The sequence below is a fragment of the Bradyrhizobium sp. HKCCYLRH3099 genome, from assembly GCF_051167855.1.
Classification (GTDB): domain Bacteria; phylum Pseudomonadota; class Alphaproteobacteria; order Rhizobiales; family Xanthobacteraceae; genus Bradyrhizobium.
Genome location: NZ_JBNPTW010000018.1, coordinates 1 through 111,677 on the forward strand (window position 1 = coordinate 1; position 111,677 = coordinate 111,677).

At 65.7% G+C, this 111,677-nt stretch carries 109 protein-coding genes and 1 tRNA gene (1 of these 110 running past the window's edge); 47 read left to right on the forward strand and 63 right to left on the reverse strand.

What is annotated here, in order from left to right:
• The 10 genes from ACQR1Y_RS27190 to mnmA all read right to left on the reverse strand — a co-directional run.
• Window positions 1-1,250: HAMP domain-containing protein (locus ACQR1Y_RS27190; protein WP_434894325.1), on the reverse strand; the 1,250-nt coding region annotated here is incomplete at its 3' end.
• A gap of 76 nt (window positions 1,251-1,326) precedes the next feature.
• On the reverse strand, window positions 1,327-3,027 hold the full coding sequence (locus ACQR1Y_RS27195; protein ID WP_434894326.1) for a methyl-accepting chemotaxis protein: 1,701 nt from the start codon (window positions 3,025-3,027) through the stop codon (window positions 1,327-1,329).
• A gap of 35 nt (window positions 3,028-3,062) precedes the next feature.
• Complete coding sequence (locus ACQR1Y_RS27200; RefSeq protein WP_434878924.1) at window positions 3,063-3,533, reverse strand: chemotaxis protein CheW; 471 nt, start codon at window positions 3,531-3,533, stop codon at window positions 3,063-3,065.
• Entirely contained in the window at window positions 3,533-5,578 is a 2,046-nt protein-coding gene (locus ACQR1Y_RS27205; RefSeq protein ID WP_434878923.1) for a chemotaxis protein CheA, read from the reverse strand. Before ACQR1Y_RS27205 ends, ACQR1Y_RS27200 begins: the two co-directional genes overlap by 1 nt.
• Window positions 5,575-5,940 carry a response regulator gene (locus ACQR1Y_RS27210; protein WP_434860428.1) on the reverse strand — a complete coding sequence of 122 codons (366 nt, stop codon included), beginning with the start codon at window positions 5,938-5,940 and terminating at the stop codon, window positions 5,575-5,577. The genes ACQR1Y_RS27205 and ACQR1Y_RS27210 overlap by 4 nt, the downstream gene beginning before the upstream one ends.
• A complete protein-coding gene (locus ACQR1Y_RS27215) occupies window positions 5,940-6,257 on the reverse strand; it encodes an STAS domain-containing protein (RefSeq protein ID WP_434878922.1) in 318 nt (105 codons plus the stop codon). The genes ACQR1Y_RS27210 and ACQR1Y_RS27215 overlap by 1 nt, the downstream gene beginning before the upstream one ends.
• Before the next feature lie 1,252 nt (window positions 6,258-7,509).
• A tRNA-Met gene (locus ACQR1Y_RS27220) sits at window positions 7,510-7,586 on the reverse strand.
• A gap of 226 nt (window positions 7,587-7,812) precedes the next feature.
• Window positions 7,813-8,163, reverse strand: coding sequence for a hypothetical protein (locus tag ACQR1Y_RS27225; RefSeq protein WP_434860430.1), 351 nt, complete (start codon window positions 8,161-8,163; stop codon window positions 7,813-7,815).
• Window positions 8,164-8,238: 75 nt separating this feature from the next.
• Window positions 8,239-8,874: a class I SAM-dependent methyltransferase gene (locus ACQR1Y_RS27230; RefSeq protein ID WP_434860431.1), complete on the reverse strand. Its 636-nt coding sequence runs from the start codon at window positions 8,872-8,874 to the stop codon at window positions 8,239-8,241.
• A gap of 27 nt (window positions 8,875-8,901) precedes the next feature.
• Window positions 8,902-10,095, reverse strand: coding sequence for a tRNA 2-thiouridine(34) synthase MnmA (mnmA, locus tag ACQR1Y_RS27235; protein WP_434860432.1), 1,194 nt, complete (start codon window positions 10,093-10,095; stop codon window positions 8,902-8,904).
• 358 nt (window positions 10,096-10,453) lie between these two features.
• On the opposite strand from mnmA, the gene ACQR1Y_RS27240 reads away from it, so the two are divergent.
• From ACQR1Y_RS27240 to ACQR1Y_RS27280, 9 genes are all read left to right on the forward strand, one after another.
• Window positions 10,454-12,052 carry a flagellar hook-length control protein FliK gene (locus tag ACQR1Y_RS27240; RefSeq protein ID WP_434878921.1) on the forward strand — a complete coding sequence of 533 codons (1,599 nt, stop codon included), beginning with the start codon at window positions 10,454-10,456 and terminating at the stop codon, window positions 12,050-12,052.
• Between the two features lie 12 nt (window positions 12,053-12,064).
• On the forward strand, window positions 12,065-12,763 hold the full coding sequence (locus ACQR1Y_RS27245; protein ID WP_434860434.1) for a flagellar hook assembly protein FlgD: 699 nt from the start codon (window positions 12,065-12,067) through the stop codon (window positions 12,761-12,763).
• 271 nt (window positions 12,764-13,034) lie between these two features.
• The gene (locus ACQR1Y_RS27250; RefSeq protein WP_002714638.1) at window positions 13,035-13,310 is read left to right on the forward strand and encodes a DUF1153 domain-containing protein; all 276 of its coding nucleotides are present in this window, start codon (window positions 13,035-13,037) and stop codon (window positions 13,308-13,310) included.
• A 337-nt stretch (window positions 13,311-13,647) separates the two neighbouring features.
• Window positions 13,648-15,249: a flagellar basal-body MS-ring/collar protein FliF gene (gene fliF / locus ACQR1Y_RS27255; RefSeq protein WP_434860435.1), complete on the forward strand. Its 1,602-nt coding sequence runs from the start codon at window positions 13,648-13,650 to the stop codon at window positions 15,247-15,249.
• Window positions 15,250-15,294: 45 nt separating this feature from the next.
• A complete protein-coding gene (gene fliG, locus ACQR1Y_RS27260) occupies window positions 15,295-16,389 on the forward strand; it encodes a flagellar motor switch protein FliG (protein ID WP_006614920.1) in 1,095 nt (364 codons plus the stop codon).
• Window positions 16,389-17,006, forward strand: a complete 618-nt coding sequence (locus ACQR1Y_RS27265; RefSeq protein ID WP_434860436.1) for a FliH/SctL family protein — start codon at window positions 16,389-16,391, stop codon at window positions 17,004-17,006. Before fliG ends, ACQR1Y_RS27265 begins: the two co-directional genes overlap by 1 nt.
• Before the next feature lie 30 nt (window positions 17,007-17,036).
• Window positions 17,037-17,384: a flagellar motor switch protein FliN gene (gene fliN / locus ACQR1Y_RS27270; RefSeq protein ID WP_434860437.1), complete on the forward strand. Its 348-nt coding sequence runs from the start codon at window positions 17,037-17,039 to the stop codon at window positions 17,382-17,384.
• A 55-nt stretch (window positions 17,385-17,439) separates the two neighbouring features.
• Window positions 17,440-18,819, forward strand: coding sequence for a sigma-54-dependent transcriptional regulator FlbD (flbD, locus tag ACQR1Y_RS27275; RefSeq protein ID WP_434878920.1), 1,380 nt, complete (start codon window positions 17,440-17,442; stop codon window positions 18,817-18,819).
• A gap of 73 nt (window positions 18,820-18,892) precedes the next feature.
• Window positions 18,893-19,288 carry a hypothetical protein gene (locus ACQR1Y_RS27280; RefSeq protein ID WP_434878919.1) on the forward strand — a complete coding sequence of 132 codons (396 nt, stop codon included), beginning with the start codon at window positions 18,893-18,895 and terminating at the stop codon, window positions 19,286-19,288.
• 323 nt (window positions 19,289-19,611) lie between these two features.
• On the opposite strand, the gene ACQR1Y_RS27285 is transcribed toward ACQR1Y_RS27280, so the two are convergent.
• From ACQR1Y_RS27285 to ACQR1Y_RS27310, 6 genes are all read right to left on the reverse strand, one after another.
• A complete protein-coding gene (locus ACQR1Y_RS27285; RefSeq protein ID WP_434878918.1) occupies window positions 19,612-19,767 on the reverse strand; it encodes a hypothetical protein in 156 nt (51 codons plus the stop codon).
• An 80-nt stretch (window positions 19,768-19,847) separates the two neighbouring features.
• Window positions 19,848-20,423: a flavin reductase family protein gene (locus ACQR1Y_RS27290; RefSeq protein WP_434878917.1), complete on the reverse strand. Its 576-nt coding sequence runs from the start codon at window positions 20,421-20,423 to the stop codon at window positions 19,848-19,850.
• Between the two features lie 14 nt (window positions 20,424-20,437).
• Complete coding sequence (locus tag ACQR1Y_RS27295) at window positions 20,438-21,298, reverse strand: ATP-binding cassette domain-containing protein (protein ID WP_434878916.1); 861 nt, start codon at window positions 21,296-21,298, stop codon at window positions 20,438-20,440.
• Window positions 21,299-21,306: 8 nt separating this feature from the next.
• Window positions 21,307-22,113, reverse strand: coding sequence for an aliphatic sulfonate ABC transporter permease SsuC (ssuC, locus tag ACQR1Y_RS27300; RefSeq protein WP_434878915.1), 807 nt, complete (start codon window positions 22,111-22,113; stop codon window positions 21,307-21,309).
• Entirely contained in the window at window positions 22,110-23,285 is a 1,176-nt protein-coding gene (gene ssuD, locus ACQR1Y_RS27305) for an FMNH2-dependent alkanesulfonate monooxygenase (RefSeq protein WP_434878914.1), read from the reverse strand. The genes ssuC and ssuD overlap by 4 nt, the downstream gene beginning before the upstream one ends.
• A gap of 35 nt (window positions 23,286-23,320) precedes the next feature.
• Window positions 23,321-24,277 carry an aliphatic sulfonate ABC transporter substrate-binding protein gene (locus ACQR1Y_RS27310; RefSeq protein WP_434860445.1) on the reverse strand — a complete coding sequence of 319 codons (957 nt, stop codon included), beginning with the start codon at window positions 24,275-24,277 and terminating at the stop codon, window positions 23,321-23,323.
• A gap of 384 nt (window positions 24,278-24,661) precedes the next feature.
• Between ACQR1Y_RS27310 and napE the strand changes: the two genes are divergently transcribed.
• From napE to ppk2, 7 genes are all read left to right on the forward strand, one after another.
• A complete protein-coding gene (napE, locus tag ACQR1Y_RS27315) occupies window positions 24,662-24,847 on the forward strand; it encodes a periplasmic nitrate reductase, NapE protein (RefSeq protein WP_434860446.1) in 186 nt (61 codons plus the stop codon).
• Between the two features lie 17 nt (window positions 24,848-24,864).
• Window positions 24,865-25,185: a chaperone NapD gene (locus ACQR1Y_RS27320; protein WP_434878913.1), complete on the forward strand. Its 321-nt coding sequence runs from the start codon at window positions 24,865-24,867 to the stop codon at window positions 25,183-25,185.
• 15 nt (window positions 25,186-25,200) lie between these two features.
• Complete coding sequence (gene napA, locus ACQR1Y_RS27325) at window positions 25,201-27,705, forward strand: nitrate reductase catalytic subunit NapA (protein ID WP_434878912.1); 2,505 nt, start codon at window positions 25,201-25,203, stop codon at window positions 27,703-27,705.
• A gap of 5 nt (window positions 27,706-27,710) precedes the next feature.
• Window positions 27,711-28,181, forward strand: a complete 471-nt coding sequence (locus ACQR1Y_RS27330) for a nitrate reductase cytochrome c-type subunit (protein ID WP_434878911.1) — start codon at window positions 27,711-27,713, stop codon at window positions 28,179-28,181.
• Entirely contained in the window at window positions 28,178-28,840 is a 663-nt protein-coding gene (locus ACQR1Y_RS27335) for a NapC/NirT family cytochrome c (protein WP_434878910.1), read from the forward strand. Before ACQR1Y_RS27330 ends, ACQR1Y_RS27335 begins: the two co-directional genes overlap by 4 nt.
• A gap of 265 nt (window positions 28,841-29,105) precedes the next feature.
• Window positions 29,106-30,215, forward strand: coding sequence for an ATP-dependent DNA helicase (locus ACQR1Y_RS27340; protein ID WP_434878909.1), 1,110 nt, complete (start codon window positions 29,106-29,108; stop codon window positions 30,213-30,215).
• Window positions 30,216-30,773: 558 nt separating this feature from the next.
• Window positions 30,774-31,898 (forward strand): polyphosphate kinase 2, encoded by a 1,125-nt coding sequence (gene ppk2, locus ACQR1Y_RS27345; protein WP_434878908.1) that lies wholly within the window; start codon window positions 30,774-30,776, stop codon window positions 31,896-31,898.
• A gap of 178 nt (window positions 31,899-32,076) precedes the next feature.
• Here ppk2 and ACQR1Y_RS27350 read toward each other — a convergent pair whose 3' ends face one another.
• Window positions 32,077-32,328 carry a hypothetical protein gene (locus tag ACQR1Y_RS27350; protein WP_434878907.1) on the reverse strand — a complete coding sequence of 84 codons (252 nt, stop codon included), beginning with the start codon at window positions 32,326-32,328 and terminating at the stop codon, window positions 32,077-32,079.
• Window positions 32,329-32,697: 369 nt separating this feature from the next.
• Here ACQR1Y_RS27350 and ACQR1Y_RS27355 point away from each other — a divergent pair, with 369 nt between their 5' ends.
• A complete protein-coding gene (locus ACQR1Y_RS27355; protein ID WP_434878906.1) occupies window positions 32,698-34,017 on the forward strand; it encodes a hypothetical protein in 1,320 nt (439 codons plus the stop codon).
• A 789-nt stretch (window positions 34,018-34,806) separates the two neighbouring features.
• Here ACQR1Y_RS27355 and ACQR1Y_RS27360 read toward each other — a convergent pair.
• Window positions 34,807-36,489, reverse strand: a complete 1,683-nt coding sequence (locus tag ACQR1Y_RS27360; protein ID WP_434878905.1) for a caspase family protein — start codon at window positions 36,487-36,489, stop codon at window positions 34,807-34,809.
• A 265-nt stretch (window positions 36,490-36,754) separates the two neighbouring features.
• Here ACQR1Y_RS27360 and msrA point away from each other — a divergent pair, with 265 nt between their 5' ends.
• The 3 genes from msrA (at window position 36,755) to ACQR1Y_RS27375 (ending at window position 38,683) form a co-directional block, all read left to right on the forward strand.
• A complete protein-coding gene (msrA, locus tag ACQR1Y_RS27365) occupies window positions 36,755-37,471 on the forward strand; it encodes a peptide-methionine (S)-S-oxide reductase MsrA (RefSeq protein WP_434878904.1) in 717 nt (238 codons plus the stop codon).
• A gap of 95 nt (window positions 37,472-37,566) precedes the next feature.
• Window positions 37,567-37,992 (forward strand): peptide-methionine (R)-S-oxide reductase MsrB, encoded by a 426-nt coding sequence (msrB, locus tag ACQR1Y_RS27370; RefSeq protein WP_434860459.1) that lies wholly within the window; start codon window positions 37,567-37,569, stop codon window positions 37,990-37,992.
• 403 nt (window positions 37,993-38,395) lie between these two features.
• The gene (locus ACQR1Y_RS27375; RefSeq protein ID WP_434860460.1) at window positions 38,396-38,683 is read left to right on the forward strand and encodes a hypothetical protein; all 288 of its coding nucleotides are present in this window, start codon (window positions 38,396-38,398) and stop codon (window positions 38,681-38,683) included.
• Between the two features lie 88 nt (window positions 38,684-38,771).
• Here the strand turns inward: ACQR1Y_RS27375 and ACQR1Y_RS27380 are convergent, their stop codons facing one another.
• The 4 genes from ACQR1Y_RS27380 to ACQR1Y_RS27395 are packed head-to-tail and all read right to left on the reverse strand — an operon-like array spanning window position 38,772 to window position 42,848.
• Window positions 38,772-39,323, reverse strand: coding sequence for a DUF4112 domain-containing protein (locus ACQR1Y_RS27380; protein WP_434860461.1), 552 nt, complete (start codon window positions 39,321-39,323; stop codon window positions 38,772-38,774).
• A gap of 48 nt (window positions 39,324-39,371) precedes the next feature.
• Window positions 39,372-39,818 carry a DUF5413 family protein gene (locus ACQR1Y_RS27385; protein WP_434860462.1) on the reverse strand — a complete coding sequence of 149 codons (447 nt, stop codon included), beginning with the start codon at window positions 39,816-39,818 and terminating at the stop codon, window positions 39,372-39,374.
• Between the two features lie 54 nt (window positions 39,819-39,872).
• Window positions 39,873-41,519 (reverse strand): hypothetical protein, encoded by a 1,647-nt coding sequence (locus ACQR1Y_RS27390; protein ID WP_434878903.1) that lies wholly within the window; start codon window positions 41,517-41,519, stop codon window positions 39,873-39,875.
• Window positions 41,520-41,555: 36 nt separating this feature from the next.
• Window positions 41,556-42,848, reverse strand: coding sequence for an adenylosuccinate synthase (locus ACQR1Y_RS27395; protein ID WP_434878902.1), 1,293 nt, complete (start codon window positions 42,846-42,848; stop codon window positions 41,556-41,558).
• Window positions 42,849-43,396: 548 nt separating this feature from the next.
• On the opposite strand from ACQR1Y_RS27395, the gene mgtA reads away from it, so the two are divergent.
• Together mgtA and ACQR1Y_RS27405 are read left to right on the forward strand one after the other, a co-directional pair.
• A complete protein-coding gene (gene mgtA, locus ACQR1Y_RS27400; protein WP_434878901.1) occupies window positions 43,397-45,952 on the forward strand; it encodes a magnesium-translocating P-type ATPase in 2,556 nt (851 codons plus the stop codon).
• A gap of 144 nt (window positions 45,953-46,096) precedes the next feature.
• Window positions 46,097-47,026 (forward strand): DMT family transporter, encoded by a 930-nt coding sequence (locus tag ACQR1Y_RS27405; RefSeq protein WP_434860466.1) that lies wholly within the window; start codon window positions 46,097-46,099, stop codon window positions 47,024-47,026.
• Between the two features lie 18 nt (window positions 47,027-47,044).
• Here the strand turns inward: ACQR1Y_RS27405 and ACQR1Y_RS27410 are convergent, their stop codons facing one another.
• Both ACQR1Y_RS27410 and ACQR1Y_RS27415 read right to left on the reverse strand, forming a co-directional pair.
• Entirely contained in the window at window positions 47,045-47,824 is a 780-nt protein-coding gene (locus ACQR1Y_RS27410; protein ID WP_434878929.1) for a sulfite exporter TauE/SafE family protein, read from the reverse strand.
• Window positions 47,825-47,864: 40 nt separating this feature from the next.
• Window positions 47,865-48,692, reverse strand: a complete 828-nt coding sequence (locus ACQR1Y_RS27415; protein ID WP_434878900.1) for a TetR/AcrR family transcriptional regulator — start codon at window positions 48,690-48,692, stop codon at window positions 47,865-47,867.
• Here ACQR1Y_RS27415 and ACQR1Y_RS27420 point away from each other — a divergent pair.
• A complete protein-coding gene (locus tag ACQR1Y_RS27420; protein WP_434860468.1) occupies window positions 48,649-49,602 on the forward strand; it encodes a DMT family transporter in 954 nt (317 codons plus the stop codon). The two genes, ACQR1Y_RS27415 and ACQR1Y_RS27420, sit on opposite strands and share 44 nt — an antisense overlap.
• A gap of 119 nt (window positions 49,603-49,721) precedes the next feature.
• A complete protein-coding gene (locus tag ACQR1Y_RS27425; protein ID WP_434878899.1) occupies window positions 49,722-51,077 on the forward strand; it encodes an esterase-like activity of phytase family protein in 1,356 nt (451 codons plus the stop codon).
• Between the two features lie 56 nt (window positions 51,078-51,133).
• Here ACQR1Y_RS27425 and ACQR1Y_RS27430 read toward each other — a convergent pair whose 3' ends face one another.
• The 7 genes from ACQR1Y_RS27430 to ACQR1Y_RS27460 all read right to left on the reverse strand — a co-directional run bounded on the left by ACQR1Y_RS27430 (window position 51,134) and on the right by ACQR1Y_RS27460 (window position 62,286).
• Window positions 51,134-52,819, reverse strand: a complete 1,686-nt coding sequence (locus tag ACQR1Y_RS27430) for a methyl-accepting chemotaxis protein (protein ID WP_434878898.1) — start codon at window positions 52,817-52,819, stop codon at window positions 51,134-51,136.
• 110 nt (window positions 52,820-52,929) lie between these two features.
• Window positions 52,930-54,786, reverse strand: a complete 1,857-nt coding sequence (ftsH, locus tag ACQR1Y_RS27435; RefSeq protein ID WP_434878897.1) for an ATP-dependent zinc metalloprotease FtsH — start codon at window positions 54,784-54,786, stop codon at window positions 52,930-52,932.
• A 191-nt stretch (window positions 54,787-54,977) separates the two neighbouring features.
• Window positions 54,978-56,567, reverse strand: a complete 1,590-nt coding sequence (locus ACQR1Y_RS27440) for an ABC transporter substrate-binding protein (protein ID WP_434878896.1) — start codon at window positions 56,565-56,567, stop codon at window positions 54,978-54,980.
• A gap of 511 nt (window positions 56,568-57,078) precedes the next feature.
• Window positions 57,079-58,743: a mucoidy inhibitor MuiA family protein gene (locus ACQR1Y_RS27445; protein WP_434878928.1), complete on the reverse strand. Its 1,665-nt coding sequence runs from the start codon at window positions 58,741-58,743 to the stop codon at window positions 57,079-57,081.
• Between the two features lie 176 nt (window positions 58,744-58,919).
• The gene (gene serA, locus ACQR1Y_RS27450) at window positions 58,920-60,509 is read right to left on the reverse strand and encodes a phosphoglycerate dehydrogenase (RefSeq protein WP_434878895.1); all 1,590 of its coding nucleotides are present in this window, start codon (window positions 60,507-60,509) and stop codon (window positions 58,920-58,922) included.
• Between the two features lie 172 nt (window positions 60,510-60,681).
• A complete protein-coding gene (locus ACQR1Y_RS27455; RefSeq protein ID WP_434878894.1) occupies window positions 60,682-61,854 on the reverse strand; it encodes a phosphoserine transaminase in 1,173 nt (390 codons plus the stop codon).
• Window positions 61,855-61,995: 141 nt separating this feature from the next.
• Window positions 61,996-62,286 carry a hypothetical protein gene (locus tag ACQR1Y_RS27460; protein ID WP_434860475.1) on the reverse strand — a complete coding sequence of 97 codons (291 nt, stop codon included), beginning with the start codon at window positions 62,284-62,286 and terminating at the stop codon, window positions 61,996-61,998.
• 111 nt (window positions 62,287-62,397) lie between these two features.
• On the opposite strand from ACQR1Y_RS27460, the gene ACQR1Y_RS27465 reads away from it, so the two are divergent.
• On the forward strand, window positions 62,398-63,384 hold the full coding sequence (locus ACQR1Y_RS27465) for an aldo/keto reductase (protein ID WP_434878893.1): 987 nt from the start codon (window positions 62,398-62,400) through the stop codon (window positions 63,382-63,384).
• Window positions 63,381-64,232: an amidohydrolase family protein gene (locus tag ACQR1Y_RS27470; protein ID WP_434878892.1), complete on the forward strand. Its 852-nt coding sequence runs from the start codon at window positions 63,381-63,383 to the stop codon at window positions 64,230-64,232. The genes ACQR1Y_RS27465 and ACQR1Y_RS27470 overlap by 4 nt, the downstream gene beginning before the upstream one ends.
• On the opposite strand, the gene ACQR1Y_RS27475 is transcribed toward ACQR1Y_RS27470, so the two are convergent.
• The 4 genes from ACQR1Y_RS27475 to glmM form a co-directional block, all read right to left on the reverse strand.
• Window positions 64,233-64,688, reverse strand: coding sequence for a GNAT family N-acetyltransferase (locus ACQR1Y_RS27475; protein WP_434878891.1), 456 nt, complete (start codon window positions 64,686-64,688; stop codon window positions 64,233-64,235). It abuts the gene before it with no gap.
• Between the two features lie 16 nt (window positions 64,689-64,704).
• Entirely contained in the window at window positions 64,705-65,532 is an 828-nt protein-coding gene (locus tag ACQR1Y_RS27480) for an outer membrane protein (RefSeq protein WP_434878890.1), read from the reverse strand.
• A 198-nt stretch (window positions 65,533-65,730) separates the two neighbouring features.
• Window positions 65,731-66,573, reverse strand: coding sequence for an outer membrane protein (locus ACQR1Y_RS27485; protein ID WP_434878889.1), 843 nt, complete (start codon window positions 66,571-66,573; stop codon window positions 65,731-65,733).
• A gap of 705 nt (window positions 66,574-67,278) precedes the next feature.
• Window positions 67,279-68,628, reverse strand: coding sequence for a phosphoglucosamine mutase (glmM, locus tag ACQR1Y_RS27490; protein ID WP_434860481.1), 1,350 nt, complete (start codon window positions 68,626-68,628; stop codon window positions 67,279-67,281).
• Window positions 68,629-69,048: 420 nt separating this feature from the next.
• Here glmM and ACQR1Y_RS27495 point away from each other — a divergent pair, with 420 nt between their 5' ends.
• Window positions 69,049-70,185: an alpha-hydroxy acid oxidase gene (locus tag ACQR1Y_RS27495; RefSeq protein ID WP_434878888.1), complete on the forward strand. Its 1,137-nt coding sequence runs from the start codon at window positions 69,049-69,051 to the stop codon at window positions 70,183-70,185.
• 267 nt (window positions 70,186-70,452) lie between these two features.
• Here ACQR1Y_RS27495 and ACQR1Y_RS27500 read toward each other — a convergent pair whose 3' ends face one another.
• The 11 genes from ACQR1Y_RS27500 to ACQR1Y_RS27550 all read right to left on the reverse strand — a co-directional run bounded on the left by ACQR1Y_RS27500 (window position 70,453) and on the right by ACQR1Y_RS27550 (window position 82,781).
• Window positions 70,453-71,022, reverse strand: coding sequence for a hypothetical protein (locus ACQR1Y_RS27500; RefSeq protein WP_434860587.1), 570 nt, complete (start codon window positions 71,020-71,022; stop codon window positions 70,453-70,455).
• Window positions 71,023-71,251: 229 nt separating this feature from the next.
• The gene (locus tag ACQR1Y_RS27505) at window positions 71,252-72,043 is read right to left on the reverse strand and encodes a M15 family metallopeptidase (RefSeq protein WP_434878887.1); all 792 of its coding nucleotides are present in this window, start codon (window positions 72,041-72,043) and stop codon (window positions 71,252-71,254) included.
• Window positions 72,040-73,389: a YARHG domain-containing protein gene (locus ACQR1Y_RS27510; protein WP_434878886.1), complete on the reverse strand. Its 1,350-nt coding sequence runs from the start codon at window positions 73,387-73,389 to the stop codon at window positions 72,040-72,042. The genes ACQR1Y_RS27505 and ACQR1Y_RS27510 overlap by 4 nt, the downstream gene beginning before the upstream one ends.
• A gap of 104 nt (window positions 73,390-73,493) precedes the next feature.
• Window positions 73,494-74,336: a shikimate dehydrogenase gene (locus ACQR1Y_RS27515; RefSeq protein WP_434878885.1), complete on the reverse strand. Its 843-nt coding sequence runs from the start codon at window positions 74,334-74,336 to the stop codon at window positions 73,494-73,496.
• 80 nt (window positions 74,337-74,416) lie between these two features.
• Entirely contained in the window at window positions 74,417-76,180 is a 1,764-nt protein-coding gene (locus ACQR1Y_RS27520; RefSeq protein WP_434878884.1) for a SulP family inorganic anion transporter, read from the reverse strand.
• A gap of 91 nt (window positions 76,181-76,271) precedes the next feature.
• Window positions 76,272-76,574, reverse strand: coding sequence for a helix-turn-helix domain-containing protein (locus ACQR1Y_RS27525; RefSeq protein WP_434860486.1), 303 nt, complete (start codon window positions 76,572-76,574; stop codon window positions 76,272-76,274).
• A gap of 137 nt (window positions 76,575-76,711) precedes the next feature.
• Complete coding sequence (locus ACQR1Y_RS27530; RefSeq protein ID WP_434860487.1) at window positions 76,712-77,737, reverse strand: ATP-binding protein; 1,026 nt, start codon at window positions 77,735-77,737, stop codon at window positions 76,712-76,714.
• Between the two features lie 306 nt (window positions 77,738-78,043).
• Entirely contained in the window at window positions 78,044-80,092 is a 2,049-nt protein-coding gene (locus ACQR1Y_RS27535) for an elongation factor G (protein WP_434878883.1), read from the reverse strand.
• A gap of 199 nt (window positions 80,093-80,291) precedes the next feature.
• Window positions 80,292-80,762, reverse strand: a complete 471-nt coding sequence (locus ACQR1Y_RS27540; protein WP_434860489.1) for a DUF992 domain-containing protein — start codon at window positions 80,760-80,762, stop codon at window positions 80,292-80,294.
• A gap of 170 nt (window positions 80,763-80,932) precedes the next feature.
• The gene (locus ACQR1Y_RS27545; RefSeq protein ID WP_434878882.1) at window positions 80,933-81,457 is read right to left on the reverse strand and encodes a DUF992 domain-containing protein; all 525 of its coding nucleotides are present in this window, start codon (window positions 81,455-81,457) and stop codon (window positions 80,933-80,935) included.
• A gap of 121 nt (window positions 81,458-81,578) precedes the next feature.
• Window positions 81,579-82,781 (reverse strand): pyridoxal phosphate-dependent aminotransferase, encoded by a 1,203-nt coding sequence (locus ACQR1Y_RS27550; RefSeq protein ID WP_035644355.1) that lies wholly within the window; start codon window positions 82,779-82,781, stop codon window positions 81,579-81,581.
• Window positions 82,782-82,986: 205 nt separating this feature from the next.
• Between ACQR1Y_RS27550 and ACQR1Y_RS27555 the strand changes: the two genes are divergently transcribed.
• The 5 genes from ACQR1Y_RS27555 to ACQR1Y_RS27575 all read left to right on the forward strand — a co-directional run bounded on the left by ACQR1Y_RS27555 (window position 82,987) and on the right by ACQR1Y_RS27575 (window position 86,295).
• Entirely contained in the window at window positions 82,987-84,219 is a 1,233-nt protein-coding gene (locus tag ACQR1Y_RS27555; RefSeq protein ID WP_434878881.1) for a glycosyltransferase family 87 protein, read from the forward strand.
• Between the two features lie 193 nt (window positions 84,220-84,412).
• A complete protein-coding gene (locus ACQR1Y_RS27560) occupies window positions 84,413-85,063 on the forward strand; it encodes a glutathione S-transferase family protein (protein WP_434878880.1) in 651 nt (216 codons plus the stop codon).
• A 191-nt stretch (window positions 85,064-85,254) separates the two neighbouring features.
• Complete coding sequence (locus ACQR1Y_RS27565; RefSeq protein ID WP_434878879.1) at window positions 85,255-85,500, forward strand: hypothetical protein; 246 nt, start codon at window positions 85,255-85,257, stop codon at window positions 85,498-85,500.
• A 67-nt stretch (window positions 85,501-85,567) separates the two neighbouring features.
• Window positions 85,568-85,762, forward strand: a complete 195-nt coding sequence (locus ACQR1Y_RS27570) for a hypothetical protein (protein ID WP_434860495.1) — start codon at window positions 85,568-85,570, stop codon at window positions 85,760-85,762.
• A gap of 59 nt (window positions 85,763-85,821) precedes the next feature.
• Window positions 85,822-86,295, forward strand: coding sequence for a GNAT family N-acetyltransferase (locus ACQR1Y_RS27575; protein WP_434878878.1), 474 nt, complete (start codon window positions 85,822-85,824; stop codon window positions 86,293-86,295).
• A gap of 190 nt (window positions 86,296-86,485) precedes the next feature.
• Here the strand turns inward: ACQR1Y_RS27575 and ACQR1Y_RS27580 are convergent, their stop codons facing one another.
• From ACQR1Y_RS27580 to ACQR1Y_RS27595, 4 genes are all read right to left on the reverse strand, one after another.
• Entirely contained in the window at window positions 86,486-88,468 is a 1,983-nt protein-coding gene (locus tag ACQR1Y_RS27580) for an AI-2E family transporter (protein ID WP_434878877.1), read from the reverse strand.
• A 601-nt stretch (window positions 88,469-89,069) separates the two neighbouring features.
• A complete protein-coding gene (locus tag ACQR1Y_RS27585) occupies window positions 89,070-89,390 on the reverse strand; it encodes an antibiotic biosynthesis monooxygenase family protein (protein WP_006609227.1) in 321 nt (106 codons plus the stop codon).
• Between the two features lie 124 nt (window positions 89,391-89,514).
• The gene (locus ACQR1Y_RS27590) at window positions 89,515-90,738 is read right to left on the reverse strand and encodes a DUF1501 domain-containing protein (protein ID WP_434878876.1); all 1,224 of its coding nucleotides are present in this window, start codon (window positions 90,736-90,738) and stop codon (window positions 89,515-89,517) included.
• Entirely contained in the window at window positions 90,735-92,270 is a 1,536-nt protein-coding gene (locus ACQR1Y_RS27595) for a DUF1800 domain-containing protein (protein ID WP_434878875.1), read from the reverse strand. The genes ACQR1Y_RS27590 and ACQR1Y_RS27595 overlap by 4 nt, the downstream gene beginning before the upstream one ends.
• A gap of 160 nt (window positions 92,271-92,430) precedes the next feature.
• Between ACQR1Y_RS27595 and ACQR1Y_RS27600 the strand changes: the two genes are divergently transcribed.
• From ACQR1Y_RS27600 to ACQR1Y_RS27615, 4 genes are all read left to right on the forward strand, one after another.
• On the forward strand, window positions 92,431-92,649 hold the full coding sequence (locus tag ACQR1Y_RS27600; protein WP_434878874.1) for a cysteine-rich CWC family protein: 219 nt from the start codon (window positions 92,431-92,433) through the stop codon (window positions 92,647-92,649).
• Window positions 92,646-93,329: an HAD family hydrolase gene (locus ACQR1Y_RS27605; protein WP_434878873.1), complete on the forward strand. Its 684-nt coding sequence runs from the start codon at window positions 92,646-92,648 to the stop codon at window positions 93,327-93,329. The genes ACQR1Y_RS27600 and ACQR1Y_RS27605 overlap by 4 nt, the downstream gene beginning before the upstream one ends.
• Before the next feature lie 144 nt (window positions 93,330-93,473).
• Window positions 93,474-94,133, forward strand: coding sequence for a hypothetical protein (locus tag ACQR1Y_RS27610; protein ID WP_434860503.1), 660 nt, complete (start codon window positions 93,474-93,476; stop codon window positions 94,131-94,133).
• Window positions 94,134-94,148: 15 nt separating this feature from the next.
• A complete protein-coding gene (locus tag ACQR1Y_RS27615; RefSeq protein ID WP_434878872.1) occupies window positions 94,149-94,634 on the forward strand; it encodes a hypothetical protein in 486 nt (161 codons plus the stop codon).
• Here ACQR1Y_RS27615 and ACQR1Y_RS27620 read toward each other — a convergent pair.
• Window positions 94,609-95,217, reverse strand: a complete 609-nt coding sequence (locus ACQR1Y_RS27620; RefSeq protein WP_434878871.1) for a TetR/AcrR family transcriptional regulator — start codon at window positions 95,215-95,217, stop codon at window positions 94,609-94,611. The genes ACQR1Y_RS27615 and ACQR1Y_RS27620 overlap by 26 nt on opposite strands.
• Before the next feature lie 95 nt (window positions 95,218-95,312).
• Here ACQR1Y_RS27620 and ACQR1Y_RS27625 point away from each other — a divergent pair, with 95 nt between their 5' ends.
• Window positions 95,313-96,101 carry a crotonase/enoyl-CoA hydratase family protein gene (locus ACQR1Y_RS27625; RefSeq protein ID WP_434878870.1) on the forward strand — a complete coding sequence of 263 codons (789 nt, stop codon included), beginning with the start codon at window positions 95,313-95,315 and terminating at the stop codon, window positions 96,099-96,101.
• On the opposite strand, the gene ACQR1Y_RS27630 is transcribed toward ACQR1Y_RS27625, so the two are convergent.
• The 3 genes from ACQR1Y_RS27630 to ACQR1Y_RS27640 are packed head-to-tail and all read right to left on the reverse strand — an operon-like array spanning window position 96,098 to window position 97,836.
• Window positions 96,098-96,793 carry a glutathione S-transferase family protein gene (locus tag ACQR1Y_RS27630; RefSeq protein WP_434878869.1) on the reverse strand — a complete coding sequence of 232 codons (696 nt, stop codon included), beginning with the start codon at window positions 96,791-96,793 and terminating at the stop codon, window positions 96,098-96,100. The genes ACQR1Y_RS27625 and ACQR1Y_RS27630 overlap by 4 nt on opposite strands.
• Before the next feature lie 33 nt (window positions 96,794-96,826).
• Window positions 96,827-97,063 carry a hypothetical protein gene (locus ACQR1Y_RS27635; RefSeq protein WP_434878868.1) on the reverse strand — a complete coding sequence of 79 codons (237 nt, stop codon included), beginning with the start codon at window positions 97,061-97,063 and terminating at the stop codon, window positions 96,827-96,829.
• Window positions 97,064-97,071: 8 nt separating this feature from the next.
• Window positions 97,072-97,836: a TSUP family transporter gene (locus ACQR1Y_RS27640; protein WP_434878867.1), complete on the reverse strand. Its 765-nt coding sequence runs from the start codon at window positions 97,834-97,836 to the stop codon at window positions 97,072-97,074.
• Window positions 97,837-97,927: 91 nt separating this feature from the next.
• Here ACQR1Y_RS27640 and ACQR1Y_RS27645 point away from each other — a divergent pair, with 91 nt between their 5' ends.
• From ACQR1Y_RS27645 to uvrB, 4 genes are all read left to right on the forward strand, one after another.
• Window positions 97,928-98,851: a LysR substrate-binding domain-containing protein gene (locus ACQR1Y_RS27645; protein WP_434878866.1), complete on the forward strand. Its 924-nt coding sequence runs from the start codon at window positions 97,928-97,930 to the stop codon at window positions 98,849-98,851.
• 66 nt (window positions 98,852-98,917) lie between these two features.
• Window positions 98,918-99,130, forward strand: coding sequence for a hypothetical protein (locus tag ACQR1Y_RS27650; protein WP_434860511.1), 213 nt, complete (start codon window positions 98,918-98,920; stop codon window positions 99,128-99,130).
• A gap of 202 nt (window positions 99,131-99,332) precedes the next feature.
• Complete coding sequence (locus ACQR1Y_RS27655) at window positions 99,333-99,515, forward strand: hypothetical protein (RefSeq protein ID WP_434860512.1); 183 nt, start codon at window positions 99,333-99,335, stop codon at window positions 99,513-99,515.
• Window positions 99,516-100,038: 523 nt separating this feature from the next.
• Window positions 100,039-103,419 carry an excinuclease ABC subunit UvrB gene (uvrB, locus tag ACQR1Y_RS27660; protein WP_434878865.1) on the forward strand — a complete coding sequence of 1,127 codons (3,381 nt, stop codon included), beginning with the start codon at window positions 100,039-100,041 and terminating at the stop codon, window positions 103,417-103,419.
• Between the two features lie 374 nt (window positions 103,420-103,793).
• On the opposite strand, the gene ACQR1Y_RS27665 is transcribed toward uvrB, so the two are convergent.
• From ACQR1Y_RS27665 to ACQR1Y_RS27685, 5 genes are all read right to left on the reverse strand, one after another.
• Complete coding sequence (locus ACQR1Y_RS27665; RefSeq protein ID WP_434878864.1) at window positions 103,794-103,994, reverse strand: SEC-C metal-binding domain-containing protein; 201 nt, start codon at window positions 103,992-103,994, stop codon at window positions 103,794-103,796.
• A 163-nt stretch (window positions 103,995-104,157) separates the two neighbouring features.
• Entirely contained in the window at window positions 104,158-104,370 is a 213-nt protein-coding gene (locus ACQR1Y_RS27670) for a hypothetical protein (protein ID WP_434878863.1), read from the reverse strand.
• 227 nt (window positions 104,371-104,597) lie between these two features.
• On the reverse strand, window positions 104,598-104,882 hold the full coding sequence (locus ACQR1Y_RS27675; protein WP_434860515.1) for a hypothetical protein: 285 nt from the start codon (window positions 104,880-104,882) through the stop codon (window positions 104,598-104,600).
• Window positions 104,883-105,359: 477 nt separating this feature from the next.
• A complete protein-coding gene (locus ACQR1Y_RS27680; protein WP_434878862.1) occupies window positions 105,360-105,752 on the reverse strand; it encodes a hypothetical protein in 393 nt (130 codons plus the stop codon).
• A gap of 149 nt (window positions 105,753-105,901) precedes the next feature.
• On the reverse strand, window positions 105,902-106,159 hold the full coding sequence (locus tag ACQR1Y_RS27685; RefSeq protein ID WP_434878861.1) for a hypothetical protein: 258 nt from the start codon (window positions 106,157-106,159) through the stop codon (window positions 105,902-105,904).
• 281 nt (window positions 106,160-106,440) lie between these two features.
• On the opposite strand from ACQR1Y_RS27685, the gene ACQR1Y_RS27690 reads away from it, so the two are divergent.
• The 5 genes from ACQR1Y_RS27690 (at window position 106,441) to ACQR1Y_RS27710 (ending at window position 109,533) form a co-directional block, all read left to right on the forward strand.
• Window positions 106,441-106,887: a nuclear transport factor 2 family protein gene (locus ACQR1Y_RS27690; RefSeq protein ID WP_434860518.1), complete on the forward strand. Its 447-nt coding sequence runs from the start codon at window positions 106,441-106,443 to the stop codon at window positions 106,885-106,887.
• Window positions 106,888-107,001: 114 nt separating this feature from the next.
• Window positions 107,002-107,265 carry a hypothetical protein gene (locus ACQR1Y_RS27695; protein ID WP_434860519.1) on the forward strand — a complete coding sequence of 88 codons (264 nt, stop codon included), beginning with the start codon at window positions 107,002-107,004 and terminating at the stop codon, window positions 107,263-107,265.
• Between the two features lie 202 nt (window positions 107,266-107,467).
• Entirely contained in the window at window positions 107,468-107,908 is a 441-nt protein-coding gene (locus tag ACQR1Y_RS27700; RefSeq protein ID WP_434860520.1) for a nuclear transport factor 2 family protein, read from the forward strand.
• A gap of 133 nt (window positions 107,909-108,041) precedes the next feature.
• On the forward strand, window positions 108,042-108,965 hold the full coding sequence (locus ACQR1Y_RS27705; RefSeq protein ID WP_434878860.1) for a hypothetical protein: 924 nt from the start codon (window positions 108,042-108,044) through the stop codon (window positions 108,963-108,965).
• A 151-nt stretch (window positions 108,966-109,116) separates the two neighbouring features.
• Complete coding sequence (locus tag ACQR1Y_RS27710) at window positions 109,117-109,533, forward strand: hypothetical protein (protein WP_434860522.1); 417 nt, start codon at window positions 109,117-109,119, stop codon at window positions 109,531-109,533.
• A gap of 351 nt (window positions 109,534-109,884) precedes the next feature.
• Here the strand turns inward: ACQR1Y_RS27710 and ACQR1Y_RS27715 are convergent, their stop codons facing one another.
• The 3 genes from ACQR1Y_RS27715 to ACQR1Y_RS27725 all read right to left on the reverse strand — a co-directional run bounded on the left by ACQR1Y_RS27715 (window position 109,885) and on the right by ACQR1Y_RS27725 (window position 111,084).
• Complete coding sequence (locus ACQR1Y_RS27715; protein WP_434860593.1) at window positions 109,885-110,034, reverse strand: hypothetical protein; 150 nt, start codon at window positions 110,032-110,034, stop codon at window positions 109,885-109,887.
• A 109-nt stretch (window positions 110,035-110,143) separates the two neighbouring features.
• Window positions 110,144-110,623 (reverse strand): MaoC family dehydratase, encoded by a 480-nt coding sequence (locus tag ACQR1Y_RS27720; protein ID WP_434878859.1) that lies wholly within the window; start codon window positions 110,621-110,623, stop codon window positions 110,144-110,146.
• Complete coding sequence (locus ACQR1Y_RS27725) at window positions 110,623-111,084, reverse strand: MaoC family dehydratase (RefSeq protein ID WP_434878858.1); 462 nt, start codon at window positions 111,082-111,084, stop codon at window positions 110,623-110,625. The genes ACQR1Y_RS27720 and ACQR1Y_RS27725 overlap by 1 nt, the downstream gene beginning before the upstream one ends.
• A 221-nt stretch (window positions 111,085-111,305) precedes the next feature.
• Here ACQR1Y_RS27725 and ACQR1Y_RS27730 point away from each other — a divergent pair, with 221 nt between their 5' ends.
• Complete coding sequence (locus tag ACQR1Y_RS27730; RefSeq protein WP_035644382.1) at window positions 111,306-111,596, forward strand: DUF4282 domain-containing protein; 291 nt, start codon at window positions 111,306-111,308, stop codon at window positions 111,594-111,596.
• A gap of 16 nt (window positions 111,597-111,612) precedes the next feature.
• On the opposite strand, the gene ychF is transcribed toward ACQR1Y_RS27730, so the two are convergent.
• Window positions 111,613-111,677, reverse strand: partial view of a redox-regulated ATPase YchF gene (ychF, locus tag ACQR1Y_RS27735; protein WP_009029536.1) — the 3' end only. Its footprint extends 1,033 nt past the window's final position; the window shows 65 of its 1,098 coding nt (coding positions 1,034-1,098); its start codon lies off the right edge, out of view — the gene reads right to left on this strand; the stop codon is at window positions 111,613-111,615.

Below are 111,677 nucleotides of genomic sequence, written 5' to 3' on the forward strand. Positions count from 1 at the left end.
TCCACCGCGCGGCCGACCGCTGCGCCGCTCATTTCCGCGTCCTTGGCCGATTGCGCCGCGATCTTCTCGGTCTGGCTGGCGTTCTCGGCGTTCTGCTTCACATTCGCCGCCATCTCCTCCATCGACGAGGAGGCCTCTTCGGCCGACGATGCCTGCTCGGTCGCGCCCTGCGACAGCTGCTCGGCACTCGCCGACAGCTCCTGGCTGCCAGCCGACACGTTGTGCGCGGCGGTCAGGGCTTCAGCGACGATCTGCCGGAGCTTGTCCACCATGTGCTCGAGCGCGATGCCGAGCTTGTCTTTGTCGGAGATACGTTTGGCTTCCACGGTCAGGTTGCCACGCGCGATCTCCTGGGCAACCGCCGCAGTGGCGTTGAGACTCTCCAGCATGCGCTGAAGCGCAAGACCGAGGGTGTCCTTGTCGGACAGCGGCTTGGCCGCAACGTCCAGATTGCCCTGGGCGACCTCGGCGGCGATCAGCGCGGTGGCATTGAGGTTCGCGGTCATCGTGTTCAGCGACTTGATGAGGTCGCCGACCTCGTCATCATGAACCTTGTCGATCTTCTGGCTGAGATCGCCGATCGCCACCGCATCGGCCAGCCCGACTGCGCGCGCCAGCGTCCGGCCGATGCTGAGAGACATCCAGAACGCGGCGGCCGCGGCGAACATCAGCGACACCAGAACCAGACCAAGCATCAGCATCTGGGCATGGCTGCCCTCCTGCCGAGCCTGCTCGGATTTGTCCGCCATCAGCTTCTTCAGGAACGTGTCGTATTCACCAAGGCGCTCGAGCGTTTCCGCCACCGCCTTGCGCTCGTCGTTCGAAGAATGCTCGATCGCTTTAGTCCGGTCGGATTTCAGCAGCTTGAAGGTATGATCCTCGAGCGCGTTCGTATTGGCGTAGCTGGTCTCGATCCTGTCGAGGATCTTCTTGCCGGCCTCCGTGGCAACTGCGTAGATCTCATCCCGAGTCTTCACCGTCGCGGCCCGGATGGAGATCGCCTCGGTGATATAGCGATCCATCTCGGCGTCCGACGCGGCCAGCAGCGCGTTCTTCTCGGCGCGGATCTGCAGCAGCACGTTCTCCTTCAGGCGCGCAGCCTTGTCGAGCCGGCCTGCGGCTGACACGATGCTCTCGGTCGCCGTGGCCGTATCGCTCAGCTTCATATAACCGATCCCACCCGTGATCGCGGACAGCAGGATCACGGCGCCGAACGTGGAGGCCAGTTTGGCCTTGATCGTGAATCGCATCTTCGTTCCTTCATGATCTGGGCGGCGCTCTCGTGCCGGACCGGAAAGTTGCAACGCGCCGTTCTGCCGACAGCCCTCAGGCTTGAAAATCGGCGTCTCGCTCGTCTCTGCCGTCGTCCATCACGAAGGCAAAGCCACCGCCGCCAGCCGCTGCCTTGAGCGGTCGACGAGCCGCAGTCGCGGGCCTTGCGGCGGACAGCCTCTTCGCGCCGCGGTCAGCCGCCTTCATCGTTGCTGCCTTGGCACGCAGCCGCGTGACCGCATCATCCATTTGGCGGGCCCCGAGGTCATCGGCGGATCCGATGCGGAAGAAGGCGATGGTGGACTGCAGCTGCTCGGCCTGCGAGGCGAGCTCCTCCGAGGTCGAGGACACCTGCTCGGATGCACTCGCATTCTGCTGCCCGACCTTGTCGAGTTGCTGAATGGCCTGGTTGATCTGGGCCGATCCGATGTCCTGTTCGCGGCACGCGGCCGTGATCTCAACTACCAGCTCCGCCGTCTTCTTGATGTCAGGCACCAGCTTGGACAGCATCCCGCCGGCCTCGCGGGCGACCTTCACCGACTCCGAGGACAGCGTGCCGATCTCGGCTGCCGCCGCCTGGCTGCGCTCGGCGAGCTTGCGCACCTCGGAGGCGACCACCGCAAACCCCTTGCCATGCTCGCCGGCCCGCGCCGCCTCGACCGCCGCGTTCAGCGCCAGCAGGTCGGTCTGGCGGGCGATCTCCTGCACGATCGTGATCTTCTCGGCGATTGTCTGCATCGCCTCCACCGCGCGGCCGACCGCTGCGCCGCTCATTTCCGCGTCCTTGGCCGATTGCGCCGCGATCTTCTCGGTCTGGCTGGCGTTCTCGGCGTTCTGCTTCACATTCGCCGCCATCTCCTCCATCGACGAGGAGGCCTCTTCGGCCGACGAGGCCTGTTCGGTCGCGCCCTGCGACAGCTGCTCGGCACTCGCCGACAGCTCCTGGCTGCCTGCCGACACGTTGTGCGCGGCGGACAGCGCATCGGCGACGATCTGCCGGAGCTTCTCGACCATCCCATTCAAAGATTTGACCAGATCGCCGATCTCATCATTGCTGGAGATGCTGATGGTCTGGCTGAGATCACCATTGGAGACGGCGCCGGCAAGGCCGACGGCGCGGCCAAGGGCGCGGCTGATCGTGAGCGACATCCAGAGCGCCGCAGCGACGGCAATGAGTGTGGAGACCGCAGCCAGAACAGTCAGCAGGAACTGCGCACGGGCGCCCTCCTCGCGTGCCTGAGCGGCCTGGTCCGCCATGCCCTTTCTGGTGTAGGTGATATAGGCGTCCGCCGCGTCCAGCGTATCGGTGACGAGCTTCTTGCCTTCACGGACCGATCGATCCGTTGCCGCCGCCCTGTCGACCCTCGACAGCTTGATGGTCTCGTCCTCGAACGCATTCATCTTGGCGTAGGTCGCGGCGAAAGCCTCGAGCAGCTTCTTGCCGCCCTCGCTGGCCATCGCGTAGACGGCGTCCTTCGACTTGAACACGAGCTCGCGCGCAGGGCCGATGTCGGCGATGAACTGCTCGGACTCGGCGCCGGTCGTCAACAGTGCATTCTTCTCGGCGCGGACCTGGCGCAGGATCTCGATCTCGATCTCCGCAGCCTTCTCCATGCGCCCGGCGCGAAGGACAATGGCTTCCGAGACGGCGGTCAGATCGGCCAATTTCATGTAGGCGATGACGCTCGCGGTGGCGGACAACACGATAATCAGTCCGAACGCGACCGCCAGCTTTGCCTTTACGGTGAATCTCATCTTCAGCCCCTCGCGTCTCGCCCCCGAGACGTATTTCAGTTCAGAATGCGTTCCATGTTCGGAACGATGACGAACTCTTCACGCCATTTGGTGATGAAGCGGATGAACTCCGGCTTCCAATGCATGCCGACACGCGGCGTCTGCTGCACGTCGGTCTGCGAGATCTCGGTGACCTCGTAGACCTTGTCCGCAGTCACGCCGACCAGAACCGGCTCGCCGTCAAGCATGAGTTCGATCACGACGATCCGGCTGTCGACGGAATGTTCGGTCGGCGGCATCCCGAAGCGGATCCGCAGGTCGGCCAGCGGAATCACATTGCCGCGGACATTGATCAGGCTCGGCACGTAAGCCTTGGCGCCGGCGACCTTGGTCTCCGGCACGGGATCGATGATCTCGCGCACCAGGCCGGCGTCGAGTGCGAACTTCTCCTCGCCGAGGCCGATCATGACGACCTGCATGGCGCTGACGGCATGGGCTCCGGCTGGCTGCGTCGGTGATGCAGTCATCAGGCGGCCTCGTTCATTTGCAGTTTCTCGGCCTGCGACTGCGCGAGCGCGACGAGCTGCCCGACATCGAGGATCAGCGCCGCGGTGCCATCACCCAGGATGGTCGCACCGGAGAAGATGGTCACATCGGAATGCAGCTTGGACAGCGACTTGATGACGGTCTGGTGGTTGCCGATAATCTGATCGGCGACCAGGCCGACACAGGTCTCGCCGGTCGAGATGATGATGGTCTTCTGATGCTCCTCGGCCGCGCCGTCCATCTGCAGCACCTCCCGGAGCCGCAGGAACGGCACCAGTCCGCCGCGCACATTGAGGAAGCTGCGGCCGCGCGAGCGCTGATCGGCCGCCGTCAGCTCCACGCATTCCTCGACCGCCGACAGCGGAATGATGTAGCGGCCGGCGCCGACTCGAATCAGGAGTCCCTCGATGATCGCCAGCGTCAGCGGCAACCTCAGCGTGACCGTCGTCCCCTCGCCGGGCCTCGTGATCAGATCGATCGAGCCGCGCATGTTCTCGATGGTCTTTTTGACCACATCCATGCCGACACCACGCCCGGACAGGGCGGACACCGTTTGCGCGGTCGAGAAGCCAGGATGAAACAGCAGCTGATGGATTTCATGATCGGTCAGCGCCGCACCCGGCGCGATCAGTCCCTGTTCCTCTGCCTTGGCCCGAATGCGACGGGTATCGAGGCCGCCGCCATTGTCGCTCACGGTCACCAGAACCTGCGCCCCGGCATGAACGGCGGACAGTTCGATGCGGCCCTGAGAGGGCTTGCCGGCCGCGGCACGCCGTCCGGCATCCTCGATGCCGTGATCGATCGCGTTGCGGATCAGATGCACGAGCGGATCGGCGAGGCACTCGATCATGGTCTTGTCGAGTTCAGTGTCCTCGCCGGTGGTCACGAACTCCACCGGCTTGGCGAGTTCGCGCGACAGATCGTGCACCAGGCGCCGGAAGCGCCCGAACAACGAGCCGATCGGCACCATGCGCGCACCCATCGTGGTGTCGCGCAGGCTTGCCGCGAGACGCTCGATCTCCTCGGCAATCAGCTTGATCGAGAGGTCGGAGCCCGTCGCCGCGAGCTGGCTGAGCCGTGCCTGGGCGATCACGAGCTCGCCAACCCGGTCCATCAGTTCGTCGAGACGCTCGGCCTGCACCCGGACGGTCGCGATGCTGCGCTCTTCGTTGCGCTTCGGCTCCTCGCGCCGGGGCTCGGCGGGTAGAGCCGGCCGCTCGGCGGCCGCAGCATCCGGCGGGGCAGACACGGGCACGGTCGCAGACGGAGGCGGCTCGCTGTCCGCCTCCTGCAGCAAGGGGGCAAACTCCGGAAGTTCGACGCGGGCCATCGGCGTGATGCCGAGCTTCATTTCGTCGAGCACGAACATGAAGACATCCTCGATCGCGGCCTTGTCGCAATCGGAGGACAGCGTCACCTCCCATTTGAGGTAACAGTCCTCGGGCTCGAGGGCGTCGAGCAGGGGAATGTCAGTGGTGATCGGCACGGCGAAGCAAGGCCCGAGCTTGGCCAGATCTTCGAGCATGTCGAGCGGATTGGAGCCGTTGCGCAGGATCTGCGCATCGAATTCCAGCCGCAGCAGCCAGCCCGCCGCATGGTGCTCGGACGGCACCGCCGCAGGCCTGTCCGGCGTGGATTCGAAGGCCGGGATGCCGGGCGCGACGAGCTGCTTCAATTCGTCCAGAATGGCGTCGCCGATGATGGAATCGACAGTCTCCGGCGCGTGGATCAGGGCGCGGATGTAGTCCTTGGCCGCGAGCCCCACCGAGATGAGTTCCTGGGTCGGCTTGACTTCACCTCGGCGGATCAGCTCGAAGGCCGTCTCGAATTCGTGGGTGAACGCGGCGACCTTGTCGAAGCCGAACATGGCGCCTGAGCCCTTGATCGTGTGCAGGGCGCGAAAGGCGGCGTCGATCAGCTCGCGGTCGTCGGGGCGCTGGCAGAGATCGAGCAGCGCGCCTTCGAGGGTCTCGAACAATTCGGAGGCTTCCTGCCGGAAGACCTCGACAGGGTCCACGCTGTTCATGCCCGCACCAGTTTGCCGACCACGGCGAGCAGCTGCTCGGGCTTGAAGGGTTTTGTGATCCAGCCGGTGGCCCCGGCGCTCTTGGCCTCCTGCTTCACCGCATCGTTGGACTCGGTGGTGAGGAACAGGATCGGCATCCCGGTCAGGGTGCGCTCCTTGCGCAGCGCGCGGATCAACTCGAGTCCATTCATCGCCGGCATGTTGAGGTCGGTGATGACGATATCGGGACGGCTGGTCTGCGCCTTCGCTAGTCCCTGGACGCCGTCGCCGGCTTCGATCACTTGATGCCCGGCTGGCTCAAGCGTCACCTTGACCATCTGCCGGATGCTGGGGGAGTCGTCGACAGTCAGGACGATCGCCATCAGGTGCTAGCCTTATCTTTGGAGACATGTTTCGGCGGCGCCGCGCGCAGCACGCCCGCGCGCTGCAGGATGCGCCGAAGGTTTTGGGAGAACGAGGTCAGGATCACCGATCGACCTTGCGCCGCGCCGGTCATCGTGGTGGAGAGCAGGAGCTGAATCGACGTCACATCGGCTTTGACGACATCGGAGCAATCGATCTCGAGCCGGCGCTGCCCATCGAACGCTTCTCGGATCTGATCATGCACGCCGTGTATCGCCGCGATGCTGCAATCAGCCGGGAGCCGCAGCGATCGCCGCGACTCGATTGTATCTTGCATTGCTGATCTTCCCCACGCCCTCGGGTTGCAACAAAAAGAAACTTCAACCCGACTGGAAACGAGTTTCGCCCCTGCCCGTAATAAAAAACTTAACCGATTACCTCCTCGAAGCCGCTGAACACTACCTAGAATTGCAACGTCGACCTCGCTTGCTCAAATGCCGAGTGGCGAAAATGTGTCGTTTGATAGGCGAACAAACACAATTTTCAGCGTCTCGACTGAACTTCAGCTACGCCCGAGGGTTGTGCAGTGCGGTATTTTCGCATAGCTACCATGTTACCAGAGCATGCGGCGTGGTAGTCCAACGACCAAAGCGGCCTTGCGTTCAAGGCGCGCCAGCCGATGACGTCACGTGTGGACTGTCGTCCAGGGGGCGGTCGATGGATTGCAGCCGGGGGATGGCGGATTCCGGAATTTGGTCAGGTTGATCATGAAGCCGGCGTGCTCCACGTCCATGCGAGCCCGGATGGATGCAAAGGCATCGTCCAATGCGGCGCTGAACCGTTCGCGCGCAGCAGCGTTCTGGACGTCAAGCTTGTGCTGCTCGTCGTCGCCATGAACCTGAGCGCGGACTCATGGATGCGCTCGGCGAGGTCGGTTTTCTCGACCTCACCCCTCCTGCTTCGTTGTCGCGACCGTCCTCGGGGTGAACGCACAGCGGCAGCGTCGACATGTAGTCGCGGATCGCGGACATCCTGACCGGCACCCAGCCCATCACATCAACACAAATCGAGTGGCTTGCGGCCGCTTCTCGTTCGACCTCACGCATTTGGGATTGTTGAACTACATACTCCTCTCCGTGGTCGAGATCGGTTTTGCAACATCGGGCGAACACGCGTGGCGTCGCTCCTGACGATGCTCGGCACGGAAACGTGGGAGGGGCGACCCGGCTCCGCCCTGCGCCTCGAACGTCTGCCGAGTTGCACCACACCCGGGACAGGATCTGCCGATCGGAAGCGGATCATGGCTGAATTGCCAAGCCACCAGCCGCTCCGCAGCCGATCGCGCTCCATCCCCTCCTTACTAAGGCGACACGAAGAGCAATTGGTGCGGCTCGAAAACGCGCTCGGCAAAGGTGTGAGCGCAGGTGACGACGAGGCTGCCGAAGCAATCCGAGAGCTTGTGGAGACGGTGACGGTGTCGAGAGATGACACACGCCCGGACGGGATCTGTGTCGAAATTGCAGGCCGTCTCAACTCGCTGAACGGCGGTGAGGCATGCCTGAGCAGAGTGAGGGGAGTGTGGGGACCGTTGGTAGCGGGGGAGGGACTCGAACCCCCGACCCCAGGATTATGATTCCCGTGCTCTAACCAGCTGAGCTACCCCGCCACGGCATTCGATCAAGAGTGAAGCCGGTCAAAGAGCGCGGCGAAACCCTGCGAACGGGCGGCATATAAGGAGCCGTTCCCTGCCCTGTCAAGCAAACGTCGCGCCGAGCCACGGTTTTCCTGGCGGCCGATTTTTGTCGCCGGAACTCAATCGCTTGCACGATTCGTGAGCGTGCTCGGAGCGGATCCGTCCGCAGGGCACACCTCGTCGTCCAGCGGCTAAGACCTCACTTCGGCTGCACGTTTGGATTGCCGCCGGGGCTGCCGGGCGGCGGGATCACCGGTGTCGTGCCCGCGTCGGGCGTCGGCGCGTGCATCTCCGGATCGACGCCGCTCGGCGGGCACAGCACGCCGTTGGTCTTGGCGAGCTTGTCGCCCAAGGGCTCGCCGGCGCGGCCGGTGGTGATTCCGTCGGGCGTCGGAGTCGCCCGCGCATTCGGCGCACAGGCGGCATTCGCATTGGGGGCCGGCGCGGTCGCCTGTGGCGGCGTCGCCGGTGTGGGGGGCGCCTGGGCGAGGACCGCCGTCGCGGCCGATGCCAGCGCGAAAGAGAGGAACACTGATGTCCTGATGCTCATAGCGGAGCAACGCGACGACCGCGCTGGCGTTCCCGCGCCAACAGCGCGCAGGCGTGACATCGGACGATCCTCGGATCAGCCCTTGCGATAGCGGATCAGCGAGAAATGCCCGAGCGGCGGCATCGGCCGGCGCTCGGCGAGCGTCACACCGCCGTGCTTCGCCGCCCAGTTCACCAGCCGCGCCCAGGGGAACTCCGGCCGCCAGCCGAGCCTACGCGCGATCGGCGCAAAGGCGAGTTCGAACAGGCGGCGCGGTCCGCTCTCGGCGCCGATATGATTGACGAGGATCAGCTCGCCGCCCGGCTTCAGCACGCGGATGAAATCATCGAGCGTGGCCTCGGGATCCGGCACCGCGGTGATGACGTATTGCGCGACCACCGCATCGAAGAAATCGTTCGGGAAGGCGAGATGCTTCGCATCCATCACCGCGAGCGTCTCGACGTTCAACAGCTTGAGTTCGCGCACACGCGCCTGCGCCCGGCGCAGCATCGGCTCGGAGATGTCGACACCGCAGATCTTCGTCGTGCGGGCATAGTCCGACAGCGACAGGCCGGTGCCGACGCCGACATCGAGAATGCGGCCGCCGATGCGATCGGCTTCCGCGATGGTCGATTGGCGGCCCTGATCGAAGACCTTGCCGAACACCAGGTCGTAGACCGGCGCCCAGCGCTCGTAGGCCTTTTCGACCCCCGCGCGGTCGATGTCCCCCATGCCCCTGCCCTGAATTTTGGATGCTGATCAGCCGCGAACCGGCTCGGCCACGCGCTGCGGCCGAACCATGCCGCCCGCGCTGCGGCTCTCCGCCTCGGCGCTCTGGATGAAGCCGCCGCCGAGCACGCGCGCGCGTCCCGAAGCTGCGTCATAGAACACGCAGGCCTGGCCGGGCGACACGCCCTCCTCGCCGCCGACGAGCTCGACCTCGTAATGACCGTCCGCGCCGCGCAGCCAGGCGGGCTGCGGTGCACGGGTCGAGCGCACGCGGACGAACAGCTCGATGCCGTCACGCACGGCGGTGTCCAGCGCGCCGTCGCCGATCCAGTTGACCTCGCGCAAGGTGATTCGATGCGTGCGCAGCGCCTCGCGCGGGCCGACCACGACGCGACGGGTCGCGACGTCGAGCTTGACCACATAGAGCGGCGCGCCGGCGGCGATGCCGAGACCCTTGCGCTGGCCGATCGTGTAGTTGGCGATGCCCTGATGCGCGCCCAATACGCGGCCGTTGAGATCGACGATCTCGCCCGGCTCCATCGCGTTCGGACGCAGCTTGCCGATGATATCGGTATAGCGGCCGGTCGGCACGAAGCAGATGTCCTGGCTGTCGTGCTTGTCGGCAACCTCCAGGCCGAAGCGGCGCGCGAGCTCGCGCACCTCCGGCTTGGTCATGTCGCCGAGCGGAAAGCGCAAATAGTCGAGCTGCTCGCGCGTGGTTGCGAACAGGAAATAGCTCTGGTCGCGATCGGCATCCGCGGCACAAACGAGCGCGCGCGAACCGTTCGCCAGGCGGCGCGAGGCGACGTAATGGCCGGTCGCCAGCACCTGGGCGCCGAGCTCGCGCGCGGTCTTCAGGAGATCGCCGAACTTGATGGCGCGGTTGCACTCGATGCACGGCACCGGCGTCTCGCCCGAGGCGTAGCTGGCGGCGAAATTGTCGATCACCGACTCGCGGAAGCGATCCTCGTAGTCCAGCACATAATGCGGAATGCCGAGCCGCTCGGCGACGTTGCGCGCGTCGTGGATGTCCTGGCCGGCGCAGCAGGCGCCCTTGCGATGCGTGGCGGCGCCATGATCGTAGAGCTGCAGGGTGATGCCGACGACGTCGTAGCCTTCCGACTTCAACAGCGCAGCCGTGACCGACGAGTCCACGCCGCCGGACATGGCGACGACGACCCTGGTGTCCTCAGGACGGCCTTCGAGATCGAGACTGTTGAGCATGGTCAGGTCACTGCGATCGCGGCGTCAGGCAAGAGGTTCCCGGCGCGGGAACGCCCAGCATGCGCCGTCTTTGCGGATGGCTTGCTTTCAGCGGTCTCCGGACACGGTCTCCTGGTCGGAAACAACATGAGAAGCATCGGTCTTTAATATAGGCGCATGTCCTGCGAAGCAATCGCGCTCGCCGCGGAGGCCAGCGGCAAATCTTGCCGGGCGGGCAGAAATGGCGGGGCCGCCGCCGTGACGGCGCGTCCGCACCTACCTTTCAAATAATTGATATTACTTAGTTTTTTGATTCATTCCGCTCTGGCCCGCTCCTTGCTGACCTGCCTCGTCGAGTTTCATTGCGAGAGGTTCCAAGGTGTTCAGCGTCACGTCAGACATCCAGGCCGGCCCGGCTCTCAAGACCACGGCGCCGAAGCCGTCCCGCCAGGACGCCTCGCAGCTGTCCGACAGCTTCTCGGCGCTGGTCGATGCCGCGACTCCGCCGGACGTGCCAAGTCCGTCGCTGTCGCCAGCTTCGACACCGGCGCCACGGGCGAGCACAGCCGCGACGAGCAGCCGCGACTCCGCGCGCAGCGACATGGATCGCACCAGCAAGGCCAGAGCACCGGACAAGGCCGACGATAGCACGCCGCGCACCGACAAGAGCGGTTCGGATACGGCGGCCGACGCCGCGACCGGCAAGTCCGACAAGACCACGACCGACAAGGCTGCGGCCGATACGGCGGATGCCGACGGCACCGCCAGCGACAAGAAGGACGGCGACACCGCCGGCACGGAGACGACCGCCGCCTCCGGCGCCGCCGATCAGTCCGCGGCAGCGACCTCGCCCGTGGCGGTCGCGATTCGCTCCGAGGTCGCGCTCGCCAACGCCGCGGCTGGCACGGCCATGCCGGAGACCGATGGATCAGCCACGCCTTCCGCCGCAACGGCACCGGTGGGAGTGGCCGGGGTGGGGCCGAATGGCGCGGTCGATGCCGCTGCCGGCCTGATGGCGGCAACGGCCAAGGTGAACGGCGGCGCGAAGGCGGCCGACGGATCGGCCGCGGCGGCCACCGGATCCGAGGGGACCACGACTCCGGCCGGCGAAGCCGCCGCCGCGACGGATCAGACATTCACGACGGCGCTCGAGGCCGCCACGCCCGGCGGCACCAAGACAGCCGGCAAGCCCGGTGCACAATCCAAGACCGGCCTGACGGCCGGCGAAGCCGGCAAGATTGCCGACCAGGGCAATCCGGCCGCGCAGGGCGCGCCCCAGCCCAACCACGGCGCGGGTCTCACCCAGCAGCCGACGGCCGGCGCCAAGACAGACGGTGGCGAGATCGACGCTTCCGCCAAGGCCAACGGCAATGCTCCGGCTCCGGCCACGCATGAGCGCGGCGCGGGCCAAACCAACGCCTCGGCCAATGCGCCGCTGCCCGACCCGAGCGCCCAGGCCGCCAACGTCCTGCAGCCGCAGCTCTCGACCCCGGCCTCGACAACGCCCCAGCTCACCGCGGCCAACCTCACGGCGACCGCCCAGACGACGGCCAGCGTGCCGCTGCACGGGCTCGCGGTCGAGATCGCGGCGTCCGCGCTCAACGGCAAGAGCCGCTTCGAGATCCGGCTGGATCCGGCCGAGCTCGGCCGCATCGATGTCCGCATCGACGTCGACCGCAACGGCCAGGTCACCTCGCACCTGCGGGTCGAGAAGCCGGAGACGCTGGCGATGCTGCAGCAGACCGCGCCGCAACTGCAGCAGGCGCTGCAGGATGCCGGCCTCAAGAGCAACGACAGCGGGCTGCAATTCTCGCTGCGCGACCAGAACTCGTCCGGCCAGAACGGCGGCGACAATCAACAGAACGGCAATTCCCAGCGCCTCATCGTGACCGAGGACGAAAACGTCCCGGTCCAGCTCGCCGGACGGTCCTATGGACGCATGTTCGGCGCGCAGGGCGGCGTGGATATCAGGGTCTAACAGGAGGCTTCCATGGCAATCGGCGACGCAATCACGGCAAGCCCGGCAGTCTCGGGCACGACCAAGACATCCACCACCGGATCCAACAGCAGCCTCGGCTCGACCGCGGGCTCGACCATCGCGGGCAACTTCCAGACCTTCCTGACGCTGCTGACGACGCAGCTGCAGAACCAGAACCCGCTCGATCCGCTGGATACGAACCAGTTCACCCAGCAGCTCGTCCAGTTCGCCGGCGTCGAGCAGCAGCTCAAGACCAATGACCAGCTGTCGTCGCTGATCTCGATGCAGCAGACGACGCAGGCGACCCAGGCCTTGGCCTTCGTCGGCAAGACCGCCGTCGTGAACGGCGCGACGACGACCATGACCGACGCCAAGGCGAGCTGGGATCTCAGCATCCCGAAGGACAGCAACCTGACGGTGAGCATCACCAACAGCGTCGGGCAGACCGTCTTCAGCGGCAAATATTCGGCCAGCGCCGGCGACAACCAGACCTACAATTGGAACGGCCAGGGCAATGACGGCACGCAATGGCCGGACGGGCAGTACAAGATCACGGTGGTCGGCACCGATGCGACCAACGGCGCGCCGGTGGCCATCTCGACCCAGGTCAAGGGCACGGTCACCTCGGTCGATCTGACCCAGCAGCCCCCTATGCTGTCGATCGGCGGCCAGACCTATACCGTGAACCAGATCCAGCGGATCGTTAACTAGCCCTTAAGGGCTGTTCCGACAGTTAAGACAGCGGATACGCTTGCAGCTGAGCTTGAACATCAAGCTCAGCCACGATGGCGACACACCGGCGTAACCGCCGGAAATTCTTAACCAATCATTTACCACGATCTCGTTCCCGGGGCCTTTGGCCGCCGGACGAGCCGGCGTTCGCAAAGAGCGCCGGATTCCCGCCCTTTGCTTAGGCAAATTTTAAGCGAGGCGGCGTAGGTTCTTACCGTGAGTTCAGTGGTTAAGAGTTTGTGAGTACGCCATGACAGAACCCCATCGCCCGAGGGTGAAATACGTCATCGGGCCTGACGGCAGCCCGCTCACCATCGCGGATTTGCCTGCGCCAGGCACCAAGAGGTGGGTCATTCGCCGCAAGGCCGAAGTCGTCGCTGCGGTCCGCGGCGGATTGTTGTCCCTGGAAGAGGCGTGCAGCCGCTACACCCTGACCGTCGACGAATTCCTGTCGTGGCAGTTCTCGATCGACCAGCATGGTCTCGCCGGGCTGCGCACCACCCGAATTCAACAATATCGCCAATAAAGCGTTAACGACGCGAGCGGTTTTCTTCGAAAATCGGCTTGGCTCCGCCAAGCCGATTTTTTGCATGTCGACACTTTGTTAGGACCCTTTAACGATCGTTAACCATATCGAAACCTTCCCATAGGCAATAATTGCCCAGTGGTTCGATTCAACCTCCGCGGCACGTCCCGAACGGCGGACGCAGAGGCAGGCATCGGATCACCACCTGGAATGCGGGTGTCGGTGAAGGTTTAAGGATTGAATTTCGCGATCTCTGCAACCGGCCGTAAAGGCCCGCGAAGCTCCAATCACACCCTTCAGCAGCCACCCGTCGAATGCCGAACTATGGGGCAGTTGCTTGCAAGGTCTCTTGGACTTCCTGAAGGGTTTGGGCGCCGCGCGGCTCACCGCGATGGTGGCGGTCACGGCTGCATTGGTCGGCTTCTTCGGCTTCGTCATCATGCGCGTGACGGCGCCGCAGATGACCACCCTGTTCACCGACCTGAGCATGGACGACTCCTCCAGCATCATCAAGGATCTGGAGCGGCAGGGCATCCAGTTCGAGATCCGCAATGAAGGCAGCGTCATCCTGGTCCCCAAGGACAAGGTGACCCGGCTGCGCATGAAGCTCGCCGAGGGCGGCCTGCCCAAGGGCGGCGGCGTCGGCTACGAGATCTTCGACAAGTCGGATGCGCTGGGCACCACGAGCTTCGTCCAGAACATCAACCATCTGCGCGCCCTGGAGGGCGAGCTCGCCCGCACCATCCGTGCCATCGACCGCGTGCAGGCGGCGCGCGTCCATCTCGTGCTGCCGGAGCGGCCGCTGTTCTCGCGCGAGACCCCGGAGCCGTCGGCCTCGATCGTCGTGCGCGTGCGCGGCGCCCTCGAAGCCAACCAGATCCGCGCCATCCGCCACCTCGTCGCCTCGGCCGTGAACGGCCTGAAGCCGCAGCGGGTGTCGATCGTCGACGAGGCCGGCCAACTGCTCGCCGACGGCACCCAGACCGACATCGACCAGCAGGTCGGCGACGAGCGGCGCAACAGCTTCGAGAAGCGGATGCGCAAGCAGGTCGAGGACATCGTGTCCTCGGTCGTCGGCGCCGGCCGCGCCCGGGTGCAACTGTCAGCCGATTTCGACTTCAACCGCATCACCCAGACCTCCGACCGCTACGATCCGGAAGGAAGAGTGCTCCGCTCCAGCCAGACCCGCGAAGAGCAGTCGGCGACGTCGGAGAGCAACGGTCAGGTCTCGGTCAACAACGAGCTGCCGGGCAACCAGCAGAACCAGCCGCCGCAGCAGCCAAAAGACCAGAGCAAGAAGACCGAAGAGACCAACAATTACGAGATCTCCCGGACCACCAAGACCGAAGTCACCGAGGCCGGACGGGTCAACCGCATCTCGGTCGCGGTGCTGGTCGACGGCGCCTACTCCAAGAACGAGAAGGGCGAGCTGGTCTACAAGGAGCGCAGCAAGGAAGAACTCGACCGCATCGCGGCCCTGGTCCGCTCCGCCATCGGCTTCGACCAGAAGCGCGGCGACCAGGTCGAAGTGGTCAATTTGAAATTCGCCGACGCTCCGGCCGTGCCGCAGATCAACGAGCCCACCGGCTTCCTCGGCATGCTCCACTTCACCAAGGATGACGTGATGTACGTCATCGAGCTCGCGGTGATGATGCTGCTCGGCATCGTGGTCGTGTTCATGGTGGTGCGGCCGCTGGTGAAGAAGATCATCGCCACGGAGGAGATCGCAGCCCTGACCAGCGGCGTGCCGGCAATCACCGACGAGACCCAGGCCCAGGTCGCACACGCTCAGCAGACCGCCACCATGATCGACGTCGCCCAGGTGCAGGGCCAGGTCCACGCCCAGTCGGTCCACCGCGTCGGCGAACTTGCCGACCGCAACCCGGGCGAAGCCGCCTCCATCATCCGCCAATGGCTCGCCGAGCCACAGCAGCAATGATCCGCTCCGTCTGAACCGTAGCAACCGAATCGAACGTAGATCGCCATGTCGCTTCCGCAGACCCAGAACGCCAACGCCAACACCGCCGACATCTCCACCGTCATCGCGACGCTGGCAAGCCGTCAGGCGCAGCGCGAGAAGACCGAGCCGCTGAGCGGCCCGAAGCGGGCAGCCGTGATGATGCTGGCGCTCGGCGAGCAGTATGGCGGCAAGATCTGGCAGCAGCTCGACGACGACGAGGTGCGCGAGCTGTCACTGGCGATGTCGACGCTGGGCACCGTCGAAGCCGACGTCGTCGAGGACCTGATGCTCGAATTCGTCTCGCGCATGTCGGCCTCCGGCGCGCTGATGGGCAATTTCGACGCCACCGAGCGGCTGCTGCAGCAATATCTGCCGTCGGAGCGCGTCTCCGGCATCATGGACGAGATCCGCGGTCCCGCCGGCCGCAACATGTGGGAGAAGCTCTCCAACGTCCAGGAAGAGGTGCTGGCGAACTATCTCAAGAACGAATATCCGCAGACCATCGCCGTCGTGCTGTCCAAGCTGAAGCCGGAGCATGCCGCGCGCGTGCTCGCGATCCTGCCCGAGGACATGGCGCTCGACGTCATCGGCCGCATGCTGCGCATGGAAGCGGTGCAGAAGGAAGTCATCGAGCGGGTCGAGCAGACGCTTCGCGTCGAGTTCATGTCGAACCTGTCGCAGACCCGCCGCCGCGACGCCCACGAGGTCATGGCCGAGATCTTCAACAATTTCGACCGCCAGACCGAGACCCGCTTCATCACCTCGCTCGAAGAAGAGAACCGCGAATCCGCCGAGCGCATCAAGGCGCTGATGTTCACCTTCGACGACCTGATCAAGCTCGACTCCGCCTCCGCCCAGACGCTGCTGCGCAACGTCGACAAGGACAAGCTCGGCGTGGCGCTCAAGAGCGCCAACGAGGAGGTGCGCAACTTCTTCTTCGGCAACATGTCGTCCCGCGCCGCCAAGATGCTCCAGGACGACATGGCCGCGATGGGACCGGTGCGCCTGCGCGACGTCGACGAGGCGCAGGCCCTGCTCGTCAACCTCGCCAAGGACCTCGCCGCCAAGGGCGAGATCATGCTCAGCAAGAACCGCGCTGACGACGAACTGGTGTATTGATGGCTCAGCCCGCGAAGTTCCTGTTCGATACCGACTTCGCCGCGCCGGAGAAGACGCGGGAGCGCGGCGCCTCGGCCGCCGAGATCGCACAGAAGGTCGCAGCCGCCGAAGCCGCCGCCTATCGCAACGGCTACGAGGCGGCGCAGCGCGAGGCCAAGGTTGAGGCCGACCGCCGTGTCGCATCGGCGCTGGAGCAGATCAACATCCAGCTGCAGGGCATCTCCGCCCGTTTCGCCGGCATCGAATCGAAGATGGAGACGGAAGCGGTGGATGTCGCGGTGGCCGTGGCGCGCAAGCTGTGCGCGGCGCTGATCGACGCCGAGCCGCTCGGCGAGATCACCGGTCTCGTGCATGACTGCTTCGCGCATCTGGTGGCCACGCCGCATCTGGTGCTCCGCATCAACGACTCCCTCTACGAGCTCGCCCGCGAGAAGATCGAGAGGCTCGCCAAGCAGAGCGGCTTCGAGGGGCGGCTCGTCATTCTCGCCGAGCCGGAGATCGCGACCGGCGACTGCCGCATCGAATGGGCGGATGGCGGCGTCGTGCTGGAGCGCGCCGCGATCGACGCCAAGATCAACGAACTGGTCGGACGCTACATGGCGTCCCGGAAGAACTAGGCCGCCACGAATGGCCATGGAGTTTAAGTCATGAGCGACAACGAGATCCCGCTTCCGGACCTGAATTCGGCCGACGCTCCGCCGCTCACCGGCGACGTCGGTTACAACGAGGAAGAGCACGCCTCGCGCATCGCGGCCGACCTGGAAGCCGTGTTCGACGTTCCCGTCCAGGTCTCCGCCGTGCTCGGCCGTTCCAAGATGGATGTCGGCGAGCTCTTGAAGCTCGGGCCCGGCACGGTGCTCGAGCTCGACCGCAAGGTCGGCGAAGCCATCGACATCTACGTCAACAACCGTCTCGTCGCCCGCGGCGAAGTCGTGCTGGTCGAGGACAAGCTCGGCGTCACCATGACCGAAATCATCAAATCCGACCGCAACTGACGGACATGATCCCCGCGCGCTGACCGAGAGCGGCGCGACCGAATAGGAGACCACCATGCGGCTTCTCATCGTCGGAACGCTGAAGGGTCAGCTGACCGCGGCCACCAAGATCGCCATGGAGAATGGCGCCACCGTCACCCATGCCGAGGACAACGAGCAGGCGATGCGCGTGCTGCGCGGCGGCAAGGGCGCCGACCTGCTGCTGGTCGACGTCGCGCTCGACATCCGCGACCTCGTGATCCGGCTCGACGCCGAGCATATCCATGTGCCGATCGTCGCCTGCGGCATCACCAGCGACGCCCGCGCCGCGGTCGCCGCCATCCACGCCGGCGCCAAGGAATACATTCCGCTGCCGCCGGATCCGGAGCTGATCGCCGCCGTGCTCGCCGCCGTCGCCAATGACAGCCGGGACCTCGTCTACCGCGACGACGCCATGGCCAAGGTGATCAAGCTGGCGCAGCAGATCGCCGGCTCCGACGCCTCGGTGATGATCACCGGTGAATCCGGCACCGGCAAGGAGGTGCTGGCGCGCTACGTCCACACCCGCTCGGCCCGCGCCAAGCGTCCCTTCATCTCGATCAATTGCGCCGCGATCCCCGAGCATCTCCTGGAATCCGAGCTGTTCGGCCACGAGAAGGGCGCCTTCACCGGCGCGGTCGCGCGCCGCGTCGGCAAGTTCGAAGAGGCCAATGGTGGCACGCTTCTGCTCGACGAAATCTCCGAGATGGACGTGCGGCTGCAGTCGAAGCTGTTGCGCGCGATCCAGGAGCGCGTGATCGACCGCGTCGGCGGCACCCGCCCGGTGCCGGTCGACATCCGCATCATCGCGACCTCGAACCGCAACCTGGCGGACGCCGTGCGCGAGGGCACCTTCCGCGAGGATCTGCTGTTCCGGCTCAACGTCGTGAACCTGAAGATCCCGCCGCTGCGGGAGCGTCCGGCCGACATCCTCGAGCTGGCCCAGCACTTCGCGCGCAAATACTCCGATGCCAACGCCGTGCCGCTGCGGCCGATCTCGCCGGAAGCCAAGCGCATCCTCACCACCAACCGCTGGCCGGGCAACGTGCGCGAGCTGGAGAACACGATGCACCGCGCCGTGCTGATGGCGCAGGGCGACGAGATCGGGCCGGATGCGATCCTCACCCCCGATGGCGCCCGGCTCGACATCGGCAAGACGCAACCCGCCGTCGCCCATGCTACGATGGCCGCCGAGCAGGTCACGCGCGCCCTCGTCGGCCGCACCGTCGCCGATGTCGAACGCGACCTGATCCTCGAAACCCTGAAGCACTGCCTGGGCAACCGGACTCATGCGGCCAACATTCTGGGAATCTCGATCCGCACATTGCGCAACAAGCTCAACGAATATGCCGATGGCGGCGTGCCGATCCCGCCGCCGGGCGCCGGCGACACGCCGCGCATGCCGAGCGCTGTCTAGACTGGCACACGCTTTCGGACTCGTTCTTGGCGGCGCGCTCACGCCGAGCGCGCCGCTTTTCATTTCAACGGCCATGGCCGAGACACGTGGCGTGCTGGCCGGCTGCTGGGAGCAGACGTCGCACGCGCCGCTGGTGAAGCCATCCTCCCGGGAGGAATGGGGCGCGCGCAGCTGGTGCTTTGCCAGCAGGGGCAAGCTGATCTCGCGCACCCTCGCGTGCGGGACAGGCGGCTGCGACGGCTGGGACAATGAGCGCCGCTATCGCTGGCGGCCACCCTATCTGTCTCTGTCCGACATCGAGACCTCGCCGGACGGCAAGACACAGACGCGCGTCTGGCGCCGCTGCCGGGTGCAATTTCTGTCGGCTGACTGGATGCAGTTGCAGGGTTGCGAACAGGCGACAGACCCTTGGGTGCGCGAGCCGCCGCGACAGCGGCGCCGCGCAGCCCGCACCTTGGCCGACGATTAGGACAGGGCTTGGCGACGGCTCTGCGCGATGATCACAAAAGCCGATGAGGACGGTCGCAAGCGGCGATCTCAGTCTCACCCTCCCCTTGAGGGCAGGGCAATCGCATTTGACGATCGAAGTGTTGCGCCCGTCTGTCTCCACGTCGTCATGGCCGGGCTCCGTCCCGGCATGACGATGTGGCTAAAGTTTCGCGACAAACTCAGATTGGTCATAGGCGATTGCCCTGCCCTGGAGGGGGACAGCGGGCTGACCCGCAAGCTCCGGGCGAAGACGCGGGAACGTGCGCAAGGCGACCAGATACGATTCCGTAGAACACATCAGCTCTACGAATAGCTTGGCGCCTCGGGATTGCGGAAGATGTGGATGGGATCGCCGGGCGTGAACGTGCGCTGCGTCAACGCGGCATAGGCATAGAGCGCGAGATACAGGATCGCGACCGTGCCGATCACGTAGAGAGCCCAGGTTCCGATCCGCTTCATGATATCCGCTGCCGACGTCGACAACGGCTTTTACGGCGTCTGGCCGACCGACGCCAGCGCAGGCCCGACGGTTCGAGACGTCAGGGGGTTGCCCGCGGATCGGGCACGCTCAGCGCCGCGAGCCGTCCGAGGTCGTCGTCGCGATCGACGGTGACATAGCTGCCATGCCAATACGCCAGGGCCGCCGATTGCGGCGCGACGGCGACGTGCACCACGCGGCCGATCACGATGGCATGGGAATGGCGCTCGATGATCTCCTCGACCTCGCAGTCGAGCGTCGCCAGTGCCCCGACCAGGAGCGGCACGCCGGTGACGTGCTTGCGCCACTCGGCGCCGGCAAAACGCTCGGCGCCACGCAAGCCCCCCTTGCCCGCGAACCGCTCGGCCACGCCGATCTGGTCCGCCGCTAGCAGATTGGCGCCGAACACGCGCTCCCGCTGCAGGATCGGCCACGACGAGGCGTTGCGATTGAGGCTGACGATGATCGACGGCGGGTCGACCGCGAGCGAGGACAGCGAGCTCACGGTCATGCCGGTGACCTCGTCGCCACGTCCGACGGTGATGACGCTGACGCCGCCGACCAGTTGGCGCATCGCGGAGCGGAAATCAGGCGCAGGCGCCGGGGCATCAGACATGTGACGGGCGACGAAGTTCATTGCGTTGATCTTTCCTAACCTGTCGTGCCCGGTCCTAGCAACTGGCCCAGGATCGAACCTTCCAGCGCGGCAAGCTCGGCAGAGCCGCGCTGGCGCGGGCGCGGCAGGTCAACGATGATATCTTCGGCAATCTGCCCATTTTCGATCACCAAAACCCGATCAGCCAGGGCGACGGCTTCGGCGACGTCATGGGTGACCAGGATTGCGGTGAAGGTCTGGTCGGCCCAGACCCGCTCCAGCAGCCGCTGCATCGCAATCCGGGTCAGCGCGTCGAGCGCGCCGAGCGGCTCGTCGAACGCCAGCAGGCGCGGCCCGCTGACCAGCGCGCGCGCCAGCGCCACGCGCTGCTTCTGGCCACCGGACAACACCGCCGGCCATTGGTCGCGCTTCTCGGCGAGACCGACCTCCTCCAGCGCCTGCCGCGCGCGCTCATGCGCGCCGGCTGTCTTGCGCTCCCGGCCGAGGCCGACTTCGACATTGGCCAGCACCCGCGCCCAGGGCAGCAGCCGCGGCTCCTGAAACATGACGCGGACGTCCTCCGCACGTGCCTCCGTCTCGCCGAAGCTGATCGTGCCCGAGGTCGGCTTGTCCAGGCCGGCGATCAGCCGCAGCAGCGTGCTCTTGCCGCAGCCGCTCTGGCCGACGATGGCGACGAACTGACCGGCCGGAATCTCCAGGTCGATGCCACGCAGCACCTCGTTGTCGCCGAACGCCTTGCGGAGATCGCGGATCACCAGCGGCAAGCCGCGCGTCTCTGATGGGGCTGGGGTCACGCCGGGCTTCCTGTACGGACGGGAAGCCTCAGCATGCCCGATCACCTCGGGAGCGTCGATCGCCTGGGCATTGGACACGGGAAGCCGGAGTACTTGCTGCATTACAGACCTCAATGCGTGCTGAACGCCGGATGCCAGGACAGCGTCAGCCGCTCCAGCAGCCGCGAGGCGCTGTCGGCGACCTTGCCCAGCAGGGCGTAGATCAGGATGGAGAGGACGACGACGTCGATCTGCATGAACTCGCGCGCCTGCATCGCCATGTAGCCAAGCCCTGAGGACGCCGCGATTGTCTCCGCGACAATCAGGGTGAGCCACATGATGCCGAGCGCGAAGCGCAGGCCGACGAAGATCGAGGGCAGCGCGCCGGGGAAGATCACGCGGCGAAACAGCTCGCCATCCGTCATGCCGTAGACGCGGCCCATTTCAATGAGTTGCGGGTCGACGGTGCGAATCCCGTGCAGCGTGTTCAGGTACACGGGGAAGAACACGCCGAGCGCGACGAGAAACAGCTTCGCGCTCTCGTCGATGCCGAACCACAGGATGACCAGCGGGATCAGCGCCAGATGCGGCACGTTGCGCACCATCTGCAATGTCGTGTCGGTGAGCTTCGATGAGAGCTGCGACAGGCCGTTGGCGAGGCCGAAGGCGAACCCGATGCTGCCGCCGATCAGGAAGCCGATCGAGGCGCGCCAGAAGCTGACCCAGATGTTGCGGCCGAGCTCGCCCGACCACAGCAGCTTCCAGCCGGCGCGCGCGACGTCGCTCGGCGCCGGCAGCACGCGCGGCGACACGAAACCGGCGACCGAGGCCGCCTGCCAGATCAGCAGGATCGCAAGCGGAACGAGCCAGGGCAGCAATCCGTCTGCCTTGGGAACGGTCAGCTTGCGGACTTTGGGAAGGCTTTCGATCAGGCTCATGACTGCGACGCCCGCTGCAGGGGACGATGCTCATTGGCGATGGTCTCGCCGAACGGACCCGTATTCGCGCGGAGCTTGGTGACGTTGCCGCCCTGCTCCACCGTGTTCAGCCCGAGCTTCGGGAACACCAGCTCGGCGAAGCGATAGGCTTCCTCGAGATGCGGATAGCCGGAGAGGATGAAGGTATCGATGCCGATGTCCTGATACTCGCGGATGCGTGCCGCCACCGTATCGGGATCGCCGACCAGCGCGGTGCCTGCACCGCCACGAACGAGGCCGACGCCGGCCCACAGATTCGGGCTGATCTCCAGCTTGTCGCGCCGCCCGCCATGCAGTTGCGACATGCGCTGCTGGCCGACCGAATCCATCCGCGCGAAGATCTTCTGCGCCGACGCAATCGTGTCGTCGGTGACGTGCTTGATGAGATCGTCGGCCGCGGCCCACGCCTCCTCATTGGTCTCGCGCACGATCACGTGCAAGCGAATGCCGAACGACAGCTTGCGGCCGCGCTTGTCGGCGGCGGCCTTCACCTTGGCAACCTTGGTGGCGACGTCGGCCGGCGGCTCGCCCCAGGTGAGGTACTTCTCGACCGTGTCGACGGCGACGTCGATGCCGGCATCCGACGAGCCGCCGAAGAACAGCGGCGGGCGCGGCGACTGCACCGGCGGGAACAGCAGCCGGCCGTCCTCGACCGTGATGTGCTTGCCGGCGAAGTTGACGGCCTCGCTTTCGAGCAGCTTGTTGTAGACGGTGAGGAACTCGCGGGTGACCTCGTAGCGCTCCTCATGCGACAGGAAGATGCCGTCGCCCTTGTTCTCGACCGGATCGCCGCCGGTGACGACGTTGACCAGCAGCCGGCCGTTGCTGACGCGGTCGAGCGTCGCGGTCATGCGCGCGGCGACGCTTGGCGACTGCAAGCCGGGCCGCACCGCCACGAGATAGCGCAGCTTCTCGGTGAACGGCGCCACCGCGGAAGCCACGATCCAGGAATCCTCGCAGCTGCGGCCCGTGGGCAGCAGCACGCCATAATAGCCGAGCTGGTCGGCGGCTTGCGCGATCTGGCGCAGATAGTTGAAGTTGACCTCGCGGCCGCCTTCGGAGGTGCCGAGATAGCGGCCGTCGCCATGGGTCGGCAGGAACCAGAGGACGTTGGGCTTGGAAGCGGAACTCATATCATTGTCTTTCGAACTGTTGTCGCGATCTCAGGTCAGGTGGACGGCGTCCACTTCCAGACGATGTCGGCGACGTTGACTTGTTTCGGAATGAGCCCGACGCGGGCGAAACGATCCGCCACTGCCTGCTGGCTCTTGATGATCTCGTCGTCGAGCGGCACGACGCTGTAGACCGAGCGGTCGACGAAGCGCTTGACAGCCTCGATGTCGACGCCGGTGGCCTCGGCCTGCGCCTTGGCGACCTCCTCGTGATGGCTGTTGGCCCAGATGCCCTCGGCCGCGAAGGCGGCATTGAGCTTGGCCACCACAGCCGGATACTTCTCCACGAAGTCGCTGCCGACGATGTAGAACGAGTTCGGCTTGTGGATGTCCTTGTCGAACACGACGGCGCGCGCATTCTCCTTGATCTCGGCGAGCGCGAGATACGGATCCCAGATCGACCAGGCGTCCACCGAGCCCTTGACGAAAGCCGCCGTCGCATCGGCGGGCGCGAGCGGCGCCGGGGTGATGTCGCTCCAGGCGATGCCGGCCTTTTCCAGCGCCGCGACCAGGAGGTTGTGCGCGCTCGAGCCCTTGCCGAAGGCGATGCGCTTGCCCTTCAGGTCGGCCAGCGTCTTGATCGGCGAGTCCTTCGGCACGATGATCGCCTGGGTGCTGCCGTTCTGCTTGACGGCCGCGGCATAGCGGATCTTGGCATTGGCGGCTTGCGCGAAGATCGGCGGTGCGTCGCCGACATAGCCGAAATCGACGCTGCCGACATTGATCGCCTCGAGCAGCGGCGGACCGAACTGGAAGTCGACCCAAACGACGCTGATCCCATCGGCCTTGAAGGCATTTTCGATCGTGCCGCGTGCCCGCACGGCCGGGAAGAAGCCGCCCTTCTGGGTGCCGATGCGGATTTCCTTCGGCTTGTCCTGAGCCCGCAGCGGCGCCGCGCAGGCCATCACCGCAGCCGATGCCAATGACAGTTTCAGAAAATCACGACGCTCCATTGCCCTCTCCGCTCCGCTCGCGCATCCGCGTTGATGCGATGCAAGGGATGATGGTGGCGGGCCGAACGGGTGTCGAGCACCCCGGAAAAATAGCGATGCCGGTCCTCTCCGGTCGCAATCCCAGGGGATGTTTGTTTCAAGCAGGCAAGCCAAAGCAGCATATTTTCTCAGGCGCCTGCGACGCAATCACGCATCTTCACGCGGCATCAACCACGATCGCAAACAGAGAGCTGGCGAATCCGCTGTGACGAGTGGCCGGTCAGGAGCGCAAGTTCCCGCCTTGATCCACGTCAACGCCGGTTCCGCGGTATCCGCTAATTTGGCAACAGGCGCGGCCCGGATGCCGCAAACCCTCCCCCCGCACACATCACAGAGAATTCTCTCATGTCGCTCGTCGGCAGCGATGCGAACGCGCGTGCGCGTCGCAGACGCATGGAAGTCTTTGCCTTCCTGTTCCTCACCGCCGTGATCATGCCCGCGCTGGCGGTCGCCACCGTCGGCTCCTACGGGCTGGCGGTGTGGGTCTACCAGATGATGGCCGGCCCTCCCGGCCCGCCCGCCGCACACTGATCGGAAGGACGTCTCCCATGCTCAATCACCGCACCTCCTTCGATCGCCGGGCCCTGATCACCGGCCGCGTCCTGACAGCCGAGCCCGTGGTCACGCCGCCGGCCGGCGAGATCGCCAGCATCATCGTGCAGACCCGGCCCGATCAGCTCGATCGCGTCGCCTCGGACATTCTCGCGCTCGACGGCTGCGAGATCCACGCGCGCGACGAGCGCGGCAAGCTGATCGTCGTCGTCGATGCGCCCGATGCCGGCGCGCTCGGCGCCACCATGAACCGCATCGGGCTGCTGCCCCACGTGCATTCCGCCTGCCTCGTCTTCCACGCCATCGACGCCGGCTAGTCAACCGAGACCATCATGACCGAACCAAAGATCGACCGCCGCCAGATGCTGAAGCTGGAAGCCGCCGCGATTGCCGCGGCTGCCGCCGGCATGCCCGTGGCCGCACGCGCCGCGAACCTCGTCACCGAACGCGAGGCCACCGAGCTGAAATGGGACAAGGCCGCCTGCCGCTTCTGCGGCACCGGCTGCAGCGTGATGGTCGCGACCAAGGACAACCGCGTCGTCGCGACGCATGGCGACATCAAGGCCGAGGTCAACCGCGGCCTCAATTGCGTCAAGGGCTACTTCCTGTCGAAGATCATGTACGGCCATGACCGCCTGACGCATCCGATGCTGCGCAAGACGAATGGCAAGTACGACAAAAACGGCGAGTTCACGCCGGTGTCGTGGGACGAAGCCTTCGACATCATGGCGCTGAAGTTCAAGGACGCCTTGAAGAAGCGCGGTCCCTCCGGCGTCGGCATGTTCGGCTCGGGCCAGTGGACGATCTGGGAAGGCTATGCGGCGTCGAAGCTGTTCAAGGCCGGCTTCCGCACCAACAACATCGACCCCAATGCGCGGCACTGCATGGCCTCGGCCGTGGCAGGCATGATGCGCACCTTCGGCATCGACGAGCCGGCCGGCTGCTACGACGACATCGAGGCCACCGACGCGTTCGTGCTGTGGGGCTCCAACATGGCGGAGATGCACCCGATCCTGTGGACCCGCGTTACGGATCGCAGGCTGTCGGCGCCGCATGTCAAGGTCGCTGTGCTCTCGACCTTCGAACACCGCTCGTTCGACCTCGCCGATGTCGGCATGGTGTTCAAGCCGCAGACCGACCTCTACATCCTCAACGCGATCGCCAACCACATCATCACCACCGGCCGCGTCAACAAGGACTTCGTCCAGGCGCATACGGTGTTCAAGAAGGGCCAGACCGACATCGGCTACGGCCTGCGGCCCGAACATCCGTTGCAGAAGAAGGCCACAGGCGCGGCGAAAGCCAACGACGCCACCGACATCAGCTTCGACGAGTACGCCAAGTTCGTCTCGGACTACACGCTGGAGAAGGCGGCCGAGATGTCCGGCGTGCCGTTGAACCGGCTGCAGGCGCTGGCCGAGCTTTATGCCGATCCCAAGACCAAGGTGGTCTCGTTCTGGACCATGGGCTTCAACCAGCACACCCGCGGCGTCTGGTGCAACAACCTCGTGTACAACATCCATCTGCTGACGGGCAAAATCGCCGAGGCCGGCAACAGCCCGTTCTCGCTGACGGGCCAGCCCTCGGCCTGCGGCACCGCGCGCGAAGTCGGCACCTTCTCGCACCGCCTGCCGGCCGACATGGTCGTCACCAACAAGGAGCATCGCACCAAGGCCGAGCACATCTGGCAGCTGCCGGAGGGCACGATCCCCGACAAGCCCGGCTATCATGCCGTGCTGCAGAGCCGGATGCTGAAGGACGGCCTGCTCAACGCCTATTGGGTGCAGGTCAACAACAATTTGCAGGCCGGCCCAAACGCCAACGAAGAGACTTATCCCGGCTTCCGCAATCCCGACAATTTCATCGTGGTCTCCGACGCCTATCCGTCGGTGACCGCGCTCGCCGCGGACCTCATCCTGCCGACAGCGATGTGGGTGGAGAAGGAAGGCGCCTACGGCAATGCCGAGCGGCGCACGCAGTTCTGGCATCAGCTCGTCGCCGCGCCGGGCGAGGCGCGCTCGGATCTATGGCAGCTGATGGAGTTCTCCAAGCGCTTCAAGATCGAGGAAGTCTGGACCGAGGAGCTGATCGCCAAGAAGCCTGACGTCCGCGGCAAGACGCTGTTCGACGTGCTCTACAAGAACGGCCAGGTCGACAAGTTCCCGCTCGACCAGATCGAGCCGGGCTACGCCAACGACGAATCCAAGGCGTTCGGCTTCTACGTCCACAAGGGCTTGTTCGAGGAATACGCCGAATTCGGCCGCGGCCATGGTCACGACCTCGCGCCGTTCGAAACCTATCACAAAGAACGCGGCCTGCGCTGGCCGGTGGTGGACGGCAAGGAGACGCGCTGGCGTTTCCGCGAAGGCTCCGACCCTTACGTGAAGGCCGGCACCGGCGTGCAGTTCTACGGCTTCCCGGACGGCAAGGCGCGCATCTTCGCGCTGCCCTACGAGCCGCCGGCGGAATCGCCCGACAAGGACTATCCGTTCTGGCTGTCGACCGGCCGCGTCGTCGAGCACTGGCATTCCGGCACGATGACCCGCCGCGTGCCCGAGCTCTACAAGGCGTTCCCCGAGGCCGTCTGCTTCATGCATCCGGACGACGCGCAGGAGGCGAACCTCAGGCGCGGCGATGAAGTGAAGGTCGCCTCACGGCGCGGCTTCATCCGCGCCCGCGTCGAGACGCGCGGCCGGGACAAGCCGCCGCGCGGGCTCGTGTTCGTGCCGTGGTTCGACGAGTCCAAGCTGATCAACAAGGTGACGCTCGACGCCACCGATCCGATCTCGCTGCAGACCGACTACAAGAAATGCGCCGTGCGCATCGAGCGGGTGTGACTAAGATGATCAAGAAACTTGCCATGATGCTGCTCGCGGCCAGCCTGGCGGCTGGCTCGAGCGCCCTGCTCGCCCAGAGCGTCTCGTCGTCGCTGCGCGGCCCCACGCCGCTGAATGACGAAGGCCCGGCGCCGCCGATGCAGCCGACCAAGAACACCGCCGAGAAGGAGGTGCGCAACTATCCGGAGCAGCCGCCGGTGATCCCGCATTCCATCGACGGCTATCAGGTCGACATGCAGGGCAACAAGTGCCTGTCCTGCCACGCCCGCGCGCGCACCGCTGAATCCAAGGCGCCGATGCTGTCGATCACCCACTTCATGGATCGCGACGGCCAGTTCCTCGCTTCGGTGTCGCCGCGGCGCTATTTCTGCACGCAATGCCATGTGCCGCAGAGCACAGCCACGCCCCCGGTCAGCAATGACTTCGTCGACATCGACACCGTGCTGTCGCACGACAAACCGGGTGCCAAGCGATGAGCAGCGCCGACATCCCGCAGGGGACCGGAACGCCGGCCCCCGACAAACGGCTCGGCCTCGCCCGCCGCGCCTGGCAATTCCTGCTCGATTTGATCGACGTGCTGCTCAAGCCGAGCTCGATCTTCGGGCTCGGCGTGCTGGTGCTCGCCGGCTTCGTTGCCGGCGTGATCTTCTGGGGCGGCTTCAACACCGCGCTCGAGATCACCAACACCGAGAAATTCTGCACCGGCTGTCACGAGATGAAAGACAACGTGTTCGCCGAGCTGAAGACGACCGTGCACTTCTCCAACCGCTCCGGCGTGCGGGCCTCCTGCCCGGACTGCCATGTGCCGCACAATTGGACCGACAAGATCGCGCGCAAGATGCAGGCCTCGAAGGAGGTCTGGGGCCACCTGTTCGGCTCGATCGACACCCGCGAGAAGTTCACCGACCGAAGGCTGGAGCTGGCGCTGCATGAATGGGCGCGGTTCAAGGCGAATGATTCTCTTGAGTGCCGCAACTGCCACAGCGCGCAGTCGATGGACATCACCAAGCAGTCGCCGCGCGCCGTGGAGGCCCACCAGCGCTTCCTCTTCACCGGCGAAAAAACCTGCATCGACTGCCACAAGGGCATCGCGCATCATCTGCCGGACATGAGGGGTGTGCCCGGCTGGCAGTAGGTCCCTTACCTCTCCCCGCTTGCGGGGAGAGGTCGGATTGCATCGAAGATGCAATCCGGGTGAGGGGGTACAGGTCCAACCACTCGCACCTCCCGCGCGGCTGCCCCTCACCCCGACCCTCTCCCCGCCTCAGCGAAGCGAAGCTTCGCCAGGGAACGGGGAGAGGGAGCGCACCGTCTGCACCCATTCCAGCTTGATCTCGCCGAAACAGCCCTTAGGTTCACGGAATGTCCCGAGTCGCCCCGCGGCTCCTTCCCTGTGAGCCATGACCACCTTCTCCCCGCATCAGGATTCCGCCCTCAAGGCCGTCAGCGACTGGCTGAAGGACAAGCCCGGCCGGAACGGCACGCCGCAGGTGTTCCGGCTGTTCGGCTATGCCGGCACCGGCAAGACCACGCTGGCCCGCCATATTGCCGAGGGCGTCGATGGCGAGGTCAAGTTCGCGGCGTTCACCGGCAAGGCGGCGCTGGTGATGCGCAGCAAGGGCTGCGACAACGCCTCCACCATCCACTCGCTGATCTACCGCGCCCAGGAGAGCGGCGAGGAGCAGCCGAACTTCGAATTGTGGGACGATGCGCCGGCGTCCAAGGCCAAGCTGATCATCATCGACGAATGCTCGATGGTCGACGCCGATCTCGGCCGCGACCTGCTCTCGTTCGACTGTCCGCTGCTGGTGCTCGGCGATCCCGCCCAGCTGCCGCCGGTCAAGGGCGGCGGCTTCTTCACCGACAGCGAGCCGGACGTGATGCTGACCGAGGTGCATCGCCAGGCGCAGGACGATCCGATCGTGCGGATGTCGATGGACGTGCGCGAGGGCAACACGCTCGACATCGGCCGCTATGGCGAGAGCGAGGTGGTGGAGCGCCGCGAGCTCGATCCGTCCCGCGTGATGGAGGCCGACCAGGTGCTGGTCGGCCGCAACGCCACCCGCCGCGCCTACAACAACCGCTTTCGCCAGCGCCTGGACATCGAGGACGCGCTGCCGGTGGCCGGCGACAAGCTGGTCTGCCTGCGCAACAACCGCAAGAAGGGCCTGTTCAATGGCGGACTGTGGCGGGTGAAGTCACGCGCGACCTCGAAGTCCAAGATCGTGACGATGCGGGTCGCGCCCGACGAGGATTTCGGCCGCAAGGTCACCAAGGTCTCGGTGCGCGGCGAGTGCTTCGCCGGCGGCATCGAGGACATCCCCTGGGAGCAGCGCAAGCCCTATGACGAGTTCGACTACGGCTATGTGCTGACCGTGCACAAGTCGCAGGGCTCGCAATGGGACGACGTCGTGCTGTTCGACGAGAGCTTTGCGTTCCAGGAAGCCCGCGCACGCTGGCTCTACACCGGCATCACGCGGGCCGCGAAGCGGCTGAGCATCGTGGTGTGAGTTCACTGCGTCTCTGACGGCCCCGACCGTCATTCCGGGGCAATCGTCAGAGCGCGATCGCGCTCTGACGATTGAACCCGGAATCCCGAGCTTGTTAGCAAAGAACGCAAGACAATCTCGAGCTTCCGGGTTCAAGGCCTACGGCCTTGCCCCGGAATGACAGCAGGGCAATTGCATAGGGCGACCGCAGTTTTGTTCTCGCCTCTCACAACGTCGTCATGGCCGGGCTTGTCCCGGCCATGCACGTCGTTCGGCATGCTGAGAACCACGTGGATGCCCGGGCCTTCGCCGCGCCGAAGCGGCTACGGCCGCGCAGGCGGGACAAGCCCGGGCATGACCGAGTCACTAACTTGCTTGTTCGTTCGTCGCGACGTCCTACCCATATGCGATAGCCCTGGGAATGACGGCGGTCTTGGCTCAAGACGAATTTAACCGAGAACGGTATCGCCCTGCCTTGTTCCCGCGACCCATTGATCCAGGTCAACCTGCCGCAGCACGCTTGGCGGATAAAAAACGATTCACATGTCTGTACATCACCAACAGGCGGGGCGGAGTCGCATGGCCAAGAACACGACCAAGGGCAAGGCTACCAACGGGCAGCGCACCAGGCGCGCCAGTGCCACGGCGCATGTGGCCCGCCGACAATCCGCCGCGACGCTCGATCCGGTCGCACAGTCGCTGGTCGACGAGTCGATGCAGGCGGCGCAGATCACGTCGCTGTCGGCCTTCGAGAGCGTGCTCAACGGGCCGCCGGCGCTCGATGCCGACAGCGCGCCAATCAAGGCCATGCTCGACGGCGCCGCGCCCGACGACGCCAAGCTGATGCAGGCGCTGATCGACGGCAAGGCCAAGCGCGACAAGCGTCACACCTCCGACGAGCTCGCCGACAATTGGCGCCAGGGCGGCTACCCCTACAAATACCGCATGTACCGCAAGGACTATGAGGAGCAGAAGTTCATCCTGCAAACGGAGCTGCTCAAGCTGCAGAACTGGATGAAGGACGCCCGCCAGCGCCTGGTGCTGCTGTTCGAAGGCCGCGACGCCGCCGGCAAGGGCGGCACGATCAAGCGCTTCATGGAGCATCTCAACCCGCGCGGCGCGCGCGTCGTCGCCTTGGACAAGCCGAGCGACGTCGAGCGCGGCCAATGGTACTTCCAGCGTTATGTCGAGCACCTGCCGACAGCCGGCGAGATCGTGCTGTTCGACCGCTCCTGGTACAACCGCGCCGGCGTCGAGCGCGTGATGGGCTTCTGCTCGCAGGCCGAATATGACGAGTTCCTGCGCCAGGTGCCGGAGTTCGAGCGCAACCTGGTGCGTAGCGGCATGCATCTCATCAAGTTCTGGTTCTCGGTCAGCCGCGAGGAGCAGCGCCGGCGCTTCAAGGAGCGCGAGGCGCATCCGCTGAAGCAGTGGAAGCTGTCGCCGATCGACACCGCTTCGCTCGACAAATGGGACGATTACACCCGCGCCAAGGAGGCGATGTTCTTCTCCACCGACACCGCCGACTGCCCGTGGACCGTGATCAAGTCCGACGACAAGAAGCGCGCGCGGCTGAACGCGATGCGCTGCGTGCTGCACTCCCTGCCCTATGCCGGCAAGGACGTCTCGCGCATCGGCCATGTCGACGACCTCATCGTCGGCCGCGCCAGCGTGATTCACGAGCGCGAGGAGCATGCGAGCTGATGCGAAGCCGCAGTCGTGTAGGGTGGACAAAGGCGCGCCACTGCCCTTTCGACGCGCACGATCGTGATGGCGCCGTGCTCACGGTCTCGCCGCGAACGCCGCCCGACGGTGGGCACGCTGCCGCCTGACGGCGGCTGCTTTGCCGACGCTACTTAATCACTCGTCGCATTCGCCGCACTCAGCGCCGATGGCGCCGAGGCGGCCTCACGGGATCGGCCGGCGGGACCGCCGCATTTGCATTCGGAAAAGCGGACGCGCCACGGCGGGCGAGCTCCGCCTGCCCCGCCGGCGTCAGCGCGCCGCCATTGAGCACGTCGCGGTCGGGATGCATGGCCTCATAGGCCGCCGGCTCGGAGAATTGCGCGGACGCCGCGCTGGCCGTCAATGCCGACATCAGCAGCGCGGCCGCCAGGCTCCTGGATGCGATCATGATGAGGCTCCCCCTGCTGCGCACCAGCGCGCTAAGGATGATGTAGGCAGGCGAAAGCAGCTCCCCAATCACGACTGCGCGATCCGACGGCCATTCGCCGTCGCGACCGTCATGGCGCTGCGCGCTGGCGGCCGATCACATCGCATCGTCACGACCGCTGCTGTCCAGCCCGGGCACCAAGGGGCACGCGCGGAAAGGATGCGAGCAAATGTGAACCAGATCATCTTTTGCGCGATTATTTTATGATATTAACCTCTAGGTTGATTCACGAGACTCCCGCCGATGGAGATCAATTTGAGACAAAAGCTCATTGCATGGACCGCATTGGTCTTGCTGCCCAGCGCAGTCGTCCAGGCTCAACAAACCGACATGGCGGCCGGGCCCAGGGTCAACGGCCGCCAGTTCACGCCGCCCTACTACGTGTTCAGCCCGGACATTCCGGCCGATATCGTGACCCAGAATGTCGGCGCCATCGGCCTGCAGGTCTATGTCGACAACATGGCCTGGGATTCCTTCATCGCGCTCAACTGGCCGGCGCCGAACCCGATCGTCGAGCGCGGCGTGCCCGACCGCGAGAACGTGATCGGCGGCTTCACCTACAGGACCGAGGGGGGCCCCAAGACGATGCCGACCGGACCGGTGGTGTGGGAGACCTACAAGGATTCCGACGACATCTATCTCAACCCGCCGGTCAAGCCGGCGCCGTTCGACGCCGCTGAGCGTGTCCCTCCGCAATGCCTGATCCAGGCCAGGGAGAATCCGGCTGCGGCGCGCCGCACGCTGGTGCGCACCGCCAAGATCAGCGATGTCCTGATCGCCGGCGACAAGCAGGCCGACGGCAACCGCCTCGTCGACCAGAATGGCCAGAACGTCTGGTACGAGGTCAAGCTCAACCGCGTCTATTACGACTACGTAGTGACCAACAAGTTCTACGACAGCCGCAACCAGAGCGGCGCCAAGATCGCGTTTCCGGCATCCTCCAACACCACGGACCGTGCAGCGACCGTGAAGGTCAAGGCGGCGTGGAAGGTGATCAGCGGCCCCGGCAGCAAACAGCCTGACGACGCGACCCGCTTCTACACCACCGACGCGCTGGTGTTCGATCCCGACACCAAGCGCTGCGACGTCAGGAAGCTCGGGCTCGTCGGCCTGCACATCGTCATCAAGACCGACCAATTGCCGCAATGGCTGTGGGCGACGTTCGAGCAGGTCGACAACGCGCCGACGCAGAACCAGCCGATGCCGACGGGCGCCAAGTACAATTTCTTCAATCCGAGCTGCACCGACTGCAAGGTCAATCAGCCGCCGGCCAAGGGCTCGACGACGCCGACCCAGGTGATGCGCGTGATCCCGCTCGACGACGTCGCGGCGCAGAAGACGACGCTCTATCAGACGGCGCTGAAGACACTGCGGTCGGACAACGTCTGGCAGTACTACCGGCTGGTCAATGCGCAATGGGCCGGCAAGGGCGTGCCGATCGGCACGCCGAGCCAGCCGCCCTTCCTCGCCAACACCACGCTGGAGACCTATCTCCAGACCCCGCAGCAGCCGAACGGCTGCATCAACTGCCACGGCAAGTTCGCAGGCTCGAAGGATCTGGACTTTCAGTTGTTCGATGCCTATCCGCGCCAATCGAAGCAGCTGATCGATCTGTTCCGCGTGCCGGGCGCAACGGCGATGAAGCCGTAGCAGCCAAGTGGACGGTTTCTCTCCTGCATGTCGCGCGCGTCGGCGCGACGATAGCTGATGAGCGCCCCCCCGTTGCCCGTCGGGTTACTTTGTCGCAACCCGACGGGCCTTGTGTCGTCGGGCAAATCACTGGCACCTTCTGGCGTATCCCGGCCCGCCAGGAGGGGCGCTTCGCGATCGTCACGAACGTTGGGCTGGGGAGCGATGGACGCGACGTGTTGCAGCGGGTCTCGACCTGCGGACGAACAGCATGGCGCGGACGGCGAAAGCGTGTGGTCCTGGCCTCCCGACGCTGAGGCCAAACGGGCGGTGATGATCCGCGCGCGACGGGGGCAAGACAGCCGGTCCCCGGGGAGAGCACGTATAAGCGTTAACACCATCGCGCAGGGAAGGCCGGGATGATCCGGCTGAACCTGTGGTTCTGCCGCGTGCTTATGTGTTGCACGCGGACCATGGGTGTCGGTCGGCACCCGGCCTTCCCTGCGCCCTCCGATTCAGGAGGGACAAGGATCGAGCATCACTCGGGCCGAGCAGGCCGCGAGAACGAATGTCATATCTGAAACAGTTGTCATGTCTGGTGAGGTCGCGCTACAACTAACAGTGTCGTCCCGGCGAACGCCGGGACCCATAACCACCGGCCGTGGTTTGACGCGCAAATGGCGGCCATCTCGTTTCCACCACGCCCGCCGCGGCGTATGGGTCCCGGGTCAAGCCCGGGACGACGGAAGGTGGCGCAGACATCACGCGTCCCATTCGCGACCGATACGATGCACGCAACCCGCACCGCGCTCACTTCGCCGCGACAAAGAAAAAATCCTCTCGTCCCGGCGGCGAGCCGTAGGTGAAGGGCTGCTGGCGCTGCTTGGTGGCGGCCCAGACATCGTCACGGACGATGTCGAACAGCTTGCGCACCTCGAGGCGCGGCTCCTTGATGGTGCGGGCGAGCGCGGTCGCGAACGGGCTGTTGCCGGTATCGCCGTCGAGCGCGGTGGCGCCGTGCTTGGCGGCATAGACCACCATCATGCCGGCGCCCGGTTCGATGTTGGAGAAGCCCTTGTCGACCAGCTTCAGCGCCAGGGTCTGCTTCATGCCCGGCGCGAACGGATTGTCGCGGCAGGCATCGAGGATGACCAGGCGCAGCTTGCGCGCGGCGCCGACCGCGCCCAGCACCTGCTCGAGCGCGACGGCTTCCGTCTCGGCGTCCTTGTCGGCGACGAGCCGGGCATCGACAGGCACGAGATAGTTGACGCCGCCGATCTCGAAGCCGTGCCCGGCGTAGTAGATCACGGCCCAGTCCGCCTTCTCGGCCTCGGCCTCGAAGTTGCGCAGCGCCTCGAAGAACCTGTCGCGGGAGAGATCATTCAGCAGCGTCACCGACTGGAAGCCCGTATTGCGCAACGTATCCGCGATGAGCTTGGCGTCGCGCGGCGGGTTCGGCAGGGGATGCACGGACTTGTAGCCGCCATTGCCGATCACCAGCGCGACACGGCGCGTGTTGGACGCGGCGCCCGCGGTCTGGCGCGTCAGCGACGCGAGCCGCTCCTGGGCAAGCTTGCGCGCCCGGGCGACATCGAACGGATCGTAGGTGGTGAGCGCGAAGGCGGCCGCACGGTAATCGGCGCGCGCCTGGGCGAGGTTGCCGCGCTTCTCGAACAGCTGGCCGCGGCTGGCATGGGCGTGGACGTTGTTCGGATTCATGGCCAGGACCGCGTTGAGATCCTTCAGCGCGGCATCGAGATCGCCCTTGCGCAGATAGGCGTCGGCACGACCGACCATGGCAAACTGATGTTTCGGCGATCGTTCGATGATGCCGCTCCAGCCCGCGATCGCCTCATCGCTGCGCCCCATCATCGACAGCGTCTCGCTGCGGTAGATCGCCGTCAGCGGCGCGGCCGCATCGATCTTCTCGGCCTGGTCGAGATCTGCAAGCGCCCCGTCATAGTCGCCCATCAGGGCGCGCACCCGGCCGCGATTGACATGGCCGAGATAGAGCGTCGGCGCGGCACGGATGGCCGCGTTGAAATCGTCGAGCGCGCTTTGCAACGCACCGCGGCGCAGATGAATGGTGCCGCGATTGTTGAAGGCGATCCCGAAGGTCGGCCGCTTCTGCACGGCCGCATCGTAATCGGCCAGCGCCAGCTCGTCCTTGCCCTTGCGCTCATAGACGTAGCCGCGCCGGTTGAGAATGGCGACATTGTCCGGATCGGCGGCGATGGCGGCCGTCAGCGCCTCGATCGCCTTGTCGTCCTGCCGCTTGTTGAGCGCGACGAGGCCGCGAATGTCGAGCGCCAGGGCAAGGTCCTTGCCGGTCAGGTTGCCGCCGTCGAGCAGCCGTTCGCAGGCTTCCGCGCGGGCCGGCAGCTCGCCTTGACGGCTGCGGCAGACCGCGAGGTCGTCGCTCAGCAGGGGGCCGGCAAGGCCGGCGACATGGGTTGCGATCAGCAGGAGGAACGACAGCAGGAGGCGCGGCATGTCCGGGACGGATCTCGCGTGACGGGCGGGGTCGATCATGTGTCGAACGAATATCGCCGCGGTTCGGCTGAGACCAGCGCGGCGACGAGAAAGGCCAAGGAGAGGCCCAAGGGACCCATCCAGATCCGCCGGCTCATCGTTCACGCAGTCGTGTGGCTGCCCTTGTAACGCCCGCAGGCCGCCGACGTATCTTGCGACAGAGGCCGGGCCGGGCCACTGTTCCGGCCGGCGACATGAGACAATCACCAAAGCGAGGATCCGACAGATGCGCCTCACCCGCTCCCATTTCGTCAAGACAGCCGTGCTCGGCGCCCTCGCGGTGGCCGGTATCGTGGCGTGGCAGCCGCTGCACGCCGCCGAAGAGGCGGTCGTGATCCCGCCGCCGACGCAGGATCAGCCGGCCGCTGATGGGATCGAGACCGCGGTCATCGCCGGCGGCTGCTTCTGGGGTGTCCAGGGCGTCTATCAGCATACCGCGGGCGTGGTCAGCGCGGTCTCCGGCTATGCCGGCGGCACCAAGGCCACGGCCGACTACCGGATGGTGTCGACCGGCAGCACCGGCCATGCCGAGTCCGTCCAGATCAAGTTCGACCCGAAGAAGGTCTCCTACGGCAAGATCCTGCAGATCTTCTTCTCGGTCGTGCACGATCCGACCCAGTTGAACCGGCAGGGCCCGGACACCGGCCCGCAATATCGCTCGGCGATCTTCACGACCTCGGACGCGCAGAAGAAGGTGGCGGAGGCCTATATAGCCCAGCTCGACAAGGCCAAGGTGTTCGGCAAGCCGATCGTCACCAAGGTCGGCAAGCTCGAGGCGTTCTACCCGGCCGAGGACTATCACCAGGACTACCTGACGCTGCACCCGAACCAACCCTATATTGCCTACAACGACCTGCCGAAGATCGACAATCTGAAGAAGATCTTCGCCGAGAACTATATCGACAAGCCGACGCTTGTCAGGGACGCCAAGGCCACGAACTGAGGCGACGAACCGAGGGGACGAACCGAGGCCTGGCAACAGCCCGACCAGCGCAATGACAGGGGCGGACCGCACGGGTCCGCCGGAGGATCAAGAGGATGAGCGACACGAAGACGAGTGACCCGCGGACGACCGACAAGGTCGTCAAGAGCGAGGCGGAGTGGCGCCGCGAGCTCACGCCGATGCAGTACGCCGTGCTGCGCGAGAAGGCGACCGAGCGGCCGTTCTCGGGCGAATACGAGCATGAGCATCGCACCGGCACCTATGTATGCGCCGGCTGTGGGCAGACGCTGTTCGAATCCGATGCCAAGTTCGATTCCGGCTGCGGCTGGCCGAGCTTCACCCAGCCGGCGGCAGAGAGCCATATCGACGAGGAGACGGACTATACCCACGGCATGGTCCGCACCGAGGTGCTGTGCTCGAAATGCTCGGGCCATCTCGGCCACGTGTTCCCCGATGGTCCGGGGCCGACCGGCCTGCGCTATTGCATCAACTCGGCGGCCCTGAAGCTGAAGCCGCGCTGACATCGCGAGCCGGCCCTTCGGTGCCGTTGCATTGACGGTATCCGGGGGCTGGCAGCCCCCGGTTGGGGGGTCCCGCGGGACCGAAATCGGCCACAACAGCCCAGATTTTCGCTGGACGCATGGAGCTCTCTTGCATTCACAAGTTGCAGAGCAATTAAGTTATTGAAAAAAGAGGATATTCCGAGAGAGCTGCGGGCAGGCCGGATTTACGATGTGAGCCGGCAGGATTCGCATTTCTGTCAAATCGGCCTATATTAGGGGCTGTAACTGACATGCAGGGCTGGGCCGCCTGGAGCGGCAAAGATACCGCCCTCCACACCCGCAATCGCTGGCGTCATTGCCAAGCTTGATCGTTCGAAAGCTCGCGTCAGCGCTCTTAGCCGACAAGAAGAGGTCTCAGACCATGCGTCCACTGCGTCCGTTCAACTTCAACACCTCTGCCGAACTGTTTCCCGCCGCCATTCGCAAGAAGAAGCGGGCGGGCTTCGCCTATCGGCGGTTCGGCACCGCGGCCGAGGCCGTGCGCTTCGCCATGGAGGAGTTGCCGGCGGATTCGCTCAACGGCGCCTATCTGCAGGTCGAGGAGGCCCGGTTCGACCAGAACGGCATCCGCACCCTGTATGAAAGCGAGGCGTTCCCGTTGCCACGCCGGGCCGTCGAGGAGAAGGCGCCCGACGCCGATGCGGCCTGACGGCAGCCCAACCATCCGACGACACCCTGCCCCGCCCAGTGCGGGGCAGTTTTTTTCTGGGGGTGCTTTTAATCGCTTTTGCCGGGGCTCACCGCGGCTGGGTATCCAACCACCGCCGCAGGATCTTAGCGTTGCGCATGTTGGCGCGGAACAGCACGTCGAAAGCGTCGCCGGCGACCGGGACCATGCCGATCACGCCCTCGACGGCGACATTGCCGAGCATGCGGGTGATGACATGCCAGGGCGCGCCGAGCGCCCGGGCCTCGCGCACCAGCCACAGCGACAGCGCGGTGGCGATGAGATCGCCGACCACCGGGATCAGGCCGATGATGCCGTCGATGCCGTAGCGGATATTGGTGCCGGGCACGACGAAGGCGACGTCGAGCAGCTTGGCGACGGCCTCGAGCCGGGCGATGCGCTGCTCTCGCGTGAGGTTGCCGAACGGGTTGGCACCCTGGAAGTCGAAGCGGACGCCGCCGGGGCCGGCGAAAGCGCCGTTGAACGAGGACTGGAACGGCCCGCCTTGCGGGATCTCCCGCCCGTCCTGGTCGATGATCGGCCCACGCGCCTCCTTGGCGCTGAAATTCGCCTGGGAAGCGCGTCCGGAAGCGCGGCGGGAGGGGGAGACCTGGTCTTGCATGCCCATCACATAGAAACGCGGCACCGCGGCGCAAGTTGCGTCACGCCGTCACGCGCCGTGCTCGCTCGGCTGCGCCGCCGGAGTGCCGGGCGGGGTTTCATCGACGAATCTGTGCACCAGCCAGGAAGACACCGTCGCCGGAATGAAGCCGACGAGGCCGTAGAGAATCCACTGCAGGGCGCCGTAGTCGGAGCCATGGGAGGCATAGTTGAAGCCGGCGAGCAGAAAGCCGACGCCGCCCACGATCAGCATGCGGGCCGTCGACGGTATCCGCCGGACATGGAACAGGATGTCGTCGATCGCGCACATCATCAGCGCCGGCAGGAAGCCGAACAGATAGCTGTATTGCAGCGAGGTGACGAAGACCTTGAACAGCTTGGCGACCTCGCCCGCGCTGGTGTCGGTCCAATAGCCGGACAGATAGGTGGTGACGAGCAGCAGCGCGAAGCCGCCCAGCGCCGGGCCCACGGCAACGAAGATCAGATATCGCTTCATGCCCAACCTCCTGCCCCGCCGCTCCGTCGAGCGCGCGAGGCGATTGCCGTCCGGTCAGTCACCCCACGCTGCGAAAGCATCGTTGAAGGCGCGCTCGCCCGGAGCTCCCTTCTCGATGGCGATGATCGCCCGGCGCTGGTTGCTGTAGACCAGCGGGACGTCGAACCAGGAGCGCTCCTTCAGGAGCTGCACGTTGCGGGTCCGGTCGGCATCGACATTGGAGAGGCCAACCAGGAAGAAGCCGTCGGTGACCTTCACCGCAAGACCCGCCAGCGGCGTGCCGCGCGACTGCTCGTTGGACTTCATCAGGATGCCCGGCACGTTGCCGACGCCGCCGCCGGAGAAGTCCTGCGGAAGGATGAAGGTCAGCTCGGCGGTGTGGCTCGCCGGCAGCGACGTATCGGTATTGCGGCGGAACGACATCGTCATCTTGAACTTGCGATCAGGAATCTCGATGTCGGCGCGCACGGCGATGTCCGCCTTCTGCGTGCCGCTCGCCTTGATCTGCTCCGTCCGCCAGACCACCGAGCCGATATACTGCTTGCCCTTGGGATCGGCGGGGTCCTCGTCATAGAGCACCACGCGCTGGGCGACCGGCGCGATCTGATCGGACGACGGCGCCTGGCCGACGCGGTCGGTGATCTTCGGCTTGCTCAGCGGCGCGCCGTTGTCCTTCGGCGCCTCGACTGTCGCGTTCGACTTGAACAGACCCGAGACGACGCCGACCAGCGGCCGGCCCCACAGAATTCCGGCGCCGACCAGGATCAGCACGATGCCGGCCGCGATCGCGGCCTTGAACGGGAAGGTCGAGCCGCTGCGCTCCGGCTTCTTCTTGGCCTCGCGCTCGGCCGGACCGCCGCGCTGGCGGGTCGAGGTGGCCGGCAGCGCGTAACGCTCCGCTTCCTGCACCGACTCGTCATAGGAGTACGCCGGCTCGGGCAGCGGCGGCCGATCGTCATCGTCCTCGAGCCGGTCGAGATCCGTGGCCGGCACGTTGGCGTAGGTCTTCCGGGCGGCGCGGTTGGCCTGGGCCGTGGCCTTGCCGAGATCGTCGACATCCGCCGTGATATCGCGAAAGCCGCGCATCGCAGGGGGCGTTGCCGGATTGCCGTTGTCCTGGGCGCCGCGACGGGGCGCGGCCGGGCGCTCACGCACGGGCGGCGGTGCATCCTGCGGAGGCGTCTGGGGCGGCTGCGACCGCGGCGGAGCAGCCGGCGCGCCGGCGACAGGCGGCGGGGCATCCGGACGCGGATTGCGCGGCGGCCGCGGCTCGAGGGGTTCGCCGCCGAGCGGCGGGCGCTCCGCCCGGGCCGGCGCGGGTGCCGCTGCCGGCCGCGGCCGGGGGGGAGCAGGCGCCGGCTGCTCCGACGCGGGACCTGGCTTTTCCGCTGGAGCCGGAGGCGCCTCGGGATTGCGCGCGCCGGCACGCCGCAACGCATCTCCCGGACGCCCCGCGCCGCTGGCGGCCCGCTGCGCTTCGCGGGCGCGCTGGGCCGCTTCGGCCTCGACCTTGCGGACGGCTTCTTCGAGCGACAACCGCTCGCGCGTGATCTCGGATTCGCTGAGCGGCGGCTGAACACTGCGCAGTTGCGCGATCAGCGCCGCGCGAGCCCGCTCGTAAAGCGCGCGCCGGCTTTCGCCGGGAGCGTTGGGGTCCAATCCGGCAATGGCACGGGCTATCAGCGGGTAGTAGTCGGCCATATCAACTCAATTCGCGCGCTTCGCTGTCAGGTCCCGTCACGCCTCGAAGGGATTCTGGACCAGGATAGTATCCTCGCGTTCGGGGCTGGTGGAAAGCAGCGCGATCGGGCAACCCACCAGTTCCTCGATGCGCCGAACGTATTTGATGGCCTGGGCAGGAAGATCGGCCCAGGATCGCGCATTCGCCGTCGGCTGTTTCCAGCCTTCGATGGTCTCGTAGATCGGCTCGACCCGGGCCTGGGCGCCTTCGCCGGCCGGGAAGTGATCGATCTCCTTGCCGTCCAGCTTGTAGCCGGTGCAGACCTCGATGGTGTCGAAACCGTCGAGAATGTCCAGCTTGGTCAGCGCAAGACCGTTAATGCCGCAAGTCCGGACCGCCTGGCGGACCAGGACGGCATCGAACCAGCCGCAACGACGCGGCCGGCCGGTATTCGTTCCGAATTCACGGCCACGTTCGCCGATCTTGCGGCCGATCTCATTGTCCTGCTCGGTCGGAAACGGTCCCTGGCCGACGCGGGTCGTGTAGGCCTTGCACAGGCCGAGCACATAGCCGATTGCGCCCGGCCCCAGGCCGGCACCGGTCGCGGCCTGCGCCGCCACCGTGTTGGACGAGGTCACGTAAGGATAGGTGCCGTGGTCGACGTCGAGCAGCGCGCCCTGCGCGCCCTCAAACAGCAGGCGCTTGCCCTCGCGACGCTTGATGTCGAGCAGCCGCCACACCGTCTCCGCATAAGGCAGCAGCTTCGGCGCCAGCGCAGTCAGTTCGTTCAGGATGACCTTGCCGTCGATCAGTTCGAGGCCGAGACCGCGGCGCAGCGCATTGTGGTGGGCGAGCAGGCGATCGATCTTGTGCGGCAGCGTGTCGAGATCGGCGAGGTCCATCAGGCGGATCGCGCGACGGCCGACCTTGTCCTCATAGGCCGGGCCGATGCCGCGGCGGGTGGTGCCGATCGCGGTCGCTGCGCTCGCGGACTCGCGCAACGCATCGAGCTCACGGTGCAGCGGCAGAATGAGCGTGACGTTCTCAGCGACGCGCAGATTGTCCGGGCTGATGGACAGGCCCTGCGACTGCAGCTTGCTGACCTCGTCGAGGAAGGCTTGCGGATCGAATACGACGCCGTTGCCGATCACCGACAGCTTGCCGGCGCGCAGCACGCCGGATGGCAGCAGCGCCAGCTTGTAGGTCGCGCCGTTGATGACCAGCGTATGACCCGCATTGTGGCCGCCCTGGAAGCGCACGACGATGTCGGCCTGCTCCGACAGCCAATCGACGATCTTGCCCTTCCCCTCGTCGCCCCATTGGGCGCCGACGACGACGACGTTAGCCATTCGCAGCTCTTTCCTCTGCCAAGATCCAAAACAGCACGATCGGCTCAGTCGATATCGCTTCCGATGAGGGGCCAGCCTGGCCAACCATGCGCCCAGCCCAAATCGCGGCCGGGACCGCTCGCTTGCGAGGCGACCCACCGGATAAAGGAAGCCGCCGGGCTAGGCAAGCAAGAACGGGCCCCCGGAGCACACAACAGCGCCACCAAGCCTTTGATAAGCCCCAAAATTTCAAGCCACCCCGGCCTTGGCCCGGATGCCCGGCCCGGCGCTTCTGGCGGCGTCCTGGTCCTGGCAGCCGGATTGAGCACTGCAACGGCGGCGAATCTACGATCGAATGCCGCAAACCCTGCACATCGGCGATTTCTCAACGTCTCGCGATGTCCCGGGATCGACAACCTCAATGAGCGTTCAGGCCAAGCCACCACTCCAAGCCGGCCGGGCGCCATGCCCGCGGGCGGCGGACATTGCGGCAGGTCAACCGCCCGGCGGGCCGTCGTGCAAAGGAGGCGCGATGCCAAGGACCCCATCAGCCATGACGGCCGACGCGCGTGAACACTGAAACGACCTCCGGCCTGCACCAGTTCTGGCGTCTTGCGCCCGCGCAGGCCGCCCAAGCGCTGGACTGCGACCTCAACGGCCTCGGCGACTCCAGCGCCGCGGAGCGGCTGCAGCGCTACGGCCGCAATACCGACTCGCCGTCACACATCGTAGGTCCCCTGCGCGCTGTCCTGCGCCGGCTACTCGAGCCGCTGTCGCTGATCCTGCTCGTCGCGGGCATCATCTCGATGGCGACCGGCGACGTGATCGGCGGCGCGATCATCGTGCTGATCCTGACGCTGTCGATCGGACTCGATACCGTTCAGGAAGGACATGCCGTGAGGGCCGCCGAGGAGCTCCGGCGCTCGGTGGCCTTGACGGCCGAGGTCAGGCGCGACGGGGCCTATCGCGAGATCGACGTCGACCTGGTCGTGCCCGGCGACGTCCTGCGCGTGCGCGCCGGCGACATCGTTCCTGCCGATGCGTTGATCATCGAGAGCAAGGCCTTCACGGCCGGCGAGGCCGCGCTCACGGGCGAGCCCTACCCCGTGACCAAGCAGGCTGCCCTTCCGACCGATGCAGACGACACGTCGAATGCGCTGTTCCGGGGCTCGGTGGCACAGACCGGCGAGGCCACGGCCCTCGTCATCAATACCGGCGCGAACACGATGTTCGGCGCAGCCGCATCGGCTCTGGCGGAAGCGCAGAGGCGCACGCCGTTCGAGCGCGACCTGCATGAGTTCGGCCTGGTCATCGCGCGGCTGACGCTGGCGCTCGTGGTCATCGTGCTCGCGGTGCGCGTCGTGTTCGGGCGTGACGTGCTCGATTCCTTGTTGTTCTCGGTGGCGCTCGCGGTCGGACTGACGCCGGAACTGCTGCCGATGATCACGACAGTGACCTTGTCACGCGGCGCGCTGCGCATGGCCAAGCGAAAGGTGATCGTGAAACGGCTCGCGGCCATTCACGATCTCGGCGCGATGTCCGTGCTGTGCACCGACAAGACGGGCACGTTGACATCCGCCGAGATCACGCTCGCGCGCAGCATCGCGCCCGATGGACGCGACGATCCGCGCGCGGCGGAGCTCGGCGCCATCGCCGCGGCGCTGGGAGGCGATCGCGGGGCGCTCGATACGGCGCTGGTCGCAGGCGCCGATCATGCCGCGGCGGGCTGGATCCTGGGCGGGCAGCAGACCTTCGACTTCTCGCGCCGGCTCGGCTCGGTCCTGGCCATCAGGGGACTGGATCAGCTCCTGATCGTGAAAGGTGCGCCGGAAACCGTGATCGAGCTCTGTACGCAGCGGCGGCAAGGCGGCACGATCGCGGCGATCGACGAGGATGCTCGCGCCGAGATGCGCGCGCGCGTTCACGCGCTGGCGCAGGACGGCTTGCGCACGGTCGCGATCGCCTCGAAGCCGTGGAGCGGCGCGCCGCGCGAGATCGAGACCGAGGATGAGAAGGACCTGATCTTCGAGGGCCTGTGCGCCTTCGCCGATCCGCCCAAGCCGACGGCGGCAGCCGCGATCGCTCAATTGGCGCGCGCCGGCATCGCGCTGAAGATCCTCTCCGGCGACGATCCTGTCGTGGTCAAGCGGCTTGCGGGTCTGGTCGGATTGAAGGCCGACCGCGTGCTGTCCGGCAGCGATATTGCCGAGCTCAGCGACGATGCGCTCGCGGTGCAGGTCCGTTCGACTGACGCCTTCGGCCGGCTCGCGCCCGATCAGAAATCGCGCATCGTCAAGGCGCTGCAGGCCTCGGGCGAGGTGGTGGGGTTCCTCGGCGACGGCATTAATGATGCGCCGGCGCTGAAGGTCGCGGATATCGGGCTGTCCGTCGATGGCGCCACCGGTGTGGCGCAATCCGCGGCCGACATGATCCTGCTGGCCTCCGATCTCGAGGTCGTCGCCGATGGCGTCGAGGAAGGACGGCGCACCTTTGCCAACATCCTGAAATACGTGCGGATGGGCGCGAGCTCGAACTTCGGCAACATGCTGTCGATGGCGGTCGCTTCGATCATGCTGCCGTTCCTGCCGATGCTGCCGACGCAGATCCTGCTCAACAACCTGCTCTATGATCTGTCCGAGCTCGGTATCCCCTTCGATCGCGTCAGCCCGCAAGCGACCGCACGACCGCAGCGCTGGGACATGAAACGGCTATTGCGTTTCGCAGCGATCATGGGACCGCTCTCGTCGCTGTTCGATTTCCTCACCTTCGGCGCCCTGCTCTATCTTTTCCACGCGACGCCGGACGAGTTCCGGACCGCCTGGTTCCTGGAGTCGATGGCGACGCAGATCCTCGTGATCTTCATCATCCGCACCAATGGACGGCCGTGGAGCAACCGCGCCGATCCGATGCTGACGGCCTCGTCGCTGATCGCGCTGGCCGCCGCGCTCATCATCCCGTTCACGCCGATCGGCGCCTGGTTCGGCTTCGTGGCGCCGCCCGTGCCGTTGCTGGCCACGATTGCCGCGCTCGTCGTCGCCTATCTGATCAGCGCAGAACGACTCAAGGCGTTCGCGATCCAAGGCGATCCTCGGAACCCGCATCATCGCCGCGCGAGGCCCCGATGACGGTCATCATTGCATAGTCGCGATGCATCTGCCCTCTTGATGGGCAGCACCAATTGGTGTCTGTCGAACCGGCCGGGGAGGAACAGCGGCCTGGACACACCGGGCCGGATGCCGCGGCGCACCAAACCGGGTCCAACACCGCTGATGTCCGCTGCCGATCCCCCCGCATCCGCCGCGCCCGCGCGCGCCTGGATCGCGAACCAACCCTATGTGCTGCTCAGCATCACCGCGCTGTGCTGGGCCGGCAATTCGATCGTCGGCCGGCTCGCTGCCGGCCACATCCCGCCGGTGACCTTGTCGTTCCTGCGCTGGTCGCTGGCGTTCCTGCTGATCCTGCCGCTCGCCTGGAAACAGTTGCGCCAGGATTGGCCGGCGATCCGCTCCAAGCTCGGCATCATGATCGCGCTGTCGGTCACCGGCATCGGCGCCTTCAACACGCTGCAATATTGGTCGCTCGAATACACCCAGGCGCTCAACACGCTGCTGCTGCAATCCGCCGGACCGCTGATCGTAGCGGTGTGGTCGATGTTGCTGCTGCGCGTCCACCTGACACTGGCGCAGGCGATCGGCATCGTGCTGTCGCTCGTCGGCGTGCTGCTGATCCTGACGCGCGGCCATCCCACCGCGCTCGCCAGCATCAGCTTCAACAAGGGCGACCTGATCTTCCTGCTGGCGATGGCGGTGTTCGGATTCTATTCGGTGCTGACGATCAAGCGTCCGCAGATCCACGGCCTGTCGATGGTCGCCTTCACCTTCGGCTGCGGCGCGGCCAGCCTGATCCCACTCTTGATCTGGGAGCTCAATGCCCGCCCGGTGATGGCATTCGATACGCAGAATTTGCTGTCGCTGCTCTACGTCGCGATCTTCCCCTCGACCATCGCCTATCTCTGCTTCAATCGCGGCGTACTGCTGATTGGCGCCAACCGTGCCGCGCCATTCTTTCACGTAGTTCCGGTGTTCGGCTCGATCATGGCGTTCGTCTTCCTCAGCGAGCAGCCGCAGATCTTTCATTTGATCGGCTTCGTCCTGGTGCTCGGCGGTGTCTACGTCGCCTCGCGCAAGCAGGCGACCTGAGGCATTGCCGGAGGCGCGCTATCCGATGGCCTTGAGCGCCATGGCGATGGTCATCAGCGAGACGAAGCCGATCAGCACGATCCGCAGCCGCTCGGGCGAAACGCGGGTCGCGAGCCGCGCGCCGAGATCGGTGCCGGCGGCCAGTCCGACGATCACGGCGACTAAGGTGGGCCAGGACGGCAAGGCACCGTGCTGCCAATAGATCCAGGCTGACGGAATCGTCGTCGGCACCAGCGTCAGCGCCAGGCTGATCATCTGCGCGCGGTGCTGCGCCATGCCAAGGACCGCGCTCAAGCCGACGACTGTCGCCAGTCCGCCGCCGATGCCGAGAAAGCCGGACGACACACCCGCTGCGCTGCCGACCGCGAGCAGCGCAAATCCGCTCGGATCGACTGCGCAAACCGTGGTCTCGACGGCACCTCGCTTCGATGAGCGGCGCAGGAGCAGTACATCGAGCAGCAGCAGATAGATGACGTAGGCCCATCGCAGGATCGCCGACGCCGTGCCGTTGGCCAGGAGCGCGCCGATCGCACCGCCGAGGACAAATCCAAGCCCGAGCCACAGCAGCACGCGCAGCGGCGCCCGGCTGCCTTCGTCCCAATAGCGCTTGAGGCCGGCGGCACTGGTCGGCGGAACCTGCGCGACCAGCGAGAGTCCCTGCGCGACGTGCTGCTCGGCGCCGAGCAGCAGCACGGCGAAAACCACGAGACCGCCGCCGGGGCTGACGCCGAGCAGGCCGGACGTGAATCCGCCCACCAAGCCGGTGCCGAGGCCGCCCAGGAGATCGAGTCCGCTCATCATCTCGTCCTCCCGGGAGACTTCGGCAACGTCGCGGGCATCATCGTTTCGGCGCGAGCCCGGCCAGCAACACCTCGAAGCTGGCCAGCGCCTCGGCCGGCGAAAACGGCTCGCCCCACAGCCGCTGCAGCACGAAGCCCTGGAACATCGCGACCATGGTGCGTGCCATACTGCGCGGGTTGACCGCGCGGTCGATCACGCCGAGCCGCTGGCCGCGCTGCAGAAGCTCGGCGATGACCGCGATCGGCTTGCGCACGCCATCCACGACCTGATCGCGGACGGCATCGTCGCGCAGCGCCTCGGCCCAGAGCTGCAGGGCAATCCGCCGGCTGCGCAGCCCCTCCTCCTTCTGCATGTCCGCCAGCGAGGCGCGCGCGATCGCGCGCAGGCCTTCGAGCGGGTCCTGACTGTCGCGCGCGGCCGCGAGCAGCGCCGCATCGCGGGCATGGCGATGCTCACCGATCGCCTGGATCAGTTCCTCCTTGCTGGCGAAATGGCCGTAGATGCCGCCGGCACTGAGGCCGGACTCGGCGATCACGTCGGCAATCGTCGTCTGGTGGAAGCCCTGACGCGCGAAGCAGGCCGCTGCGGAGCGCAGGATTTCGTCGCGGCGGGCGGCCATCGTCGCCGGCTTCAGCTTCGGCATGCGCACCTCCTGGCCGAGCGACCAATCGCCTTCGAGCACAATTACCATACAAAACGAATATTCGTTTTGTAAAGAGGGGACGTTCTGCCGCCTTTCGGCATGGCGGCAATCCGCCGGGCGCTCTTGTCTCCGCCGCGCTTTCGGGCACAACTCGGCCCGCGCAACAGAAGCCGAATCCTTGCCCGCCCCATCCCAGTCCACATCGCCGGTCGCCTGGCTCAACAACCAGCCTTATCTGCTGCTCACGCTGGCCTCGCTGTTCTGGGCGGGCAACATCGTGCTGGCACGCTATGTCGCCGGCCACGTGCCGCCGCTGACCTTGTCGTGCATTCGTTGGATCGGAACCTTCCTGATGCTATGGCCGTTCGCGCGGGAGCATCTGGCGAAGGACTGGCGTACCCTGCTCGCGCATTGGCCGCTGATCCTGCTGTTCGCGCTCACCGGCTTTGCGATCAACAACGCGCTGTCCTACTGGGCGATGCAATATACTCAGGCGCTCAACGGGCTGCTGATCCAATCGTCGACGCCGCTATTCGTGGCGCTGTGGTCGCTGCTGCTGTTCGGCGTGCGGCTGACCTGGGGGCAACTCGCGGGCATCGCGATGTCGCTTGTCGGCGTGCTGGTGATCCTGCTGCGCGGCGATCTCGGCGCGCTCGCGGGCATCCAATTCAATCGGGGTGACCTGATGTTCGCCGGCGCGCTTTGGGTGTTCGGGCTCTACTCGGCGGCCATGACCCGCAAGCCCGCCGTGCACCAGTTGTCGCTGATCTCATCCTGCACGGCGGCCGGCGCCGTGCTGCTGCTGCCGCTCGCGGCCTGGGAGTACAGCTCTGGATTCGTGCTGAGGCTGGACCTGCTCTCCATGCTGACGCTCGGCTACGTGATCGTGTTCGCCTCGACGCTCGCCTATCTGTTCTTCAATCGCGGCATCAGCCTGATCGGACCGAACCGCGCCGCACCGTTCCTGCATCTGGTGCCGCTGTTCGGCTCGGTGCTCGCGATCCTGCTGCTCGGCGAAGAGTTGAAGCTGTTCCATCTCGCGGGCTACGCGCTGGTCATCGTCGGTGTGATCATTGCTTCGCGCGTGCCACTCAAGCAGCCCCGCACCGCCGGAGAGGCGCCCAAGAACTAAGCGTGCGGCAACACGCCCCAGGGCGAACAGCGCGCATCATCCGGCTGTCATGGAACTGTCAACGGAGCGTCAGGGCGCCTGTTCAGAACCACGCGTGGTTCAAGCTCAGGAGGCTTTCCATGCATCGATTTTTTCTGACCACCGTGGCCGCTCTGGCCCTCAGCACTGGCGCCGCGCTCGCCCAGGGCGAAGGCGAATTCCCCGCCAAGCTCGCTGGCCACGCCGTGCTGCCAGCCGAGTCCTTCATCGACGCGCCCGCCGACGCCCCGGACGACCTCAAGACCTCCGGCAAATACACCACCGGCAAGCGCGTCGAGGCGATCGGCAGCGTGATGGGCAAGTCCTATGAGCGGCCGACCGGCGTATCGCTGCCGTTCAAGGGACAGCCGCTGCAGGGGCATTCCGGCATCAAGACTATGGCCGACGGCACGTTCTGGGTGCTGACCGACAACGGCATGGGCTCGCGCTACAACTCGCCGGATTCGATGCTCTATCTCAATCATCACAAGATCGACTGGGCCGCCGGCAAGGTGGAGCGGCTCGAGACCATCTTCCTGCACGATCCCGACAAGAAGGTGCCGTTCCGCATCGTCCACGAGAATACGGCCAAGCGCTATCTGACCGGTGCCGATTTCGACACCGAGGGCTTCCAGATCATCGGCGATCACATCTGGATCGGCGACGAGTTCGGCCCCTACCTTATCAAGGCGGACAAGAGCGGCAAGGTGCTCGCCGTATTCGAGACGGTTGCTGACGGCAAGCCGGTGCGCTCGCCCGACCATTGGGCGGTCCAGTCCCCCGGCGCGCCCGGCGCGAGCTACACCAACGTCAATCTGCGGCGCTCGAAGGGCTATGAGGGCTTCGCGGCATCCACCGACGGCAAGTTCATCTACGGCCTGCTGGAAGGGCCGCTGTGGGACGCCGAGAAGAAGGATTGGGAGAAGGTCGACGGCAAGGAAGCCTCGCGCATCCTCGAATTCGACGTCGCCGCGGAAAAGTTCACCGGCCGCTATTGGCAATATGTGTTCGAGCAGAACGGCAACGCCATCGGCGACTTCAACATGATCGACCCGACACAGGGCCTGATCATCGAGCGTGACAATGGCGAGGGCACCGCTGACAAGGCCTGCCCGCAGGGCACCCGCGGCGACAACTGCTTCGCTGACCTGGCCAAGTTCAAGCGCGTCTACAAGATCGAGCTGTCGGACGCCAATGTCGGCAAGCCGGTCCGCAAGATCGCCTATATCGACCTGATGAAGATCAGGGATCCGGACAAGAAGGCGCGCAAGCCGCTGAATGACGGCGTGCTCGCCTTCCCGTTCTTCACGATCGAGAATGTCGATCGCGTCGACGACACCCACATCATCGTCGGCAACGACAACAACCTGCCGTTCTCGTCGAGCCGCGATCCCAACAAGGCCGACGACAACGAGTTCGTGCTGCTCGAGGTGGGCGACTTCCTGAAGGCGAAGTAAGCGCCTCACCATCGTGAGCGTCGCCGTTGTCCCCGAGGGCAACGGCGACGGTTCGATCAGGCCGTCCGCACCTTGGCCATGAAGCCGTCGACGGCCTGCTGCAGCAGGCCCGACTGGCTGTCGAGCTCGCGGGCACTCGACAGCACCTCGGACGCAGCGGTGCCGGTCGCTTCAGCGGCCTTGGTGACGCCACCGATATGCGCGCTGATCTCGTTGGAGCCGGCCGCGACCGACTGGATGTTGCGGGCGATCTCGCGCGTTGCATCGCCCTGCTGCGCGATCGAGGTCGAGATCGAGTTGGTGATCTCGCTCATCTGCGCGATCGTCTGGGTGATGCCGGTGATGGCCGCGACAGCATCCTGGGTCGAGGTCTGCATCGCCGCGACCTGCGCGGAGATCTCCTCGGTCGCCTTGGCCGTCTGGTTGGCCAGCGCCTTCACCTCGGAGGCGACGACCGCAAAGCCCTTGCCGGACTCGCCGGCGCGCGCCGCTTCGATCGTGGCGTTCAGCGCCAGCAGGTTGGTCTGCGCGGCGATCGAGTGGATCAGCTTGACGACCTCGCCGATCTTCTCGGCGCCGGTCGAGAGAACCTGCACCGTGGCATTGGTGCGCTCGGCATCGCCGACAGCCTTGCTCGCGATCTCGGTGGAGCGGGCGACCTGACGCGAGATCTCGTTGACGGAGCTCGACAGCTCCTCCGCCGCGGCCGCGACCGTTCCGACGTTGTCGTTCGCGCTCTGGGTGGCGTTGCTGACGGTCGAGGCGCGGACGCTGGCGTCGCTGGCCGTGGCCGTCATCGACTGCGCGGTGTGCTGCATGCCCTCGGCCGCAGAGGCCACAGAGCGGACGATGCCGTTCACGCTGCGCTCGAAATCGGCCGCAAGGTTCTGCATCGCGGCGCGCCGCTCGGCTTCCGTCCGCTGCTTGGTCGCAGCCTCCGCCTGCTCGAGCTCGCGCATCCGCAGCGCGTTGTCCTTGAAGATCTGCACCGTGGCCGCCATGGCGCCCACTTCGTCGCCGCGGCCGACGCCGGGGATCTCGCCGTCGAGCCGGCCGTCGGCGATCTCCTGCATGCGGTTGCCGAGACGATTGAGCGGAATGCTGATGCTGCGGCTGATCAGCCAGGCGATGGCGCCGGCGATGACCGCGATGCCGGCGCAGGCCAGCCACATCATCCACTTCAGCGGCTGCAGCTTGGCGTCGAGATCGTCGACATAGACGCCGGTGCCGACGAACATATTCCAGCCGGGAATCGCCATCGCGTAGGAGATCTTGCGGGTCGGCTGCTCCTGACCCGGGCGGAGATATTCGTAACGCAGCGTGACCTCGCCGTCTTTGGCAACGCCATCGCGCAATTCGACAACGAGCTTGCGCCCGTTGAGCTCGAAGTCGATCACGTTCGAGCCGCGCTGCTTCATGTCCTGCGAGATCACGACGGTGCCGTCCATCGTGTAGGCGAACAGATAGCCCATGCCCTTGTCGAAGGTCATGGTCCGGCCGCGATTGACGAACTCGTCGAGCGCGGCTTCCTTCGTCATCTTGCCGGCGTCGACCTCCTTGATCAGGCCTAGCGCCATGTTGCGCGCCGTCTCGACGATCGCCCGGCACTGCTCGATGCGGGCGTTGACCATCTCCCGATGCATCAGATTGGCGGCGAAGGTTCCGGCTGCGGCGAGGCCCAGGAGCGCGACGCCAACCACGATGGCGAGCTTGGGCGCAATCTTCATGTTATTCAGCAGCACGCAGCGAACTCCACCCTGATCATTGTCATCGTTTGTCAAGATTGACTGCCGATGAATTGAGCAGGGCATGGTTAGGGTTCGGTTGCGAACGGGCCCCGTAGAAACCCGGATCAGCTCGCGGCCGCGGCCTCCGGCGCAGGAATCGCAGAGGCTGCCGATCGCAGCGGCGCGAACTCCTCGGCGGTCAGCGTCTCCTTCGCGATCAGCAGCGTGACGCCACGTTCCAGGTCCTCGCGGTGGCCTTCGAGGATCGCGCGCGCACGGGCGCCGCCCTCCGCGATCAGGTCGCGCACGGCGAGATCGATCTCGCGCCCGGTCACCTCGGCCGCCGAGACGATCTGGTCCTGCGGCTGCAGGAACGACGCCTGCGGCCGCGGCGCATAGGTGCGCTGGCCAACGGTCGCGTCCATGCCGTACTTCGTGACCATCTCGATGGCGATTTCGGTGGCGCGCTGCAGGTCGTCGGCGGCGCCGGTGGAAACGTCGCCATCGAATATCAACTGCTCCGAGGCCCGGCCGCCCATCAGCACGGCGATGCGGTTCTTAAGCTCGCTGACCGCGAGCAGGAAGCGGTCCTCGGTCGGCCGCTGCATGGTGTAGCCGAGCGCGCCGACGCCGCGCGGAATGATCGAGACCTTCTGCACCGGATCGACGCCGGCGAGATTGGCCGCGACCAGCGCATGCCCCATCTCGTGATAGGCGACGCGGCGGCGCTCGGCCGGGCTGAGCACGCGGCTCTTCTTCTCGATGCCGGCGACGATGCGTTCGATCGCGACGGTGAAGTCGTCGAACGTCACCTCGTGGCCCTTGCGGCGCGTCGCGGCGATCGCGGCCTCGTTGATCAGGTTGGCGAGATCGGCGCCGGTGAAGCCTGCGGTGAGCGCCGCGACCTTGTCGAGATCGACATTGCCGGCCATCGTGATCTTGCGGACATGCACCTTGAGGATCGCGAGCCGTCCGCTTCGATCGGGCCGGTCGACCAGCACCTGGCGATCGAAGCGGCCGGCACGCAGCAGCGCGGGATCGAGGATCTCCGGACGGTTGGTGGCGGCGAGCAGGATGACGCCCGAACTCGGATCGAAGCCGTCGAGCTCGGCCAGCAGTTGATTGAGCGTCTGCTCCTTCTCGTCATAGCCGCCGAACTGCGCTCCGGCAGAACGGCTGCGCCCGAGCGCATCGAGCTCATCGATGAAGATGATACAGGGCGCAGCCTTGCGCGCCTGCTCGAACAGATCACGCACGCGCGCCGCACCGACGCCGACGAACATCTCGACGAACTCGGAGCCCGAGATCGAGAAGAAGGCGACACCGGCCTCGCCCGCCACGGCGCGCGCAAGCAGCGTCTTGCCGGTGCCGGGCGGGCCGACGAGCAGGATCCCCTTCGGCACGTGCGCGCCGAGCCGGCCATAGCTCTTCGGGTCCTTCAGGAACTGCACGACCTCCTGCAGCTCGAACTTTGCCTCGTCGACGCCGGCGACATCGGCGAAGGTCACCTTGGTATCGGTCTCGACATAGACCTTGGCGCGCGACTTGCCGATTGACATCAAGCCGCCAAAGCCTTGCTTGTCCATGACCTTGCGGCCGAGAAAGACCCAGATCAGATAGAACATCAGCGCCGGCACGACCCAGGACAGCAAGGTCTGGATCACGCCGCCCGATGGAACACCGGTGACCGTGACGCCCTTGGCCGCCAGCTTCTCAGACAGAGACGGATCGACCCGCGCCGTGACGAAGGCTGTCTTGCCGTCCGCCTGCTTGTCCTTGAACTTGCCCTGGATGGTGTCCTGGCTGACCGACACTTCTGCGATCTTGCCGTCGACGACGAGTTGCTCGAACTGGCTGTACGGAATGGTCTCGACGGTGTTGTAGGTCGTGAGCAGCCATTGCAGCAGCAGCATGCCGACGCCGGCCAGGAAGATATAGCCGACGGCAATGGCCTGCTTGCGGGCGTTCGGATCGGATTCCATGTCGGGCACTCGCGTTGCAGCGCCACGGCGCGATCGAAGATGATCAATGCCGCGGGACCTGCAACAGCGTGTAACAAGCGCACCCCTCCCCGCGCTTGTTCTGGATCAAGTCCAGCCGATACGGAACGGGCGGCGGCTTGGCCGGATGCCGGCCGGCGCCGTCTCCGCTCTCGCGCTGGCGCGCGAGAGCATCATTCCAGATCGATCGGCTGGTAGACACCGGACCTGTCGAGCTGGGTGCCCCAGACCTTGTGTAGCGCCTGATGATCGCCGCGGCTCAGATTGAGCGGGGTGCCGAGTCCCATGTCGAGATTGCGCGTGTTCTCCAGCGCCTCGACCAATCGCTCGGTGTCGAGCTGCGGCCCGCAGCGCTTCAGCGCATCGATCAGCAGGTTGGCGGCGATGTAGCCCTCGAGCGAGATGTAGTCCGGAACCTCGCCAGGCGCGACTTGCGCCAGCGCCGTCTTGAACTCGAGCACCGTGCTCGAATAGCCCGACACGGCCGGCACCGCCTGGGTCACGATGACGTTCTCGGTGAAGCGCGGACCTAGCAGCATCAACTCCTGCGCCAGCGCGGTCGCGCCGACGATCGACATGTTGGTGTAGATCATGCCGGGATAGAGGTCGCGCGTCTTCTCGATGAACTTTGCCGCCGGGCGCGTCGTGCCGACCATCACGATGGCCTTGATCGGCACCTTCTGCGCCTTGAGCTGGTTGACCGCCTCGTCCATGTCGATCGAGTTGCGGGCGTAGAGCAGCCGCACGATCGCCTTGTCGTTGAGGCCGGCTGCGCGATAGGCCCTGGCGACGCCGGCAAAGCCCTGCTCGCCGAGATCGTCGTTCTGTCCGAACACCGCAATCTGATTCGGCCTGATCTTTCGCATCTTCAGGAGGTAGCGCACCGCGGCGTCGGCCTCCTCGACGAAGCTTGGCCGGTAGTTGAAGACGTAACGATCGGGCGGGTCGTGCCGCACCACGCTGCCGCCGGTGAACGGCGCGAAGAACAGCACCCTGCGTTCGAGCGCGAACGGCACGGCGACGGCTGCGGTCGGCGTGCCCAGATTGCCGACGAATCCGAACACCTGCTCCCGCTCCCAGAGCAGCTTCATCGCGTCCGGCGTTCGCGTCGGTTCGAAGCCGTCATCGGCCGCGATCAGCTTGAGCATCCGTCCATGAACGCCGCCGGCGGCGTTGACGCGCGCGAACGCGACCTCGATGCCGCGCTTGTAGCTCTGCCCGTTCTCCTTGGCGCTGCCGGTGTACGGGATCACCATCCCGAACCGGATTTCCTGATCCGTCACGCCGCGCACGCTGCCGGACGCGGCCGCGGGTCTCATCGGGCTTGGCGCGGCAGCGGCCGCCGACGGCGCGACGGTCGCCGATACCGCCGCGGGCGGCGCGTTGACACTACGCTCGAGCTCCGTCAACTGGCGCTCGACCAGCCTGCAGTCGGCCCGACCGCCGTTCACCGCAGCGCGACCTTCGGCGAGGTTGCGTTCGAAGTCCCGGGCCAGTTCGTTGAGCTCGTTCGGATTGGTCGAGGCTTCGCGGATCGCCTGTTGAAACTTGACCAGGATGATCTGAACGCGACGTGACGGGATGCTCGTGCAGGCTTGGGACGAACCAAGGATCGGACCGACACGGCCGGCAAGTTCGCGAACCAGGTTCACACTATCGGCCGCGACGGCCGCATTTGCACTTCCAGCCAGCATGACGGCGGACAGCGCCGCCCAACGATACGAACGCCGCGCGATGCGCGAGGCGAAAGACGGATACTGCATCTGATAGACCGAAACCTCCGTTCAAGCGCGCCGATCCACACCCGCAGACCGGACGCAAGGGCGAGGCCAGTCGAGATGACCATCCTTGACGGTATTTCGGATATCGTCATGACGATTTGGAATGCGGAGATACATCGGGACATCAGTTCGCCAGCGACGACGAATGATCGAGGGCGGCCATTCTGGCCGACGTCCCTTGCATCGTCGCAAGCGTATCGTCCCCAAGTCCCGCAGTCGCCACGCGTCGAACGCCCGTCCATCGCTACCTGCGTCCGTGTCTCACGCGCAGACACGGCTTGGCCGCGATCTACGACCGCTTTGCGTTCGGATGAGGGCAAGCTTCGGCGATTGAGGCGCAGCTGTGCTTGCCCGGACAAATTCCATCCGGGCAAGCGCTCATACTTCGGGTTTCAACACAGTCCGCATTCTGATCCTGAGTTGATAGGACATGCAGATCATGCGCAGAACGCTCGCCTTGCAGCTCGCGGCAAACGAGGAACGTCGATGAGTTCTAACCTGCGGGACTCATCGTGATGGTCTTGTCCTTCGGCCAGCGGACGCGCCAAGCGAAAGAGATCTCCTTGGTCTCGCCGGGTCTGGCCTCGACGAGCCACTCGGTGACACCGCGCCGGTCGCGGACATTGATCGCGGTCGGCGGCGTGGTCGACGGCAGCATCTCGACGGTGATCTCCTCGTTCTCGCTGACCGGCAGTTGATCCTGGATCGCGACCTTGACGGGGAAGTCATGCGCGTTACGGATCGTCGTCTTGAAAGCGCGCTCGTCGATCTTCGCCGTGGTGACGATCAGACCCGCCGCGCCTTCATTCCGCTTCACGACGCTGCGCTCGACCTTGACCTTGTCGTCGGCGCCGAAGCCGAGACGTACGGATTCGTCCTTGGCTGCCGAAACCAGCTTCGAATTGCCGACGAACATGCCATCGCGATAGATCGACACCTTGCCCGGCAAAAGCGGCGCATCCTCTGCCTGTGTGAAGCTGGCTTCGAGATAGGCCGTGGGATCAGCGACCGGCGCCGAGCGAATGATCAATTCGGGCGTGATCGTCGCCGTCGAGATGCGCAGGCTCTTGGCGCCCTCGTTGGTGCCGACGCTGACGCGGCCGGGAAGCCGGAAGGCGGTCTGGTAGGCGCCGATCTCGACCGCGGTCTCGCGCTCCTCGGCCTTCCTGGCTGGCTCCGGAGCTGCCGGTGCGGGCGCGAGCGCCTCCATGCTCCGGCGCTTGGCAACGTTGTCCGACATCGTGCCGAGTTGCGCCATCGGCGGCGCCGGCGGCGGCGGATATTGCGCGATCACGGTCCGAAGCTCAGGCGCGCTGCCGCCGCGCCCCGTCCGCACCGTCGACACCGACAGCGTGACGTCAGACCAATCCTCGCCGGTGGTCTGCTGGATCTCGGCGCGACGCACCAGCTCGAGCACCGGCTTGCGGTCCTTCGCCGAGGTATCGAGGCGGGCGTCGTAAAGCGGCACCCAGCGAGCGTGCCGCACGGCGTAGGTGACGCGCAGTTTCGCTTTCGTCGCCGCCGCGGCGGAGAGTTCGATCTGGACTTCCATCTTGCTCGGGGGCTTCGCGGCGCGATCGGCCTGCAATCGCGCGATCTCGCGGTCGAGCTCGCGCTGCTTGCGCTCGCTGTCGCGGATCGCCGCGTCCGCCTGCCCCACCTCTTCCGCCACGGCCGCAAAGGCGGTGCGCCATTCAGCGATCGGACGCGCTTCGCCCTTTTCGCCGAGACCCGCGGGCGACGCTTCGGCAAAGCGCTCCGCGAACTTCTTGCGCGTGAGGGCGGCGGCGATGGCGCCGTCGAGATTGGCGCGTTCGTCCTTCAGCGCCTCGATGCGCTTGTCGATCTCGGGCAGGTTGACCGGCGGGGCGGCGCGCGGCGGCTTGGCATCGACGGTGCCGATCACGAGCTTCTCGCCGGCCTCACCTTCGACGCGCAGCGAGGACACATCGAGTCCGAGCGGAAAATCCTTGGCGATGGCCGTCGTCTCGCCAGCCGGGAGATCGAGCGAGATGAGCCGCGTGACGCTCGCGCCATCGGGATAGACAGTGACGGCATCGACGGAGGACGTCGCATCGAGATCGGCCGCGTAACCCGGGGCTGCGGCGAATGCCGCACCCAGAACGAGTCCCGTGGCCATCAGACCCTTGTGTCGCATGGTCATCATTTTCTCCGCAGCCCAGCACCCTCGGGACCGGAACAGCCGGTCCTTCGTCGGGCGTTAGACGCGAGCAAAACGAGACCGGTTCAAACGCCATCCGGGCGCATCTCGAACAAAAAGGGCAACGCCGCGAGAGCCGTGCTGCCCTATCCGAGACCGGCGCGGACGTGACGTCAGAACGCCAGCGCCTTGGCCTGCTTGACCTGCGGCAGCGCCTGGATCTTGGCGAGCAACTCGGCCGGAACGACGCCGTCGATCTCGACCAGCGCAATGGCATCGCCGCCGGCGGCGACACGGCCGAGATGGAAGGTGGCGATGTTGATCTTGGCATCGCCAAACAGGCTCGCGAACTTGCCGATGAAGCCCGGCTTGTCCTCGTTGGTGACATAGATCATCGACTTGCCGAACTCGGCATCGACGCGGATGCCCTTGATGTCGACGAGGCGCGGCTTGCCGTCCGCATAGACCGTGCCGGACACCGCGCGCTCCTGCTGCTCGGTGATCACGGCCACGGTGATGAGGCTTTCATAGTCGCTCTCGCCCGCGCGCAGCACCTCGTCGACGATCATGCCGCGCTCCTTGGCAATGACCGGCGCCGACACGACGTTGACCTCGCCCAGCATCGGCCGCAGCAGGCCGGCCAGCACCGCCGAGGTCAGCGCCTTGGTCTTCATCTCCGCGACCTGGCCCTCATAGGTGATCTGGACCTTGGTGATGCTGCTCTCGGTGAGCTGTCCCGCGAACGAGCCGAGCTTCTCGGCGAGCGCGATGAACGGCTTCAGCTTCGGCGCTTCCTCGGCCGTGATCGAGGGGAAGTTGATCGCGTTCGAGATCGCGCCGGTCAGCAAATAGTCCGACATCTGCTCGGCGATCTGCAGCGCGACGTTCTCCTGCGCTTCGGTGGTCGAGGCGCCGAGATGCGGCGTGCAGATCACGGAGGGATGGCCGAACAGCGGATTGCTGGTCGCAGGCTCCTCGGCGAACACGTCGAGCGCAGCACCGGCGACATGCTTGGAGTTCAGCGCCTCGAGCAGCGCCGCCTCATCGATCAGGCCGCCGCGCGCGCAATTGATGATGCGCACGCCCTTCTTGGTCTTGGCGATCGCCTGGGCATCGATGATGTTGCGGGTCTTGTCGGTCAGCGGCGTATGCAAGGTGATGAAGTCGGCGCGCTTCAGCAGTTCGTCGAGCTCGACCTTCTCGACGCCGAGATCGCGCGCGCGCTCCTCGGTGAGAAAGGGATCGAAGCCGATCACCTTCATGCGCAGGCCCTGCGCGCGGTCGCAGACGATCGAACCGATATTGCCGCAGCCAACGACGCCGAGCGTCTTGCCGGTGATCTCGACGCCCATGAAGCGGTTCTTCTCCCACTTGCCGGCCTGCGTCGAGGCGTCGGCCTGCGGGATCTCGCGCGCCAGCGACAGCATCATGGTGATCGCGTGCTCGGCCGTGGTGATCGAATTGCCGAACGGCGTGTTCATCACGATGATGCCCTTGGCGGTCGCCGCGGGAATCTCGACATTGTCGACGCCGATGCCGGCGCGCCCGATCACCTTGAGCCGCTTGGCGCGCTCGATGATCTTCGCCGTGGCCTTGGTGGCCGAGCGGATCGCAAGGCCGTCATAGTCGCCGATGATGTCGGCGAGCTTGTCCTTGTCCTTGCCGAGATTGGGCTGGAAGTCGACCTCGACACCGCGGTCTTTGAAGATCTGCACGGCGGCCGGAGAGAGTGCGTCGGAGATGAGAACTTTGGGTTTTGACATGACGATGGTCCTTCAGGCCCCTCTGTGAGGGGACCACGCAGCGCGCGGAAATGGGGAAACCTGTAGGGTGGGCAAAGCGAAGCGTGCCCACCGCCCTCTCGCGTCAGGTGAAGTCGGCGGTGGGCACGGGCGCTATGCGCCCTTTGCCCAACCTACGCAGTTTCGATCAGCTTCAAGCTGCCTTCGGCAACGCGGCCTTGGCTTCGGCGAACGCCCAGTCGATCCACTGCGTCAGCAGCGCGACGTCGCTCGCTTCCACCGTGGCGCCGCACCAGATGCGCAGGCCGGCCGGCGCGTCGCGATAATGCGCGAAGTCGAAGCCGGCATTCTCCTTCTCGACCAGCGACACCAGCTTCTTGGCGAAGTCGACCTGGGCATCGGCCGACAGCGCCGTGATCGCGGGATCGACGACCTTCAGGCACACCGAGGTGTTGGAACGGATCGCAGGATCCTTGGCGAGGAAGTCGATCCACGGCGTGCGCGCCTTCCAGTCCGCCAGCACCTTGGTGTTGGCGTCGGCGCGCGCGATCAGCGCCTTGAGGCCGCCGATCGACTTGCCCCAATTCAGCGCGTCCAGATAGTCCTCGACGCACAGCATCGACGGGGTGTTGATGGTCTCGCCCTCGAAGATGCCGGCATTGAGCTTGCCGCCCTTGGTCATGCGGAAGATCTTCGGCAGCGGCCAGGCCGGCTTGTAGGTCTCGAGACGCTCCACCGCGCGCGGCGACAGGATGAGCATGCCATGTGCGGCTTCGCCGCCGAGCGCCTTCTGCCAGGAGAAGGTGACGACGTCGAGCTTCGGCCAGTCGAGCGGCTGCGCAAACGCGGCCGAGGTCGCGTCGCAGATCGTCAAGCCTTCGCGGCTCGCACTGATCCAGTCGGCATTCGGCACGCGCACGCCGGAGGTGGTGCCGTTCCAGGTGAAGACGACGTCGCTGGCCGGATCGACCTTCGACAGATCGGGGATCTCGCCATAGCCGGCATGCAGCTTGGTGACGTCCTTGAGCTTGAGCTCCTTGACGATGTCGCTGACCCAGCCTTCGCCGAAAGATTCCCAGGCGATGGTGGTGACGGGCCGCGCGCCGAGCAGCGACCACAGCGCCATCTCGACGGCGCCGGTGTCCGACGCCGGCACGATGCCGATCTTGTAGTCGGCCGGCACTTCGAGCACGTCGCGCGTCAGCTCGATCGCCTGCTTGAGCTTGGCTTTGCCGACCTTCCCGCGATGCGAACGGCCGAGAGGAGCGTCCTTGAGATTTTCGGCGGTCCATCCGGGGCGCTTGGCGCAGGGGCCGGAGGAAAAATGCGGCACGGCAGGCCGCTGCGAGGGCTTCGCTGCAGTCATCGTCTATCCTTCCAGATAGTAAGCCTCCCGTTGGGGGGAGGTGTCCCGCTGGCGTGATTATGCGAAGGGCCGTTCCTCGTCAAGGAACTTCGCGTGAGCTCATTGCTGTTCACGCAGAATTGGCTGGCATGCAAGCCACGCTCATTCCGGCGCAGCGCCGATCGGCGCCTGCCCGCGCGGCGGACGATGCAGAAAGGTCATCGATGCGTAGGCGCCGATCCAGGAGCCGACCGCCGCAAAGCCGACATAGATCCAATTCTCCGTGTAGCTGATCACCGCGAAGGACGACAGCGTGTACCAGATCGCGCTCCAGTTCGCGGCCGGCAGACGCCGCCGCGCGACGACAGCCGACGTGAACATGACATAGACCGCGTCGGTCAGCGCCGTTGCCAAGGTCACGCCGAGCGCCGTCAGCACGTTGATCTCCGACATCGTTCCGTTCCCTCCCCGTTGCCGTGCCGCACAACGTCGCAGCGTTGTGTCGTCGGATAGGCTCATGCACAATGAAGCGATCTGCACGCGCCGAACAACAAGGATAGAAGAATGCAACGCGTCCGTCTCGGGAGGAGCTCACTCGACGTCACCCGGCTCGGCCTCGGCACTGCGCCGCTCGGCGGCCTTTTCGAGCCGGTCAGTGATGGCGATGCGGAGGCAACCATCGCGGCCGCCTGGGCGCGCGGGGTGCGCTTCTACGACACCGCGCCGCTATACGGCTTCGGCCTGGCCGAGCAGCGGCTCGGCGCCTTCCTCAGCAAGCAGCCGCGCGACAGCTATGTGATCTCGACCAAGGTCGGACGCCTGCTGCGCCCTGATGCTGATGCGACCGAGGAGGACCCGCACTACAAGGGCGTGCCGGCCCTGCGGCCGCGCTTCGACTATTCCTATGATGGCGTGATGCGCTCGGTCGAGGAGAGCCTGGCGCGACTCGGTCTCGACCGCATCGACATCCTGCTCGTGCACGATCCGGATGATCATTATGATGAGGCGGTGTCCGGCGCCTTTCGCGCGCTGCAGCGCCTGCGCGACGATGGCAGCATCAAGGCGATCGGCGCCGGCATGAATCAGTCGGAGATGCTGATGCGGTTTGCCGAGGCCGTCCCGGTCGATTGTTTCCTGCTCGCCGGCCGCTACACCCTGCTCGACCAGGGCGCGCTGACGACGCTGCTGCCGCTCTGCCAGCGGCAGAACGTCGGCATCATGCTCGGCGGCATCTACAACAGCGGCATCCTGGCCAATCCCTACGGCAAGGCGAAGTTCAACTACGAAGACGCCGACGCCGCGCTGGTCGCCCGCGCCCGCGCGCTCGACGAATTGTGCAAGCAACACGGCACTGAGCTGAAGGCGGCGGCGATCCAGTTCTGCCTCGCGCATCCGGCCATCACCGTCGCGATGCAGGGCGCCCGGAACGCGGAAGAGGCCGCCGAGAACATCGCGATGGCGCAGGCGCCGATCCCCGCCGCGTTCTGGCAAGCGCTGCGTGCCAGCCATCTGGTCGACGCGCGCGCGCCGCTCCCGGGAGATGCGCCATGACACGCAGCATCGACGCGCATCAGCATTTCTGGGACCCCGGCCGTGCCGACTATCCCTGGATGGCCGGCGACGCGCTGGCGCCGATCCGCCGGCCCTATGGTCCCGGCGACCTCGCGCCGTTGCTCGCCGAGAACGGCCTCGATGCCAGCATCCTGGTGCAGACCCGGTCCTCGCTCGACGAAACCTCCGAATTCCTCGGCATAGCCGCGGCGACGCCGTTCATTGCCGGCGTGGTCGGCTGGGTCGACCTGACCGATCCCGACCTCGCATCGACCCTCGACCGGCTCCGGACGCTGCCGGGCGGCGGGAAACTCGTGGGCATTCGCCATCAGGTCCATGACGAGGACGACGCGGCCTGGCTCGATCGGAAGGACGTTCGGCGCGGTCTCGAGATTGTCTTCGCGCACGACCTGACCTACGACCTCCTGGTACGCACGCGCGAGCTGCCGGCGGCGATCGCCGCGGCGCGTGCGTGTCCGCAAGGACGTTTCGTGCTCGATCATTGCGCCAAGCCACCGATCGCCACCGGTTTCGATCAGGCCTGGGCCGACCGCATCGCCGAGCTCGCGGCCTGCGGCAATGTCTGGTGCAAGGTCTCGGGGCTGGCGACGGAAGCTGTCTGGACCGACTGGGATGCCGAGTGGCTGTTTCCGTATGTTCAGCACGTGGCTCGCTGCTACGGCGCCGACCGGCTGATCTTCGGCTCGGACTGGCCGGTGTGCCTGCTCGCCGGCCCCTATGGAGAGGTCAAGACGGCCTTGGAGCATTGCCTGACGCAGCTCGGCTCCGAGACGCGCGACAAGGCGTTCGGCCCGAACGCAGCCGCCGCCTACCGCCTGCGGATCTGATCAGAACCGCAACACCATGCCGAAATGACTCTTGGCAAACCCGAGCCGTTCGTAGAAGCGCTGCGCATCGACGCGGCTCTGATGCGTCATCAGCTCGACCAGCTTGCAACGACGGGCGCGCGCCTCCGCGATCGCCCATTGCAGCAGCTGCTCGCCGATCCCCAGGCTGCGCCGGTCGGTGGCCACGCGCACATCCTCCACCAGCGCCCGTGACGCCCCTTGGGAGCTGATCCCCGGCAGGACACACAATTGCAGACAGCCGACCACCCTGCCCGCGTCCTCGGCAACGACCAGCGTGATGTTCGCATCCCGCGAGATCGCCTCGAACGCATCGAAGTAGGATTGCGGTAGCGGATCCTCGATCCGCTCGCGCGCGCGGCCGAGATGATCGTCGGCGAGCATCGCTGCGATCGCGCCGACATCCTCGCGCCGCGCAGGCCGGATGATGATGGGCATCAGCTTTCGAACCGGCTCAGAACTTGTAGCCCAGGCCGGCGCGCACCGTGTTGACGCTGGTGTCGACCGTCGAGGTGAATCGGATGTATTCGTACTCCGCGCGGGCGAACAGGCCGCCCACCAGGTTGACGTCGACGCCGAGACCGGCGCTGTAGCCATAGATCAGATGGTTGTGCTGGATGTTGTTGGCGCTGAGCGGCTGTAGGGCCGTGTAGGTGCCGAGCTGGGTGGTGCTGACACTGTCCTGGACCGTCACGGTCTGGCCGATGTCGGCGTTGCCGAGGGCGAGGCCGAAGAACGCGTAAGGCAGGAAGCAGCCGAGCGCGTAGCCGGCGCGGCCGCGGATGGTCGCCATGTCCTTGATCGAGATCTGCGACGACTGCGTCGACGTCACCGCGTGGTAGTTGCCGTCCGACAACGCGCTGCCGCTCACCAGCGCCCGGGTGGACGAGGCCCTGCCGCCGAAGGTGCCGTGCAGGTAGCTGGCCTCGACGCCGAGCACCACGTCATCCCACTGGCTGTTGTAGCCGACGAAGCCGCCGAAGCCCGACGAACGCGAGGACTGCTTGCCGAGATTCATGTTCCAGGTCGACACCTGCATCTGGCTTTCGATCAGCGTATTGGCCAGAACCGCGGCCGTCATCGTGCTGGTCGAGCCGTTGAAGTTCTCGTCGGACGAACCGTAGCCGCCGTGGACACCGACGTAGTAGCCGTCCCAGTTGACCCGCGCGGTGCTGAGGCCCTCGGTCAGGCCGCCGCGCAGGATCGGAATGTCCGGCATATCGGCGGCCTGGGCAGCCGAGATCATGCCGCACATCGAAACCGCCACCACCAGGCTACGCATCGCAACGCTCCAATCAGAACTTGAACTCTCTGTTCCGATCATCGCGCGTTAACCTTAATCATCCGTTTCCGAAACGCCGTCACCGGCAATTCTTTCAAGCCATGCGCGAGATTCCGCGCGATGAGGCGACCGGCGAAAACGCAGAACGGCGCGGGACTGGCCCGCGCCGTTTGCTTCGTCAGAAGAGCTTAGTTCAGCTCAGCCCTTGCGGATCAGGGGCATCATCGGAGGCGGCGGAGGATTGTCGAAGTTCCAGCGCACGCCGAGCTTCAGGTCATGCGAGGTGATGTCCTTGAACTTGAAGAAGTTGCCGGTGGTGGTGCCGGTATAGGTCGACAGCACGCCGGTCTGCCCCTGTCCGAGATCGACATAGCTGTAGGCCAGTTCGAGCACGAGGTTCGGATTGACGTTGTAGGCCAGACCCGCATGCGCCGCCCAGGCGAAGTTCCATTTCGACGAGGTCGGCGCCGTGGCGAAGCTCGTGGTCGTGAACGGCAGGTTGTTGATGCCGGTGTCGGTGAAGTTCGAGATCGTGACCCGCGACCCGCCGACGCCCGCGCCGATGAACGGCGTCACGCACCACCAGGTGCCGAGATCGACATAGGCGTTGGCCATGACGACCCATTCCGACTTGCTGGCGGTGTAGTTGTCGATGCCGCTGTACGGCACGCCACCCGCCGTCGCGTTGAAGCGGTCGGTGCCCTTGAAGTTCGAATTGCCGCGATACTGGCCGGTGACGTCGGCGCGGAACCAGCTGTTGAAGCGGTAGCCGACGCCCACGCCGTAGATGCCGGCGGTGTCGAAGCCCGAGGTCTGCTCGAACGAGGTCATCGGCGTGTAGGCCGACTCGCGGGTGTAGTGGACGTCCTTGACCTTCTGATTGCTGAAGCCGATATCGCCGCGCAGATACCAGCCGCCGAAATCGGCTGCCGGCGGCGGTGCGTAGACCGGCGGGGGCGCGATCGGCATGTCGGCCGCAAAGGCCAGAGTTGAAAACAGAGAGGCCGCTCCGGCGGCGATCAAAGACATAACGCTACGCATTGGCTTCGTCCCTTTGGCCGGTGAGGCGTTCGGAAATGGGCCCCACATCACAACTGACGGCTGTACAATCGCACCAAATGCTTAAGCGGCGCTTAACCCTAATAATTAAGGTTGATTTTTCCTGAGGACGCAGGAACCGTTAACGACCACGCAACGAGTCCTAATGATTGGTTAGCGGCCGAGTCTCCGCTCCGTGGATCGCCAACTCATTAGTTGAGTTTAGACCGCCTCACTTATCAGTCCGCTCGGACAACCGAGAATTGCGACATGAAGTCGTCGCCGCGGCGGCGGTGCGCTCCCTCTCCCCGTCCTTCACGGGGAGAGGGTTGGGGTGAGGGGCAGCCGCACGGGCGGTGCAGCTATTATGCAGCGAACTAATTCTGGATGAGCTCAGAAGAAATGACGTGGGATGTGACATCAACATGCTCCATCGACGCGACATCCGTGCCCGTCCGACGGACCATGATCTTGGCCTCATATGTGCCATGCCCCTCACCCGGATTGCTGCGCAATCCGACCTCTCAGCGCGAGCGAAGCTCGTCGCGCCCCCGCAAAGGGCGGGGAGAGGTTGCACCGGCCGCGCCGACGCAGGTTGCCTCAACCGAGCGCAGAGAGCCGCTTGCTCGACGTGACCGGCGAACCAACAAACAAAAGGCCTACCATCGAAAGATGACAGGCCTTGCTGATGAATTGATCAGTCGATGATCAGGCCGCAGCAGCCGCGTTACCGACCGCCGCGACGATCTCGTCGACGACCTCCTCGACCAGGTTGCGATCGTCGCCCTCGCCCATCACGCGAATGACAGGCTCCGTGCCGGAGGAGCGCACCAGCAGCCGGCCATGCCCGTTCAGACGCCTCTCGCCGGTATCGATCGCCGACTTCACCGCATCGGCGTCGAGCGGCTTGCCGCTGCGATAGCGGACGTTCTTGAGGATCTGTGGCAGCGGATCGAACTTGTGGCAGACCTCGGAGACGGGACGGCGCAGCCGCTGCACCGTCGCCAGCACCTGCAGCGCCGCAACGAACCCGTCGCCCGTCGTCGCGTAGTCCGACAGGATGATGTGGCCGGATTGCTCGCCGCCGAGATTGTAGCCGTCGGCCAGCATGCGCTCGAGCACATAGCGGTCGCCGACCGGCGTGCGCACCAGCTCCATGCCCTGCCCCTGCAGGAAGCGCTCGAGGCCGAGATTGGACATCACGGTGGCGACGATGCCGGGTCGCGCCAGGCGGCCGTCTTCCTTCCAGCTCTGCGCGATCACAGCGAGCAGTTGGTCGCCGTCGACGATGTGGCCGCGCTCGTCGACCAGGATCACGCGGTCGGCGTCGCCGTCGAGCGCGATGCCGATGTCTGCGCGCATCTCGCGGACTTTCCGACAAAGAGCTTCCGGCGAGGTCGAGCCGCATTCCTTGTTGATGTTGAAGCCATCCGGCTCCACGCCGATCGAGATCACGTCGGCGCCGAGCTCCCACAACGCTTCGGGCACGACCTTGTAGGCCGCGCCATTGGCGCAATCGATCACGACGCGCAGGCCGTCGAGCGAAAGGTCGCGCGGCAGCGTGCGCTTGGCGAATTCGATGTAGCGGTCATGCACGCCGTCGATGCGGCGGGCGCGGCCGAGGCTCGCGCTCTGCGCCAGCTTCTTGTCGAGCGATTCATCGAGCAACTGCTCGATCTGCTTCTCGACGTCGTCGGACAGCTTGAAGCCCTGGGGTCCGAACAGCTTGATGCCGTTGTCCTCGAACAGATTGTGCGAGGCCGAGATCATGACGCCGAGATCGGCGCGCATCGACTTGGTCAGCATCGCGACCGCCGGCGTGGGCATCGGGCCGACCAGCAGCACGTCCATGCCGACCGAGGTGAAGCCCGCAACCATCGCGTATTCGATCATGTAGCCGGAGAGACGCGTATCCTTGCCGATCACCACGCGATGGCGATGCTCGCCGCGCTGGAACAGAAGGCCTGCGGCCTGCCCCACCTTGAGCGCGAGTTCCGGCGTGATCAGGCCGTTGGCACGGCCACGAATCCCATCGGTCCCGAAATAGTTACGGCTCATATGACCCCCAGCGACAGCATCTCGACTTCGTTGCCGGCGGGTGCGAATCACAATCCGAACCCATCCGGTCAGCCCGCGGGTTATAGTCGCCTTAAAGCTAAGGTGGCTTCAAAAAATGTGATGAATCATTACCACAAAACCACCGCCGTACCCGTAAGACATTGTTAACGCTAATTTTTTGGCAGACGATCAGACCACCCGCAAAGCGGGCATGACGCACCGCCACATACTCTGAGCGGGAAAAAAGGGGCCGTCATCAGAGCTCATCCCCTTCTGACCGCAACGTCCGAGATCAAGCGCGGCGAGTGGCGGCTCGACGCCGGCCCGGGGCGGCCGATGTCCGATTTGGCAGCCGCCGCAAAGATGCTAGAGGACAGGCAGCCCAAGAAGAGACCGTCGGTGGGGGAGCCGAAGCCTGCGATGAAACACGTCACCTGCATTGAAGACCTGCGCCTGCTCCACAAGCGACGCGTTCCCAAAGCCTTCTTCGACTATGCCGACCGCGGCTCCTACGCCGAAGAGACCTTGCGCGCCAACCGCGACGACCTGCAGAAGATCAAGTTCCGCCAGCGCATCCTGGTCGACGTCTCCAAGCGCGACCTCTCCACCACCATCCTCGGCGAGCCCTCGTCGATGCCGCTGATCCTGGCGCCGGTCGGTCTTCTCGGCATGCAGCATGGCGACGGCGAGATCCATGCCTGCCGCGCGGCGCAGGCCGCCGGCATTCCCTTCACCCAGAGCACGATGTCGATCTGCTCGATCGAGGACATCGCCGGCAGTGTCGAGAAGCCGTTCTGGTTCCAGCTCTACGTCATGAAGGACCGCGGCTTCATTAAGGCCCTGGTCGAGCGCGCCATCGCCGCGAAATGCACCGCGCTCTGCCTGACCGTCGACCTTCAGGTGATCGGCCAGCGCCACCAGGACATCAAGAACGGCATGAGCGTGCCGCCCGAATGGTCGCTGTCGAAACTGTTCGACTTCGCCACCAAGCCGGCCTGGGTGCAGGGCGTGCTGCAGGGCAAGCGCCGGACGTTCGGCAACATTGCCGGCCATGTGAAGAACACCGAGGATCTCACCAAGCTCTCGGCCTGGACGGCGGCGCAGTTCGACACCTCGCTGAACTGGAAGGACGTCGACTGGATTCGATCGATCTGGCCGGGCAAGCTGATCATCAAGGGCATCCACGACATCGAGGACGCCAAGCTCGCGGCCGAGACCGGCGCGCAGGCGCTGGTGGTGTCGAACCATGGCGGCCGCCAGCTCGACGGCGCGCCATCGTCGATCCACGTACTGCCGGGCATTGCGGAAGCTGTCGGCGACAAGATCGAGATCATGTTCGACGGCGGCATCCGCTCCGGCCAGGACGTCATGCGCGCGCTCGCGCTCGGCGCCAAGTCCTGCATGATCGGCCGCGCCTATGCCCACGGCCTCGGCGCCGGCGGGCAGGTCGGCGTCGCCAAGGCGATCGACATCATCCGCAACGAGCTGCTGACCACGATGGGCCTCTGCGGCGTCAACACGGTCGCGGAGATCGACCGCAAGGTGCTGGCTGATTAGTTCGGGAATAGTCGGCGAGCAAGGTTCGGACTAATCAGCTTATGTGATCCGGACTGCACCACATCAAGGCTGTCGTCCCGGACAAGCCGTGACGCGCGTCAGCGCGTCGCGGCGCCGATCCGGGACCCATACTCCGCAGCCGTCGTGTTGGGCAGGAAGCCAATCGCCAGCCTGCCTCAAACCACTCCCTGGGGGTATGGGTCCCGGCGTTCGCCGGGACGACACCATTTGTGAAGGCACGCCTGAGCGCGACGACTTAGGGCAAAGCTACATCGGCGGCGTCAGCCCGTCGCGGCCGACGCTGACGCGGCTGGTTTCGAGCGAGCCGTCCGGCAACTGCTTCACGGTGGCCATCACCTTTGCGCCGGCCTTCAGCTCGGATTTGTCCCCGGGCACGAAGGTGACGATCGGCGTATCCGGCGTGATGTCGACGCGCTTCTCGCCGCCCTTGTATTTGACCAGCAGCGTATGGCCATCGGTCGAGACCGAGCTGTCAGCGACGGTGGCGTTGGTCATGCTCGAGTTCGGCTTCAGATCCCACGGACGCGAGCCCTCGCCGGTGCCGCGCATCTCCTCGGGGAAGATGTGGATCTCGACCGCCTTGGGCGCGCCGTCCGGACCGGGCACCGTGGTGGCGCCGATGAACGATCCCGGCTTGATATCGGAGAGCTCCGCCTTGACGACGCCGGACACCTTGAGGTCGCCGGCCATGCGAAGCTTGAAGATTTCTCCGCTGCGGGCCTTCACCGTCATCACGTCGGCATCGACGCTCTCGATGGCTCCGCGCAAACGCGTCGGCACGGGAGCCTGCTGACACATGGCGAACGTCGACGTCATTGCAACCATGACGAGCGCGACGACAGGACGGATCAGGGTGAAACGGGATGACATGCAGGAGGCTCCGAATTTGCTGGCTTGGGCTCTCGATCAGGTCCGCAAGCGGTCCGGCGAGACTACGTGGATTGAGACGCCACATGGCGGCCCTTATTCCATTCTCAATCCATTGTGAGAACGCGTGTCCTGATGCTCCCGGAAAAATCCGGCGGATGACCTTGCCGGGGGCGCATCAACGCGACCCGACGGACAGCAACTCCGGCCGATACTCGAAATGCATCGTGTCGTAGTGATACCAGCGGCCGCCCCAGATGAAGCCGTGCCGCTCGAAGATCTCGACGATCTCTTGCGGAAGGCGGTTCTTGTAAGGAATGGACGCCGATTTCTTCGCGTTCCAGAGCCAGTAGTCGGAGTAATCCAGGTTCAGATCGATCGCCGCCGCGTAGCCGTGCATGCTCATCCGGCCGGTGTCGGCGACAGGCCGGCAGGACAGCACGCCGGCGATCGGAAAGGCGGCGCGCCTGATCTTCGGGTCGAGCTCATCGATCTCGGCGGAGATCTGCTTCAACCGTTCGGCCACGCCGTTGACGCTGGTCACGCGGACCGTCCTGCCCCAGCTCTTCGGCAGCCAGGTGATGGTCACCAGATGCCGGTTCACACCATCAGCGGTGCAGTCGCCATACATCTTCTTGAAGAAGGCCTCGTTGCGAAAGCGTCCGGGATCGGCATTGACCGCGGGCGGGGACGGCGCTCCCGACGGATAGGACAGGCTGAGCTGATCGAGAATGGTCGCATTGCGCAGTTTGTCGGCGAAGGGCCGTTGCGGATCGAGTTTGCCCACCGGCATGCGCGTGCCGTCGCGCCAGATGATCGCCTCATCATCATGTCCGGCCAGCGCGCGCGGATAGGCCTGCACGAGGCGATCGAGCAGCTCGGCCGCCGTCTCCGATCGGGCGGCCGAGGCCGACAGCAAGGGCAGACCGATGCAGATCCGTGTCAGCCAGCGGAGGGCGCGACGGGTCACGGCCGCTTGCTCATCTGGTCGATCAGCTTGACGTTGGCTTCCTCGACGCCGCTCAGGACCGGGTTCCAGGTCGAAGGGGCATACCAGGCGAACCGGCCGAAATACGCCCTGAGATCAGGCGCATCGAAGAAGCGTCCGCGCCGCGCAAAGATCTCGTTCCTGGCGAGCCGCAGCTCCGCCTTGGACAGCCGCGCCAGCTCGCCTGGCGTCAGCAGGCGACGATCGGAATCGGCGAAGATGAATCCGCTCGGCTGCGCCCCGCCATTCTCGGCGCGATCGAGAAAATCGACATTGGCCGATTCGACCGGGTTCAGGACCGGATCCCAGGTGCGCGGCACGTACCAGGCGAACTTGCTGAAATAGGTCGTGAGCTCGGGCGAGGAGAAATAGCGGCCGCGGCGGGCGAAGATCTCGTTGCGGGCGATGCGAAGCTCCTCCTTCGTCCGCCCCTGCAGGTCGGCCGCGGACAGCAGACGCTGATCGGAGTCGGCAAACACGAAATCTGGCGATCGCGACGCACTTGCCAGCGCGGGCGCCGGCCCGGACGGCGGCGGAACGGCCGCGACGACGGGAGCCGACGGCTGCCCGGTCCCCGGCCCCGCGAAGTAGAACGTGCCGTCAATCGGTGACGAGGCGACCCAGGGCTGCTGCGCGCTGGCGGTGGCCTTCTTCACCGTGAGGCCGACCTGGTTGAAGGCCTGGAGCACATCCAGCCCCGGCCGCTGCACGGCGTCGACCAGCGCGCGCGTATAGGGACTGTGCCCGTCATCGCCGTCCAGCGCGACATTGCCGGGCTGCGTCGCATAGGAGAGAATCGTCCCCTCAGGCGCGCGGATCTGCGCGAGGCCGCCATCGCTCGCTCTCAAGCCCCGTCCGCCGAATGGATTGTTGCGGCAGGCGTCCAGGATGACAATGTTCAGCTTGGTCCCGGCCGCTTCCATCTGGCGCAGCACGAGCCCGACATCGACCATCATGAAATCGACATCGGCCTCGCGGGCCGGGTTGGCGCTGATCGGAACGAGATAGTTGGTGCCGCGCACCTGAATGCCATGGCCCGCGTAGTAGAACACGGCCACATCGGCGCCCATGAGCTGCTTGCTGAAGGTCTGGATGACCTGATCGAACCGCGCCTTGTCGAGATCGAGCTGCGCGGCGCCGCCGATCAACGTGAAACCGAGACGCTGAAACGTTTCGGCCACCAGCCGCGCGTCATTGGCCGGATTGGCAAGCTTGCCGACGCTCTGATAGTCGGAGTTGCCGACCACGAGGGCGACCTGCGTCGCCGCCCGGCCCGGCAGGATGCCGAGCACCAGGAAGACCAAAATACCAAAAACCGATCGTCGCATCGTCCGTCCTCAAATCCGGACGATGTTCTACCGCGCCCGGCCGGCGATATCGACCGCGCCATTGCGGCCATATCGCGGACAGGATGGCGACAACAGCATTGCTGCTATCTGCTCCGGAGATCGGCCTCGACCAGCGCGCGCAACTCGGGCGTGACCTGAGGGCGTCGACCAAACCACAGTTCGAAACCGCGGACGGCCTGATGCAGCAGCATGCCGAGCCCGTCCGCCGTGCGCAGCCCCCGCGCCCGCGCGACGCCGAGCAGCGGCGTCTGCAGCGGCACATAGACGATGTCGGCGACGACGGCTTGCTGCGGGAGAAGATCGACCTCGAGCATGAGCGGCGGCTGGCCGTGCATGCCGAGCGAGGTGGTGTTCACGAATAGGCCCGCCCGCGGCAGCAGCGTATCGACGCGATCCCAGCCCTCGGCCACGACGCGATCACCGAACTGATCGGCCAGTGCCTGCGCACGCGACGCGGTGCGGTTGATGACATGGACGCGGCCGATGCCGCGTTCGAGCAGGCCGAACACGACGGCGCGCGCCGAGCCGCCGGAGCCCAGCACGAGGGCCTCGTCGGTGCGGTCCCAGCCCGGGGCGGACGCATCGAGGTTGCCGATGAAGCCTTCGACGTCTGTGTTGGTCGCGCGCAGAATGCCGTTCTCATACCACAGCGTGTTGGCGGCGCCGACCGCTCGGGCCCGCGCGTCCGGCTCGGTCAGTTCGAGCACCCGCTCCTTGTGCGGAATAGTGACGTTGGCGCCGACGAAGCCCCGGCTGTGGAGATGGGCGACGAAATCGGCCAGCTCTTCCGGGGGGACCGCCTCGATGGTGTAGCCGCCGGCGATGCCGAGTTCGTGCAGCCAATGGTGATGGATCAGCGGCGAGCGCGAATGCGCGGCAGGCCAGCCGATCAGGCACGCGGCGGGGGGTTTGGCAGCACGGGTCATGGCCGTGACATCGGACAAGCCCCGCTTGGAGTCAATGCTCTCGCCCCGGCAAGCACTACGGCCCGCCAAGGCCGGGCGGATCAGCTCGCCGCCAGCCCGTCGGCGATCTCCTCGCGCGGTGTCTCCTTGCCCTTGATGTCGGCCACCGCGCGCTCGATCGTCTCGCGATAGCGCACCAGCGGCGGCCGCACGCCATGGGTCAGCAAAGCCCGGCGCACCGTGGGCGAAGCGCCCGTGATGAACAGGCGGATGCCCTGGCGCTTCGCCTTCGCCGCGACCCGGCTCATGGCGTTGGCCGCGGTCGAATCCAGGAACGGCACGGCGGCGAAATCGACCACGAAGGCCTTGCGGCGGTCGGCGATGGAATCGAGCACGGTGCCGACGGTCGAGGCGGCGCCGAAGAAGAACGCGCCGGTGATGCGATAGACCAGCACGTCCTTATCGGCGCTGAGCTTGGAATTGTACGGCACCCGCGCGCCGTCCTCGAAGTCGGCGCGGTCCTCGGCCACGAGCGGCGAGCCGTCCTCGACGCCGGTCATCTGCGCCATGCGGTTGATGAACAGCACCGCGCCGAGCGCGAAGCCGACAAGGATGCCCTCGGTGAGGTCGCGGAAGATCGTGAGCCCGAAGGTCGCGAGCAGCACGGTGGCGTCGCCCCAGGACGAGCGGACCAGGGTGGCGAACTCGTGCTTCTCGGCCATGTTCCAGGCGACGACGACGAGCACAGCGGCCAGCGCAGACAGCGGGATGTAGCTCGCCAGCGGGGCTGCGATCAGCATGAACACCAGCAGGAACACCGAATGCAGCATGCCCGACACAGGCCCGCGAGCGCCGGCGCGAACGTTGGTGGCGGTACGGGCGATGGTGCCGGTAACGCAGATGCCGCCGAACAGCGCCGAGCCGACATTGGCGAAGCCCTGGGCCACCAGCTCGCAATTCGAGCGATGGCGGCGGCCGGTCATGCCGTCGGCGACCACCGCCGAGAGCAGCGATTCGATCGCCCCGAGCAGCGCGAAGGCAATGGCGTCGGGAAACACCGCCTGGATCTTGGCCAGCGAGAACGGCGGCAGCGAGGGCGCCGGCAGCTCGCGCGGAATGCCGCCGAACTTGGTGCCGATGGTCTCGACCGGCAGCTGCAGCGCGTAAGTGAAGGCTGCCGCAACCACGACCGCGATGAGGATGCCGGGCCAGGTCGGCCGCAGGCGCTTGAGCCCGACGATGATCACGATCGACAGCGCGGCCAGCGCGACCGCGGCCATGTTCGCCGTCGGCGCGCCATGCGCGAGCGCGACCAGCTTGGGGATCAGTTCGCCGGGCTCCTTGGCCGCCAGCGTAATGCCGAACAGATCCTTGAGCTGGCTCGCGAAGATGATGACGGCGATGCCGGCGGTGAAGCCCACCGTGACCGGATAGGGAATGAACTTGATGTAGGTGCCGAGCCGCAGATAGCCGGCGATCACCAGCATCACGCCGGACATCATCGTGGCCAGCAGCAGCCCGTCGAGGCCCTGCCGGTCGACTGTGGAAGCGACCAGCACGATGAAGGCGCCGGCCGGGCCGCCGATCTGGAAGCGGCTGCCGCCGAGCAGGGAGACAAGGAAACCGCCGACCACGGCGGTGTAGAGGCCGCGACCGGGCGACACGCCGGAAGCGATGGCGATCGCCATCGACAGCGGCAGCGCGACGATCGCAACCGTCAGACCTGAAAGCGCGTCGGCGCGGAAATCGGCGAGGCCGTAGCCCTCGCGCAGGACCGTCAGAAGTTTCGGGGAATACAGCTCGGCGAAAGTCGGCTCATGCTGTCCGACCCGCCCCCGCGTGCCGTGCTCGCTTGCGATGCTCATGCCCATCACGCTCCCGTCGCATCACCGGGGCTCCCGCCGCCGGGACACGTCTCACACGGAGCGTTCAGCAGCCCCGTGCCGCGCGATGAAGCTAGCTCGCGCCATCGCGCGTAGTCTCAGTTTGACGGCCCACGCGGTTGGGCGGCCCGGGGTCCTTCAGGCGAACGCCACGCCCGCCATCCTCGCTGCGGGCATGCTCGCCGATCAGATCCACGCCCGCACGATTGAGCGCATCGACGACCTTGGTCAGCGAGTCCACCACACCGCGGACGTTGCCCGTGGAGGCTTCCATCCGCTGGATCGTCGGCAACGACACGCCGGCCAGCTCGGCCAAGGTTTTCTGATCAATTCCGAGCAGCGCGCGGGCTGCCCGCATCTGGAACGACGTGATCACGATGGCCTCACGTAGCACACACCATAAGTGATGTCTGAGACAAAGACAATGATGTAAAATACATCACCTGAAGTCAATGGCAAGCGTTGCGACAGCGGCCGCCAGGGCTGCCTGCGGGCGCGGGATTGAGTCCGGCGTCAGGCCGGAACCTGTTTGGGAAATTCGAGCCGAACCGTCGTGCCGCGGTCGCTGCTGGTGGTGAGCTTGCCGTGCAGTTGCGCGGCGAGGCCCTCGCAGATCCGCAGGCCCAGGCTGTCGCCCTTGCTCGGATCGATGCCAGGAGCAAGGCCCTTGCCGTCATCGGCGATCGTGAGGACATAACGCGCGTCATCGAGCGGCTTGAGGCTCACCGTGATCGTGCCGGCCTCGTCCGCTCCAAAGGCATGCTTCAGCGCGTTGGTCACGAGTTCGACGACCAGCAGCGACAGCGCGGTCAGGCGTGTCAGATCGAGCTGCGCCGGCGCGAAATCGACGACGCAGGCAACGTCGCGCGCTCCGCTCGACGCCAGCACGTCGTTGCAGATGGTCTGCAGATAGGGACCGATGTCGAGATCCATCCGGCCGGGATCGTGCAGCATGCGGTGGACGCGCGAGATCGTCTCGAGCCTCGACTGGGCCTCGCTGAGGATGGCGCCGGCGCGGGACGGATCGGCGGCGGCCTGCCGCTTCTGCATCATCAACAGCCCGGCAATGAACTGGATGTTGTTGGCGACGCGGTGCTGCAACTCCTGGAACAGAACACGCTGGTTTTCGTAGAGCCGCTCGGACACGGCGCGCTCCTGGCGCAGATGCCGCGCCGCCTCGTGCATCAGATGAATCAGCGTGATGTCGACCGCAACGATGAGCGCGTAGAAGCCAAGCGCGAACGCATTCTGATAGCCCGACGCCGGCATGAAGAAGGTCCACGCCAGCGCGCCGCAGAGCGCCGCGCACACCGTGCCGGGCCCGACACCGCAGAAGAAGGTCGTGAGAATGACGGCCGGAAAGAACGTCAGATAGGGAAAGCCGTCCGGCAGCGTATCGACCAAAGCGAGGCGCAGCGCGAAGGCTGCGATCGCAGCGCCTATGGCGATCGCGTAGCCCAGCAGGGCATGCTGACGGAATCGTTCGGTGGCCTGGGAGGCGCGCAGATAAAAAGGGGCGGACGAGAGTTTCTGGATCACGGCAAACGGGCTGGGTACGGAGAAACTCTCAAACCCGCCATCGCCCCGTCCGGCTCGAACGGGCCGAAGGGCGCGGGCGGCAGCCGAGGATCATCGCTCGGCCAATGACGGCATATCAGGTCCGAACGTCGGATGGCGTTTTCATAGCACCATGCCGGGAACTCGGTAGGTGCACAAGTGCACATTGCGCCGCAATGCAGGGCGACGCACGCCGCCGGTCCGGAGAGCGCGTCCGTGGCTGCAACGGCAGGCCGGGCCATGAAAGCCCGGCCGCGTGTCATGGATGACGTCTCATGGATGACGTCGCTACGCCGCGTCGCGATGCGAGGCGATGATGTGGTCCGCAGCGCGGCCCGTGACCTCGGCCATATGATCGAAGGTCCGGGTGAAGCTGCCGGCCCCGGCGGTGGCGGAGCGCAGTTCGACGATCAGGTCGCCGATCTCCGCCTCCGGCATCATCGCGCGGACGCAGTCCCAGCCGGGCCAGCCGTCGCGGGTGTCGAACGACAGGATTTGGCCGCGCCGCGCCGACAGGATGGCGTTGATCTTGGCCGTCGCCTCGGTCGGACAGACGATCTCGACGGTGTGGATCGGCTCCAGCAGAACCGGCTGGCACTGCGGCAGCGCCTCGCCGACCCCGACCCGCGCCGCGGTCCGGAACGCGAGATCGGACGAGTCGACGCTGTGATAGGAGCCGTCCGTCAGCGTCACCGCGAGGTCGATCACGGGGAAGCCGAGCGGGCCGCGCGTCAATGCATCGACGACGCCCTCCTCCACCGCCGGGATGTAGTTGCGCGGCACCGCGCCGCCGACCACCTTCTCGGTGAACAGAAAACCCTCGCCGCGCGGCAGCGGCTTGATGTCGAGCACGACGTCGCCGAACTGGCCGTGGCCGCCCGACTGCTTCTTGTGGCGGCCGCGCTGGGTGATCGGCTTGCGGATGGTTTCCTGATAGCCGATCCCAGGCGCATGCGATTTCACATTGACGCCGAAGCGGTCGCGCAGTCGCTCCAAGGCCACGCGCAGATGCATCTCGCCCTGCCCCCACAGCACCGTGTCGTGGGTGCGCGGATTCTGCACCATGGTCAGCGACGGATCCTCCTCGTGCAGCCGCTGCAGGGCCTGGCCGAGCTTGACGTCGTCCTTGCGGTCGACGGCGGCGATCGAGAGCGCCAGAACGGGCGGGCACGGATCGACCTTCACCAGCGCTTGCGGCGCGGTCTTGCCGGTCGCGATGGTGTCGCCCGTCTTCACCGTGTCGAGCTTGCCGAGCGCGATCGTGTCGCCGGCCTCGGCCGACGCGCGCTTGCTGTCGTAGGCACCGGTCGCGGCGAGAATGCCGGAGACGCGCGCCGCCTCGCCCGCGGCCGCGTGCAGCGTGGCGCCGTCGTCGAGATGGCCGGACAACACGCGCGTCAACGAGAGCTTGCCGCCATGCTGCAGATGCAGCGTCTTGAAGACGTAGCCGAGCGCCTCCTTGGTCTCCTTGACCCCGAGCCGCTTCGCCGTGTCGGCCACGCCGGGCGCCTCGTGGCGCAGCGCCTTCATCAGCCGGAGCACACCGTTCTCGCGCAAGGCCGAGCCGAGCAGCACCGGGCAGATCAGCCCGTCGCGCAATTCACGTGCGAGGTCGTCGAACACGGCATCGCGCGGCGGCGGGATGTCCTCCAGCAACTGCTCCATCAGCGCATCGTCGTGATCGGCGAGCTTCTCCAGCATCGAGAAGCGCGCTTCCTTCTCGCGATCGAGATTGCCGCCCTCCAGCGCGATCACCTCGGACGCCTTGTGCTCGCGATAGATGAAGGCGCGCTCCAGCGCGAGATCAACGAAGCCCTCGACCAGCTCGCCGTTCCAGATCGGAATCTGGCGCAGCACCAGCGGCACGCGCGAGGCCGGCTGCAGGGTCGCGAGCGTCTCGCGGATGCGCGCATTGGCGCGGTCGATCTTGTTGAGGAAGATGAAGCGCGGAATGCGCAGCTCCTCGAGCTCGCGCAGGATGATCTGCAACTGCGGCAGCTTCTTCTCATCCGCCTCGCACACCACGATCGCGGCATCGACGGCCGGCAGAGCGGCGCGCATGTCGTGCGCGAACTCGATCGAGCCGGGACAGTCGAGGAAGGTGTAGCTGTCGCCCATGAAGCTCGTGGTCACAGCCGTCATCGCGACGCTCATCTTGTGATGACGCGCCTCGGCGCTGGCGTCGCCGACGGCGGTGCCGGCATCGACACTGCCGGCGCGCGGGATCGCTCCCGTCCGCGCCAGGATCGCCTCCAACAGGGTGGTTTTACCGCTTTGGAAAGGGCCCACCAGCGCGATGCACCGTGGACCTCGGGGACTTCTCAGGTCTTGTCCCATTTCGCCGCCTCCTGGTTGTGGAGCTCGGCCCGTGATTGGGTCGGCAAAGCCGAATGCTCTGCCTCGTCTGCCGCTTTGGCAAGCAGGGGTCGCGCGAAAAACGTCGCTGCAGTGCGGAGAACGCAGGGTTCTTCCCGCACAATTGCGGGAAGACCGCTGTTCACGGCAAAGGGAAGATCAACGTCGAATCAACGCCCAATTAACGCCCAGGGCGCAATTCGAGGCTTTGCAGTCCGGCCGAGACGGACAGGCCGACCTGGCCCTGCACGCTGAGCGGCTGCAGCGCGATCGAATTGGCGGAGCCGCCGACCAGCACGTTGCCGCCGACGCCGACGCCCACCGCCGCCGAGCCCTGCGCGCCGGCATAGTCGCCGGAGAGATCGCCCGGCCCGAGCCGCGCGACCGGGGCATAGACGACCCACGCCAGCAGCGATTCCTGCGTGATGCCGAGATCGAGGCCGACCTTGCGGATGGTCGCGACGTAGCGGTCTTCCGGAATGCCGTCGGCACGCAGCACGCAGCCGAGATGCGTCACCGACCCGACGATGAAGCCGACGCTGGCGCCGCCGCGGCATTCGAGCACGCCGACCCGCACGCGATCTTGCGCATGGGCAGCGCCGGCAAGGCAGAGACCCACGGCGGTGAGCCCCGCGAGGATGGTCGAGCGCATGAATAAACTCCGGCTGAAATGAACGACGTGATGCTGACCCGCCGATGATCGCGGGCGATCACATCTATGCCACAAGGCTTACAGCCGTACCAGAAGCACACGCGTTCATCTGCCTGAACGACTGAAGGCATGGACTCACGCAGCGCTGCTGCGAGGCATTGTCGTCGTGTTCAGCGGTAGTAGCGCGAGAAGTAGGACGAGGGCTGGCTCGGGCTCGGATGCATCGGCAGCAGCGGCACTAGCTCGACCTCGGTGACCCCCGCGGCGAGGTTGATGCCGGTCTGTCCCTGCAGGCTGATCGGCTGCAGCGCCGCGGCGCGGTCGGTGTCGCGCACCAGGAAGCTGCCGCCGAAGCCGACCAGCGCGGCGGCATTGGCGGACACTCCGCCGTAACGGCCGCGCAGCTCGCTGCGGCCGAAATCATTGACGGGCGCATTCACCGCCCACGCCATCCGGGTCTCATCCGTCAGCCCGAGGTCGAGCCCGTAGCGGCGGACTTTTGCGACATAGCGCTCCGGCTGGCGGCCCTGGCTGCGAAACACGCAGCGCAGGCGGGCCTGGGACATCACGAGCTTGCCGGCCGTCTTACGCCCTTCGCATTCGAGCACCCCGGCCCGCATCGGCCGGTTGGCGTGGGCCTGCGCCAACGGCGCAATCGACACAAGCAAAGGAATCGCCAGCACAAGCAGCCGCATCGAACTCGGACCTTACGCAACCAGAACTTACCTCCGGACAAAAGAAAGGCGCCATGTTCAAAACATGGCGCCTTTCGGCCTGGAACTTGGCTTCTGGTGTTTCGAGGCGGCTGTTGCCCGATTACCTCAGATTGCCGCAGAACCGCTGGATGCGCTTGCAGGCGTCCTCGAGGTCCGAGGTCTTGGTCGCGTAGGAGATGCGGAACGCCGGGCCGAGGCCGAAGGCCGAGCCGTGCACCACCGCGACGCCTTCGGTCTCCAGCAGCTCGGTGACGAAGCCTTCGTCGTTCTCGATCACCTTTCCGGACGGCGCGGTCTTGCCGATCGTGCCGGCGCAGGACGGATAGACATAGAACGCGCCCTCGGGCCGCGGGCACTCGATGCCGCTGGCCTGGTTCAGCATGGAGACCACGAGGTCACGGCGCTCCTTGAACACCTTGTTGTTCGCCGGAATGAAGTTCTGCGGACCGTTCAAGGCCTCCACCGCCGCCCATTGAGCGATCGAGCACGGGTTCGATGTCGACTGCGACTGGATCGTCGCCATCGCCTTGATCAGCTGCGCCGGACCGCCGGCATAGCCGATGCGCCAGCCGGTCATGCAATAGGCCTTGGAGACGCCGTTCACGGTCAGCGTACGGTCGTACAGCGACGGCTCGACCTGCGCCGGCGTGGTGAACACGAAGTCGTCATAGACCAGGTGCTCGTACATGTCGTCGGTCATGATCCAGACGTGCGGATGCTTGACCAGCACCTCGGTGAGCGCCTTCAGCTCAGCCTTGGTATAGGCCGCGCCCGTCGGGTTCGACGGCGAGCACAGGATCAGCCACTTGGTCTTCGGCGTGATCGCCTTTTCCAGCGCCTCCGGCTGCAGCTTGAATCCGTGCGCGGCGGTGCAGACCACCGGCACCGGCTCGCCGCCGGCGAGCGCCACCATCTCCGGATAGCTCACCCAATACGGCGCCGGGATGATCACCTGGTCGCCGGGATTGATGGTCGCCATCAGCGCATTGTACAGCACCTGCTTGCCGCCGACGCCGACGATCACCTGGTTCGGCTTGTAGGTGAGCCCGTTCTCGCGCTGGAACTTGCCGATGATGGCTTCCTTCAGCTCCGGGATGCCGTCGACCGCGGTATACTTGGTCTTGCCATCCTGGATCGCCTTGATCGCGGCCTGCTTGATGTTGTCGGGCGTGTCGAAATCCGGCTCGCCGGCACCCAGGCCGATCACGTTGCGGCCCGCCGCTTTGAGGACGCGCGCTTTGTCCGTGACCGCGATGGTCGCGGACGGCTTCACACGGTCGAGCGCAGCGGCGAGAAAGGACATCATCAGCTCCTATGCAGGCGTCTTGGATCACGCGTCGTGGATCACCCTTTTCGGGCCACGACCGGTCATGTCAGGGAAACGCCTGCTTTTAAGGCCCGCAGAGCCGCATCGCAAGAAGCTTGGGCACATGGCTCCCAAGAGTTTAGGGAACGTTAAAGCGGCCGGGCTAGCGTGGGCCAACGATTGTCCCATTTTTCAGGCCGAAATGACCACACTCGCGTGCGCCCTGCGATCCGGCGACTGGCTGACGGCCGCACGGATCAAATCCTACAGCTGGATCCTGCTCGCGGTCACGATGGCGGCGATCGCCGGCTGGATCGCGCTGTCCGATGGACTGATCGACCGCAACGGCAAGCCGATCGGCACCGATTTTTCCAATGTCTATGCGGCAGGCGTGCTGACCCTTCAGGGCCAGGCGCCCGATGCCTATGACCCGCCGCTGCAGCACGCGATGGAGAAGGCCGTGTTCGACGGCCGCGACGTGCCGTTCTTCGGCTGGCACTACCCGCCGTTCTTCTTCGCGATCGCTGCCATCACCGCGCTGCTGCCCTATGCCGGCGGGCTGGCGCTGTGGGTCGTCTCCAGCCTGATCGCCTATCTCACCGTGATGCGCGCGATCCTGCCGCGTCCCGAGACGCTCTTGGTCGCGGCCGCGTTTCCCGCGGTGTTCGTCAACATCGGTCATGGCCAGAATGCGTTCTTCACCGCAGCCCTGCTCGGCGGCGCGCTGCTTTCGATGGAACGCGGCCGGCCCTGGGTGGCCGGCGTGCTGATCGGCCTACTGGCCTACAAGCCGCAATTCGGTGTCCTCATTCCCGTCGCGCTGATCGCCGGCGCTCGCTGGCCCACCATCGCGGCGGCAGCCGCGACCGTGGCCGCGCTGGTCCTCATCAGCTTCGCCGCGCTCGGCCAGGACGTCTGGCATGCCTTCTTCCAATCGATGACGTTCACGCAGAACGTCGTGCTCGAGCAAGGCGGCACCGGCTGGGAGAAAATCCAGTCGGTGTTCTCGGCCGCGCGCCATTGGGGCGCCGATGTCAAATCCGCCTATGCGCTGCAGACGTTGCTGGCGCTGTCGCTCGCAGCCGGTCTCGCCTGGCTGTGGCACAGCGAGGCGGCGTTCGACCTCAAGGCCTCGGCGCTCGCCAGCGCGAGTCTGCTGGCCACGCCCTACGTTCTGGACTACGACCTCGTCGTGATCGCGGTCGCGATCATCTTCTTCGTCCGCCACGGCCTCGCCCATGGTTTCCGCGACTACGAGCTCAGCGTGCTCGCTTCTGCCTGGATCGTCCCGCTGCTGTCGCGAAGCGTGGCGGGCGCGACGACGATCCCACTTGGCCTGCTCGTGCTGATCGCGTTGTTCGCGCTGACGCTGCGCCGCGCGCTCACCGATCGCACCATCGAGATCGAGGCACACGCACGCATCGCACAAGCGTGATCTCTACAGTTTGATTCTCTTGAAAAGTTGTTACTCGCGCGTGCAGTGCAGTAGCGCTTTTCGACTTTTTCCATGTCTCGGGTCTTGCAGCCCGCGCCCATCGGCATCATTGTCTGGCCGCATTGCGGGACGATTGGGCGTCCGAATGCGTGATTCCACGACACGATGATTCCTCGAACTCGACAATGGCGGGATGTACAAGCTCTATTCGATGCAGCGGTCGGGCAACAGCTACAAGGTTCGCCTTGCGCTGGCGCTGCTGAACGCGCCCTATCAGGCAATCGAGATCGACATCCTCAGGGGTGAAAGCCGCACACCGGACTTCCTCGCCAAGAATCCGAGCGGCCAGGTCCCGCTCTTGGAAGTCGGTGAGGACCGTTATATCGCCGAGTCCAACGCGATCCTCTGGTATGTCGCCGGCGGCACGCCGCTGGTGCCGGAATCCCGCATCGAGCGCGCCGAGGCGCTGCAATGGATGTTCTTCGAGCAGCATGCGCTGGAGCCGAACATCGGCGCGGCCTATTTCTGGCTGCTGCTGGTGAAGGGTGGACGCGACCTGCAGACCCACGCGCTGGAGGACTGGATGGAGCGCGGCTACGCGGCGCTGCAGGTCATGGAGAATCACCTCAAGAGCAACGACTACTTCGCGGCAAAACAACTGACGGTCGCCGACATCGCGCTCTATGGCTACACGCATGTCGCCGACCGCTGCGACTTCGACCTGTCGACCTTTCCCAGGATTCGCAGCTGGCTCCGCCGCGTCGAGCAGGCGCCCGGCTTCGTCGCGATGGACTGGCAGCCGGCGCTGATCGATTCCGCCGGAATCGCCGCCGACTACGGCTGAACAGGTTCCGTAAGACTACCGACCGCCCGTAGAACAGCGGGGAAAATACGCGTTTTGGCGGGAACAAATACCGCCAGCGCCATCTTTTTGCCGCCTTTGGGCGTTGACCGCCGCATTCCTGCCCACCGTAACCTTAGAATTTACCTCTGCGAGTGATTCGCTCGCGGATGTAGGGGTAAGGGATTCGTCGTATGTCCCGGTGGCGTCGAGCTTCCGTTCCGAGGTTCAGTTGGGTCCGCGGCCAGGCATCGCCGCAGCGATCGGAACATCATCAAGACCTGAGCACCACGGTCAGTGGCTTCCACGACAACGCGACGCTGACCCTTTCACCCGGCCTCACCACCACCGTCGCCGTGGTCATCGCCGCCAGCACGATCTCACTGAGCTTCACACTCACCGTGCTGTCGGTTCGCGCCGTCTTGTCGTTGCTCGCTTAGCAGGAAGCCATTTTGACCACCCTTCGCGGTTTTCGCGACAACAGGCGATGATTGTCTCGCACTCCAAATGGCGATGAAATCAACGGTCGTAATCGTTGCCGTGACTCTGGCCCTCGCAATCCTGCTGGCGGCGTCACTGCTGATCATCATCGAACGGCGCGGCGAGCTTTCGCTGTCGCCGAGGACCGCAGAGGGTGAGGCGGCTCTGGTTGAATTGGCAAGGCCGCCGGCCTCAGACCCGTCGCTGCCAGTCCCCGATTGATCGAAGGCGCGGCTGCGCTTATCGAGAACCTGTCGGTCTCGAACAGCGGGCACTCCTTCATGCAAGACGCTCAGGAAAGAACTCTCACGGTCCGCGCGATCGAGCGCGACGACTATGAGCGCTGGCTGCCGCTATGGGACGGCTACAACGCATTCTACGGCCGGTCGGGTCCGACGGCGCTCCCGCTCGAGATCACCGCGACGACCTGGACCCGGTTTTTCGATCCCGCCGAGCCGGTGCATGCCCTGGTCGCCGAGAGCGACGGCGCGCTGATCGGCCTCGCGCATTATCTGTATCACCGCGTCACCACCTCGATCGTGCCGCTCTGCTATCTCAACGATCTCTTCACCAGCGAGGCCGCACGCGGCAAGGGCGTTGGCCGCGCCCTGATCGAAGCTGTCTATGCTGAGGCACGCCGGGCCGGCGCGACCCGGGTCTATTGGCAGACCCACGAAACCAATACGACAGCGCAGGCGCTGTACGACAAGATCGCCGAGCGCTCCGGGTTCATCGTCTACCGCAAGACGCTCTGACGCCAGCCCTCCTCACGCCACCGGACCTGTCACGTGACTGTCATGGCTCGGACCTAGGCTTTCGCCAACGCCTGATCATCCCCCGTCACCGGTCACGCGTTTCAGCGGTCCCCGTCAGTCGCCGTCTCTGACCGGGGCCGCTTTTTTTATCCCATCTTCTTCTCGCCGGTCTGGATCGTCGATGCGCGTCTCACGCCACGTTCGTCGTCGCATCCAACCGGGCTGACGGCACCGGCTCAGGCGGCTTGTTCTGCGCGGCTTCAACGCACATTCTGACGGCCTCGCCCATGCTGGTTGCCACCCGATCCGCCTTGGTCGCGTCCTGCAGCGCCTTCGCTGCTCCCTGGTCCAGATTCGCCGCACAGCACAGCAGCATCACGCTGGCCCGGGGCATACGCCGCTTCAAGCGGCGAACGCCGTAGCGCATATGGGCCACGCCGGGATGGCCGAGATAGACCAGGCACGCGATCGCAACGCCGGCCGGCTCCAGCTTGATGACGTTGACGGTCGAAAGCGCCTCCGCGCCTGAGACTTTCGCGCCCAATCCGTGCGCTGAGAACAGCTGCGCGAGAAGCACCGCGGCCGCTTCATCGATCGGCGTTCGACCGGCCATGCACAGGAGCGGCTGCTCGCTTCTCCACCCCTCCGCAAGCTCCTCCTTGCTGAGAACGGGGATGGTGTCGATCGCCTCGCTGCGCGCGGCGTCGTCGATGGCTGATGCCGCTTCCGGATCCGTGGTCGTCTCGCCTGCCGCGGCCGGGCCCTCATACTGATCGGACAGATCGTCCGTCAGCTCGGTGACGGCATCGCGGATCGTTGCAAGGCGATCGTAAGCGAGCGCCCCTCGCTCGGCGTCGGCCTGGGCCAGTTGAAGCCCTTTCACCGCGACCTCATCGCAATAGGCGATCAGCGAGCGCTCCTTGAGAAACTCTTCCGCCTTTTCGGCCGCCTCCGTCGGATCGCTCGCGAGCATGCGCTGGTAGAAGATCTCCGGAGGCGAGAGCGCAGGTCGATCGCCGAACATGACGTCGAGGAACTCGAGGCTTTCCACGTGACGCCCGATGACGACGAGACAGACCGTCAACGGTGTGGCGAGCACCAGTCCGATCGGCCCCCACAGCGCGGTCCAGAACGCCGCGGACACCACGACGGCCACGGGAGACAGGCCCGTGCTGCGCCCATAGACCATCGGCTCGATGACGTGGCCGAGCACCGGTTCGACCACGACAAACAGCGCCAGCGTCCAGATCAACATCGTCCAGCCAGGGTCCACCGCGGCGGCCAGGGCCAGCGGAAACGCCGCGCCGATGACGGCGCCGATATAGGGTACGAACCGTAGCGCCGCGGCGAGGATGCCCCAGAGAATGGCGCTGGGAATGCCGATGATCCACAAGCCGACGCCGATCACCACGCCGAAGCCGCCATTGAGGGCGAGTTGCGTGAGGAACAGCCGGCTCAGCCTGTAAGCCGCGTCATCGAGGGCCGCCGTGGTGCGTTGCAGGTCGGATGAGCCGGCGAGGCGAATGAGCCGATTTCTCAGGTCTTCTCGTTGCAGCAGAATGAAGATCACGAAGATGACGATGATGCCTGTCGTCGCCAGCGGATGAATCAGCGGCGAGATCAGCGTCCGAAGGCTGTCGAGCGCGCCGGGATCCGGCTGCCGGACCTCGACCGGAATGGGGGCCACGGGCCCTGACGGCGTCGTCCGACGACCACTCGGGACCGGAGTTGCCTCCGGCTCCTTCGGCCTGTCGAGCTCCTTGCCCAGATCCTTGAGCATGTCCGAGGCACGCTCCAGCGTCCCCCGCCCGGCTTTGGTGTCGCGGAACGACTGGATCTTCTCGCTCATCGTGGACTGATACTTCGGCAACTCGCTGGCGAGCTGCGCGAGCTGGGTGGCGAGCAGGCTGCCCAGCGCAAAGATCGCGACGAATGCAAAGAAGACCACGGTGACGACAGCCAGTCCGCGCGGAGCCCGAAGCCGCTGCAACTGTGTCACCACTGGCGCCAGGACGAAGCTGAGCAGGATGGCAAGCGCGATCGGGACCAGAATGTCCCGACCAAAGTACAGCAGCGCGATGATGATGACCGCGAAGATCGCGACCGCCAGGGCATTGATGAGCCCGAGAACATCCTCGGTGCTGCGGGCCTTGAGCGGCTGTCGGCTGATCATCAATCTCTCTTTCCGAGCGAGGAACCGCTGCGCGCACGACCGTCGGGGCCTTGGCTCGATGAACCCACGAACTTGAAAGCGCGGTCCCCAGCTTCGGTTCGCCCGCATCCCGACACGCAATAACGAGGCCGTGAGCGTCCAGTTCCCCGGCTGCGCCTTTCGTCGCATGGACGCGAGCAGCGGCGTCGAGGCCTCGCCTCAACAGCCTAGGTGTCTTTTGTGATTACAGACGCTTCGCTGACGAGATAGCCGCCCCGCACGCGCTGCGCCCCCTCTCCCCGTTCTTCACGGGGAGAGGGTTGGGGTGAGGGGCAGCCGCACGGGAAGTGTTGCCTTGATCAGGGTACAGGATGGCTTCGGCGGCAACTAAGATCAGCGCATAGTAACGCGCGAGGCCAATGGACCTACCAGCCGGCTCGAGATGTGTCGTTCGTCTCGAAGAACTTGCAACGCTGAACATCTCAACGCTGCAACCGATATCCGACGTGCCTAAATGATCACCGCCCGTGCGGCTGCCCCTCCCCCCAGCCCTCTCCCCGTAAGAACGGGGAGAGGGAGCACACCGCCTCTGGCGGCAGCAGCGTGGCTTAAGAAACGCGAACTACTTCTTCCCGCCCACCGTCTGCTTCACCTCGAAACCCTCGAACTGCGGCGGGCCGAGATAGAGCGGCTTGTTGTCGCCGGCGCCCTTGTGGGCCATGCGGAAGGCTTCGGACTTGGTCCAGTCCTCGAAAGCCGTCTTCGATGCCCAGATCGTGTGCGAGGCGTAGAGCGTGTGATCCTCGGCTTCGGGCCCCTTCAGCAGATGAAACTCGACGAAGCCGGGGACCTTGTCGAGATGGCTGTCGCGCGACAGCCAGACCTGCTCGAAGGCCGCTTCCGAGCCCTTGGCGACGCGAAACCGATTCATGGCGATGAACATGGTGATCTCCTGGATGATATGCCGCTGCATCCAGGCATAGCAGACTTCACGCCGCCATGCGCCTGCGGTCATCGCCGCCGCTGCGGCGATGTTTTGAGCAATCGAACGAAACGCCGCGCGATCCTCAGGCCAGGAGACCCTTGAGCGGCCTCACGGCCGCGCTCTCCGGAAACACGGTCTCGCCGAGCGCGCGCTCGCTCAATCCGAGGTGATCGGCCAGCACGCCCTTGAACACGCCGCGCAGATCCGTGGTCGGCGCGAGGTCACGCCCCTGATAGAGGCTCGCCATCTTCAACGTCGGCCAATCGGCGATGACGCGTCCGCCCTTCACCGCGCCGCCCGCAAGCAGGGCGATCGTGCCGGTGCCGTGATCGGTGCCTTGCGTGCCGTTGATCCTGGCCGTGCGACCGAACTCGGTCGCCACCACGACCACCGTGTCGCGCCAGCGCGGGCCGAATCCGCTCTCGAACTCCGCGAGCGCGCCGTCGAGCCCCGACAGCAATTGCGCGAGCCGCCCGACCGCGCCGCCCTCATTGGCATGCGTATCCCAGCCATCGAACGCCAGCGCCGCGACACGCGGGCCCTCGTCGGCGGCCATCAGCTTGGCTGCGCCGCGCGCGACCTGGCGCATGGCTGCAATCTGGTTGCCGCCGGCTTTCGGCTTCATGTCGTCGCCGAACGCGACCTTCTCCAGCTTCAGTCCTTGCGAAAGCGCCGCGGCCAAGGCGGGATCGCGTTGGCTGTAGAGATCGACGAGCCGCATCGCCGTGTCGTCATCCGCCTGCGGCAACGTCACCGGCGCCCAGCCGACGATCGCCGCGCCGCCGCGCAGCACCAGCGGCGCGGTCGGTCCGACGGCGAGCGCACCGGCAACACGGGACCCACGCGGCAGGATTTCGAGGGCGCGATTGAGCCAGCCGGATTGCACGCGGCCCGGCCCCGCAAAGCCGCTTTCAAGCACGTCCTGGCCGTCGAAATGCGAGCGCTCGCGATATGGCGTGGCGACCGCATGGATCACCGCGGCCTGCCTGGCGCGATACATGCGCGCGAATTCCGGCATCGACGGATGCAGCGCGAAGAACGAATCCAGCGGCAATGCCGGATGCGCGCCGTCCGTCGCGAGCGCAATCGCACCATGCAGGCCGGTGTAGTCGGGATCACCGATCGGCGCGACGGTGGCGAGCCCATCGAGCGCGCCGCGCAGGATGACGACGATCAGGCGCGGATCGCGCTGGTCGGCGGCACGGGCGAATTTCGGCAGGTAGCCCCAGGCGGCAAAGGATGCGCCCGCCAGCAGCAGATGGCGGCGCGACGGCAGCAGCGAGATCGTGGCCTGATCCATCGTCATCTCCTCTGGAATTCCGGCGACATCAACAGCAGCGCCAGCGCCTGCTGACGCGTCTCGGCGCGCTCGATCGTCTGCCGCGTCTCTGATGACGCGGCGCCGGCCGCCACGAGGTCGAGCAGATCGCGCGGATCGAGATTGTTGCCGAGGCGCGCGCCGAGTTGCGCAGAAATGTCGAGCCGCAGCTTCATGCCCTCCGGCGCCGCCCACATCGCATTGGTATCGGCAAATCCGTTCGGACCGGCCGGCGCCCAGAGCGGCTGGCCCAGCGTGTTCAGCGCATTGAGATAGAAGCCGGGGTCCTCCGGGACGCGCGCCAGCAGGCGGCCGCCGGCAACCAGGAACTCATACGGCGAGCGGATCTTGGTCAGCGGCGCCGACCAGGCCTCGTCCGAATCCAGCAGCGCCAGCGTCACCGCCCTGAGATCACCCTCGCTGGTCCTGAACGTTGTTTCGAGCTTGGCGACGAGCGCGGGCGGCGGATCGTCGGCGACGAAATGCCGGGCCAGCTTGGTGGCGATGAACTTCGCCGTCGACGGATGGCGCGCGATATCGGCGAGCGCCGCCTCGCCCTGCGCGAGACCGTTGTCCTGATAGACCTTGCCGAGCAGAGTCTGCGGTCCCGGCTGATGCGCGTTCGCATTGAACAAAAAGCTGCCGGGCGCGCCGTTGCGGGCATTGCGGCCGGCGAAGCTCCAGCCGGTGATGATGCGGGCCAGCGAGGTCACGTCGTCCTGCGTGTAGCCGCCGCCGACGCCGAGCGTATGCAGCTCCATGATCTCGCGCGCGAGATTCTCGTTGAGGCCGCGCTTGCGGTTCTGGCCGGCGCGCGAGTCCGGGCCGAGCGATTCCTGATTATCGAGGAAGAACAGCATCGCCGGGTGCTGCTCGACCGCCTTGAGCATGTCGGCGAAGCGCCCGAGCACATGCGGCCGGATCGCCTCGCGCTCGAACGCGCCGGCCCACATGCGCGCCAGTTCGCCCTTCGCGGCCGAGATGCAGAAATGGTTCGACCAGAACGCCACCAGGCGCTCGGTGATGCCGCAATCCGCAAGGATCGCACGCTGCAGCCGCGCCAGCGCCTCGGCGCGGAAGGTCTTCTGAACGACGTTGGGCGGTTGCTGCGGTTGCGCCGGCTTCGCCTGGGCCGGATCTGCCGCAGCGGGCGCCATGCTGGCGCCGCCCGTGGTCGGGGCAGCGGAGGCTGCGGCGGCCATCGGCGCGTCGGCGCGGTTCATGGACAGGCCCCGCGTCTGGCCGGGCTGATCCATCGACGGCGTTTCGGCGGCCGATTTCGCGGCTGCCTCGCGCGCCCGCTTGACCTCCTCCTGATAGGCGAAGACCGTGTCGGCGAGCGCCGGCGTCGGCTGCAGGCCGGGCACTTCGAGCAACGCGCCGGTGGGACGGCTGAGCTCGGCCTTGACATAGCCGCGCGGATCCGAGGCGGCACTGACGAGATCGCCCGAGGCGCCGCCGCGGGCGCCGAAACCGAAACGGTTCAACGCGACCAGGGCGGCCTTCGCATCACGCGCCATGTCTCATCCTCATCAGCAGACCGCTTCATCAGCAGGTCGCGCGAGCGCAGGAGCCCGCACAGCTTTGTTGCCGCGACCGTCGAGGGCGATGGCGCGGCCGATTGTCACGGACTATACTTGCCGCGACAGATGAACCGGACATGAAAAGGACGCGCCGCGCGTGGTTCCGAACGTGACAAATCGTTTAGCAAACGTTACCGCGCGAAAGCTCGTGTGCGAGTCCTGCGGCACGACATTCACCTGCGATCCCCACGGGTCCTGCTGGTGCTTCGACGAGAGCGTCCGCCTGCCGCTGCCGAAGGATGGGCAGAGCGCCTTCAAGGACTGCCTGTGCGCCGATTGCCTGAAGCGGCTGGCCAAGGCGGACCTGGGCTCATGACGCGCTGGAACGTCGATGCCGTCCTGCTCGACATGGACGGCACCCTGCTCGATACCGAGAAGGTGTATCTGGAAGCCTCGATCGCGGCCTTCAATTCGCTCGGCCATGTCGAGGGTGTGACCGAGCTCTGTCATGCCATGATCGGCATTCCTGGGCCCGACAATGAGCGCACCTTGCGCAACCATTTCGGCGACGATTTCCCCCTCGATGAGGTCAACCGGCTGTTCGCCGCCAAGACCGCCGAGATCCTGCAGGCGGGGATGCCGCTGAAGCCCGGCGTGATCGACCTGCTCGCCGCGATCGAGGCCGCCGGTCTGCCCAAGGCCATCGTCACCTCGTCCTCGCGCAGCACGGCAGCGGATCATCTTCGGCTCGCCGGAATCCATCATCGCTTCGACGCGATCCTGACGCGCGACGATGTCACCCGCGCCAAGCCGCATCCCGATCTCTATCTGTTGGCCGCAGAACGGTTGGGCACGCGTGCGCACGCCTGCATCGCGATCGAGGACTCCAATCCCGGCGTGGCCGCGGCGCATGCCGCCGGCGCGATCACGCTGATGGTGCCCGACATCGTGCCGCCGACCGAGCAGTCGCGCGCGAAATGCGCGGCCGTGCTGCCGGACCTCGACGCGACCATCGCACTGCTCGCCGAACGTTCGGTGCTGTCCGTCAGGACCTGAAGCGACGGCGTTCATCAGCCATTGTCTTCAAAAGCCGCCGAAGACGGTCACCTTCTCTTCACGTCGATGCACGCATCGCGCGGCGCTGGTGGATGCATTAACCCGCATGGACTACCTTAGCGGCGTTCGTGGATGGGTCGTTTCATGTTGCGATTTATTGGCGCCGTGGGCGCGGCATTCGTGTTGGCATTCGGTGGTGTGAGCTGGGCCGTCAGGGGCTTTCCGTTGCCGGGCGCCTCGACCTGGTCGGCCCCGATCGAAACCGTGTCGAACCTTGCCGGTGGCTCCCAGACAGTGGCCGTGGTGGCACCGCTGTCCGCGACGGTGGACATGCAGTTCGGCGATGCCAGGTCCAAGGAGAAGTTCGAGCGCAAGGCTTGGCTCGCCGAGCACACGTCGCAGAGCGACAAGAATCCCAAGCTCGACGCGTTGCGGATGGACGCGCTGCAGGCCGCGACCGCCTACAAGCTGTCGCCCTGCGACAAGACCCAGAAGCAGAATCTCGTCGACGCGGTCTCGGCCTATACGCGCGCCTACGTGGCCAAGCTGGATTGCAAGCGCAATTTCCTCGGCATGAAGGTCTGCTCCGAAAAATCCATGGAGGAAGCCGCAGCCAGCGTCAGCACGCCGCTGGACGAGCGTGTGAAGGAGGCACTGTTCGCGGCCTTCGACGAGAAGGGGGTCACCAAGGCGGACTTCCCGGCCGACATCCGCGAGGACGTCCCGATGTTTGCCGGGCCGGGTCTCTGGTCGGATGAATCATCGGTCTGCCGCATCCGGCAGGCGCAGCGCGACCGGCGCTAGCAAGCGGGCGCTGCCATGCAACGGCTCATCTTCATCATCGCCGCCATCGTCGTCTGGCAGGTCGCCGGACACATCTTCCTGAAGCCGGCGCCGCCGCAGGCGAAGGTGTTTCCGCCCGTGAGCGGCGCGGAATTCGAGGACCACGAGAAGTACACCAGGGATGCGCGTCAGTCGCAGCGCCAGGATGCGCTGAAGGCACTCGACCGTGCCTGGAGCGATCGCTGCGGCGACAAGCGCAAGGACTTCATCAGCGGCCTCGGCCACTACTACTATCACCGCCAGAACCAGAACGAGCGCTATCCCGAGATCTATGGCCCGGCCGGCGCGACCTACATCGCCGGCGTCTGGACCACGGCCGAGGATCGCCGCATCGAGCGCCTGACCCAGGAAGCCTACGCCGCCGGCTACATCAAGCCGTCCGATTTCGACTCCATGGCCAGCCAGGTGGTGGCGACGGTCGTGCGCGGCGAGCAGGTCAGGGGCCGCGGCTGCGGCGGCTGAGCGTCCTGCGCGGCAGCGCCGCCGCGACCAGCGCCCGCGCCGCCTCGCCCGCGGTTTCCATGTAGCCGGCATCACGGTGCAGCAGCACGACGGCAAACGCGCCGTCGAGCAGCAGCAGCATCTGCCGCGCCAATTCGCTCGCGCCCGCGATGCCCGCGTCGTCGAACGTGCCCTGCAGCCAGGCTTCGAACTTCTTCTTGTGCGCGGCGCCGATCCTGATCGCGGGATGGCCGGGCAGATTGGCCAGTTCGGCGGTGGTGCGCAGGAAGCCGCAGCCGCGCCATTTCGGATGCCGTGCGGAGTCCGCAAGACGGCGGAAGATCGCGGCGATCTTGTCTGGCAATGCGCCCTCCGCCTCGTCGAACCAGCGTTTGAACAGCGCGAGGTTCGGCTGGTCGCGCGCGGCGAGATAGGCGGCGACGAGGTCGTCCTTGCTGCGGAAGTGATAGTACAGCGTCTTCTTGGTGATCCCGGCCTTCTCCGCCACGGCATCGACGCTGACGGCGCGGATGCCCTCGGCATAGAACAGCTTGCTCGCCGCCGCGACAATGCGCGCCCGGGTCGGATCGGAGGAACGAGCCATGCAGCGCTCCGTCAATGTATACTGACCAGTGAATATATCTTGCGCGGCGCCACGCCTAGTCTCTGCGGCATTCTTACAGTCCGCGAGGCGCCGTCATGACCGAGCCTGTCCTGTTTCACGTTGCCGACCGTATCGCCCTGCTCACGCTCAACCGTCCGGGCAAGCTCAATGCGTTGAGCTACGCCTTGATCGACGCGCTGATGGCCGCTCTCGACCGGATCGAAACCGATCCCGCCGTCCGGGCCGTGATCCTCACCGGCGCGGGCGACCGCGCCTTCTCGGCCGGCGCCGATATCGACGAGTTCAGCAAAAGCGTCGCCGACGGGCGCGCCGCCGCGCTGCGCGACTTCGTGCGCCGCGGCCAGGCGATGACGGCGCGGCTGGAGGCCTTTCAAAAGCCGGTCATCGCCGCCGTCAACGGGCTCGCCTTCGGCGGCGGCTGCGAGATCACGGAAGCCGTGCATCTGGCGGTCGCCAGCGACCGCGCGAGCTTCGCCAAGCCGGAGATCCGGCTGGGCATGCCGCCGACCTTCGGCGGCTCGCAGCGGCTACCGCGGCTGGTCGGGCGCAAGCGCGGCCTCGAGCTGCTGCTCACCGGCGATCCCTTCCCCGCCGAACGCGCGCTCGAGATCGGCCTCGTCAACGCGGTCGTGCCGCATGCTGAGCTGCTGCCGGCGGCTCGCGCGCTCGCCCAACGCATCATCCGCCACGGCCCGGACGCCGTCGCGGCCGTGATCACGGCGGCGACGCGCAGCCTCAACATGGCGGTCGGCGAAGGCTTGCAGGTCGAAGCCGAGCAGTTCGCGGCGCTGGTCGGCAGCCGCGACCTCGACGCAGGCCTGGCGGCCTGGCGCGAACGCCGGCCGCCACGCGTCTCCGGCTAGACCGGAAATCCCGGCGACTTGCGCGCCAGTCCGTCGAAGGCATCGAGCAGCCGCTCGCGCCAGGCATAGACGCTGTCGGTCTCCTCCAGCAGCTTGAACGGGCTGACCACGCGCGCCCATTGGAAGCCGCCGAACACGATGTAGTCGGCATAATCAGGCGCATGGCCGCCGATGAAGGGCTGCGCCTTCAAGGTCTGGCGCAGCGGCTCCAGCGATTTGCGGAAGCCGATCACCGCCTGGTCGCGCGGCGCCATGACCTCTTCCAGCCGCTTGCCGAACCGCGCCTCGCGCGAGGTGCGGAAATAGGCGGCGTCCTCGGGCGCCAGGTTCTTCGGGATGTCGGCGATGATCAGCGGGAAAATGCCGCCGACGATTGCGATGTCGCCCCACGCATTCATGAAGCGCGCCATCGCGTGGCCGCCGGCGCCGCCGAACAGCGACGGACGATCGGGATAAGTGTCTTCGAGATAGCCGGCGATCACCCAGGAATCGACGATCGTGCGGTCGCCGTCGAGCAGCACCGGCACCTTCTCGGAGCCGTGCGGCGCAAGCGCGCTCTTCTCGGTGAAGCGCCACGGGATCGTCTCCGCGCTCAGCCCCTTGTGCGCCAGCGCCATGCGGGTCCGCCAGCAGAACGGGCTGAACGGGCGGCCGGCATCGGTGCCCACGAGTTCGAACAGCTTCAGTGACATGCTTCGATCCCCTCTTCCTGCGAGGAGATCGTTCTAGCTCACGACTCGGCCATTGTCGCGCAGCAGCTGCGCGCCGGCCTCGGTGACGGCGATGACGCCGCCGCCCGCGGCCGGCCTGCGCGCGACATAGCCGGCGTCAGCGGCATCCTCCCAGATCGTCAGCCGCGGACAGCTCGTCCGCCACGTCTCGACCACCTCCGCATGGCTGCGCGGCTTCAGCGCGATCCACTCGACGAAATCGAGCACCAGGGCATCGGCTGATCCGGTCATCGCTCACCTCATTCGGCTGCAACGGAGCTCTGCGCAACCAGCAGCAGCCAGCCGCCATAGAGGATGTAGTAGCTCGCCACCGCCGTGATGATGCGGTTGGCCCAGACCCGGAACTGCTGCTCGCTCATCGCCTCCAGGATGCGCCGCGCCAAGGTCGTGCCGAGCATCGACGCCGCGATCGCCACGACCGCGAGCACCGGATCGAGCTGCGCCGCCTGGTCGATGATCCCGCCGAAATAGATCAGCTTGGTGAGGTGGCTCGCGACCTGGCACGTCGCCTTGGTGGCGACGATCGATTTGCGATCGAAGCGCGCGCCGAGGAAGAACGTGTCGAGCAGCGGGCCGGAGACGCCGGTCATCAGCATCAGCCCCATGCAGATCATGCCGTAGACCGCGCCCTGCCAGACGCTCTCCGGATCGGGCTTGAGGCCCGACGGCATCAGCCGCGCCAGGAACGGCGTGACGCCGAGCAGCAGCAGCGCGACCGGCTTGTCCGGCACGTAGCGCACCAGCGCCCACAGCCCGAGCGCCAGCGCGCAGCCGATGAGATAGACCGCGACCGGCCGCCAGCGGATGTGCCGCCGCCACAGCACCGCGCGCCAGCCGTTGGAGGCCATCTGCGTCACCGCGTGCAGCACCATCGCCGCCGGCAGCGGCATGATCGCCAAGAGCACGCCGATCAGGATCAGTCCGCCGGCCATGCCGAACAGGCCCGACAGGAACGCGGTCGCCACCATCAGCAATCCGAGCGCTGCGATCAGGACGGGCGTCATGGCTGGTCTCCTTCGTCAGCAATGATCGCCTACTGGCGAGGCGAGCACAAACGGGGTTATCTTGCCCTCCATCAGTTTTCCTGAGGGCAACATGCGGCGGCTCCTGTTTCTCAACGGCATCAAGGCATTCGAGGCGGCGGCGCGGACCGGCAGCTTCGCCGCGGCCGGCAGCGAGCTCAACGTCTCGGCGGCCGCGATCAGCCGCATGGTCAACCTGCTGGAGCAGCGGCTCGGCGTGGTGCTGTTCGAGCGCAAGGCCAACCGTCTCGCGCTCACCGCGCCGGGGCGCGCCTATCAGAGCGGCCTGACGCCGATCTTCGATGCGCTGTCGAGTCTCACCGCGCAGATCATGGCGCCGTCGTCGATGCGGGTGCTGACGCTCGGCGTCGGCCCGACCTTCGCGATGAAATGGCTGATCCCGCGGCTGGCCGATTTCAGCACCGAGGAACCCGACATCGAGGTGCGCATCACCACCGGCGGCGCGGCGGTGCCGTTCGGCGACGATTGGAGCTGTGGCATCAAGCTCGGCGACGGCGCCTGGCCGGGCCTGGTCGCCGAGCCATTGTTCGCCGCCGATTTGGTGCCGGTGTGCACGCCGCGGCTCGCCGCGACGTTGAAACGGCCGAGCGATCTCAAGGGCCCGAGCCTGCTGCGGGTGTCGCATGCGGCGGAGGACTGGCCGCTATGGTTGAAGGCCGCTTGTGTCTCGCGCGTCAGCGCACGCGGCACCGAATTTCAATATTACGGCCACGCATTGCAGGCCGCGATCGACGGCCTCGGCGTCGCCATGGGCATCCGTCCCTATATCGACGACGACCTTGCCGCAGGACGTCTGGTTGCACCGTTCGCGCTGACCGTCCCGAAAGGCGAGCGCTGGTATCTCGTGTACCGGCATTTCCAGGCCGGACAACGCGATTTCGCGGCGTTCCGGCGCTGGATCATGCGCGCGGCCGGACAGCCCGCCGCACGGAATTCGCAACGAAAGGAGGCGATGAAAAAAGACGCCAGTGTGTGAACCTGTTCACATATGGCTGGACCAATTCATGCTGTCGTTGCCGTTCGGGACATCCAGGACTGCGCAATGACGTACTTGTATGAGGATTTCGCCATCGAGCCGTTCGAGGCGGGACGCGGCTTGTGGCACGCGCGGATTCGCCGCGCAGACATGACTCCGGTGGTGATCAATGGCGTGTCGTTCCCATCGCTCGAGGTCGGCTTCGCATGGTCGGATGCGGACATGGCCGTTGCCGATGCCAAGAGCCACATCGACCGTTTCCGCAAGCGTTGGGGCTGAGCTCCGCAAGCGCATGCGTCGTCATTCGAGGCACACGACGGAGGATATCGACCCACCCCCGGGAAAAGACGGATAGCGCGGCGTGAAACAATCTCAGAGAGTGAAGTCTCAATGAGTCCACCTCCGCTGCCAGTTGGCTCAAAGGCGACATTGAAACGCCAATTCGAAATGCCGAGTATATTCGTAATGCGGACTGCAATTCATGGCTGAGCCTGCCGTCAAACACCTCACTTATTCCGTGCGTACGCGATGTCCGGACTGCGATGCGGAGCTGAGCATCCTGAGCGTCATCAATGGCCGCGGCGGTTCCGAATATTGGGCGCTGCAATGCGTCGCCTGCCACGGCGTGCATCTCGATATCGTCGAGCAGCCGACCAAGCACTGATCGCCGACACGGTGATCACGGCCCCAGCGACCATCGACACACGTCACGCTGGCTGATCCGCTCGGCGCTTCATCGATTGGTTGCTGTGCCGGCGCGATCGACAGCGTGATTTGCTTTTGCGTCATCGCGGCGCGCTCGCCTTACGTACGTTTCCGATTCCATAGCGCGCGCAGTTTCAACGTCAGCCCCGCTTTCACCCTCCCCTCAAGGGGAGGTCGGCTCATGGGCGCGAGGCGCGCCTGAGCCGGGGTGGGGTAATCTCTCCACTCGCACCGGTTTCCACGGCTCACCCCACCCCGCTCGCCCGCTTCGCGCGCGATCGACCCTCCCCCTCCAGGGGAGGGTGAGACCGAGATCGCAGCGCCTGCCGTCGTGATGATCCGGGCGATGGGCGGCGATGAAAGCGTGATGCCATCCCATCATGCCAGGATCGTTCGGCCTGCTGCCACCATGCTGTCAGCAGGGCTGGTGACAAGGCCCGATCGCTCTTTCATGTCGCCCCCTTCGGTCCCATATTCGGGCCATGGCGAAGACCCCCGACACCCCCAAAAAGCCCGGCCGTACCCCGAAATCCAAAGCGCATCGCCCCGATGTGCAGCCGATCGCGCCCGCGCTCGCGGAACTGCTGAACCCCGCGATCAACCGCGGCGAGAGCGGCATCGGTTCCTCCACCGGATTGAAGCCGCCGCCGGACAATTCTTGGGACCGCCGCAGCGGCGGCGAAGCCGCCGCGCACCGCGCACGGGCATCGACCAAGGGCAAGAGCGCGGATGTGGCGACGGGCGATGCCGCTCGGGGCATGCCGCTGCGGCCGAATCCGCAGCCCGTCGGGGGGCGTTCGGCCGTCGGCAAGTCACCTGCATCAGCCCAGCCCGACGCTGCGCTCCCTCCCCCCTTGTGGGGGAGGGCTGGGGAGGGGGGTACCCCGAGCGACGCTGCTCACGGCCGCCCCCCAAATTCTTCCCCTCGAGGAGAGGTGGAGAAGAACGCCCCGGAAACAGCTCGTTCCGGAACACCCCCCTCCCCAGCCCTCCCCCACACAGGGGGAGGGAGCGCAGCTGTGCAAGGTGAGGCAGGTCCCGCTACGACAGACGAAAGCGAGCCGTATCCCGGCTTCGCCGAAGCCCCCCAGGCCAATTTCGGCACCTCCGCCACCATCCCCACCCTCGATCCGGAGCTGGCGCGCCAGCTCGGCCTGCCGACCGCCGAGGACGACGAGGAAGCCCTGGCCCGCCCGCCGCGCAGCAAGATGGAGGCGCTCGGCGTCAAGGCCACCGCGGAAGCCCTGGAATCCCTGATCCGCGAAGGGCGCCCCGAGTTCCGCAAGAACGACGGCTCGCTGAAGGTCTGGACCCCGCACCGCCCGCCGCGCCCGGAGAAGTCCGAAGGCGGCGTCCGCTTCGAGATCAAGTCGGCCTATGAGCCGAAGGGCGACCAGCCGCAGGCGATCAAGGAACTGGTCGAGGGCATCAACCGCAACGACCGCACGCAGGTGCTGCTCGGCGTCACCGGTTCCGGCAAGACCTACACCATGGCCAAGGTGATCGAGGCGACGCAGCGCCCGGCGATCATCCTGGCGCCGAACAAGACGCTCGCGGCGCAGCTCTACGGCGAGTTCAAGAGCTTCTTCCCCGACAACGCCGTCGAGTACTTCGTCTCCTATTACGACTACTACCAGCCCGAGGCCTACGTCCCGCGCACCGACACCTATATCGAGAAGGATTCCTCGATCAACGAGCAGATCGACCGCATGCGCCACGCCGCGACGCGCGCGCTGCTGGAGCGCGACGACGTCATCATCGTCGCCTCGGTGTCGTGCATCTACGGTATCGGCTCGGTCGAGACCTACACCGCGATGACCTTCGCGCTGAAGAAGGGCGAGCGCATCGACCAGCGGCAATTGATCGCCGACCTCGTCGCCCTGCAATACAAGCGCACGCAACACGATTTCACCCGCGGCACCTTCCGTGTCCGCGGCGACGTCATCGACATTTTCCCGGCGCACTACGAGGACCGCGCCTGGCGCGTGAACCTGTTCGGCGACACCGTCGAGAATATCGAGGAGTTCGATCCGCTCACCGGACACAAGCAGGACGAGTTGGAGTTCATCAAGGTCTACGCCAACTCGCACTACGTCACCCCGCGCCCGACCCTGGTGCAGGCGATCAAGTCGATCAAACATGAGCTGAAGATCCGGCTCGACCAGCTGCACGCGCAGGGCCGCCTGCTCGAGGCGCAGCGGCTGGAGCAGCGCACCACGTTCGACATCGAGATGATGGAGGCGACCGGCAGCTGCGCCGGCATCGAGAACTACTCGCGCTACCTCACCGGACGCCTGCCCGGCGAGCCGCCGCCGACCCTGTTCGAATACGTGCCGGACAATGCGCTGGTGTTCGCCGACGAGAGCCACGTCACGGTGCCGCAGATCGGCGGCATGTTCCGCGGCGACTTCCGCCGCAAGGCAACGCTCGCCGAATACGGCTTCCGCCTGCCCTCCTGCATGGACAACCGCCCGCTGCGCTTCGAGGAGTGGGACATGATGCGGCCGCAGACGGTCGCGGTGTCGGCCACGCCGGCGGCGTGGGAGATCAACGAGGCCGGCGGCGTGTTCGTCGAGCAGGTCATCCGTCCGACCGGCCTGATTGATCCTCCCGTGGATATCAGGCCCGCCCGCACCCAGGTTGACGATCTCCTCGGCGAGGTCCGCGCCACCGCGCAGAAGGGCTATCGCTCGCTGATCACGGTGCTCACCAAGCGCATGGCGGAGGATCTCACCGAATATCTGCACGAGCAGGGCATCCGCGTCCGCTACATGCACTCGGACATTGACACCATCGAGCGCATCGAGATCATCCGGGACCTCCGCCTCGGCGCGTTCGACGCGCTGGTCGGCATCAACCTGTTGCGCGAGGGCCTCGACATTCCCGAATGCGCGCTGGTCGCGATCCTCGACGCCGACAAGGAAGGTTTCCTGCGCAGCGAGACGTCACTGATCCAGACCATCGGCCGCGCCGCGCGCAACGTCGACGGCAAGGTCATCCTCTACGCCGACCAGGTGACCGGCTCGATGGAGCGCGCGATGGCCGAGACCACGCGCCGCCGCGAGAAGCAGATGGAGTACAACACGCTCAACGGCATCACGCCGGAGAGCGTGAAGAAGTCGATCGGCGACATCCTCAACTCGGTCTACGAGCGCGACCACGTGCTGATCGAAACCGGCGGCGGCACCACCACCGACGACGTCATCTCGATCGGCCACAATTTCGAGGCCGTGCTGGCCGATCTCGAAACCCGCATGCGCGAGGCCGCCGCCGATTTGAACTTCGAGGAAGCCGCCCGCCTCCGCGACGAGGTCAAACGCCTGCGCGCCACCGAGCTCGCGGTCGTCGACGACCCCACCGCCAAGCAGCGCACGGTTCAAGACAAGGCGGGGGCTTACGCGGGCGCCAAGAAATACGGCGACGCCGCCAATCTGCCGACCACGGCGCTGAAGGGCCGCGGCGCGTCCGCGCGCGGCGGCGCGAAGTCGCGCGAGCGCGACCCGCTGGCGCCCTCGATCGGCGATCTCATTGGCTCTTCCGACCGCGACGGCGGTGCCTCGGCTCCCTCTCCCCGTCCTTCACGGGGTCGGGACGAGCCAAGCTCGCCCTTGGAGGGTAGGGGTGAGGGGCGCCCCACGGGGACTCCGTCCGGCTCGAAGGTCCACAAACCCCATCTCGACGAGATGCACGGCCCGGAATCCCTCCCCTACCGCCCCAACGCCAAGCTGCCGCCCAAACCCTTCGGCAGCAGCAGCAAGATCATCCAGCCGACCAACTCTCGCGAGTCCGGCCCTGAGTTCGGCCCGGCGCCGCGCTCGACGGGTGGCGCCCCGGGGAAGCGGGGCGGGTGGAAGAAGCGATAGAACTGCCCATCGCACCGCCCGCAAGCTGGCAGCGACGAACTCACAACTCATACCGCCCGTGCGGCTGCCCCTCACCCCGACCCTCTCCCCGTGAAGAACGGGGAGAGGGAGCGCACTGTCAGCGCGGCCGACAACGATGGTCACAGGTCGGACGTTGCGCTCATCAAGTCGTTGGCGCATCCTCTCTCTCGACACGATCGGTGCAACCTCTCCCCGCCCTTTGCGGGGAGAGGTCGGATTGCATCAGAGATGCAATCCGGGTGAGGGGCATGGCAGATGCGTAGCCCGATCCGAGGTCCATCGGAGTCGCGTGCCAGTTCCCCAGCACCGCCGGCCGCCCTACTCCCTGAAAATAGTCGTCGCGATTGACGCCGTCATGGCGTCCGGACTTCATGCAGCAGACCTTGAAACCTGCGTCCGGAGCCGCATGGACAGAGATCGTTGCGTCCGAGCTTCTCGCTGAGCTCGACGTCGCCGTGAACGAACCGCCGGCCGCGCTTCACATGCGTCTCTGAGGGATAGGAATTCCGCCGCTTACGCGTGACGCTGAAAGCTGGGGAGGTTGTCGAGATCATGGATCTTGCGCATGATGGCCTCCATCGTTTGATGCGTGGCCTGATTGCCGCGCCGCTTTTTTGCTAGCAGCTTGGATGGATGCTGGAAAGCCACCCGGCCGCAGGCACGCCCATTGGGAGACTCGCCTGTGTCCTTCAGGTCACGAGGGCGAGACCGCAGCGCTCAGACCTGGACGATAAACACCAGGTAGATGATCAGGCCGATCGTCAGGAACAACACGGCGACTCGACGCCAATTGTAGGTGATGTCCTCCGATCGAGCTCGCCACGCGTGACGCAGGAAAGCAACGACGCCGATCAGATAGATCAGTGCAAAGACGAGACCCCAGCCGTACTTCCAATAATCGTAGAGCGGGTCCTGGCGCCAAAAACGCATGCAGCGTACCAACGAGGAAGATCGGTCGATCAGTACGGTTTATCCTAGATCAACCGGGCGGCCCAGAGAAGCGGCCGAGGCACGATCGCACGCTCGTCGGGCAAATCAGTCCGCGCTTCCGGAAACCTGTCCAGCCCTTCCAACGAAAATAAACCGCTTGGCGACTTCGCCAAATCAGCATTAATCTCCGCCCATTCCGTTGCGTCGGAGGGGACGTATCGCGGTCGTCACGGACGTCGGCAGCGGAAGGCGATGGGCGTAGCGGATCGCAGCGTGGCTTCGGCCGCGCCGACGAACGGTTCGTTGCGCACGGCGAAATCGTGCGGTCCTGACACCCCGATGCTGGTGTCCAGCGCAAGGCGCGCGAGCGCATTGTCGCCATGGTGGCCAACAAGCCCGGCGCACCAGGGAGACCACGTATAAGTCGTAAAGCCATCGCGCAGGGAGGGCCGGGTGTGTTCGGCCAGACCTGTGGTGACTGCCGCCTGCTTTCTTTTCTGCAGGCGGGCCACGGGCGCGGCCAGCGCCCGGCCTTCCCTGCGCCCTTCACGTGAAGGGTGGAGATCAGATCAAAGCTCGGACGCAAAACGCGCCGCGAGATCGCGGAGGTGTACCTGCAGATGCTGTCTGTAGTAACGACAGACACCCCGCGTCATTGCGAGCGCAGCGACGTGTCCGCCGTAGCTCGCAGAGCGAAGGCGGACGCAATCCAGGGCCGCGCAAGGATTCTGGATTGCTTCGCTACGCTCGCAATGACGGAGTGTGGAGCGGCCTGATTGCCACGCACGCCGCTGTCATCGCCCGGCTTGACCGGGCGATCCAGTATGCCGCGGCGGCTGTGATAGATCGATGGGCCGCGGCGTACTGGATTCCCCGCCTTCGCGGGGAATGACAATGGAGTTGGCTGCAAGGTCTGCGCTCCGCCTCGCGATCAAGTTGGATGGAGCGGGCTGTTTGACACGTTGAAGGGTATGGAAACTGACGCCGCCTCACCCCACCGCCAGCGCGGCCACCGCGAGCAGCGCCAGCATCACGGTCGAGGCCAGCAGTTGCAGCGAGCCTTCCGGCTGGGTGCGCCAGCGCAGCACCTTGTCGGCGAGGCCGAGCGTGGGGTCGTAGAACTCGGCCGCATAGGCCTGCTTGAGCACACGCGGATAGCGCGGGCCGAAAGCAGACGTCATCAGGACGTGGATGATGGTCGCGGTGGCAACGAAGCCGATAATGCCGGGACGCAGCGCAGTGCTGTGAGCGACCTTGAGGATGAGGGCCGCGCCGGCATAGGTCGGAATGGCCTGGAACAGCGCCGTCAGCAGCATGCCTTCGAGCAGATTCAGGGACGACGCCTTGGGCGAGACGGAGCTGGAGGACGAGACGGCGAGCATGGCTTGATCATCCGGTTGCGGCGGTCTTCCTCTGAAGACCAGACCGCTCCCGTGTAGCCGGAGCGCCTCGGCCGGACAGTGAGACTCGTCACGCAGCCGCGCCGCGCGCCTTGACGGATTGATCCGTCAAGTTAGCACAACGACCTCAACTACGTCCGACCCTGGCCGTTGACCTGGCCCTGCTGTTGCTGCTGACGCTCCTGCTCCTTGGCGCGATGACGGCCATAGAGACAGCCGGCGGCTGCGCCGAGCACGCCGTGATGGCCGGCATAATGGCCTGCGACGCCGCCGACGATCGCGCCCTTGATGCAGCCCTTGGCCTCGGCGGCCGGGGCGGAGAACAGCGCAAGCGCCGCGACGGACATGGCAACGGACTTGGCAAGAGAGTTGGCCAGCATGGTCTTCATGATCGAGCTCCCGAAATGATACCCGTCAACTTCGAAGCGGGCGCCGCGGTTCCCGTGCGCAACTGCCATGCGAGCCCGCAAGGACTCTCGCGCGAACCTTTTGATCGCGTCGCATGACCTACGGCTTGAAAACCGATCGCGTCGATCGGCTGGCGCCAAGCATCCGTTCACCCTGCCCGCGTATTCTGCCTGAGTCCGGCGACGCTGACGGTTGACGGCCAAGGGCCGATATCAGCAAGACGTCCGGCAGTGACGCACGCCTTCCCGTCGACGGAGACAGGATGATCGAGCACATCAACAAGCAGCGGGTCCGCAAGCTGCTCGAGGCTCACGCGGCCGGCGATTTCGACGCCGTTCTGGCGCATTGCAGCGACGACGTCGAACATTTCGCCTCGGCGCCGATCGACATCTTTCCGCATCTTGGCGGCCGCCGCGGCAAGGCCGAGGTACGGCAGATGTGGGAAGCCGCGCGCAACCGCTATTCCGAGGTCCGGCACGAGATCAAGACGCTGATCTGCGAGGGGGACCAGGTTGCCGCCGATCTCCGCATCTTCCTGCGCAAGCGCGACAACGACCGCATCGTGCAATACGACATCGCCGCCTTCTACACGCTGCGCGACGGCCGCATCACCCGCATCCGCGAGATCATGGATACCTACGATCTGGTGCAGCAGGTGCTGGAATGCGATCTCAGCCGCCTGGTGATCGCAGGTGCCTCGCGGCCCTGAAGCCGGAATCTCTGGCGTTCACGGAAACGTCACCGACGGCTGCGCCGTTGCGTTGAACCTGGTGCGCACGCCCCACACCCCATCAGCGGGTGCGGAGACGGGGGCGTTGACGACATGAAGATCGCATTTTTGGCCTTGGCAGGCCTGGTGATGGGCGTCGTGGGCGGCGCCACGATCGGAATCGGGCTTGGCCTGGCCTGGATCGAGATGTTCAACACCAGCGAGTTCGAAGGCTATGCGGGCATGCTGGTGTTCTTCACCTTCATGCCGCTTGGCGCGCTGGTCGGCGGCCTCGCCGGCGCCACGCTGTTCGGGATGGCCGCCTTCCGCGATCAGGAAGTGGCGGTGGCGCGGCAGCGGATGCCGCACGAGTACTGACGGACCGCTTCCTTCCTGCCAGCGATCGGGCAGTGGCGTGCATTTGTGCAATGCAAAAACGCCCCTTGCTCGCGGAGGTGGTTGGCTTATGTGGAGGGTCCAAGAGATAGACAAGAATAGATTCGGCGCCCCGGCGCGACGTCCGCTGTGACGTCGCCGAGAGAGGGGCCGCCCCCGCAAGCCAGTTCAGGATCTGAAGCCGATGACGGAGCACAGCCTCTGGCGTCTGTCGCGCGCTTTGCACGCCGCGATCAACGAACGCCGTTTCGACGATTTTGCCGAAGCGCTCGACGACGACATCGACTGGGCCATCTATGGACCGATCGACATGTTTCCGTTCCTCGGCGCGCGGCGCGGCAAGGAGGCCGTGATCGAGGCCGTCAGGCAGATCGCCGCCAATGTCAGCATTCGAAGGCTCGATCGCGAGACCCTGATGCTGGACGACAGCGGCGCGGCGACGATGGTCCGCTGCGCGATGACGACGCAGGATTCCGACAAGCCGATCACGGCGCGGCTGGCGCAATTCCTGCAATTCCGCGAGGGCAGGCTGTCGCGGGCCCGCATCCTGATCGACACCTTCGATCTGGTCGAGCAGACGCTCGGTCGTCCGATCGATCTGCCGCGGATCGGCAGCTTCGCCTGACCCCGCGCGACGGCTGTTGGATTGCAGTCACACTCACCGACAACCCAACACATCGTGACTGGCGCAGCCATAATTTTGCGCCAAGATTCCACCATATTCCGGCACACAGGTTCGGGCGGCGGGGGTTGCTCTCATGACATCTTACGGTTGCGCGCTGGCGGTTTTCACGGCCGGCTTCGGGCTACTTGCGTCGGCCGCGCAGGCGCAGTCGCTGATGCAGGCGCCGCAGCCGATGCAGATCGTGCCCTGGCAGCAGATCGCGCCGGCGGAGGACGAGGACAAGCCTGACGAGCAGGTCGCGGCAGCCGATCCGATGAAGGACATCGACGTCGACAAGCTCGACTGGAGTCAGCTGGCGATCGACGAGACCACTTTCCTCGACCGCCCGGAAGCCTCCGCTGCCGCGAAGCGCAAGGCGGCCGAGAAGGCCGCGGCGCTCGACTGGTCCAACCAGAACAAGGGCAATCTCGCCTCGGGTGTTTCGGTCAAGCAGTCGGTGTCGCCGTTCTGGGACGCGCGCGTCGGCGCCGATATGACGGTCGCGCGGCAGCCGACCACGATGTCGGAATTGCTAGCGGAGAAGGCCGAGAACGGCGGCAGCACGCCGCAATCCGGCGGCTCGGCCTGGGCCGCGGTCACCGCGCCGGGCGCGGGCTCGATCTGGGACAAGACCTCGATCGAAGCGCGGGTTGATCCCGGCTCGGATCAGGGCCGGCTCGGCACCACTATCACCAAGGCGGTGCCGATCGATCACTATAATCTGACCCTGCAGAATGGTTACAACGTCACTCAGCAGGGCGTGGTGGCGCTGCCGGGCGCGGCGACCAAGACCAGCCGCAGCTTCGACACCGAGCAGTCGGCCAAGCTGTCGATCGGCGAGACCGGCACCAGCGTCACGGCGGGTCAGACCCTGTCGTCGAATGACGACAAATGGCTGCGCAAGGTCGGCGCCGAGCAGAAGCTCACCGATGGCCTGACTGTCTCCGGCGCGATCGGCGAAACGCCGCAGGGCGGCACCAGCAAGAGCATTTCGGCGGGTTTCAAGCGGAGCTGGTAGCGTTTACGATTGCGGCAGCCCGCCACGAATGATCGAACGATCGCCGCAGCTTCGCCGCGGTGTGGCCCAATTTGGCCGCACTGATAGGCTTTGAGAATTTCGTCGTGCGGGGACACCGCGCTCGCTTGAACGCGAATTGAGGAAATAGCCGATGAATGTCAGTCGTCCGGACAAGATCGATGGAACCGAAACCGAGCTCGATACGGATCTGGCGGCGGTGTCCGAAGTCGAAGCCGGCATTCGTGATTTCGTTCGTAACGATATCGCCTATCTGCGCCGCCCCAATGCCGCGGCAGCAGCCGCCGAGCCGGCGATCGATGCGGATGCCGCAGTGAACAGCGTCACCTCGTTGATCCAGCGCGTTGCGGGCACCTCGCTGTCGGAGATCGAGAACCTGATCGGCGAGCTCGAGAGCCTGCGCGAGCTGCTGCATGCCGAGGGTCAGCGCGTTCAGCGCGAGATCGCGAGCTACGCCCAGCTCAGCCAGGCGGCGATGAAGTCGACCCGGGCGATCGCCGAGAACGTCACCCAGTGGAAGCGTGCCGCCGACGGGCTGCGCAGCAGCTGAGCGGCAGCGTATCGAAGTTGGACGAGAACCGCCGTGCGAGCCATCGCGCGGCGGTTTTCAGCTTTGAGCGGCCGTTCTTTGAACGTGGCCTGCCCGCCCCGCGACCAACCCCTGCCCTCCCCGGGGCGGACCAGGCGATGCAGGGCTGTCATTTTCATGGAAACGATCCGACCTGATAACACCGATCCCATCCCGCTGCGGCCACAGCCTCAGCGGATCGGGATCATCATGGTTCGGTTCGTCGGTTTGCTGGTGATTGCAATGGCGGTGCTTGTGCTCATCTGGAGCCGCTAGACCGCCGGCACGAAGACGGTTGTCGTCTTCGTCGTAGTTAACAACTACTTAAGGACGTCACTCTTCGATCGAGGCCGACGTCTCCAGCGAGTAAGAGCCATCGGCATAGCCCTTCACGACCATTCCCGTCGCGAGCATCACCGCGAGCGTCACGCTGGCAAAGATAAAGCCGAGGAGTTTCAGACCGCTGCGATCTGCCATACTCATCCCCCACATCCTGATCCCTGATTGGCTGTCTTATAGAGTCCGGGTTCAGAATGCGTTAGCGCGAAGTTCGTTCCGCCCCGACAATCCTATCGAGCGTGACCTTTTCGCCTCAACGGTTGTTCCGTCGCGAGACAAATGCCGATGCGAGTACCGAAAACACCAGCTCACCGCGCTGATTGATGCCGGTATTGCGCGCTTGCAGGATGCCCCATCGCGGGCGCGAGGCCGAGGCGCGCAGCGAATCAATCTCGCTGGAGAAGGTGATCGTATCGCCCGCGAGCACCGGCTTGAGCCAGCGCAGTTCGCGAAATCCGGGCGACGGTCCACCGACCGACACCGGCTCGCCGCGCGAGCGCGCGAGTTCGGCGAGCCGCTGATTGTCGGCGACGATCAGCTTCATGCAGACCGAGCCGATGTGCCATCCCGACGCCGCCAGCCCGCCGAACAACGAGTTGCGCCCTTCCTCCTCGTCGAGGTGGAAGCGCTGCGGATCGAATTGCCGCGCGAAACGGATGATGTCTTCGGCCGTGAACGTGTAGGAGCCGAGTTCGCGACGCTGGCCGACTTCAAGATCCTCGAAGAAGCGCATTACGCCACCTCCGCGCCGGCCGCTCGGCGCTCGACGATGATCGGCGAGACCATCTCGCAGAGCCGCTCACCGGCCTTGTTGCGCACGCTGCATTTGAAGGTGACGATGCCCGTCGACGGACGGCTGCGCGACAACCGCGCTTCCACGACCTCGACATCGAGCATCAACTCGTCGTCCGGCCGTAGCGGCGACATCCACCGGACCTCGTTGACGCCGGGCGAGCCGAGCGAGGCGGTGCGGCCGATGAAGCCGTCGAACATCATGCGCATCATCAGCGAGCAGAGATGCCATCCCGAGCCGGAAAGGCCGTTGAGCATCGACTGCTTGGCGGCCTCTTCATCGAGATGCATCGGCTGCGGATCGAACTCGGAGGCGAACGCGATGATCTCGTCACGCGTGACGTGTCGCGGGCCGAAGCTGCCGAAATGGCCTTGCGGAAAATCTTCGAAGGTGAGGGTCATGGGGGCGGGAATGGCTGAAAGAAGCCCGATTGTGGCCGCACTTTGCAGCAATCACAACCGGGCCGCTCGCATGGCTGACGCCCGGTCCGGTCGTAAGAGAGCGCCAGAAGGCGCCTGATACCGGGCTGAGTTCGGCCGCCGCTGATGTCGTCTGGCGCCGGATTCGAGCAGGACTTAAAGACAGACGCGCGTTGCGATTCGGAAGGTGCTGGGGGATCAGGATGTTGGAATTTCGCGACTTGTTCCAGTGGGACCGCTTCATCACGCCCACCATCATCAAGACGTTCTACTGGCTGGTGATCGTGCTGATCATCCTCTCCGGAATTCGCGGCGTCTTCACGGGCCTCTCCGAGATGGCGATCAGCCCGTTCGGCGGTTTCCTGATGCTGTTGTCCTCGCTCGCCGGCATCATCGTCGGCATGGTGTTCTCGCGCATCATCGCCGAGTTCGTGCTGATCGTCTTCCGCATCAACGAGCACCTCGGCGCGATCCGTGAGCAGGGGCGGATGTAGCCGCCCCCAAGCCCCCTTAATTGTTGAAGCGGAAGTGCATCACGTCGCCGTCGGCGACGACATACTCCTTGCCTTCGAGCC

Excerpts from the sequence above, each read along its gene's own strand:
- ACQR1Y_RS27565 (WP_434878879.1), top strand. The coding sequence starts at position 85,255 with ATGTCCCGGTGGCGTCGAGCTTCCGTTCCGAGGTTCAGTTGGGTCCGC.
- ACQR1Y_RS27350 (WP_434878907.1), bottom strand. The coding sequence starts at position 32,328 with ATGATCGCATCCAGGAGCCTGGCGGCCGCGCTGCTGATGTCGGCATTG.
- ACQR1Y_RS27545 (WP_434878882.1), bottom strand. The coding sequence starts at position 81,457 with ATGCGGCTGCTTGTGCTGGCGATTCCTTTGCTTGTGTCGATTGCGCCG.
- ACQR1Y_RS27470 (WP_434878892.1), top strand. The coding sequence starts at position 63,381 with ATGACACGCAGCATCGACGCGCATCAGCATTTCTGGGACCCCGGCCGT.
- ACQR1Y_RS27585 (WP_006609227.1), bottom strand. The coding sequence starts at position 89,390 with ATGTTCATCGCCATGAATCGGTTTCGCGTCGCCAAGGGCTCGGAAGCG.
- ACQR1Y_RS27655 (WP_434860512.1), top strand. The coding sequence starts at position 99,333 with ATGGCTGAGCCTGCCGTCAAACACCTCACTTATTCCGTGCGTACGCGA.
- ACQR1Y_RS27335 (WP_434878910.1), top strand. The coding sequence starts at position 28,178 with ATGAGCAGCGCCGACATCCCGCAGGGGACCGGAACGCCGGCCCCCGAC.
- ACQR1Y_RS27700 (WP_434860520.1), top strand. The coding sequence starts at position 107,468 with ATGACGGAGCACAGCCTCTGGCGTCTGTCGCGCGCTTTGCACGCCGCG.
- ACQR1Y_RS27295 (WP_434878916.1), bottom strand. The coding sequence starts at position 21,298 with ATGCAGCAAGTACTCCGGCTTCCCGTGTCCAATGCCCAGGCGATCGAC.
- ACQR1Y_RS27730 (WP_035644382.1), top strand. The coding sequence starts at position 111,306 with ATGTTGGAATTTCGCGACTTGTTCCAGTGGGACCGCTTCATCACGCCC.
- ACQR1Y_RS27485 (WP_434878889.1), bottom strand. The coding sequence starts at position 66,573 with ATGCGTAGCGTTATGTCTTTGATCGCCGCCGGAGCGGCCTCTCTGTTT.
- ACQR1Y_RS27695 (WP_434860519.1), top strand. The coding sequence starts at position 107,002 with ATGAAGATCGCATTTTTGGCCTTGGCAGGCCTGGTGATGGGCGTCGTG.
- ACQR1Y_RS27665 (WP_434878864.1), bottom strand. The coding sequence starts at position 103,994 with ATGATCTCGACAACCTCCCCAGCTTTCAGCGTCACGCGTAAGCGGCGG.
- ACQR1Y_RS27540 (WP_434860489.1), bottom strand. The coding sequence starts at position 80,762 with ATGCGCTCGACCATCCTCGCGGGGCTCACCGCCGTGGGTCTCTGCCTT.
- ACQR1Y_RS27520 (WP_434878884.1), bottom strand. The coding sequence starts at position 76,180 with ATGAGCATCGCAAGCGAGCACGGCACGCGGGGGCGGGTCGGACAGCAT.
- ACQR1Y_RS27265 (WP_434860436.1), top strand. The coding sequence starts at position 16,389 with ATGGCTCAGCCCGCGAAGTTCCTGTTCGATACCGACTTCGCCGCGCCG.
- ACQR1Y_RS27355 (WP_434878906.1), top strand. The coding sequence starts at position 32,698 with ATGGCGGCCGGGCCCAGGGTCAACGGCCGCCAGTTCACGCCGCCCTAC.
- uvrB (WP_434878865.1), top strand. The coding sequence starts at position 100,039 with ATGGCGAAGACCCCCGACACCCCCAAAAAGCCCGGCCGTACCCCGAAA.
- ACQR1Y_RS27215 (WP_434878922.1), bottom strand. The coding sequence starts at position 6,257 with ATGCAAGATACAATCGAGTCGCGGCGATCGCTGCGGCTCCCGGCTGAT.
- ssuC (WP_434878915.1), bottom strand. The coding sequence starts at position 22,113 with ATGAGCCTGATCGAAAGCCTTCCCAAAGTCCGCAAGCTGACCGTTCCC.
- napA (WP_434878912.1), top strand. The coding sequence starts at position 25,201 with ATGACCGAACCAAAGATCGACCGCCGCCAGATGCTGAAGCTGGAAGCC.
- ACQR1Y_RS27290 (WP_434878917.1), bottom strand. The coding sequence starts at position 20,423 with ATGAACTTCGTCGCCCGTCACATGTCTGATGCCCCGGCGCCTGCGCCT.
- ACQR1Y_RS27510 (WP_434878886.1), bottom strand. The coding sequence starts at position 73,389 with ATGCGACGATCGGTTTTTGGTATTTTGGTCTTCCTGGTGCTCGGCATC.
- mnmA (WP_434860432.1), bottom strand. The coding sequence starts at position 10,095 with ATGCTCAACAGTCTCGATCTCGAAGGCCGTCCTGAGGACACCAGGGTC.
- ACQR1Y_RS27475 (WP_434878891.1), bottom strand. The coding sequence starts at position 64,688 with ATGCCCATCATCATCCGGCCTGCGCGGCGCGAGGATGTCGGCGCGATC.
- ACQR1Y_RS27555 (WP_434878881.1), top strand. The coding sequence starts at position 82,987 with ATGACCACACTCGCGTGCGCCCTGCGATCCGGCGACTGGCTGACGGCC.
- ACQR1Y_RS27425 (WP_434878899.1), top strand. The coding sequence starts at position 49,722 with ATGCATCGATTTTTTCTGACCACCGTGGCCGCTCTGGCCCTCAGCACT.
- ACQR1Y_RS27245 (WP_434860434.1), top strand. The coding sequence starts at position 12,065 with ATGGCAATCGGCGACGCAATCACGGCAAGCCCGGCAGTCTCGGGCACG.
- ACQR1Y_RS27230 (WP_434860431.1), bottom strand. The coding sequence starts at position 8,874 with ATGGGGGACATCGACCGCGCGGGGGTCGAAAAGGCCTACGAGCGCTGG.
- flbD (WP_434878920.1), top strand. The coding sequence starts at position 17,440 with ATGCGGCTTCTCATCGTCGGAACGCTGAAGGGTCAGCTGACCGCGGCC.
- ACQR1Y_RS27500 (WP_434860587.1), bottom strand. The coding sequence starts at position 71,022 with ATGACGTCGACGTTCGCCATGTGTCAGCAGGCTCCCGTGCCGACGCGT.
- ACQR1Y_RS27225 (WP_434860430.1), bottom strand. The coding sequence starts at position 8,163 with ATGAGCATCAGGACATCAGTGTTCCTCTCTTTCGCGCTGGCATCGGCC.
- ACQR1Y_RS27440 (WP_434878896.1), bottom strand. The coding sequence starts at position 56,567 with ATGCAGTATCCGTCTTTCGCCTCGCGCATCGCGCGGCGTTCGTATCGT.
- ACQR1Y_RS27635 (WP_434878868.1), bottom strand. The coding sequence starts at position 97,063 with ATGACCGGATCAGCCGATGCCCTGGTGCTCGATTTCGTCGAGTGGATC.
- fliG (WP_006614920.1), top strand. The coding sequence starts at position 15,295 with ATGTCGCTTCCGCAGACCCAGAACGCCAACGCCAACACCGCCGACATC.
- ACQR1Y_RS27670 (WP_434878863.1), bottom strand. The coding sequence starts at position 104,370 with ATGCGTTTTTGGCGCCAGGACCCGCTCTACGATTATTGGAAGTACGGC.
- ACQR1Y_RS27460 (WP_434860475.1), bottom strand. The coding sequence starts at position 62,286 with ATGTCGGAGATCAACGTGCTGACGGCGCTCGGCGTGACCTTGGCAACG.
- ACQR1Y_RS27650 (WP_434860511.1), top strand. The coding sequence starts at position 98,918 with ATGACGTACTTGTATGAGGATTTCGCCATCGAGCCGTTCGAGGCGGGA.
- ACQR1Y_RS27640 (WP_434878867.1), bottom strand. The coding sequence starts at position 97,836 with ATGACGCCCGTCCTGATCGCAGCGCTCGGATTGCTGATGGTGGCGACC.
- ACQR1Y_RS27620 (WP_434878871.1), bottom strand. The coding sequence starts at position 95,217 with ATGGCTCGTTCCTCCGATCCGACCCGGGCGCGCATTGTCGCGGCGGCG.
- serA (WP_434878895.1), bottom strand. The coding sequence starts at position 60,509 with ATGTCAAAACCCAAAGTTCTCATCTCCGACGCACTCTCTCCGGCCGCC.
- ACQR1Y_RS27515 (WP_434878885.1), bottom strand. The coding sequence starts at position 74,336 with ATGACCCGTGCTGCCAAACCCCCCGCCGCGTGCCTGATCGGCTGGCCT.
- ACQR1Y_RS27330 (WP_434878911.1), top strand. The coding sequence starts at position 27,711 with ATGATCAAGAAACTTGCCATGATGCTGCTCGCGGCCAGCCTGGCGGCT.
- ACQR1Y_RS27615 (WP_434878872.1), top strand. The coding sequence starts at position 94,149 with ATGCAACGGCTCATCTTCATCATCGCCGCCATCGTCGTCTGGCAGGTC.
- ACQR1Y_RS27630 (WP_434878869.1), bottom strand. The coding sequence starts at position 96,793 with ATGTCACTGAAGCTGTTCGAACTCGTGGGCACCGATGCCGGCCGCCCG.
- ACQR1Y_RS27200 (WP_434878924.1), bottom strand. The coding sequence starts at position 3,533 with ATGACTGCATCACCGACGCAGCCAGCCGGAGCCCATGCCGTCAGCGCC.
- ACQR1Y_RS27380 (WP_434860461.1), bottom strand. The coding sequence starts at position 39,323 with ATGCAAGACCAGGTCTCCCCCTCCCGCCGCGCTTCCGGACGCGCTTCC.
- ACQR1Y_RS27495 (WP_434878888.1), top strand. The coding sequence starts at position 69,049 with ATGAAACACGTCACCTGCATTGAAGACCTGCGCCTGCTCCACAAGCGA.
- ACQR1Y_RS27605 (WP_434878873.1), top strand. The coding sequence starts at position 92,646 with ATGACGCGCTGGAACGTCGATGCCGTCCTGCTCGACATGGACGGCACC.
- ACQR1Y_RS27715 (WP_434860593.1), bottom strand. The coding sequence starts at position 110,034 with ATGAGTATGGCAGATCGCAGCGGTCTGAAACTCCTCGGCTTTATCTTT.
- ACQR1Y_RS27410 (WP_434878929.1), bottom strand. The coding sequence starts at position 47,824 with ATGAGCGGACTCGATCTCCTGGGCGGCCTCGGCACCGGCTTGGTGGGC.
- ACQR1Y_RS27680 (WP_434878862.1), bottom strand. The coding sequence starts at position 105,752 with ATGCTCGCCGTCTCGTCCTCCAGCTCCGTCTCGCCCAAGGCGTCGTCC.
- ACQR1Y_RS27480 (WP_434878890.1), bottom strand. The coding sequence starts at position 65,532 with ATGCGTAGCCTGGTGGTGGCGGTTTCGATGTGCGGCATGATCTCGGCT.
- ACQR1Y_RS27455 (WP_434878894.1), bottom strand. The coding sequence starts at position 61,854 with ATGACTGCAGCGAAGCCCTCGCAGCGGCCTGCCGTGCCGCATTTTTCC.
- ACQR1Y_RS27285 (WP_434878918.1), bottom strand. The coding sequence starts at position 19,767 with ATGAAGCGGATCGGAACCTGGGCTCTCTACGTGATCGGCACGGTCGCG.
- ACQR1Y_RS27580 (WP_434878877.1), bottom strand. The coding sequence starts at position 88,468 with ATGATCAGCCGACAGCCGCTCAAGGCCCGCAGCACCGAGGATGTTCTC.
- ACQR1Y_RS27645 (WP_434878866.1), top strand. The coding sequence starts at position 97,928 with ATGCGGCGGCTCCTGTTTCTCAACGGCATCAAGGCATTCGAGGCGGCG.
- msrA (WP_434878904.1), top strand. The coding sequence starts at position 36,755 with ATGCGCCTCACCCGCTCCCATTTCGTCAAGACAGCCGTGCTCGGCGCC.
- ACQR1Y_RS27625 (WP_434878870.1), top strand. The coding sequence starts at position 95,313 with ATGACCGAGCCTGTCCTGTTTCACGTTGCCGACCGTATCGCCCTGCTC.
- ACQR1Y_RS27710 (WP_434860522.1), top strand. The coding sequence starts at position 109,117 with ATGAATGTCAGTCGTCCGGACAAGATCGATGGAACCGAAACCGAGCTC.
- ACQR1Y_RS27360 (WP_434878905.1), bottom strand. The coding sequence starts at position 36,489 with ATGCCGCGCCTCCTGCTGTCGTTCCTCCTGCTGATCGCAACCCATGTC.
- ppk2 (WP_434878908.1), top strand. The coding sequence starts at position 30,774 with ATGGCCAAGAACACGACCAAGGGCAAGGCTACCAACGGGCAGCGCACC.
- ACQR1Y_RS27445 (WP_434878928.1), bottom strand. The coding sequence starts at position 58,743 with ATGCGACACAAGGGTCTGATGGCCACGGGACTCGTTCTGGGTGCGGCA.
- ACQR1Y_RS27320 (WP_434878913.1), top strand. The coding sequence starts at position 24,865 with ATGCTCAATCACCGCACCTCCTTCGATCGCCGGGCCCTGATCACCGGC.
- ACQR1Y_RS27405 (WP_434860466.1), top strand. The coding sequence starts at position 46,097 with ATGTCCGCTGCCGATCCCCCCGCATCCGCCGCGCCCGCGCGCGCCTGG.
- ACQR1Y_RS27595 (WP_434878875.1), bottom strand. The coding sequence starts at position 92,270 with ATGGCGCGTGATGCGAAGGCCGCCCTGGTCGCGTTGAACCGTTTCGGT.
- fliN (WP_434860437.1), top strand. The coding sequence starts at position 17,037 with ATGAGCGACAACGAGATCCCGCTTCCGGACCTGAATTCGGCCGACGCT.
- ACQR1Y_RS27465 (WP_434878893.1), top strand. The coding sequence starts at position 62,398 with ATGCAACGCGTCCGTCTCGGGAGGAGCTCACTCGACGTCACCCGGCTC.
- ACQR1Y_RS27610 (WP_434860503.1), top strand. The coding sequence starts at position 93,474 with ATGTTGCGATTTATTGGCGCCGTGGGCGCGGCATTCGTGTTGGCATTC.
- ACQR1Y_RS27570 (WP_434860495.1), top strand. The coding sequence starts at position 85,568 with ATGGCGATGAAATCAACGGTCGTAATCGTTGCCGTGACTCTGGCCCTC.
- napE (WP_434860446.1), top strand. The coding sequence starts at position 24,662 with ATGTCGCTCGTCGGCAGCGATGCGAACGCGCGTGCGCGTCGCAGACGC.
- ACQR1Y_RS27375 (WP_434860460.1), top strand. The coding sequence starts at position 38,396 with ATGCGTCCACTGCGTCCGTTCAACTTCAACACCTCTGCCGAACTGTTT.
- ACQR1Y_RS27195 (WP_434894326.1), bottom strand. The coding sequence starts at position 3,027 with ATGAGATTCACCGTAAAGGCAAAGCTGGCGGTCGCGTTCGGACTGATT.
- ACQR1Y_RS27390 (WP_434878903.1), bottom strand. The coding sequence starts at position 41,519 with ATGGCCGACTACTACCCGCTGATAGCCCGTGCCATTGCCGGATTGGAC.
- ACQR1Y_RS27210 (WP_434860428.1), bottom strand. The coding sequence starts at position 5,940 with ATGGCGATCGTCCTGACTGTCGACGACTCCCCCAGCATCCGGCAGATG.
- ACQR1Y_RS27575 (WP_434878878.1), top strand. The coding sequence starts at position 85,822 with ATGCAAGACGCTCAGGAAAGAACTCTCACGGTCCGCGCGATCGAGCGC.
- ACQR1Y_RS27685 (WP_434878861.1), bottom strand. The coding sequence starts at position 106,159 with ATGAAGACCATGCTGGCCAACTCTCTTGCCAAGTCCGTTGCCATGTCC.
- ACQR1Y_RS27280 (WP_434878919.1), top strand. The coding sequence starts at position 18,893 with ATGGCCGAGACACGTGGCGTGCTGGCCGGCTGCTGGGAGCAGACGTCG.
- ACQR1Y_RS27720 (WP_434878859.1), bottom strand. The coding sequence starts at position 110,623 with ATGCGCTTCTTCGAGGATCTTGAAGTCGGCCAGCGTCGCGAACTCGGC.
- ACQR1Y_RS27705 (WP_434878860.1), top strand. The coding sequence starts at position 108,042 with ATGACATCTTACGGTTGCGCGCTGGCGGTTTTCACGGCCGGCTTCGGG.
- ACQR1Y_RS27340 (WP_434878909.1), top strand. The coding sequence starts at position 29,106 with ATGACCACCTTCTCCCCGCATCAGGATTCCGCCCTCAAGGCCGTCAGC.
- ACQR1Y_RS27560 (WP_434878880.1), top strand. The coding sequence starts at position 84,413 with ATGTACAAGCTCTATTCGATGCAGCGGTCGGGCAACAGCTACAAGGTT.
- ACQR1Y_RS27550 (WP_035644355.1), bottom strand. The coding sequence starts at position 82,781 with ATGTCCTTTCTCGCCGCTGCGCTCGACCGTGTGAAGCCGTCCGCGACC.
- ACQR1Y_RS27590 (WP_434878876.1), bottom strand. The coding sequence starts at position 90,738 with ATGACGATGGATCAGGCCACGATCTCGCTGCTGCCGTCGCGCCGCCAT.
- ACQR1Y_RS27250 (WP_002714638.1), top strand. The coding sequence starts at position 13,035 with ATGACAGAACCCCATCGCCCGAGGGTGAAATACGTCATCGGGCCTGAC.
- ACQR1Y_RS27535 (WP_434878883.1), bottom strand. The coding sequence starts at position 80,092 with ATGGGACAAGACCTGAGAAGTCCCCGAGGTCCACGGTGCATCGCGCTG.
- ACQR1Y_RS27395 (WP_434878902.1), bottom strand. The coding sequence starts at position 42,848 with ATGGCTAACGTCGTCGTCGTCGGCGCCCAATGGGGCGACGAGGGGAAG.
- ACQR1Y_RS27205 (WP_434878923.1), bottom strand. The coding sequence starts at position 5,578 with ATGAACAGCGTGGACCCTGTCGAGGTCTTCCGGCAGGAAGCCTCCGAA.
- ftsH (WP_434878897.1), bottom strand. The coding sequence starts at position 54,786 with ATGGAATCCGATCCGAACGCCCGCAAGCAGGCCATTGCCGTCGGCTAT.
- ACQR1Y_RS27725 (WP_434878858.1), bottom strand. The coding sequence starts at position 111,084 with ATGACCCTCACCTTCGAAGATTTTCCGCAAGGCCATTTCGGCAGCTTC.
- ACQR1Y_RS27690 (WP_434860518.1), top strand. The coding sequence starts at position 106,441 with ATGATCGAGCACATCAACAAGCAGCGGGTCCGCAAGCTGCTCGAGGCT.
- ACQR1Y_RS27310 (WP_434860445.1), bottom strand. The coding sequence starts at position 24,277 with ATGGAGCGTCGTGATTTTCTGAAACTGTCATTGGCATCGGCTGCGGTG.
- ssuD (WP_434878914.1), bottom strand. The coding sequence starts at position 23,285 with ATGAGTTCCGCTTCCAAGCCCAACGTCCTCTGGTTCCTGCCGACCCAT.
- ACQR1Y_RS27385 (WP_434860462.1), bottom strand. The coding sequence starts at position 39,818 with ATGAAGCGATATCTGATCTTCGTTGCCGTGGGCCCGGCGCTGGGCGGC.
- msrB (WP_434860459.1), top strand. The coding sequence starts at position 37,567 with ATGAGCGACACGAAGACGAGTGACCCGCGGACGACCGACAAGGTCGTC.
- glmM (WP_434860481.1), bottom strand. The coding sequence starts at position 68,628 with ATGAGCCGTAACTATTTCGGGACCGATGGGATTCGTGGCCGTGCCAAC.